The organism is Bacteroides sp. 1001136B_160425_E2 (assembly GCF_015559655.1).
Taxonomy (GTDB): domain Bacteria; phylum Bacteroidota; class Bacteroidia; order Bacteroidales; family Bacteroidaceae; genus Bacteroides; species Bacteroides luhongzhouii.
Map to the genome: position 1 here is coordinate 1 of NZ_JADMQH010000001.1, position 115343 is coordinate 115343.

76 protein-coding genes, 1 tRNA gene and 2 pseudogenes (1 of these 79 running past the window's edge) are annotated in these 115343 nt (G+C 42.1%); 26 read left to right on the forward strand and 53 right to left on the reverse strand.

Annotation, left to right across the window (positions count from 1 at the left end):
- Window positions 1-1295 precede the first annotated feature (1295 nt).
- The 5 genes from I2I04_RS00005 (at window position 1296) to gldH (ending at window position 6096) form a co-directional block, all read left to right on the forward strand.
- Window positions 1296-1808, forward strand: a complete 513-nt coding sequence (locus I2I04_RS00005) for a ferritin-like domain-containing protein (protein ID WP_143260574.1) — start codon at window positions 1296-1298, stop codon at window positions 1806-1808.
- A gap of 188 nt (window positions 1809-1996) precedes the next feature.
- Complete coding sequence (gene metF / locus I2I04_RS00010; RefSeq protein ID WP_143260573.1) at window positions 1997-2950, forward strand: methylenetetrahydrofolate reductase [NAD(P)H]; 954 nt, start codon at window positions 1997-1999, stop codon at window positions 2948-2950.
- A gap of 1 nt (window position 2951) precedes the next feature.
- Window positions 2952-4076, forward strand: a complete 1125-nt coding sequence (locus tag I2I04_RS00015) for an ATP-binding protein (RefSeq protein ID WP_143260572.1) — start codon at window positions 2952-2954, stop codon at window positions 4074-4076.
- 15 nt (window positions 4077-4091) lie between these two features.
- The gene (locus I2I04_RS00020; protein WP_143260571.1) at window positions 4092-5645 is read left to right on the forward strand and encodes a stage 0 sporulation family protein; all 1554 of its coding nucleotides are present in this window, start codon (window positions 4092-4094) and stop codon (window positions 5643-5645) included.
- A complete protein-coding gene (gene gldH / locus I2I04_RS00025; protein WP_195653982.1) occupies window positions 5623-6096 on the forward strand; it encodes a gliding motility lipoprotein GldH in 474 nt (157 codons plus the stop codon). Before I2I04_RS00020 ends, gldH begins: the two co-directional genes overlap by 23 nt.
- Window positions 6097-6098: 2 nt before the next feature.
- On the opposite strand, the gene rodA is transcribed toward gldH, so the two are convergent.
- The 15 genes from rodA to I2I04_RS00100 all read right to left on the reverse strand — a co-directional run bounded on the left by rodA (window position 6099) and on the right by I2I04_RS00100 (window position 31816).
- Window positions 6099-7556 carry a rod shape-determining protein RodA gene (gene rodA, locus I2I04_RS00030; protein ID WP_143260569.1) on the reverse strand — a complete coding sequence of 486 codons (1458 nt, stop codon included), beginning with the start codon at window positions 7554-7556 and terminating at the stop codon, window positions 6099-6101.
- Window positions 7537-9399, reverse strand: a complete 1863-nt coding sequence (gene mrdA / locus I2I04_RS00035; RefSeq protein WP_195653983.1) for a penicillin-binding protein 2 — start codon at window positions 9397-9399, stop codon at window positions 7537-7539. Before mrdA ends, rodA begins: the two co-directional genes overlap by 20 nt.
- Window positions 9400-9401: 2 nt before the next feature.
- The gene (gene mreD, locus I2I04_RS00040) at window positions 9402-9899 is read right to left on the reverse strand and encodes a rod shape-determining protein MreD (protein WP_143260567.1); all 498 of its coding nucleotides are present in this window, start codon (window positions 9897-9899) and stop codon (window positions 9402-9404) included.
- Window positions 9896-10741 carry a rod shape-determining protein MreC gene (gene mreC, locus I2I04_RS00045; RefSeq protein ID WP_195472661.1) on the reverse strand — a complete coding sequence of 282 codons (846 nt, stop codon included), beginning with the start codon at window positions 10739-10741 and terminating at the stop codon, window positions 9896-9898. The genes mreD and mreC overlap by 4 nt, the downstream gene beginning before the upstream one ends.
- Window positions 10742-10748: 7 nt before the next feature.
- Window positions 10749-11771 (reverse strand): rod shape-determining protein, encoded by a 1023-nt coding sequence (locus I2I04_RS00050; RefSeq protein WP_004299941.1) that lies wholly within the window; start codon window positions 11769-11771, stop codon window positions 10749-10751.
- A 108-nt stretch (window positions 11772-11879) separates the two neighbouring features.
- Window positions 11880-13403: a bifunctional phosphoribosylaminoimidazolecarboxamide formyltransferase/IMP cyclohydrolase gene (purH, locus tag I2I04_RS00055; protein WP_008997858.1), complete on the reverse strand. Its 1524-nt coding sequence runs from the start codon at window positions 13401-13403 to the stop codon at window positions 11880-11882.
- A gap of 151 nt (window positions 13404-13554) precedes the next feature.
- Window positions 13555-15591, reverse strand: coding sequence for a M13 family metallopeptidase (locus I2I04_RS00060; protein ID WP_195472662.1), 2037 nt, complete (start codon window positions 15589-15591; stop codon window positions 13555-13557).
- Window positions 15592-15800: 209 nt separating this feature from the next.
- Window positions 15801-17756, reverse strand: coding sequence for an ABC-F family ATP-binding cassette domain-containing protein (locus tag I2I04_RS00065; protein WP_195653984.1), 1956 nt, complete (start codon window positions 17754-17756; stop codon window positions 15801-15803).
- A gap of 142 nt (window positions 17757-17898) precedes the next feature.
- Complete coding sequence (locus I2I04_RS00070) at window positions 17899-18810, reverse strand: NDP-sugar synthase (RefSeq protein ID WP_004299937.1); 912 nt, start codon at window positions 18808-18810, stop codon at window positions 17899-17901.
- A gap of 128 nt (window positions 18811-18938) precedes the next feature.
- Entirely contained in the window at window positions 18939-21281 is a 2343-nt protein-coding gene (locus tag I2I04_RS00075; RefSeq protein ID WP_143260563.1) for a BamA/TamA family outer membrane protein, read from the reverse strand.
- Window positions 21282-21283: 2 nt separating this feature from the next.
- Window positions 21284-25795: a translocation/assembly module TamB domain-containing protein gene (locus tag I2I04_RS00080; protein WP_195653985.1), complete on the reverse strand. Its 4512-nt coding sequence runs from the start codon at window positions 25793-25795 to the stop codon at window positions 21284-21286.
- A 117-nt stretch (window positions 25796-25912) separates the two neighbouring features.
- Window positions 25913-28228, reverse strand: a complete 2316-nt coding sequence (locus I2I04_RS00085; protein WP_195653986.1) for a hybrid sensor histidine kinase/response regulator — start codon at window positions 28226-28228, stop codon at window positions 25913-25915.
- 40 nt (window positions 28229-28268) lie between these two features.
- Window positions 28269-29627: an MATE family efflux transporter gene (locus I2I04_RS00090; RefSeq protein WP_195654141.1), complete on the reverse strand. Its 1359-nt coding sequence runs from the start codon at window positions 29625-29627 to the stop codon at window positions 28269-28271.
- A 111-nt stretch (window positions 29628-29738) separates the two neighbouring features.
- Window positions 29739-30971, reverse strand: coding sequence for a M16 family metallopeptidase (locus I2I04_RS00095; protein WP_143260561.1), 1233 nt, complete (start codon window positions 30969-30971; stop codon window positions 29739-29741).
- Between the two features lie 5 nt (window positions 30972-30976).
- Window positions 30977-31816: a peptidylprolyl isomerase gene (locus I2I04_RS00100; protein ID WP_143260560.1), complete on the reverse strand. Its 840-nt coding sequence runs from the start codon at window positions 31814-31816 to the stop codon at window positions 30977-30979.
- Window positions 31817-31903: 87 nt separating this feature from the next.
- On the opposite strand from I2I04_RS00100, the gene I2I04_RS00105 reads away from it, so the two are divergent.
- The 10 genes from I2I04_RS00105 to I2I04_RS00150 all read left to right on the forward strand — a co-directional run bounded on the left by I2I04_RS00105 (window position 31904) and on the right by I2I04_RS00150 (window position 47545).
- The gene (locus I2I04_RS00105) at window positions 31904-33277 is read left to right on the forward strand and encodes a sigma-54-dependent transcriptional regulator (protein ID WP_143260559.1); all 1374 of its coding nucleotides are present in this window, start codon (window positions 31904-31906) and stop codon (window positions 33275-33277) included.
- Window positions 33278-34112: 835 nt separating this feature from the next.
- Entirely contained in the window at window positions 34113-34379 is a 267-nt protein-coding gene (locus I2I04_RS00110; protein ID WP_117936073.1) for a hypothetical protein, read from the forward strand.
- A gap of 271 nt (window positions 34380-34650) precedes the next feature.
- A complete protein-coding gene (locus I2I04_RS00115) occupies window positions 34651-35601 on the forward strand; it encodes an endonuclease/exonuclease/phosphatase family protein (protein ID WP_195653987.1) in 951 nt (316 codons plus the stop codon).
- A gap of 367 nt (window positions 35602-35968) precedes the next feature.
- Window positions 35969-36514, forward strand: a complete 546-nt coding sequence (locus I2I04_RS00120) for an RNA polymerase sigma-70 factor (RefSeq protein WP_143260557.1) — start codon at window positions 35969-35971, stop codon at window positions 36512-36514.
- Window positions 36515-36566: 52 nt separating this feature from the next.
- On the forward strand, window positions 36567-37556 hold the full coding sequence (locus tag I2I04_RS00125; RefSeq protein ID WP_195653988.1) for a FecR family protein: 990 nt from the start codon (window positions 36567-36569) through the stop codon (window positions 37554-37556).
- 334 nt (window positions 37557-37890) lie between these two features.
- Window positions 37891-41040 carry a TonB-dependent receptor gene (locus I2I04_RS00130; protein ID WP_229126890.1) on the forward strand — a complete coding sequence of 1050 codons (3150 nt, stop codon included), beginning with the start codon at window positions 37891-37893 and terminating at the stop codon, window positions 41038-41040.
- A 116-nt stretch (window positions 41041-41156) separates the two neighbouring features.
- Window positions 41157-42671, forward strand: coding sequence for a RagB/SusD family nutrient uptake outer membrane protein (locus I2I04_RS00135; RefSeq protein WP_195653990.1), 1515 nt, complete (start codon window positions 41157-41159; stop codon window positions 42669-42671).
- A gap of 21 nt (window positions 42672-42692) precedes the next feature.
- Complete coding sequence (locus I2I04_RS00140; RefSeq protein WP_143260540.1) at window positions 42693-43721, forward strand: glycoside hydrolase family 18; 1029 nt, start codon at window positions 42693-42695, stop codon at window positions 43719-43721.
- A 24-nt stretch (window positions 43722-43745) separates the two neighbouring features.
- Window positions 43746-44891: a DUF1735 and LamG domain-containing protein gene (locus tag I2I04_RS00145; protein WP_185911602.1), complete on the forward strand. Its 1146-nt coding sequence runs from the start codon at window positions 43746-43748 to the stop codon at window positions 44889-44891.
- Between the two features lie 143 nt (window positions 44892-45034).
- Entirely contained in the window at window positions 45035-47545 is a 2511-nt protein-coding gene (locus I2I04_RS00150) for a glycosyl hydrolase family 95 catalytic domain-containing protein (protein WP_195653991.1), read from the forward strand.
- Between the two features lie 119 nt (window positions 47546-47664).
- Here the strand turns inward: I2I04_RS00150 and I2I04_RS23600 are convergent, their stop codons facing one another.
- The 5 genes and pseudogenes from I2I04_RS23600 to I2I04_RS00170 all read right to left on the reverse strand — a co-directional run bounded on the left by I2I04_RS23600 (window position 47665) and on the right by I2I04_RS00170 (window position 50781).
- Window positions 47665-47868 carry a hypothetical protein gene (locus tag I2I04_RS23600; protein WP_223225950.1) on the reverse strand — a complete coding sequence of 68 codons (204 nt, stop codon included), beginning with the start codon at window positions 47866-47868 and terminating at the stop codon, window positions 47665-47667.
- Between the two features lie 14 nt (window positions 47869-47882).
- A pseudogene (locus tag I2I04_RS00155) lies at window positions 47883-48440 on the reverse strand (glycoside hydrolase family 92 protein); the annotation flags it as partial.
- Window positions 48441-48746: 306 nt separating this feature from the next.
- A complete protein-coding gene (locus I2I04_RS00160; protein ID WP_143260524.1) occupies window positions 48747-49418 on the reverse strand; it encodes an RluA family pseudouridine synthase in 672 nt (223 codons plus the stop codon).
- Window positions 49419-49427: 9 nt separating this feature from the next.
- Complete coding sequence (gene fabG / locus I2I04_RS00165) at window positions 49428-50174, reverse strand: 3-oxoacyl-[acyl-carrier-protein] reductase (RefSeq protein WP_143260522.1); 747 nt, start codon at window positions 50172-50174, stop codon at window positions 49428-49430.
- Window positions 50175-50190: 16 nt separating this feature from the next.
- Window positions 50191-50781: a TetR/AcrR family transcriptional regulator gene (locus tag I2I04_RS00170; RefSeq protein ID WP_120067072.1), complete on the reverse strand. Its 591-nt coding sequence runs from the start codon at window positions 50779-50781 to the stop codon at window positions 50191-50193.
- A gap of 237 nt (window positions 50782-51018) precedes the next feature.
- Between I2I04_RS00170 and I2I04_RS00175 the strand changes: the two genes are divergently transcribed.
- A tRNA-Met gene (locus tag I2I04_RS00175) sits at window positions 51019-51091 on the forward strand.
- A gap of 422 nt (window positions 51092-51513) precedes the next feature.
- Here I2I04_RS00175 and I2I04_RS00180 read toward each other — a convergent pair.
- From I2I04_RS00180 to rhaB, 17 genes are all read right to left on the reverse strand, one after another.
- Window positions 51514-52311 carry a sialate O-acetylesterase gene (locus tag I2I04_RS00180; protein ID WP_195653992.1) on the reverse strand — a complete coding sequence of 266 codons (798 nt, stop codon included), beginning with the start codon at window positions 52309-52311 and terminating at the stop codon, window positions 51514-51516.
- Window positions 52312-52328: 17 nt separating this feature from the next.
- Window positions 52329-55004, reverse strand: a complete 2676-nt coding sequence (locus I2I04_RS00185) for a glycoside hydrolase family 2 TIM barrel-domain containing protein (RefSeq protein WP_195653993.1) — start codon at window positions 55002-55004, stop codon at window positions 52329-52331.
- Between the two features lie 19 nt (window positions 55005-55023).
- A complete protein-coding gene (locus I2I04_RS00190) occupies window positions 55024-57381 on the reverse strand; it encodes a TIM-barrel domain-containing protein (RefSeq protein ID WP_195653994.1) in 2358 nt (785 codons plus the stop codon).
- Window positions 57382-57389: 8 nt separating this feature from the next.
- Window positions 57390-59183: a glycoside hydrolase family 71/99-like protein gene (locus I2I04_RS00195; protein ID WP_195653995.1), complete on the reverse strand. Its 1794-nt coding sequence runs from the start codon at window positions 59181-59183 to the stop codon at window positions 57390-57392.
- A 55-nt stretch (window positions 59184-59238) separates the two neighbouring features.
- Window positions 59239-60252, reverse strand: a complete 1014-nt coding sequence (locus I2I04_RS00200) for a DUF6528 family protein (protein WP_195653996.1) — start codon at window positions 60250-60252, stop codon at window positions 59239-59241.
- Between the two features lie 58 nt (window positions 60253-60310).
- Window positions 60311-61867 carry a hypothetical protein gene (locus I2I04_RS00205; protein ID WP_195653997.1) on the reverse strand — a complete coding sequence of 519 codons (1557 nt, stop codon included), beginning with the start codon at window positions 61865-61867 and terminating at the stop codon, window positions 60311-60313.
- A 303-nt stretch (window positions 61868-62170) separates the two neighbouring features.
- On the reverse strand, window positions 62171-63733 hold the full coding sequence (locus tag I2I04_RS00210; protein ID WP_195653998.1) for a hypothetical protein: 1563 nt from the start codon (window positions 63731-63733) through the stop codon (window positions 62171-62173).
- Window positions 63734-63761: 28 nt separating this feature from the next.
- Window positions 63762-64373 (reverse strand): fasciclin domain-containing protein, encoded by a 612-nt coding sequence (locus tag I2I04_RS00215; RefSeq protein WP_195653999.1) that lies wholly within the window; start codon window positions 64371-64373, stop codon window positions 63762-63764.
- A 13-nt stretch (window positions 64374-64386) separates the two neighbouring features.
- The gene (locus tag I2I04_RS00220; RefSeq protein WP_143257054.1) at window positions 64387-65856 is read right to left on the reverse strand and encodes a RagB/SusD family nutrient uptake outer membrane protein; all 1470 of its coding nucleotides are present in this window, start codon (window positions 65854-65856) and stop codon (window positions 64387-64389) included.
- A gap of 13 nt (window positions 65857-65869) precedes the next feature.
- On the reverse strand, window positions 65870-69007 hold the full coding sequence (locus tag I2I04_RS00225; RefSeq protein ID WP_195654000.1) for a SusC/RagA family TonB-linked outer membrane protein: 3138 nt from the start codon (window positions 69005-69007) through the stop codon (window positions 65870-65872).
- A 336-nt stretch (window positions 69008-69343) separates the two neighbouring features.
- On the reverse strand, window positions 69344-73369 hold the full coding sequence (locus tag I2I04_RS00230; protein WP_195654001.1) for a two-component regulator propeller domain-containing protein: 4026 nt from the start codon (window positions 73367-73369) through the stop codon (window positions 69344-69346).
- A 109-nt stretch (window positions 73370-73478) separates the two neighbouring features.
- Window positions 73479-74378, reverse strand: a complete 900-nt coding sequence (locus I2I04_RS00235; protein WP_143257051.1) for an AraC family transcriptional regulator — start codon at window positions 74376-74378, stop codon at window positions 73479-73481.
- A 142-nt stretch (window positions 74379-74520) separates the two neighbouring features.
- On the reverse strand, window positions 74521-75675 hold the full coding sequence (gene fucO / locus I2I04_RS00240; protein ID WP_143257050.1) for a lactaldehyde reductase: 1155 nt from the start codon (window positions 75673-75675) through the stop codon (window positions 74521-74523).
- A gap of 19 nt (window positions 75676-75694) precedes the next feature.
- Complete coding sequence (gene rhaD, locus I2I04_RS00245; RefSeq protein WP_143257049.1) at window positions 75695-76504, reverse strand: rhamnulose-1-phosphate aldolase; 810 nt, start codon at window positions 76502-76504, stop codon at window positions 75695-75697.
- A 94-nt stretch (window positions 76505-76598) separates the two neighbouring features.
- Entirely contained in the window at window positions 76599-77618 is a 1020-nt protein-coding gene (gene rhaT / locus I2I04_RS00250; RefSeq protein ID WP_195471857.1) for an L-rhamnose/proton symporter RhaT, read from the reverse strand.
- Between the two features lie 3 nt (window positions 77619-77621).
- A complete protein-coding gene (locus I2I04_RS00255; protein ID WP_143257047.1) occupies window positions 77622-78878 on the reverse strand; it encodes an L-rhamnose isomerase in 1257 nt (418 codons plus the stop codon).
- A gap of 50 nt (window positions 78879-78928) precedes the next feature.
- Window positions 78929-80386 (reverse strand): rhamnulokinase, encoded by a 1458-nt coding sequence (gene rhaB / locus I2I04_RS00260; protein ID WP_195654002.1) that lies wholly within the window; start codon window positions 80384-80386, stop codon window positions 78929-78931.
- A 235-nt stretch (window positions 80387-80621) separates the two neighbouring features.
- Between rhaB and I2I04_RS00265 the strand changes: the two genes are divergently transcribed.
- From I2I04_RS00265 to I2I04_RS00300, 8 genes are all read left to right on the forward strand, one after another.
- On the forward strand, window positions 80622-81095 hold the full coding sequence (locus tag I2I04_RS00265; protein WP_004310466.1) for an arginine repressor: 474 nt from the start codon (window positions 80622-80624) through the stop codon (window positions 81093-81095).
- Window positions 81096-81119: 24 nt separating this feature from the next.
- The gene (locus tag I2I04_RS00270; protein ID WP_143257045.1) at window positions 81120-81698 is read left to right on the forward strand and encodes a GNAT family N-acetyltransferase; all 579 of its coding nucleotides are present in this window, start codon (window positions 81120-81122) and stop codon (window positions 81696-81698) included.
- A gap of 14 nt (window positions 81699-81712) precedes the next feature.
- Window positions 81713-82921: an argininosuccinate synthase gene (locus tag I2I04_RS00275; RefSeq protein ID WP_004310468.1), complete on the forward strand. Its 1209-nt coding sequence runs from the start codon at window positions 81713-81715 to the stop codon at window positions 82919-82921.
- A complete protein-coding gene (argC, locus tag I2I04_RS00280; protein WP_004310469.1) occupies window positions 82918-83886 on the forward strand; it encodes an N-acetyl-gamma-glutamyl-phosphate reductase in 969 nt (322 codons plus the stop codon). The genes I2I04_RS00275 and argC overlap by 4 nt, the downstream gene beginning before the upstream one ends.
- Window positions 83887-83898: 12 nt before the next feature.
- Entirely contained in the window at window positions 83899-85020 is a 1122-nt protein-coding gene (locus tag I2I04_RS00285) for an aspartate aminotransferase family protein (RefSeq protein WP_195654003.1), read from the forward strand.
- Window positions 85021-85156: 136 nt separating this feature from the next.
- Window positions 85157-85930: a pyrroline-5-carboxylate reductase gene (gene proC, locus I2I04_RS00290; RefSeq protein WP_143257043.1), complete on the forward strand. Its 774-nt coding sequence runs from the start codon at window positions 85157-85159 to the stop codon at window positions 85928-85930.
- Window positions 85931-85970: 40 nt separating this feature from the next.
- Window positions 85971-86525 carry a helix-turn-helix domain-containing protein gene (locus I2I04_RS00295; protein WP_143257042.1) on the forward strand — a complete coding sequence of 185 codons (555 nt, stop codon included), beginning with the start codon at window positions 85971-85973 and terminating at the stop codon, window positions 86523-86525.
- Window positions 86526-86532: 7 nt separating this feature from the next.
- A complete protein-coding gene (locus I2I04_RS00300; RefSeq protein WP_143257041.1) occupies window positions 86533-88188 on the forward strand; it encodes an AMP-binding protein in 1656 nt (551 codons plus the stop codon).
- Between the two features lie 90 nt (window positions 88189-88278).
- Here the strand turns inward: I2I04_RS00300 and I2I04_RS00305 are convergent, their stop codons facing one another.
- The 8 genes from I2I04_RS00305 to I2I04_RS00340 all read right to left on the reverse strand — a co-directional run bounded on the left by I2I04_RS00305 (window position 88279) and on the right by I2I04_RS00340 (window position 101302).
- On the reverse strand, window positions 88279-90801 hold the full coding sequence (locus I2I04_RS00305; RefSeq protein ID WP_195654004.1) for a zinc-dependent metalloprotease: 2523 nt from the start codon (window positions 90799-90801) through the stop codon (window positions 88279-88281).
- A gap of 28 nt (window positions 90802-90829) precedes the next feature.
- The gene (locus tag I2I04_RS00310; protein WP_195654005.1) at window positions 90830-91957 is read right to left on the reverse strand and encodes a thioredoxin family protein; all 1128 of its coding nucleotides are present in this window, start codon (window positions 91955-91957) and stop codon (window positions 90830-90832) included.
- A 21-nt stretch (window positions 91958-91978) separates the two neighbouring features.
- Entirely contained in the window at window positions 91979-93598 is a 1620-nt protein-coding gene (locus I2I04_RS00315; protein WP_195654006.1) for a PKD-like family lipoprotein, read from the reverse strand.
- Between the two features lie 31 nt (window positions 93599-93629).
- Complete coding sequence (locus tag I2I04_RS00320) at window positions 93630-94433, reverse strand: DUF4843 domain-containing protein (protein WP_195654007.1); 804 nt, start codon at window positions 94431-94433, stop codon at window positions 93630-93632.
- A 12-nt stretch (window positions 94434-94445) separates the two neighbouring features.
- Complete coding sequence (locus I2I04_RS00325; protein ID WP_195654008.1) at window positions 94446-95960, reverse strand: RagB/SusD family nutrient uptake outer membrane protein; 1515 nt, start codon at window positions 95958-95960, stop codon at window positions 94446-94448.
- A gap of 22 nt (window positions 95961-95982) precedes the next feature.
- Window positions 95983-99387 (reverse strand): SusC/RagA family TonB-linked outer membrane protein, encoded by a 3405-nt coding sequence (locus I2I04_RS00330; protein WP_195654009.1) that lies wholly within the window; start codon window positions 99385-99387, stop codon window positions 95983-95985.
- A gap of 10 nt (window positions 99388-99397) precedes the next feature.
- Window positions 99398-100504, reverse strand: coding sequence for a FecR family protein (locus I2I04_RS00335; protein ID WP_195654010.1), 1107 nt, complete (start codon window positions 100502-100504; stop codon window positions 99398-99400).
- A 228-nt stretch (window positions 100505-100732) separates the two neighbouring features.
- Window positions 100733-101302: an RNA polymerase sigma-70 factor gene (locus I2I04_RS00340; RefSeq protein WP_195654011.1), complete on the reverse strand. Its 570-nt coding sequence runs from the start codon at window positions 101300-101302 to the stop codon at window positions 100733-100735.
- A gap of 517 nt (window positions 101303-101819) precedes the next feature.
- Between I2I04_RS00340 and I2I04_RS00345 the strand changes: the two genes are divergently transcribed.
- A complete protein-coding gene (locus I2I04_RS00345) occupies window positions 101820-102020 on the forward strand; it encodes a DUF2007-related protein (RefSeq protein WP_143257034.1) in 201 nt (66 codons plus the stop codon).
- A gap of 177 nt (window positions 102021-102197) precedes the next feature.
- Here the strand turns inward: I2I04_RS00345 and I2I04_RS00350 are convergent, their stop codons facing one another.
- Window positions 102198-102632 (reverse strand): hypothetical protein, encoded by a 435-nt coding sequence (locus I2I04_RS00350; RefSeq protein ID WP_004305010.1) that lies wholly within the window; start codon window positions 102630-102632, stop codon window positions 102198-102200.
- 1019 nt (window positions 102633-103651) lie between these two features.
- Between I2I04_RS00350 and I2I04_RS00355 the strand changes: the two genes are divergently transcribed.
- Entirely contained in the window at window positions 103652-105736 is a 2085-nt protein-coding gene (locus I2I04_RS00355) for a BT4734/BF3469 family protein (protein WP_195654012.1), read from the forward strand.
- Window positions 105737-105930: 194 nt separating this feature from the next.
- Here I2I04_RS00355 and I2I04_RS00360 read toward each other — a convergent pair whose 3' ends face one another.
- The 7 genes and pseudogenes from I2I04_RS00360 to I2I04_RS00390 form a co-directional block, all read right to left on the reverse strand.
- A complete protein-coding gene (locus I2I04_RS00360) occupies window positions 105931-106992 on the reverse strand; it encodes a virulence RhuM family protein (RefSeq protein ID WP_195654013.1) in 1062 nt (353 codons plus the stop codon).
- A gap of 161 nt (window positions 106993-107153) precedes the next feature.
- Window positions 107154-107543: pseudogene (locus I2I04_RS00365) on the reverse strand (ORF6N domain-containing protein); the annotation flags it as partial.
- 173 nt (window positions 107544-107716) lie between these two features.
- Window positions 107717-108901, reverse strand: a complete 1185-nt coding sequence (locus I2I04_RS00370) for a DUF1735 and LamG domain-containing protein (RefSeq protein WP_195654014.1) — start codon at window positions 108899-108901, stop codon at window positions 107717-107719.
- On the reverse strand, window positions 108898-110034 hold the full coding sequence (locus I2I04_RS00375) for a glycoside hydrolase family 18 (RefSeq protein ID WP_195654015.1): 1137 nt from the start codon (window positions 110032-110034) through the stop codon (window positions 108898-108900). Before I2I04_RS00375 ends, I2I04_RS00370 begins: the two co-directional genes overlap by 4 nt.
- A gap of 15 nt (window positions 110035-110049) precedes the next feature.
- Window positions 110050-111681, reverse strand: a complete 1632-nt coding sequence (locus I2I04_RS00380; protein ID WP_195654016.1) for a SusD/RagB family nutrient-binding outer membrane lipoprotein — start codon at window positions 111679-111681, stop codon at window positions 110050-110052.
- 7 nt (window positions 111682-111688) lie between these two features.
- Window positions 111689-115009, reverse strand: coding sequence for a TonB-dependent receptor (locus tag I2I04_RS00385; RefSeq protein ID WP_195654017.1), 3321 nt, complete (start codon window positions 115007-115009; stop codon window positions 111689-111691).
- 160 nt (window positions 115010-115169) lie between these two features.
- On the reverse strand, window positions 115170-115343 hold the final stretch of the coding sequence (locus tag I2I04_RS00390) for a FecR family protein (protein ID WP_195654018.1). Its footprint extends 813 nt past the window's final position; 174 of the gene's 987 nt are visible here — the last part of the coding sequence; its start codon lies beyond the right edge, outside the window — the gene reads right to left on this strand; it ends in the stop codon at window positions 115170-115172.

Genomic DNA, 115343 nt, shown 5'->3' on the forward strand with positions numbered 1-115343 from the left:
TACCATCTCGGACAAGTATTGACGGTTCTATTTTTTACTTGTACTACTTGTATTGTTTATCAATATTTCAAAGAACTAACGTGGCTTCTACCGCGTCTGCTTTCTTTTCGAAAGCGGATGCAAAGATAAGGACTTTTTCAGATAACTTCCAAACTTTTTCGAAGTTTTTTTGTTTTTATTTTCTGATGCCTTAATCTTGTAGCAGAATGTCAATCATTAGGCTCTGTCTCTCTAGCAAAGCGGGTGCAAAAGTAGACAACTTATCAATAACATCCAAATATATCTAACTATTTTTTCTAATTATTTTCCGACAATTATTCTAACTTGCTGAATCATAACGATGTTATGGTATATATATTTCTTTATTTACATTACAAACACTTGAAGTAAGGTAAGAAAGAATACATTAATATATTATATATGCGCGCGAGAAGCAGATAACAAAAAGAGATCCGCAAAGAGAAGATAAAATGGAAAACGTCTCAAAGAGACCAACAAAAAAACCGCTTTCCGAAAAATAAAAGTTATCAAAAAACAGCAAAGCAGCCACCTCCTATTACGCTGTTTAAACTTACAACTTACTCTTATTAATCAATAAAATATTTACTATCCTGTTTTTAAAATACAGGCATCTGTTATCATATAGCATAGTATTTCATTAGTCTTTCCCTTAGGGTTTACATTCTCTTGCTCAAAAGTTATCAAGGGCTCACTGCAGTAAACAAATAAGCTATCATATGTAAACAAACAAGCTCACATGCGTGAACAAGTTTATTCACTGTAGTAAGCCATTGAAAAGCATTAAGAGTTAACAGAAGAAGCATAAGAGATAAACATATATATATAAAGTCTTAACACCCATTGGGTGAGGGTAAAAAGCTACCCTCACCTACTCTCACCCTTACCCTCACGCCTGTAACTCCGATGAATAAGGGAATAGAAGCTGGTGTGAGGGTGTGAGGGTAAAAGTGATACTAACTTTTATTTGGAATCTAAGTTTGCAAGTTCAATTGATAAATGCGACAGTTGAGCTTTATATTGCCGTTGGGTGGAAGATAAAAGAGAGAAATAGATAAAAAAGGGGAATGTTCACTGTGCACCTATACAGAAGGAGGAATTGCGTGAAAATAAAAAAAGCTGCAAACGATATATTGAAACCTTCAATGTTATATAAAAAAGGAGGAACTGCACCACACAATACATTCTTTCTGTTAAAACCTCCGGGATACTCAAACAAAAACATTCTCCGGCTGTTACATACCCGACTTAAATACAGTAACCTAAACTTTAAAATTATGGCTAGAGAAAGTGTAAAAATCTTACAAGGAAAATTAGACGTAGAAAGTTTGATTTCACAGTTGAACGCAGCATTGGCTGAAGAATGGCTGGCATATTACCAGTATTGGGTAGGTGCATTAGTAGTGGAAGGCGCCATGCGTGCCGACGTACAAAGAGAGTTCGAAGAACATGCCGAAGAAGAACGTAGACATGCGCAGTTGCTTGCCGACCGTATCATCGAACTGGAAGGGGTTCCGGTACTTGATCCGAAACAATGGTTCGAACTGGCAAGATGCAAATATGATGCTCCGCAAGGCTTCGACTCTGTCAGTCTCCTAAAGGATAATGTTGCTTCCGAACGCTGTGCCATTCTCCGTTATCAGGAAATTGCCGACTTTACCAACGGGAAAGATTTCACCACTTGTGATATCGCAAAACATATTCTTGCTGAAGAAGAAGAACATGAACAAGATTTACAAGATTATCTGACTGACATTGCCAGAATGAAGAAATCATTTCTTGAGAAGTAAATTCTAATTTAATTAATGATTAGGTAAGAGAGGGCGCATCCGGAATACGTGATATGCCCTCTTTTATGTAATAGTACGATAAAAACCAAACTATTTTCAAACAAATCAAGAAGAAATCTTTCTTTTTTCGTATTTTTGTCCCAATATGTATGTTTAATCCAAGTAGATAACAACATCAACGAAAAGGAATGAAAGTAATTGATTTAATAAATAATAGTAAGGATACAGCTTTTTCTTTCGAGATTCTCCCTCCTTTAAAGGGAACCGGAATTGAAAAGCTCTATCAGACAATCGACACTCTTCGAGAATTTGATCCGAAATATATCAATATCACAACGCATCGCAGCGAATATGTCTACAAAGATCTCGGCAACGGGCTTTTTCAGAGAAACCGTTTAAGAAGACGTCCCGGGACAGTTGCCGTAGCGGCTGCCATTCAGAATAAATATAATATCACCGTAGTCCCCCATATCTTGTGCAGCGGTTTCACTCGTGAGGAAACCGAATATGTATTGCTGGATTTGCAATTTCTGAACATCACAGATTTGCTGGTGCTGCGTGGAGACAAGGCTAAACATGAATCGGTATTTACTCCCGAAGGAGACGGATATCATCATGCGATTGAATTGCAAGAACAGATCAATAATTTCAATAAGGGAATTTTCGTTGACGGCTCTGAGATGAAAGTCACCGCCAGTCCTTTTTCTTATGGAGTGGCATGTTATCCGGAAAAGCATGAAGAGTCACCTAATCTGGAGTCTGATCTTTATTGGTTGAAAAAGAAAGTAGAAGCAGGAGCTGAATATGCTGTGACGCAACTGTTCTACGATAATAAGAAATATTTTGAGTTCGTGAAGCTGGCCAAAGAGGCAGGTATTCAAGTTCCCATCATTCCCGGAATCAAGCCTTTCAAAAAGTTGTCTCAATTGAGCATGGTACCCAAAACATTCAAAGTGGATTTGCCGGAAGATCTGGTGAAAGAAGTAAACCGATGCAAAAATGATGCAGATGCCGAACAGGTCGGTATTGAATGGTGTATAGCCCAATGCAAGGAATTGATGGCTCACGGAGTTCCGAGTATTCATTTCTATTCCATCGGAGCGGTAGACAGTATCAAAGAAGTAGCTAAAATCATTTATTGATATGTTTTTCAAAGACGTAATCGGACAGGAAGAAATTAAGCAACGGCTTATTCAGGAAGTGAATGAAGGGCGTATTCCACATGCCCAGCTCATTTGCGGACCGGAAGGAGTCGGGAAAATGCCGTTGGCCATTGCTTACGCACGCTACATCAGTTGCACCAATCGGGGTGAAACGGATGCTTGCGGTGTCTGTCCGTCTTGTGTGAAATTCAATAAGCTGGTACATCCGGATGTACATTTCGTATTTCCCATCGTTAAAAGTGCGAAGGGAAAGAAAGAAGTATGCGATGATTACATTGCCGATTGGAGACCGTTTGTGATCAACAATCCTTATTTCAACCTCAACCACTGGTTAGGTGAAATGGACGCGGAGAACTCACAAGCATTGATCTACGCCAAAGAGAGTGATGAAATCCTTAAAAAACTTAGCCTGAAATCCAGCGAAGGAGGATTTAAGATTACGATTGTATGGCTGCCGGAGAAAATGCATCCGGTATGTGCCAACAAACTATTGAAGTTGCTTGAAGAACCACCGGAGAAGACTATTTTCCTGTTGGTATCTGAAGCTCCGGACATGATTCTGCCTACTATTTTGAGCCGTACACAACGGATGAATGTGCGGAAAATTGACGAAGCCAGCATCGACCGGGTATTACAGACTAAATATCATATTCAGCCTGCTGATAGTATCTCGATTGCCCACCTGGCAAATGGGAATTTCATCAAGGCACTCGAAACAATTCATCTGAACGAGGAGAACCAGTTATTCTTCGAACTCTTCGTCAACCTGATGCGATTGTCTTATCAACGGAAGATAAGAGAAATGAAGATGTGGAGTGAACAGGTGGCCAGCATGGGACGCGAACGCCAGAAAAACTTTTTGGAATACTGCCAGCGCATGATTCGCGAAAACTTTATCTTCAACCTGCACCAGCGCAACTTGACGTATATGACGATTAATGAACAGAATTTTGCAATCCGCTTTGCGCCTTTTGTCAACGAACGTAACGTGATGGGCATCATGGACGAATTAAGCGAAGCGCAACTACATATAGAACAGAATGTAAATGCTAAAATGGTATTCTTCGACTTCTCGCTGAAGATGATTGTGCTGTTGAAGCAATAATAAATATATAAACTTATGGAATATAAACTTCATAATGGAAGCGGCGGCCTTTGCTGCAAAGGATGCTCCCGACAAGATAAAAAGCTGAATACCTACGATTGGCTGGCAGATATACCGGGCAACGCGGAAGAGAGTGACATGGTTGAAGTGCAATTCAAGAATACCCGGAAGGGATATTTTCGGAATAGCAACAAGATTAAACTGGAAAAAGGAGATGTAGTTGCCGTTGAAGCAGCTCCCGGACATGACATCGGCGTGGTTACATTGACCGGCCGGCTCGTTCCCCTGCAAATGAAGAAAGCAAACTTCAAGGCAGATACGGAAATCAAACGTGTCTATCGGAAAGCTAAGCCGGTAGATATGGAAAAGTTCAACGAAGCCAAAGCCAAAGAACATGCGACGATGATTCGTGCACGTCAGATTGCGTTGAATCTCAATCTGGATATGAAAATCGGTGACGTAGAGTATCAGGGAGATGGTAACAAAGCTATTTTCTACTATATCGCCGACGAGCGGGTAGACTTCCGCCAGCTGATTAAAGTATTGGCCGAGGCGTTCCGCGTACGTATCGAAATGAAACAAATCGGTGCCCGTCAGGAAGCAGGACGCATTGGCGGGATCGGTCCTTGCGGACGCGAACTTTGCTGTGCTACGTGGATGACCAGCTTCGTTTCTGTTTCTACCAGCGCAGCCCGTTTTCAGGATATCTCATTGAATCCGCAAAAACTTGCCGGACAGTGCGCCAAGCTGAAATGCTGTCTGAACTACGAGGTGGACTGTTATGTAGAAGCTCAAAAACGTCTCCCTTCGAGAGAAATAGAGCTGGAAACGAAAGATGGTACTTTCTATTTCTTCAAAGCGGATATTCTAAGCAACCAGGTTTCTTACTCTACGGATAAGAACTTCCCTGCCAATCTGGTCACCATCAGCGGCAAACGTGCATTCGAAGTTATCTCCATGAATAAAAAAGGGATGAAACCGGACAGCCTGCTCGAAGAAGAAAAGAAACCGGAACCAAAGAAACCGATTGACTTGCTGGAACAAGAAAGTGTTACACGTTTCGACCGCAGCCGGAATAATAAAGAAGGTGGCAATAACGCTAACCGGAATAACAAAAAGAAGAAGAAAGGAAGCAATAACAATAATAACGGCAACCGCCCGCAGCAGCAAGCAGAAGGTGGTAATCGTCCGCAACAACCTCAACGGGAGAATGAAAACCGCCCGCAACAGTCAGAAAACGGCAACAGAGGGGAAAGAGACAACCGCCCGAGAAATAACAATAACAACCGGAACAGAGGACAGAACCAGGGACGGAACAACGAAAACAGACGTCCGGAAAGGGGATCAAATCAGGAACGCCCACAAGGACAAGATCGGTCGAATCAGGAACGTCCGCAAGGTCAGGAACGCCCACAGCAACAAGACCGTCAACGGGAGCAAGACCGTCAACGGGAACAGCAAGAACAGGAACGTCAAGAACGTCGTCCCAACCAGGAGCGTCCTTCCAGACCGGAAAGAAATCAGAATCAGGAGAAACAGTCAACTAATGAAAGGCCTACTCAAGAATAGTATATTGAGTCTATTCAGCGCTTGCTTACTGACAGCCTGCAATGAGCATACGGTGTATCACTCTTACCAATCCCTTCCCGACGAGGGATGGGGAAAGAGTGATACACTCTCTTTTCAGATTCCTATAACCGACAGTGTTCCCACCACTCTCCGACTTTTTGCGGAAGTCCGCAACGGTATTGAATATCCTTATCATGACCTCTATTTATTTATCAGTCAGAATCTACAGGATTCTACGGTGTGGCGCACCGACACTATCGCTTTCTGCCTGGCTGACTCCACCGGAAGATGGATGGGACACGGATGGGGAAGCATTTACCAATCGGAAACTTTTATCAAGTCCGTCCTCCCCTTACGTTCCGGCAATTACACGATTAAAGTAGTCAACGGAATGAAAGATGAAAAGCTAAAAGGTTTGAGTGATGTAGGCATCCGCATTGAAAAACAGTAAGATTAGAGTCTTCTGCCACGTCCCGCATCAATGCGCAGGAAGATAAACAGCAATATCGTAAATCCCCATAAAGAAGAACCTCCATAGCTGAAGAAAGGCAATGGAATACCGATAACCGGAGTTAATCCCAGCACCATACCGATATTGATAAATAAGTGGAAAAGGAAAATACTGACGACCGAATATCCATAAACTCGCCCAAAGTTGGAAGTCTGCCTTTCGGACAGGAATATCAATCGTAAAATCAAAATAAGGAAAGCCAACAGGACAGCAGCCGAACCGACAAAGCCTTGCTCTTCACCCACCGTACAGAATATAAAGTCAGTATCCTGTTCGGGCACATACTTTAATTTTGTTTGCGTACCATTCAGGAATCCTTTTCCTGTCAATCCACCGGAACCGATGGCAATCTTGGACTGATTCACATTATATCCGGCACCAGTCAAATCTTCTTCCAAACCGAGCACTACTTTGATACGGACTTGCTGGTGAGGTTCGAGCACATTATCAAATACATAATTACTGGAATACAGGAAACCGACAGAACCGATTGTAAACAGGGCAATCAGGAAATAAGTACGTTGCCGCTCACTTAATGCCAAATAAATCAGATAGCCTATCACCACAATACAAAGCGCCCATTGCACCCAAACGAGACTAAAATGTACCCAATATTCGGATATTAAATAAGCAATCAGCAATATAACCAGACTTCCACCAACAATATTGCGGGTAGCAGACCATTTCTTGCGATATACCCACACCATGCCACCGGCAAATAATAAGATCAATAGTAATACGATAAATTCTCCCAGCGGTGTAGGAGTATCGGCGATAAAGACTTCATCAAAACGGATGCCGACCACAAAGTAGATTACCGCACATACGCCCGCAAAAAGCACTACTCCCGGCATTCCTTCACGATAAAGAACCAGGAAAAAAGCAAGATAAACCAATGCAGAGCCTGTCTCCCGCTGACCGATAATCAATAACATCGGGAGAAGAATGATGAATCCCAAGATAAAGGCACACTTTTCTTTCTTGATACTGAATGAATAAGAGTTCATGTATTTGGCCAATGCCAAGGCCGTAGCAAACTTGGCAAACTCGGCGGGTTGCAGGCTCACAGGTCCCATGACGAGCCAGGAGCGCGACCCTTTGGTGTCCGGCGCTATGAAGATAGTAACAATGAGCAAAAGAATCATCCCCACATATATAATGTACGCGAACATATCATACATACGATCTTCCAGCATCAATAGCACAAATCCGAGCCCGAAGGAACAGATAATCCATACAAACTGCTTGCCGGCACGAGTCGAAAAGTCGAGGAAGTCGCGTTCGCCATAATCATAACTGGCTCCGCAGACGCTAAACCATCCACCGACAATCAAGAGCAGGTAAATACAAATCGTTACCCAATCCAGCGTTTTCCACAAACTATCGCTCCTCGTTACCATATAATATCACTCTGTTACTAAATTCTTCCGCTCTCAACTCGTTCTCCGGCGAAAGCTTACCTTTCAAATATTGTTCCATCATCAGTGCGCCGAAAGGAACTCCGTAGGTAGCACCCCATCCGCCGTTCTCTACATAGACGGCAATAGCTATCTTCGGTTTGTTCATCGGCGCGAAACCCATAAATACCGAGTGGTCGTGTCCACGGTTCTGCGCAGTACCCGTCTTTCCACAAGCTTCCAAATCCGGAACCATCACTGACAGCATACGGCAAGTTCCTCCGGTGGCTGCGCCACGCATCCCTTCTACGACTGATTCATAATGTCTTTTCTCAATAGTGGTATAGCGTGGTACACGATAGATGCTATCCAACTGATTGTCTTGGATTTCCTTTACAATATGCGGTGTCACAAAATACCCTCTGTTAGCAATCGTTGCTCCCAGGTTAGCAATCTGAAGAGGAGTAGACAAAATCTCCCCCTGCCCGATAGAGATACTGATTACTGTCAATCCGTTCCAATGGCCGCGATAGGCTTTATCGTAGAACTGCGCATTCGGAATCAAACCCCGTTTCTCTCCCGGCAAATCAACCCCCAGTTTGTAGCCAAATCCCTGCGAAACCATATGGTCTTTCCAGACCGTAATGGCATTTTGCGGTGAACCGTATTTACGGTCGCCAAACATACGGAACAGCCCCCAACAAAAATAGGAATTGCACGATGTGGCAATAGCCGGAATTAATGGTAAAGGAGATCCGTGAGCGTGGCAGCCCACTGTCAATCTTCCGTAATGGAACCCATGTGAGCAAGGGAATGACGGACTTTGTTCGGTTATGATTCCTTCTTGCAGGAATGTCAGTCCTTGCGCTGTCTTGAAAGTAGATCCCGGAGGATACACTCCCATCAGGGCACGATTCAAAAGCGGTTTGGTCATATCACGTTGCAAGGCCAGATGGTTCTTGCCACGCTGGCGGCCAATCATCAAATGCGGGTCATAATTGGGAGAGGATACCAGACAAAGGATTTCTCCGGTCTCCGGTTCGATAGCCACGATACTTCCAATCTTATTCTTCAATAAACGTTCCCCCAGCATCTGTAAGTCAATATCCAGACTCAATGTCAGGTTCTTACCGGGAACGGAAGGACGGTCATATTCACCATCCATATAATGCCCCTGGATACGACCGTGCGCATCGCGAAGCAGAATCTCAATTCCTTTCTCGCCACGAAGGTACTTTTCATACGATTTTTCGACTCCTAACTTGCCGACATAATCCCCACGGATGTAGTATCCTTCTTCATCCGCTTCCATTTCTTTTGCGGAGACTTCTCCGATATCTCCCAAAGCATGGGCGGCAGCATTGTACGAATATTGGCGGATGGTACGCCGTTGGATATAAAAGCCACGAAATTTAAACAGCTTTTCCTGAAAGACACCACATTCTTCCGCCGAAAGTTGCGACATAAACAACTGGTTGGTATAGCGGGAATACCCCGGATTACGGCGACGGTCTTTCATGTCGCTCATAATTTTGAGAAACTGTGCACGGGTGATATTCAACGATTGGCATAAATCGAGTGTGTCCAGATTCTCAATTTCCTTCGGAACGATTGTTATGTCATAGGCCGGCTGGTTGAATACCAGCAGTTTACCGGTCCGGTCATAAATAGCACCACGCGAGGGGTACTGGATCTTATTCAGAAAAGCGTTACTGTCAGCATTCTTCTTGTAGTCATCCGTTGTGATCTGCAATACAAAAAGACGTATCAGATAAATCAAAACAATGGAGATAGCAATGCCTCCGATTACAAATTTGCGCTTCTCTAAGACATAATCTTTTGCCATCGTTACTTTTTAATCCCTTCTATAGCTATGATACAGGTTACAGTCAGAATAGTGCAAAGAAGCACTCGCAGCAATAACAGCCAAATGCTGGTAAATGAGAAGAACTCAATGGAGAGTAATGCCAGGCTGTGCACAAAAACACTTGCAGTGGTATATTTTAAGAAAGGACTGATTCCCATCGTCTTAAAAGAGGGAATAAAGCTATCCGGATTATCACGGGGCGTGAACAGACGAAGTAAAGAGGGACGAAGAAAGGCTAGCAGCACGGTAGCCGCCGCATTCATTCCCGGAGTATCGGAGAATATATCAATGGTCAGCCCGAAGAAAAAAGCCCACAACATCAGCTCATTCCGGGAAGTGCCGGAACTGAATTTCAGAATAAAATAGATATAGAGAAAAGGAGTAGCATAGCCAGCAATATGCACACTATTGAGGATTAACACCTGAAGAAGTACCAAGCCGATAAACCACCCGATTTTATGTATATAAGTAATAATCATTCTTTCATCACCTTGTTTTCAAGTTTCTTCTGTTCTTCCTGGCCTGTCCGGGCTACCACCCGAACGTCACTCAACTTACCGAAATCAGTAGCCAGCTTAATTTTCAACAGGTATGAGAGTCCATCATTAGAGTCGGACATATCATCTACCGTCCCCACCATTATACCTTCGGGAAAGACGGTGGAAAAACCACTGGTAACTACTGTATCTCCCAAATTAAACTCTGCATGACGAGGCAGGTCTTTCAGATAAGCATAGCGCGAATCTCCATGTTCCCACTTCAGGTAACCGAAATAATCACTCCCGACAATCTTGCAACTGATATTCGATTTGCTATTCAATACCGAAATCACCACCGAATAGGAAGGGGATACCTCATAGACAATTCCTACAATTCCATTACCATCCACCACTCCCATTTCAGAGCGAATACCGGAAGAGGAACCTTTATCAAGCGTGATATAATTATCAACCAGATTCAAACTGTTCTTTATCACATGCGCTTTAAACAACTGATAATCCGCCTGAGGCACCTGCCGAATGCTGTTGATTGTCATAGAATCAAGCTGATGCTCTCTCAATGCTTTTTCCAGATTAGTGATCTGTTGTTCGAGCACCATGTTGCGATCCAACAGATCTTCGTTGACTGATTTCAGATGAAAATAAGAGGAAATCCCTCCCGAAACTTCATAAACCGCCCCCACCACCGTATTGGCAGAAGTGAAGAATGCACTCTGCTGATAACGGTTGAACCGAAATAACAAAACAAAACTGGCTACCTCCAATAAGATGAAGAGGAACCAGTAATTGTATTTCAGAAGGAAGTTTAATAAATTCCTCATCCCCGGTTTATCTCATTAAGAAAGAGAAACGGTCTACGTTCTTCAATGCCACCCCTGTACCTTTGGCAACTGCATGCAAAGGATCTTCCGCAATATGGAAAGGAATATTGATCTTATCGGTCAATCTCTTATCCAGTCCACGAAGCAATGCACCACCTCCGGAGAGATAGATACCATTGTGCACAATATCAGCATACAGTTCAGGAGGTGTATTTTCCAATGCACTCAAGATAGCCGTTTCGATCTTTGAAATTGATTTCTCCAAACAGTGAGCTACTTCCTGATAGCATACAGGCACTTCCATCGGAAGAGCTGTGATACGGTTCGGCCCGTGAACGATATAATCTTCCGGAGCATCATCACCCAGTTCGGTTAAAGCAGCGCCTACATTGATTTTGATACGTTCCGCCATACGCTCGCTGACTTTCACATTGTGCTGACGGCTCATATATTCGCGAATATCCTCTGTCAGGTCATCACCGGCTGTACGGATGGAGTTGTTAGAAACGATACCTCCCAAAGAGATAACGGCAATTTCCGTAGAGCCACCACCTATATCGACAATCATGTTTCCTTCCGGAGCTTCTACGTCGATGCCGATACCGATTGCCGCAGCCATCGGTTCGAAAATCAAATAAACATCACGGCCACCGGCATGTTCCGCAGAGTCACGGACAGCACGGAGTTCGACTTCCGTACTTCCCGAAGGAACGCCAATCACCATGCGAAGAGAAGGTGAAAACAAATGGTTGCGAGTATTCACCTGCTTTATCAAACCGCGCATCATCTGCTCGCAAGCATAGAAGTCGGCAATCACTCCGTCTCTCAACGGACGGATAGTACGTATGTTTTCGTGGGTTTTTTCATGCATCAACTTCGCCTTTTCCCCCACGGCAATCATCTTTTCTGTACGGCGATCCAGAGCTACAACCGAAGGCTCATCCACCACGATTTTTCCGTTCGTGATAATGATAGTATTGGCTGTGCCCAAGTCCATTGCTATCTCTTGTGTAAAAGAAAATAATCCCATTTATTAAAGTATTAAGTAATAAGTATTAAGTATTAGATATAAAGTAGGAAGTTAAAACTGCGCTATCCGCAAAGTTAATACTTAATACTTTATACCTAATACTTATTTTTAGTGTTTAAAATGACGGATACCGGTAGTCACCATCGCCATACCATGCTCGTTGCAATAAGCAAAAGATAAATCGTCTTTTACCGAACCTCCCGGTTGGATAACAGCCGTAATACCTTCCTGATCTGCAATTTCCACACAATCGGGGAACGGGAAGAAAGCATCGGAAGCCATAACTGCACCATTCAGGTCGAAACCGAATGATTTGGCTTTTTCAATTGCTTGTTTCAATGCGTCTACACGCGAGGTCTGTCCTACACCGCTTGCAAGAAGTTGCTTATCCTTTGCCAACACGATGGCATTTGACTTGCTGTTCTTCACAATTTTGTTGGCAAACAACATATCTTCCACTTCTTCCGGAGTAGGAGCTTTGTCTGTCACGGTTTTCAGGTCGGCTACCGTTTCAATATTAGTATCTTTATCCTGCACCAATACGCCATTCAGCAAAGCTCGGAATTGTTTCTTAGGCAATTTAGCTTCCTTACGAACGAGGATGATGCGGTTCTTTTTCTGTCCCAGGATTTCGAGTGCATCCACATCATAATCCGGCGCGATAATCACTTCGAAGAAAATCTTGTTGATTTCTTCCGCTGCTTCTTTGTCGATGACACCATTCGTAATCAACACACCGCCGAAAGCAGAAACCGGATCACCGGCCAATGCGTCTTTCCAAGCTTCCAAAACTGTAGCACGGGAAGCTAATCCGCAAGCGTTGTTATGTTTCAGGATTGCGAAAGTGAGGTCATCGAATTCATCGATCAGGTCAACGGCTGCGTTGATGTCGAGAAGATTGTTATAAGAGATTTCTTTCCCGTGAATCTGGTCGAACATTGCTTCCAGATTTCCGTAGAAATAACCTTTCTGATGTGGGTTTTCACCGTAACGAAGTTGCTTCTGGCTATTAACAGAGCAACGGAAGGCAGAACCTTCGCCGGCATCGAAATAGTTGAAAATAGCCGAATCGTAGTGAGAAGAAACGGCAAATGCTTCTTTAGCCATCCAACGGCGTTCTTCAAGTGAAGAAGTAGCGCCGTGCTCCATCAACATATCCAGCAATGGTTTGTATTGAGCTTGAGAAGCTACGATGATTACATCGTTGTAGTTCTTGGCTGCGGCGCGAATCAATGAGATTCCGCCTATATCGATTTTTTCAATAATGTCTGCTTCAGATGCACCGGAAGCTACGGTAGCTTCAAACGGATACAAATCAACAATAACCAGATCTATCTCGGGGATTTCATATTTCTCAATCTGTTGCATATCCTGTTCCAGGCCGCGACGACAAAGAATACCTCCGAAAATTTTCGGATGTAATGTCTTTACTCTACCACCGAGAATAGAAGGATAAGTGGTCAAATCTTCCACTGCCTTGCAAGGATATCCCAATGATTCAATAAACTGACGAGTTCCGCCTGTTGACAAAAACTCTACTCCCTCTTCGTGAAGTTTGGTAATAATTTCATCCAAACCTTCTTTATGGTATACAGATACCAATGCAGTTTTTATTCTTTTAGACTCTGACATTGAATTGCTTATTAAGTATTTGATGTGCAAAGTTACGAAATATTGTTTATCGTACGTAATAAATAAGGTGTGAATTAATAAAAAAAAGCGTTGACTCTCCTCAATGGAAAATCAACGCCTCTTCGCGAACGCTATCTATATTCAAAAACTATTACCATATAGACACTCGTTTTTCTTTAGATACGAACATCGGATCCTGCTCAGTGATTTTGAATGCTTCATACCAATTCTGGATATGAGGAAGAGCACCGTCCACACGCCATTTTCCTAATGAATGAGGATCAAGTTTGGTTAATCGGAGAATTTCTTCCGGACGGATATTTCCTGCCCACACATTAGCATAAGCCAGGAAGAAACGTTGTTCCGGAGTAAATCCATCGACAACTTCCAACGGTGCGGCTTCTGTTGCTTTCTTGAAAGCTTGGAAAGAAACTTGCAAACCTCCGTGGTCGGCAATGTTCTCTCCCAGTGTCAAATTACCGTTTGCGTGTACGCCCGGAGCCACTTCAATGCTGTCAAAGAAGTTCACCATCACCTGTGCACGTTCTTCGAACTTTTTAGCATCTTCTTCTGTCCACCAGTCTTTCAGATTTCCGTCTTTGTCATATTGACGTCCCTGATCGTCAAATCCATGAGTCATCTCATGGCCGATAACCACACCGATTGCACCGTAATTCATAGCATCGTCCGCATTCATATCGAAGAACGGAGGTTGCAGGATAGCTGCCGGGAAACAGATTTCATTAGTAGTCGGGTTATAATAAGCGTTCACTGTTTGAGGAGTCATCAACCATTCATCCTTGTCTACTGGTTTGCCGGCTTTAGCAATCATTTCGTTGTAATCCCACTCGTTGGCACGTTCGATATTTGCCCAGTAAGAATCATTTTTGATCTCCAATGCGGAGTAATCTTTCCATTTATCAGGATAACCGATTTTTACATGGAAAGTTGCCAGTTTCTCCAATGCTTTTTCCTTGGTAGGTTCACTCATCCATTCCAAACCTTTGATACGTTCTCCCAAAGAAGTTTGCAGGTTCTTCACCAGTGTAACCATACGTTCTTTGGCTGCAGCCGGGAAGTACTTCTCTACGTACATCTGTCCTACCACTTCGCCAAGTACACCATCTACGGTGCTCACGGAACGTTTCCAGCGAGGTTGCATTTCTTTCTTACCAGACATTGTTCTGCTGTAGAAGTCGAAGTTTTGTGCTTCAAATGCATCGCTTAGATAAGAAGCGGCAGCATCTATCAATCCCCATTGGAGATACAGTTTCTGATCGTCCAGTGATACGGTGTTTATCACATCGGCTACTTCCTTCATGGCAGCAGGCTGACCTATATTCACTTCTTTCAAATCTTTCAAACCGGAAACGGTGAAATAAGTATCCCAGTCAAAAGTAGGGAAGTTCTTTTTCAGCGTTGCCATGTCCATCTTGTTATAATTAGCATGAGGATCACGCAATTCCACTTGTGAACGAGCGGCTTTCGCCAGACGAGTTTCGATGTTCATCACTGCTTTCACAGCTTTCTGTGCAGTAGCCTCATCATAACCTGCCAACTGGAACATTTTGGCGATATGTTCCTGATATTTATTACGGATATTTTTAGTCTGCTCGTCATTCTCCAGATAATAGTCACGTTGTCCCATTCCGATACCACCTTGATAAGTCTGTACGATATTCATGGAACTGTTCATATCATCCGCACTTACGAACATGGTGAAGTAAGGACGGATCCCTTTCTTCTGGCTCTCTGCGATATATGCATAGATTTCTCCTTTATCCTTGAGAGCGTCAATGGCTGCCAGTTCGGCTTTGATCGGAGCTACACCTTCCTGATTCAACTTCACGCTATCCATTGCGATATTATAAAGATCGCCTACTTTCTGGGCAGCACTACCCGGTGCGTTATCTTTCTTCGCTGCCAATTCGGCAATCAATGCTTTCAGTTGTTCACGACTGTTTTCGCGCAACATATCGAATGTACCGAAACGTGAATACTCGTCTGTCAGCGGATGATCTTTCACCCAACCTCCACAGGCATATTGATAAAAACTTGTACCCGGCATAGCCGTGGTATCCAGATTAGCAAGGTCGATACCGGACGTCAGCACGGCCTCTTTCTTACTGTTACATCCTGTTGTCATAAGGCATACGGCAAGAATTGGTAAATACTTGGTTACTTTCATATTGTATAAATAATTAAATAGTCTCTCTAATCAACAATCATCCTACCCGCAGTCCGGCACCGAGGAAGAAGGTGACCGACACCGAGGAACACCTCGTTCCTCACCGAGAAACACCTGTTTCGACACCGAGGAACAGATACCCGCCAGGAATACCTTCTACCGAGGTATAGTGTTTCTCTTACATAGTGCCCGGAAGTATGCGTTTTGTTCTAGTTTTTCACTTCTTCCAATTCCATCGAAACCCGCTCCCACTCTTCAACGATTGTATCCAACTGCTGTTTCAGTTTCTGATGCCGTTCATAGAGCTGCATATCCGAAGCTCCTTCGGGAGTTGCCATCTTCGCTTCTACGATAGCAATCGCGGATTCAGTTTCCTCTATCGAGGCTTCACAGTCCGCCACTTGACGTTCGAGTTTCTTAATCTTCTTATTAAGTTCTTTTTGGGCTTCGTAAGAGAGCTTATTCTCCGAAGGCTGACCGGTTTCAGGTTCATTGCCCTTAGCTGAAGCCGTGGGAGAAGCCGACAGCCCCGCTCCTTTCTGAAGCTCGTTCAAGCTATCTATCTTTTTCTTTTGCAAGAATTCATAGATACCTCCAAGATGTTCTTTTACAAGTCCGCCACCGAACTCATATACTTTAGTCGCAAGTCCATCCAGAAAATCACGGTCGTGGCTGACAAGAATCACTGTTCCGTCAAATTCGCGGATAGCTTCCTTCAAAACATCTTTCGAACGCATATCCAAATGGTTGGTCGGTTCGTCCAGAATCAGGAGGTTTACGGGCTCCAGCAGAAGTTTAATCATCGCCAATCGCGTACGCTCTCCACCGGAAAGTACTTTCACTTTTTTGTCCGAAGCTTCGCCTCCAAACATGAAAGCTCCCAGTATATCACGTATCTTCAGACGGATATCTCCTGTCGCTACCCGGTCAATCGTATCGAATACAGTCAGGTTCTCATCCAACATTTGTGCCTGGTTCTGCGCAAAATAACCGATTTGCACATTATGTCCGATCGTTAGTTTGCCTTCGAAATCGATCTCATCCATGATACATTTCACCAATGTAGACTTACCCTCTCCGTTCTTCCCGACGAAAGCAACTTTCTCTCCCCTGTTGATAGTCAGATTGACATCATGGAAAACGACATGGCTGCCATACGCTTTGCGCACATCTTCGCAAATCACGGGATAGTTTCCGCTACGACTGGCTGGAGGGAATTTTAAACGCAAGGCGGAATTATCTTCTTCGTCCACTTCGATGCGGTCTATCTTTTCCAGTTGCTTGATACGGCTTTGTACCTGTACGGCCTTCGTCGCTTTATAACGGAAGCGTTCGATGAAGTCTTCCGTATCCTGTATTTGTTTCTGCTGATTTTCGTAAGCACGGAGCTGTTGTTCACGATGTTCTTTACGCAGGACTACAAATTCATCGTATTTCACTTTGTAGTCGTAAATCTGACCGCAAGTGATTTCGATGGTACGGGTCGTTACGTTATTCAGGAAAGCACGGTCGTGGCTGACCAGCACCACTGCATTGGCACGTGTAGACAAAAAGTTTTCCAGCCACTGGATACTTTCAATATCGAGGTGGTTGGTCGGCTCATCGAGCAGAAGTACGTCCGGGCGACGTAAAAGCAATTTTGCCAGCTCGATACGCATACGCCATCCACCGGAGAATTCCGAGGTAGGGCGTTCAAAATCTTCCCGACTGAATCCCAGTCCGAGAAGTGTCCGTTCGATTTCCGCCTGAAAGTTCGTACCGCCCATCATCAGGAACCGGTCGTTTTCATGCGTGAAACGGTCTATCAACTGATGATATTCTTCCGAATCATAGTCTGTCCGTTCGGCCAATTCCTGATTCATCCGTTCCAACTTCGCCTGAAGCTCAAATATATGTTCGAATGCCAGTTCTGCCTCTCCCATCACCGTCCGGTTGTCGGAAAGAATCATGACCTGTGGCAAATATCCTATAGTTACATCTTTCGGAGTAGCTACCACTCCGCGTGTCGGTGACTGCAAACCTGCCAATATCTTCAGCATGGTTGATTTGCCGGCACCATTTTTGCCGACCAACGCAATGCGGTCTTTCTTATTAATTACATAGCTGACGTCCTCAAAAAGCGGCGTCGCATTAAACTCTACTGATAATCCTTCTACTGAAATCACTTCTGCTTCTGATTTATAACATTTTGGACTGCAAAGATACTGAATATTTATTAGATACAGCTTAGTATGATACGTTATGAAAAACAAAAAAGCAGTCATTCTTATGAATGACTGCCCTCTATCTTTACCAATAACTCTTCGTTTAGAACAACTTGGCAGGATATTCACCAGCATCTACCAATGCCTGAATCTTATCTACTACGCTCTGACGGTCTTCCGGATAAGTAACACCAAACCATTTGCTGGTAGTATCCAGTACTTCAACAGTGGCAGTTCCGTCATTAATCAATTTATCTACCATCAATGGGATGAAGAATTCGCTCTTCAGGTTTTCCATATTCTTCGGATCGCTAAGGAAAGTCTTGAAAAATTCCTGACTGTAAGCGAAGTAATCAGGAGTGAAACCCCAGAAATTCATACTTACCGGAGTCGTATCGGGAGTAGCCGTCCATTCGCCATCATCACCGATATATTTCACTTCACCGTCCAGACGTTGAATCTTCGTACGTTCTACTACAGACGTCAACAATCCTTTAGCATCTGTACTACAGATACCACGAGATACCGTACCGCTTTCGCTCAATGTATTTCCTACACGGAAACCTACCATTGAATAAACGTTCTTTGAATTTTCAGGAAGAGCAGAAAGGAATTTACCCATTACCTGGAAAGAATCGCGACCATAGAAGTCATCGCAGTTGATAACTGCAAACGGTTCTTTAATCACATCAGCGCCCATCATTACTGCATGGTTAGTACCCCAAGGTTTGGTACGGTCTGCCGGGCAAGTAAAGCCTTCCGGAAGATCGTCGATTGATTGAAATACCAGTTCGCAAGGAATGTGACCTTCGTATTTGGAAATAATTTTATCACGGAAATCTTGTTCAAAATCTTTGCGGATTACAAATACAAGCTTACCAAATCCGGCATTGATAGCATCATAGATTGAGTAATCCATAATAGTTTCGCCATTAGGACCTAGTCCGTCTAATTGCTTCAAGCCTCCATAACGGCTACCCATACCGGCTGCCAATAAGAATAAAGTTGGTTTCATAAATTGTGTAATATTAAAAGGTTAGTGATGTCAACGGCATCAGATTTCGTTGCAAAATTACAAAAATAGTTGAATCCAACAGGACAAATATCAATCATTATTTACCAAAATCGTACAAAAATCATTCATTAGAAGGGATAACCGATAGCAAAATGTATTCCCAGATTTTTCATAAAGGCTCCTGTGACATTGTAATATCCGCTTCGTTCTGTATCGTAAGGTAGATGCAAAGGGATACCGAAATCAAGACGGAACACAAGAATATCCATATCATAACGAATACCGACACCAGTACCCAAGGCGATTTGTTTCGGGAAAGTTTTCAGTTCGAGCTGTGAGTCCGGACGAGCCTCATCTTTACGCATCAACCAGACATTTCCTGCATCCAGGAAAGTAGCACCCCAAATACTCTTAAAGATACGGAAACGATATTCTACATTTGCCTCAAAACGGAAAGTACCCGTCTGGTCGAGGTAAGAATAGCGGCTTTCTGCGGGATGGTATCCACCCGGTCCGATGCTACGTACTGTGAAAGCACGGATACTGTTGGCACCACCCACATAGAATTGTTCGCTGTAAGGGGCAATCGTTGCATTACCGTAGGCAAAGAGAGCGCCCAAGGCTACACGAGAAGCAATCTTATTGTTCTTGTCCATATTCCACAAGTGGCGGAATTCCGTATTCAGTTTCACAAACTGCGCGAAAGGGACGTTCAGCAAACGTTTGTCCTCTTTGCTGAAAGACTGACCGAAAGCACGGTAAATCACCGAGGTCAGGTTTCCGGCAGAAGTGACGGTAGACTGCCACCAGATCGGATTCTTTACACCACGTGTGGAAGCATTATCATAAGTATATGTATACTCCATTGCAGGAATAAACTGGTCTTTCAAACTGATATATAATGCAGGATTGGCATCGGCTATTTCCTTGAACTCTTCCGATTGGTGTTGCAGAACGTTGAATGTCAGTTTGAAAGGAGTGATACTATGCCGGCTTGTACGTGTCGGTTGGAAATCGTAGGTAGCATTTCCACCGAATGACAACAGTTTATAATATCTGGCACGGTTCAGCTGGTCGATGTATAAACGGAATGTAGTGGTAGCCGGAAAGTCAAACTCTCTTTTCCCCCAATGTGGGAAAACCACACGCGGGAAAGTCAGAGAGGTAGAAACTCCCATCTCCCAGCTGTTCATCAGAGAACTTTTTTCTCCTCCACCGGTTTGCCATTCATAAGAGCCTTTCAGCTTCACATTCCAGCTTTCACCACCTCCGAATACATTGTTCCGGGTGACACCGAATGATGCCCCGGGACCGGTTTGGTCGTTACTTTTGGTTACAACATTTAATTCCAGCTCGGCATCCAGCGGCTTGGCAAACGTGGCCTGCATAGTTACGTTCAGCGTATCACAAACGGCTGTCGTATCTTTCGGGGCATATTGCAAATCCAGATAACTGAAGATCCCCAACTGGCTAAGTTTCTCCTGCACTTGTTCCTGTCGATACTGACTGTAAAGACGGGTACGATTGGAAGCCCGCATCTGTGCGTTCCGCACAAACTGTTGATAGTTCAACCAACGATAAAGCATATTCGGACGTACCTGCAATTTCTTATAATAATGAATATTCAAATTCTTATACATCATGCTGTCATTGGGCGTCTCACCATTCTTACCAAACAGATAAACAGAAGCATCCCCTACATAGTAAGGACGTTGTGCCGCAGCGGGTAATCCCGGAACGGGAATCAGACGAAGACTGATATGTCCACCGGGAACCAACGTCGTATCTGCCTGATAAGTCATATAATCGGGACGGAAATAAAAATATCCCCGGTTACGCAACAGCGTGCTGATACGAGTACGTTCTGCATCCAGATCGACCACGTTAAACTGCTCGCCGGGACTTATATAAGACATTCGACGTCCCCGTTCCATAATGCGCAAAGTTTGGGGAGTGAAACGCTGATAATAAACTGTATCTATAAAATAAGGATTCTTCATGTCTACCGTATAAAGAATACTTGCTTTCAGGCTATCTTTCTTATCAACCAATGTTTCATAAGTCACTTTCCCATTGAAGTAACCATAATCGCGGAGTAAGTTTGTAGCCACCTTGATGCGGACCTCCGGATTAACAGTAGAAATAAATACCGGAGGGTTGGCAGCCAGTCGGTTGAACATCCACTTTCCAAATCCTTTTTTATATTTCACAAAGTCATTGTACATCCACATCTTAAAAGGAATAGGCAGAAGTCCTCCCAACATCTTCGTACTGGGAGTTTTATCAAGAGCCGCATCAATCTCTGTCAGGGCCGTCCCCCCTACCGGTGTTGTCGACTTATTTTGTATGACAGTTTTTCCTCCTGTATAAAGTACCTCCCCTTCGGGCAGATGCTTTGTCACCGAACAACCCGAAAGCAAAATGATGCCAATCAGACAACTTGCTAATATGTTATTATATATACCTTTCATGTTTACTTCTTTTTCTTAAAGATGAACAGTTCGCTGAGTTTATCCAGCTTCTTGCGAAGCACCAGACCGACTCCGGTTTCCGTAATCTCGCCTTCGAGTACACTCTCGTAGTTTTTATCGTAGAACAAACGGACATAACGGGTTCCGGTTCTATCCAGACGATATTCCAGAGAGATGTTATCGATGAAAGATTCCGCGTCATTCGTCGCATTCTCACCCGTAGAAACTTTACCTCCGATTACAATCTGGAAACGGTTATTGAAGAGACGTTGTGAATAACGGAAACTGTAATCCGTACGCTTACCACCCGTATCCGACAAATCGTGATCTTCGATACCGACAGAAACACTGGCATTTTTCAGGTTCCCCATCAATGAGTTGATTTGGCTACTTAATACGGAGTTCAATGCAGAACCCATATTCAGTTTACCCAGTCCACCACCTCCACCGCCAATCGGTCCGGTACCAAGGTAGGTTTTCATAACCATGATATATAAAGCCTGTTTACCTCTTTCTTCCGCTCCCATAGCCGTCAATTCATTTTGTATGGTTGCGTCTTCGGGGGCAGATACGTCAAAGGCGAAAGAAAGATTATCCAGTCGGTTCTTGACGACGATGGACACATCGAAATTAACCATACGTGTTCCGCCATTCTCTCCTTCGGAGACAGAAGCACGGATACGGTCGGTTGCTTTGAAGTTCAGCATCGGGTCCATAGGATTTCCCGTCCATTCCACATAGCTGCCGTTGTCGATAGCAAATTCTTTGGCAGCGATGACAGGCAAAGCATATTTCATCAAGCCACCACTCAACGTATAGCGTCCGGTCAATGTCAGATCACCTTGCGGAGTGTATTTCATAGAAAGGTCACCTCCTCCCTCCAGCTCAACACGATTGTCATTGCTTGCGTCCAAATCTACTTTCAAACGAACGGACGGGTCGATGTGTACCATCATCACCATATCCAGCCCGCCTAAAGAAACGGTCGGCACTTCTTGCTGAACAACCGTAGTGGTGTCACTAAATGAAGTAAAGGTTACCAAACTTCCCAAACGGTCCTGTACAGTCAACGGTGAATCGGTCAATATATAAGAAACATCTGTATTGCCCAACAAACTCATGTTTCCACGCATATTCAATCCGTCTAACGGACCTTTCACCGTTGCCCGAAAATCAGCATATACTTTTCCGTAGACCAGACTTTCGCGGGTGCGTTTAGCATCCAGAAGCGTATAGTTCTGCGCCAGCAGATTCAAATTTGCCATCGGCCGGGACATATCTCTGAAATCAACAGATCCGTCAATCGTAAATGGATTCTTTCCTGTTGTATAAATAGCGAATTTATCAAATTCCAAACGATTATTCTTTATCTGTACCGGGCGGTTGTCGAACCGGAAGTTAGCACCATACTGTCGGGAAAGGACCGAAACACTATCCAATATCAGTTCACCATTAATCAAAGGCTGTTCGGTGCTACCGGTAATGTTCAGATTACCATCCATATCACCGGCCAGTGCAGCCATTTTGTCGGGAATGAATACGTTAGCTACACGGAGCGGAAAGTGCTCCAGAGTGGCATTTACTTCCAGGCTATCTTTTCCTGTCCGGGTTGGGACTAGCTTGCCATCCGCCACTATCACTTCCACCTTGTCATGATTCAGATAAGCGTTAAGATATTGTTTCCCTTGTTCACCCGGCAACCAAGTAGCTCCTAATGTTACATCACCAATCCGTTGACGTTCATAAGTCAGTTCGTCAATAGATGATTCAACCGAGAGTTGAAGATCTTTTTCAGTCTGCACGTAATGTGCTTCCGCAGAGAATAAACCGGTTATTTCCGGGAAATAAGGCAGTACTTTGCTCAATTCGGCTAAACTGATTCTTCGGATTTCTACATCAATATTCTGTAAAGAAACAGTATCACCCCGCACCGAATGTACACGGAATCCCATTCCTTCATCATCCCACATATCTACATTAGCGTATACACGCATATTCTTATGCACATAAATCCAGTTGTGATTCTCATTAAAATGAAATTTTTGGAAGGCAATAATCGGTTCTTCCGGGATTAATGTGAAAGCTAATCCATCGCCTTTTCCTTGCCCTTCAAACAAAGGACGCGCATTGACACCGAGCAGTACGCCCGTTTCTCCTTTTCCATTCTTAAAGTCTACCAGCAGTTCCGCATCCCGGTCACGAATCTCTCCTGTCAGTGTAGTAGAGAAAGAGAATTGCGGATTCTTCGGTCCGTTAATAACACCGGCACGCAATTTCATGAGTGTAGTATCTTGTTTGACAGTAAAGAAAATCGTGTCTAGTTGCAAGGTGTCTACTTTCAAAGCATGAATAGCGGCTTTTCCATTAATTCCCCAATTAGGAGCTGTTCCGAATTTCACAGAAGCATCATGGTAACCTATCTTTTTAGTAGCCAGAAAATATGACAAAGGGTTTTCTTGTCCTGCAGAGAAAGAGAAAACGGCTGTCGGTAACGCCTTACGCAATTCAGCGTGATTCAATGCTTTCTCCTCAATCTGCTTCATCAATACATCCACAAAGTGAGTAGATTGGCGAATTAAAGGATTAACACCGGAACGTGCGCTCAAATCAAGTTTCATATCTCCGGAGACGAAATGTGCCGAAACTAAATCCCGACGAGCTTCGGCAAGTAAATTAAAAGTAAGCGGGCGCTTCATTGGCTGCGGCATGACTCCTAATTCATGTAAATCCAGTTGAGTAACATCAACCGTTATCTTACCATCAGGATAACTGTGTGCCAAATTATATTCCGCATCGGTTGTCATTTTCAATAAAGCATTGTCACTTGTCAGATGTGCGGTGACCAGTGCGCCTTTAAGGTCTCCTGTCAAATTAAGATTGGAGAGATGATATTTTGCATAATGAAGCTGATCTAATGAAAGATTCAGTTTGGCAAAAGAATGATAGGACATAATATCCAGTCCACGACCATTAGCCGCAGCCGAAAGAGAAAGTTCATAGATAGAGTCTTTCGGGAGGAAATTATGGAGTTGCAAATTGTCTATCTTCAGATCGGCTTTGTAAACTTCGGTAGATGTATTTAATGCAGCATTCACGTCCATAGCTCCTTTTCCTTCTTTCAAACGGAGGTCTGCTTTATATTCAGGGCCTTTGATGTCGACTTTTGCCACCAGACTCATGCTGTCAGGAACCACAATCGTACCATTGGGAGCTTCTCCTGACAAAGCGGTCAGGAAGTTTAAATTCTGAGTAGTCATTTTCAGACCAATGGTTCCGGTACGCGTCAGACTGTCGGCCAGGTTTTCTATCATACCGCCGCCCTCTAAAGCAAAAGCACCCGGCAAGTCTACCGTAAAACGGGAAATCTGCATCTGTTTCAAGTTACCGTCCGTACCGGCACGAATGACAAGCGGACGAAATGGATAGGCTTCTTTAAAACTATCAGGCAGTCCCCCTGCAAATAACAGAACATCTTCTTTGCCGATATAGGCATTGAGGTTAGCGGACAAACGACCTGTAGTCGGGATGTTGACTAGTTCCCAATAGGTATGGGCTGATAAATCTATTTCAGAATGAGGAGTTTTTAGTTTTAAACCAGGAACACTTATGATTGAATCGTTGGAATATGCTCTACCTGTCAGTGAAATAACACTTAGCCCGGAACGTTCATTCATTGTAAACTCACGAATGACCGCATTCATATCCCTGCCCTTATACAGCAGGGAATCCAAAGCGATGCGAACATCACGAACGGCAATATGGGAAGCATCAAACCCCTCTATTGGTTGCGCAGTTCCTGTATCATAACTGGCGGAAGTTCCCGACAGCAGGAACTTCTTCAAGCCATAAAACTGATTTTTCAAATCAGCCTGTGCATCATCAATAGCAGCCTCCCCGATATGAGCTGCCATCCGCATGGAATCAGCAGGAAGTTGCATACTGAATGATACATTCTTTAATTTCAACTGATGAAGATCCACTTTCCAATTTACAGGAGCAGAGTCTGTAGTATCTTTAGGAGTGGTTGTGGTATCATTCATCAACAACTCCACATGGGTATCAGACAGTTCGGCCTGATTGATAACGGCTACTTCATTGGACAAGTCAACACCATGGCTTTGCAGGAAGAAACGTCCTAAAACGCCTTTAATCTTCATCCCTTCCATCAAATTGGCAGAATTAACAGCTACCTGGCTCAAAGTGACTTCATCCACTTCGACTTTTCCTTTTATTAACGGCCATGCCTGCACACGGACATTCAGGCTTTCCAAAGACAAAAGAGTATCCGGCTGTTGAATGACCTCTACGCCACGAACCAACAGATTAAGTGGGAAACGAAGGTCTATCCGCTCCACCTGAATCTGCATACCGGTTGCCTTAGAGGCATATGCAGTAACCTCCCGGCGCAAAAGATTCTGAACGGGAGGAACATAAAGCAATACCATTAGTATTACAAAGAGTATTATAGGAGTAAGCAGTATCCAGCTTACCCAGCGTATCCATTTTCGTTTCATGTAAAATGTGTCAGTGTAAATAAGGTGACACAAAGTAAACAAATTATTTTGAAAAAAGGTTTGGCTAATAGTAAGAAAGATACAGATACTAGTCAAGGAGTAGAAGAAAAAGGCTTATTAGGTATTTTTCATCACCATCAAATAGCAATCTGCCTCACTTATTATTTTACGGACAGCCTCTAATATACTAAGCGTTGTTTCTTCTATTTTCTTCGAGAATTCTTCTCCACGACAAGCTTCCAGCCACTTTAATGGAGGTATGGTTTCATCCGCTCCAATCATTGTAAAGAGAGGGAGGAGCTTATGCGCCATAGCTGCTATCCCGTCCACCTCTTTATTATTCAACGCTTGTTGCATCCGCGCAGCATTCTTACCTGTTTCTTCAATAAAAGTCTGAACAATGGAGTATGCCGCTTCCGGATCGTCTTCAGAATAAGCAGTAAGTGCAGAGAAGTTTATTCCGGCTGTTTCCATATCTTCTGTGATATGCGCTTCATCAGCCGAGAGTTGCCCTTCATTTACCGTCATCAATAATTCTTTTACTGTAAACGGTTTATGCAGACAACCGGCAAAGCCATGTTCATGTAAAGCAATCTTATCCATTTCGCTACGAGCGGTCACAGCAATGACGGGGATTGTTTTTGCTTGTGGTATATTAGAAGCCCGCAATAGTTTTACCAAATCAAAACCGTTGATGGCAGGCATTTGTATATCTGTCAGCAATACATCGAAGACAGAAGAACGAAGCTGTTCAATCAGTTGCTCCAGCTGTTCACAACATACCGCATCGATACCATGTTGCTTCAACATGGCAGCAGTCAGATTCAGCTGAATCTTATCGTCATCAATCAAAAGAACACGAATGACTTTCATCGGAGGAATCGTACTCAGTTCTTCTGTTATATCCTCATTTTTATTTTCGGAAGATTCACTTTCCGCAATGGATTTACCTACCGGATAAAGAGGCAGAGTGACAGTAAAACAGCTCCCTTTTCCTAATGTGCTTTGCACGTCAATGGTTCCTTCAAGCAAGGTTACCAATTTCTTCACAATAGAGAGTCCGAGTCCGAAACCTTCTTCCCCCTGCGCACCGGAAAGACGTGTAAACTCCTGAAAGATACGTTCACGATCTTCTGATGCCATTCCTTTTCCTGTATCGGCGATGGCGATGGTTAACTTAGAAGAATCATAACTGGCTGTCAGGCTAATTTCTCCTTTTTGAGTAAATTTTACGGCATTGGACAAAAGGTTGTTCACAATTTGCCGGAGTCGCAAAGGATCACTGATGTATCTTCCGTTCAGTTCCGGGACAACGTGACATTGCAAGGCCAAACCTTTGGTAGCGGTCAAAGGTTCGAAACTGACATAAATTTCGTCGAATAGCTGGGAAGGGTTAAAGGTTACACGATTCACTTCCGCTTTATTGAGATCGAGTCGATGGAAATCGAGCAAGTCACTGACCAGCTTCAACAAATGTTCCGAAGAACTCTTCATATTGTCGAGGTAGAACCGTTGCCGCTCATCTTTTGTCAGCCGGGACAGAAGTTCGGTATATCCCATGATTGAACCCAGCGGAGCTTTAAAGTCGTGGGTAATGGCCAGCATTAATTTCTCACGGGCAACAAGCAAATCTTCCGCCCGTTTATTCGCCACCTCCAATTGCTGACGATAGCGGTTGCTGCGAGAGATATCCCGCATAATCAATATCAGGAAAAAAGCCGATAATAGTACGGCACCAGATGCGATACCACCAATGATACGTGCCGACCGCATTCTCACCTCCTGCTGAAGTTCGGCATCCTGACGGGCACGCAGGGTCATTTCTTCCTCATATTGTTTAATCAGACTATCCATTCGTGCCGTCAACTGCGTATTCATCCGCTGGTACTTTGTACTGGTGCGCCGGATTGTTTTCTTCCGTTGCAACCGTTTTTCTTCGGTAGCCATGCGGATTTTCTGCTGAAGAGAATCTTTAGAGGTAGTCGGTTGGAGAATGGTATCAGTGGCTACTTCCAAAGATGTATTAACTAATACGGCACTGTCTTGTTTAGAAGGGGAAAACACTTCTGCAAGTCGTTTGAAGAATCCCTTCTTTTTGGGAGTAGTTATTAACGAGTCACGCTTGGTGATGACCCGATGTTGTACCCGTTGTTGGGTAATCACAGAATCTTGTTCGGAAATGATTTCTTCAATCTCCGAAGCTGAGAGAAGACTGTCGTTTGCTTCACTTAACACCCGCAACATCTGAATCGTGTTTTGATCTTTCTCGTGAAGAAGGGTCAACAGACTATCTGTTCTTAAATTCTGTTGATCGTCGGCTGCCGACAATGCTTCCATCTCACGATGTACAAACACCAGCGAGAAAAGGAGGATCGCCAGTAACAAAGTGTAACCGACGGTTATTTTCAACTTTGTAAAACGGAAGGAAGCCATTGGGGTAGAGTTTTAAGTATTAAGTTTTAAATATTAAGTATTAGGTTTTGGGATGGGGTTCGGGGAGTTTCGTCATATAGTGGAAACGCCACCAGAGCATCAGTCCCGCACTCGTCAAACCAAAAGGAAATGCCATCCAGACACCTACTACACCCCATCCCATTACAAAGCCGCAGAAATAACCTACGGGAAGCGAAATAATGAAATAGGCGATAAAGGCGATAACCATCATCAGTTTTACATCTGAAATTCCACGCAAAGCATTGGCGAAAGTAATTTGTAATCCGTCGCCAAACTGATAGACAAGGAAAGGGAAGATTAGAGATGTCACCATAGCAGCCACTTCCAGACTGTCGGTAAACCAGCTTCCCAAGTAATTCCGGCAAAGAAAAACAATCAGGGAAAGCACGACACCCAATGTCATCATCAGATGAAAACCGGCATAGGCCGAACGGCGTACATTGACAATGTCATTCTGACCATTGAAATTGCTGACACGAACAGCAACAGCAGCCCCCATACCGTAATACATCATAAATGTAAACTGCGAAATAGCCAACATCACCTGATGAGAAGCCAAAGCAATAGTCCCCAGCCAACCGATCATGATAGCGCTCAAACTAAAGGAGGCTGTCTCCATTCCCATCTGGAAAGCAACCGGCCATCCGAGTCCATTCAAGCGTCCAAATACGGCGCGTGACCATCCCAAACGGAAAAAGCCAATCTTATAACGGACAAAACGCGGGCTACGCACAAAAATGATTATAAACACAATCACCATCACAATACGTGAGAATAGCGTACTGATACCTGCTCCCAACAAACCTAATTCGGGCAATCCGAGTTTACCGTAAATCAGAATATAATTTCCTATGATATTCAAGACATTTCCTCCAAGCAATATCCACATGGCGGTTTTGGTATCCGTAATTCCGTCTGTAAACTGCTTGAATCCGTTGAAAAGCATGACAAACACTAATGAAGCAAGCAAAACCAGGTAATACGGTTTAATCAAAGGAATCAATTCTTCCGGCTGTCCGAGACGCTCTATATTCAAATAAAGAATAGTCATACATATAGTCAACAGCAACGCAACCATCAGGTTTGCCAGCAAACTGTTGCGCAATGCCTGTCCGGCAGGAGCATACTGACGAGTCCCATACAGACCTCCTACAATGGGAGTCAGTCCATACGAAAACCCTGTACTGAAAATAATCGCCAGATTAAACACATTATTTACGAAGGAAGCCGCTCCCAACTCAATCGTACTATGATGCCCGATCATTAATGTATCAGCAAATCCGAGAACAATCACTCCTATTTGACCGATCACAATCGGTAGTCCGAGAAAAATAAGTGCTTTGTAATGGTCCTTGTATATATCAAATAGTCTCTTCATCATCTTTGTCTTATAAATAGGACTTTTTAGGCACGGATTACGCGGATTTCACGGTTTTTAGAAATATGATTGCATAAAACAACAGCGTAATCCGTGCCAAATTTAAAATCCTCATTTACTTTTATAGTAAAGCACAACCCCGTTCTCCTTCCGGAAAGCCGATTGGGCTACTTTCTGCAATTGTTTCGCTGTGACAGAACGATAACGTTCTACTTCTTTTTCCATGTCCTCCGCCCGGCCAAGCAGTTCGAACCAAGCCAGATTGGTTGCCACATTCAAATAATTAATGTTGCCGAATATTTGGGTGGACTCAAATTTGTTCTTCACTTTTTCCAGCTCCTCTTCATCAACCAATTCTTGCTGCAACAGTTCCAGTTCTTCCCTTACTGCCGCTTCCGCCTGTTCCAAAGTGACACCAGCCGAAGGTTTTCCACTAATATGGAATAACCCTGCATCTACACTGCCAGAAATATAGGCATCTATGCTCGAGAATAATTGTTTCTGTTGTACCAAACGCTGGTTCAACCGGCTGGAACGTCCGTTGCTCAACACATCCGACAAAATATCAAATGCATAATAATCCGGATGCCGATGGTCGGACATGTGATAGGCCATAAACAAAGCATCGAGAGGAACATTTCTCTCTACCGTCAACCGCCGTTCTTCTGTCTGTTCCTGTTCTTGTGGCAGGTTCCGCAAAGGAACTTCCCGACGAGGAATAGAAGCGAACCATTTTTCCGTCAAAGCAACTGCCTCTTCGAAAGAAATATTGCCGGTCACGGCCAATATCGCATTATTAGGAGCATAAAAACGGAAAAAGAATGCTTTTACTTCTTCCAGCGTAGCATTGGCAATATGCGACAACTCTTTTCCGATCGTAGGCCATTGATAAGGATGCGTCTGATAGGCCAGAGGGCGCAAAAGATGTCCGACATCTCCATAAGGCTGGTTCAAACAACGCTGCTTGAACTCTTCCATTACCACTCCTCGCTGTACCTCCAGGCTCCGTTCGCTAAAGTCAAGACTCAACATCCGGTCGGATTCCAGCCAAAAGCCGGTTTCTACGTTCTGACGAGGTACAGTGAGGTAGTAATTGGTTATATCATTATTCGTCCAGGCATTATTCTCTCCACCCGCCAATTGAAGCGGCATGTCATAATCGGGAATATTCACCGACCCTCCGAACATCAGGTGTTCGAACAGATGGGCAAAGCCGGTATGCTCGGGATCTTCGTCGCGAGCTCCCACATTATATAATATATTAAGGGCAACCATCTGCGTACTTTCGTCCTGCGAATGTACCAGACGTAACCCATTATCAAGAATATGCCTGTTGATTTTCATACGATTCAGTCAAGTATTGTCACCTTTGTTATCTTTACATCTTCTTCAGGACGGTCGCTTCGGTCTGTTTTCACCTGCTGGATCTTATCCACAATGTCCATTCCTTTCACCACTTCGCCAAACACGGTATATTCGCCATCCAAATGCGGAGTACCGCCTACCGTCGTGTATGCTTCAATCTGTTCCGGAGTGAAATGGAATTCCGGTTCTTTGGCAGCCATCTCCTGTGCTTGCGCAAACAGTTTTTCCTGCAAATCATAAAGACCGTTTTCATCGTTTGCTTTCCGCATCTTATAGATTTCTTTCATGTGTTTCTGTGCCAGTGTATTGAAAATAACATTAATCTTATTCTCATTCATCTGGCTTTCCATACCCAGCAAAGTAGAGTCGTTATACACTTTACCTGTCACGATATAGAACTGACAACCGGAAGATTCCTTCTTCGGGTTCACATTATCTCCCTGACGGGCAGCGGACAGGGCACCTTTCTTATGGAAATATTTAGGATATACAAATTCAGCGGGAACGGTATAACCTACGTCTCCGGCACCCAACATTTTTCCTTTCGGCGCATTCTTTGAGTCCGGATCACCGGCCTGAATCATAAAATCTTTGATGACACGATGAAACAGTGTACCTTCATAAACCCCGTCCTTCACCAGTTTGATAAAATTATCACGATGTTTCGGTGTCTCATTATATAGTTTCACCTCGATGTCTCCTAAAGTTGTTTCAATCTTTACTAACGTTTCTTTATCCATGTCTCCTCCTTTTTTTGTTCCGGTTTTGCAGGCAATAAGTCCGCAAAACGATATGGTTAATATTATCAATAGAATCTTTTTCATAACACTTTTATTTAATTTAAGTTTGCAAATATACCACTTTCGCCTAAATCCTCTTACCTTTGTGACTTAAAAGAATCAAAACCTGACATGATGAGCTCCATATTGATCGTTGAAGATGATATCACTTTTGGAATGATGCTAAAAACCTGGTTAGGAAAAAAGGGCTTTGAAGTATCATCAGTGAGTAATATTGCCCGCGCCCGGAAACATATCGAAAGCCAAAGCGTCGACCTGGTTTTATCAGACCTGCGGCTGCCCGACCATGAAGGCATTGATCTGCTGAAATGGATGAACGAACAAGGCATGGATATTCCTTTGATTATCATGACTGGCTATGCGGATATACAGTCCGCCGTGCAAGCAATGAAACTGGGAGCACGTGATTATATCGCCAAGCCGGTGAATCCGGAAGAGTTACTGAAGAAAATCTCTGAATGTTTACAGTCCGGAGAAACTCCTACGACTCATAACACAGCTAAATCTTCTTCTAAAAAAGGCTCTTCTGCCTCATCTAAAGATTCAATAGAAAACAACCGTGCCTATCTGGAAGGAGAAAGCGACGCAGCCAAGCAACTCTACAATTATGTAGGTCTGGTAGCTCCGACCAATATGTCCGTACTTATCAACGGTTCCAGCGGAACTGGAAAAGAGTATGTGGCACATCGTATTCACCAGCTTAGCAAACGAAGCGATAAACCGTTTATTGCCGTAGATTGTGGCTCTATCCCGAAAGAACTGGCGGCTTCCGAGTTTTTCGGTCATGTGAAAGGATCGTTTACAGGTGCGTTGACTGATAAAACCGGTGCTTTCGTCGCTGCCAACGGAGGTACTATCTTCCTGGATGAAATTGGGAATCTTAGTTATGAAGTGCAGATACAACTGCTCCGTGCTCTGCAAGAGAGAAAAATACGTCCGGTAGGCTCTACACAGGAGATATCGGTAGACATTCGTTTGGTATCTGCCACCAACGAGAACCTGGAACAGGGTATTGAGAAAGGCACTTTCCGTGAAGATCTTTATCATCGCATCAATGAATTTACTCTGCGGATGCCTGATTTGAAAGAGCGGAAAGAGGATATTCTACTCTTTGCCAACTTCTTCCTCGACCAAGCAAACAAGGAACTGGATAAACACCTGATTGGCTTTGACGCCAAAGCATCCCAGGCTTTATTGAGCTATCATTGGCCGGGAAATTTACGCCAAATGAAGAACATCGTCAAAAGAGCGACTTTATTAGCACAAAGCAGCTTCATTACCTTGCTGGAATTGGGAAACGAGCTTTTAGAAACTCCTGCATTGAGTAACACCAGTATTGCATTACGCAATGAAGAAACCGAAAAAGAGCATATTTTGGAAGCACTGCGCCAAACTGGAAATAATAAAAGTAAAGCTGCACAATTACTGAATATTGACCGGAAGACATTATATAATAAGTTGAAACTGTATAATATAGACTTATAACTCTGTAAATCTGCAAGTATACTCCGTAACACCATCGGATTAACTGAATTTTCTCCGGCACTTCTGTTGAAAACTTTATTTCTGCACAATAATGAACTGTTTCAGCCTATTCTAACAAGGGTATATTCTCACTGCAATGAGAAAAAATTCTCATTACTATGAGTATTTCTTCTCATTACTATGAGTATTTTTTCTCATAGGGATAAGTATAGTTGAGAATGTTTACGGAAGTTTTTTTGAACTATAATTGTATGAGTTTACCTCATTTCCGTACCCTTTTGGATAAAACACATATATTAAATGAAAGAAATTATATATTCAAAAAAAATTTATTTGCGTGCATTTGTAAACCAATATAGTAACCTACATAAATCAATGCTATGAAAAGAAGACATCTAAAACACTTAACAACTATCCCATGAATAAAAAGACTCAGTGCACAGCATCCGGACATCGTGAAGAAACTTTCTAAAGAACTAGGTAGCTATCTAAGAAAAGTAGACGCACAACGGTCCACTTTCAATGCCACCGGCAAACCTTGTCTCTGCCCGGATGAAAAAAAATAGATGACCAAACAAAAGATTTGTGGCGGGGAGTGTGGAAAAATTCCACACTCCCCGCCACAGTTTCCACACACTCCACACATACTTCCCCAACGTCATGGTTGATTTTATTTTCGCATATCTTTATTAATCAGCCACTTACCATACATTCTTCCATTTTGGCACGCGCTTTGATCTTTAATTAGATGTTAACGAAAAAGCAATAACCGATTCCTTAACACAAAAGTAGAGAATTGAAAACATATGTCTAATAATCATTAAAGCAAACGATTATGAAAAAATTAGTATTAGTAGTAGCAATGTTTATGTTTGTTTGTGGTGGTTCATTCCTTGTAAAGGCTCAGAGTTCTGCAGAAGCTGTGACAGCCCCGACAGAAATCAATGCGACAGTTGTCAACGATACAGTAGTAAAAGATACTGTAACTAAAGAAGACGCGCCTGCAAAGGCAGAACTGGTTGCACTAGCCGCCATTGTCAATGATACAGTTGTCACAGACACTACATCAAAAGACAAACCGGCTGAGCCTGTCAAGGAATAACCTTGCCAACAACATGCAGGACATAGTCTGCCGAAGAATAGTAAGCACACTACAAAAAAAAGCCATCCCTACTTTCGTCTATTCCGGGGATGGCTTTTTTATTATCCTATCTTCTTACATCATTCTACAGGCTAATATTCAATACCCAATGAGTTCCATGCCCAATAAATAATGGGAATCACAAAAAAGATATACCTCACTCTCTTCCATTTGAATAAAAAATTGTACTTTTGGAAGTCAATAAATTATCTACCAAACAAACTATAAAAACATGAAACTCAAAAGCCTTTTACTTATTGCCCTTGTTGCGATAGCCCTCTGCGGTTGTCAAAGTAACTATCAGCCTACCGCATTCACTGTTGCCTCTTACAACCTAAGAAACGCCAATGGAAGCGATTCTCTTCACGGAAACGGTTGGGGACAACGCTACCCGGTAATAGCCAAGATGGTACAATACCACGATTTCGATATTTTCGGAACGCAGGAGTGTTTTCTTCATCAATTGAAAGATATGAAAGAAGCTCTTCCCGGTTATGACTACATTGGTGTAGGCCGTGATGACGGTAAAGATCAAGGAGAACATTCTGCCATCTTCTATCGTACCGATAAGTTCGATCTGGTAGAGAAAGGCGATTTCTGGCTGTCAGAAACTCCGGACGTGCCAAGCAAAGGCTGGGATGCCGTATTGCCACGCATCTGCAGTTGGGGACACTTCAAATGTAAAGATACCGGTTTTGAGTTCCTTTTCTTCAATTTACACATGGACCATATCGGCAAAAAAGCTCGTGTGGAAAGTGCATACCTCGTGCAGGAGAAAATGAAAGAACTCGGCAAAGGTAAAAACCTTCCGGCTATCCTGACCGGTGACTTCAATGTCGATCAGACTCATCAGTCATACGATGCTTTTGTAGACAAGGGAGTGCTCTGCGACTCATACGAAAAGTGTGACTTCCGCTATGCAGTGAACGGAACCTTCAATGGCTTCGACCCGAACTGCTTTACCGAAAGCCGTATCGACCATGTATTTGTATCTCCGTCTTTTCATGTGAAAAGATACGGTGTACTGACAGATACCTACCGGAGCATCGTAGGAAACGGCGAAAAGAAGCAGGCAAACGACTGTCCGGAAGAAATCGACATCAAAGCTTATCAAGCCCGCACTCCATCGGATCACTTCCCGGTAAAGGTGGAGTTAGAGTTTGACGAACGTCAGCAGAAATAATCTTATTAGTAATAAAGGTAACATCTCAAAAATCAGGTATTAATAGTTGGATTCTCGTCTATTAATACCTGATTTTAGCTATTAACATTTGCTCTACCAACTCCCAACAAGTTACTTTTGAATAAATCCAAAACAAATACAAGCAATCATAGAAAGATGTACAAACTTAAAACTACTGTTCAACTCTAAATGAATAATTCTCCAATATCGGATTCAAGATGACAAAATATCCTTTGACACAAATTTCAATTAAATTGATAGTGAAATATTTGATTTGAATATTAAATCTGTAACTTTGCCACAAACTCTCTAATTTTATAGTTGCAGTTTACTTGTTAACCATTAAAAAAACAAAGGAAAAAACACAATGGCTATTACAGATGTAGAAGACAAAGTAGTACGTTTTCAAGCTTTTTTCAATAAAAATTTCCCCAAAGTAAAAACTTTCGCCTGGCAACTCTTAAAATCGGAAGAAGATGCAGAAGATATAGCCCAAGACATTTTCGTTAAATTATGGGAACACCCGGATTTATGGATGAACCGTAAGAAAATGGATAGCTATCTTTATACTGTAGTCAGAAATCATATTTATAATTTCCTAAAACATCGAATTGTAGAACTTGACTACTTGGAAATCGCTGCAGAGAAGATGAAGATATCCGAGCGAGATTTGCCCAAACCGGATGACGAGCTTCAGGTTCATGAACTCGAACTTCTAGTACAGATGGCCCTGGAACGTATGCCCGAACAACGCAGGCGCATTTTTTCGATGAGCAGGGAGGAAGGTTTAAGTAGTCAGGAAATTGCCGAGAAGCTAAATATTTCAGTTCGCACAGTAGAACATCATATCTATAAATCTCTTCAAGATTTGAAAAAAATCATTTTATTTCTATTTTTTTTCTATTTAGACTAAGTATGTATGTAAAGCAAGTTGTCTCTTATATATAAGCACTTGAATTAGATACATGAAAAGTAATTTTAAAAAAATAGTAAAGAACTTCATTAGTTTTGATTATTCAAAGCGGACGACCAATCTTTTCTACCGTTGGATGATAAGTGATCATTCTGCAACAGAGAAAGATGTGATATTTCGCAAATTGTGGTCGAAGACTAAAAACAAGACAGATAAAAATACAGAAGAATCATTCCGCCAAGTACTGAATAAGATTGGTGTGCAACCGGCTCCTATCATTAGAATAAACCGTTTACCGATATGGAGATATACTGCCGCTGCTGTATTCATTATCTGTTTGTCGGTCACCGGCACTTTATGGTTTACAGAAAAACATATTGAGAACGATGCTGTGGCAATGGTAGAACACTATGTTAAAAATGGAAAGAGAGAGGTTGTCACTCTCCCTGATGGCAGCATCATTCATCTGAATTCCGGTTCGCATATATTCTATCCGGAGAATTTGGAAGGCAAAACCCGCACAGTGTACTTGTTGGGAGAAGCTGATTTCAAAGTTACCAAAAATCCCCAAAAGCCATTTATTGTGAAGTCTGCCGATATGTCCATCACTGCTTTAGGTACAGAATTTAATGTAAAAGCTTACCCGGAAGAGGACCTTTTGACTGCTACCTTGCTAGAAGGGAAAGTGAGAGTAAACTGCAATGATACCACAAACTATATTTTGACACCTGGACAACAGGTTGTATATACTAAAAGTACATTAAAAAGCGTATTATTGGAAACAGACGTAGAAGATGTGACAGCATGGCAACGCGGAGAAATTGTACTCAATAAAGCTACTATCAATGAGGTAATACAGACCTTGGAACGTCATTACAGCATAACATTCCAAACTTCGAAAAAGAAAATTAATCAAGACCGGTATAGCTTTGTATTCAAAGAAAATGCAAATATTAAAGAAGTGCTAGAAGTAATGCAGACAGTTATTGGTGAATTTGATTATCACTTGAAAGAAAACACCTGTTATATCTATTGGAAGTAAGGTATTTACCATTATTGTTGAATTCTTAAATCGGATATGCCTATGTAAAAAAAGTATCCGGAAGAGGCCCCACCTTCTCCGGATATGAGATGAATCTAGTCTTAAAGCTGCGGTAAGCTGCTATTGTAACCTGAGAAGAATACCATAAGTTTAACACTAAAAACGCTACTAAGATATGAATTTATATCTAAAAACAGCAAGAAAAAGTATTTTAATTATTCTCCTATTATTAATGGGAATGAATATTTACGCACAAAGAAATAGTAAAATAACTATAAAAAGAAAGAATATTTCAGTGCAGACTGCCTTAACGGAAGTCCGAAAACAGTCTAATATGGCTATTGCATATAATGACTCAAAATTTCCCAAAGAAAAGATTTCAGTAGACATTGAGAATCAACCTTTAGAACAAGCCCTGAATAATATCCTTCAAAAAACCGGCTTTACTTATATAATAAAGGATGATTACATAATGATTATTCCAAAAAAGAATGTTAAAGATAGTAAAGACAAGAAAATCACGGGACAGGTCATAGATTCGAGAGGTGAACCTCTAGTCGGAGTCAATGTAAAAGTAAAAGGCAAATCCGTCGGCGCTATTACTGATATGGACGGTAATTTCTCCTTGCAAGTAAAAGAAACAGATATACTGGATATATCGTATATAGGATATGCTGCACAAGAAGTTGAAATTGGAAATAATACAAACTTATCTATTGTTATGTCTGAAGACAATCAGCTTCTTAACGAAGTGGTAGTAACCGCATTGGGTATCAAGCGCGAAACAAAGTCCTTGACATACAATGTACAGGAAATGAAATCCACAGATCTGACAGCTGTGAAAGATGCCAACTTTGTTAATAGTTTATCTGGAAAAATCGCAGGTGTTACCATCAATCAAAGTGCATCTGGTATCGGAGGATCTACCCGTGTTGTTATGCGTGGTACCAAGTCTTTGTTTGGAGACAACAACGCGCTGTATGTATTAGACGGCATTCCTCTCTCTTCCATGAAAACAGATCAGACAGAATCATTTTACGAAAATCCGGATGGCGGCGACAGTGATGGTATCTCCAACCTGAATCCGGATGATATCGAAAGCGTTTCTGTTTTAACGGGGGCGGCTGCAGCAGCTTTATATGGAACACAAGGCGCGAATGGAGTAATTCTTATTACAACTAAAAAAGGAGAAGAAGGAAAAATCAAAGTGAATTACAGCAATGATACACAATTTATGACTCCTTTTGTGAAACCCAAGTTCCAAAACACATACGGCTCTGAAGAAGGACAATTCAGTAGTTGGGGCAACAAGCTGGAAACTCCTTCTACATACGACCCTTTTGATTATCTTCAAACCGGCTTTACAGAAACAAACTCTTTGAGTGTATCTACCGGTACAGACAGAAATCAGACCTATATTTCTGCAGCCGCAACAAATGCAAGGGGGATTATTCCTAATAATGAGTACAACCGCTACAATTTTACAGTTCGTAACACTGCAGAATTGATTAAAGACAAGCTGACTTTTGACTTCAGCGCATCTTATGTCAAAAGCTACAGTCAGAATATGATGTCACAAGGTCAATATCATAACCCCTTAATTCCCTTGTACTTGTTTCCTCGTGGTGATGATATTGAAAAGTATAAACTTTATGAGCGTTATAACCCCGAACGTGGTTTCAAGACTCAATATTGGGAGTATGGCGTTCAGGACTTGTCCATGCAAAATCCATTCTGGATTATGAACCGTGAACGATTTGAAAATGTAAAAGACCGCTATATCTTTTCAGGAACATTACGTTATCGTATTATAGACGGATTAAATGTCACCGGCCGCCTACGCATGGATAACGCCGGAGATACCTATGAGAGAAAATTGTCTGCTTCAACAGACTTACTTTTTGCCTCGGACAAAGGTAACTATATGCACCAAAAGACTGATTACAAAAATGTTTATGGTGATATAATAGCTAATTTCGACCGCAAATTCGGAAATTTCGGAGTGAATATCAATTTAGGCGGCAATTTCTCTACCGCAAAGAAAGAAGTCAATGGATATGAAGGACACTTGCAAACAGTTCCCAATCTATTTATTTTCGCAAATATCATTAAAGGAGCAGCAGATACACACGCAATTCAAAGTGGATATGAAGAAAATAACCAAGCCGTATTCGGTACTGCCCAACTAAGCTATAAAAGCGGTATTTTTTTGGATGTAACAGGACGTAACGACTGGTATTCTTCTTTGGCTTTTACCAGTCATGAGAAGAAGGGGTTCTTTTATCCTTCTGTCGGATTGTCGGCAGTCATGACTGAGTTCTTTGACTTATCAAAAGCAAAAATCTCTTTTCTGAAGCTTAGAGCTTCTTACAGTGCAGTGGGTAATGCCCCTCAACGGTTTGTAACCAACACCACTTATAATATTAATGAAGGTGTACTGGAAACACTGCCCAATGTACCCGCAACATTTTTAAAGCCGGAACGGACAAAGTCTTTCGAAACCGGTATTAATTTGCGCTTGTTTGACGGTAAACTGTCAGTTGACGCTACATACTACAATTCAAACACTTACAACCAATTCTTTACATTTACAATGCCTCCCAGCTCTGGATATAAAGAATTCTATTTGAATGGAGGAAAAGTCAACAACTGGGGAATTGAAGCCAGTCTTGTATACAAACAGGCATTAGGACCTGTGAATTGGCGCTCGGGGATTACATTCACGATGAACCGTAATAAAATAAAAGAACTTTTACCGGATGACGCAGTAAATCCATTAACAGGAGAAAAACTTCAAGTAACTGAGATAGAACCTTTCCAACCACAAGGTTCTTACAAGATGATTCTGAAAGAAGGAGGAACAATGAATGATATTTACGTGTCAGGTCTACGAACCGATGAAAAAGGATATATCTATATGGATCCTGCCACCGGTGCTATTTCTGAAGATTCCAACAACTGGATCAAAGCCGGAAGTGCTGCTCCTCGTTTTAACTGGGGATTCAACAACTCATTTGAGTGGAAAGGGGTGAACTTAAGCTTCTTGATTACAGCTCGTGTCGGTGGCGTAGGAGTATCGGCTACGCAAGCTATAATGGACCGTTATGGCGTATCTGAAGCATCGGCTATAGCACGTGACAATGGTGGAGTACCTTTAAATGGGAACAATCCTATCGATGCGCGCGATTACTATGAAGTAGTAGGTAAAGGCAATACCGGTATTCTCTCGCAATATGTATACAGCGCTACCAATGTACGTTTACAGGAACTCTCACTCGGCTACACATTTCCTAAAAAATGGTTAGGCAATGTGGTTGACAAACTGACACTCTCCGTTATAGGTAAAAACCTGTTTATGTTTTACAACAAAGCCCCTTTCGATCCGGAATTGTCCGCTTCTACATCGACTTACTATCAAGGATTCGACTATTTTATGCAGCCGAGTTTAAGAAGTATAGGCTTTAGCTTGAAAGTTGGTTTTTAATTAATCCAAAATGTATGAATATGAATTTAAAGAATCAATTGAAATATAGCATTGCAATATGCTCTATAATGAGTTACTGCTGTTTTTTCAACTCATGCACAAGTGAGTTCAGAGATATGAATACAAATGATTACGGAGTAACTGATGATATGCTGAATTATGACAACCTGAAAGTGGGAGGATTCATAACCACCATGCAAAGGGACGTTATACCGACAGATGCAGCTGCTGGCGATTACCAGGAAGCACAGAATCTGGCTGGAGATATATTCGCCGGCTACATGGGAGCCATTAATGATAAATTCGTAGCAAATAATTTTTACGACTTGAATCATCAGGTAAGATGGAAAGACAGGGCCTTCAAAGTTGCTTTTGAAAAGGTAATGCCTGCATGGAAAATGGTGTCGGAAAAAGCAGAGAAAAACAGTATTGAATATGCTTTGTCTTTGGTGCTGAAAGTCGCAGCGATGCACCGCCTGGCAGATTATTATGGTCCACTTCCATATAACGAATTCGGGAAAGGGCTCATTACGACCCCCTATGACGCAATGGATGTAGTTTATGAAACTTTCTTCAAAGAATTGAATGAAGCGATCGCTATTATAGAAGATTTTGTGGAAAAAACTCCTGAAGCTCACCCTCTAAAGAATTATGATTTAGTATATGGAGGTGATTTTACCAAATGGCTGAAATTTGCCAACTCTCTAAAACTTCGTCTGGCTATGCATACTGTATATGTAGATAAAGACAAGGCAAAACAATATGCCAAAGAAGCTGTTACGTCCGGTGTAATGGAAACAGTAGAAGATAATGCGCAGCTAGCTTCCGCCAACGGATTAACCGTCTACAACCCCTTAAAGAAAATTTGGTATGACTACAGCGATACCCGCATGGGAGCTAATATGCAATCTTTCTTGACCGGATATGATGATGCCCGCATATCTTCCTATTTCAGGCTATCAACATTCAAAGAGAAGAAAAATGGATATTTCGGAGTGAGAAACGGAGTTAACATCAACGCCAAAAATAATTATTTACCTTTATCCGTCCCCAATATAGAAGCCGAAAATCCGGTTCGATGGATGTGTGTGTCTGAAGTCTATTTTTTAAGAGCGGAAGGAGCTCTTCGCGGCTGGGTTAAAGAAATGAAAGGAAATGCCAAAGATCTATACGAAACAGGTATTCAATTATCTTTCAAAGACTGGGGAGCTACCATGAGAGCTGATTATCTGACAAATGAATCCAAGATTCCGGCAGAATTTATTGACCAGGTTGGAGGTAATGATATTAAGAAAGGAGACCCATCTTTGTCTACTATCACTATTCCATGGAAAGAGTCTGACGGATTTGAGAAAAATCTGGAACGAATCATCACTCAAAAATGGATCGCCATGTTTCCCGATGGACAGGAAGCATGGACCGAATTCAGACGTACAGATTATCCAAAAGTGTTCCCCGTAATAGTGAACAATAGTGGAAACACAATTGATACTGACCTTCAAATAAGACGCATGACTTTCCCACAATCAGAATATGATAACAATACTGTGGAAGTAACCAAAGCTATCAGCCTGTTAGGTGGACCTGACACCGGCGGTACAAAACTATGGTGGGATAAAAAAGAGAGATGACCATTTATAAAAAAATAGATTATGAGAAAATATATAAAAATATTCGGATTATTAGGTGTATTATTCACTGTTTTCCAGGCTTGTGAAAACGAACCGGAAGCATTGTTCTTGCAGAAACCTTTTGAGATGAGTGATGAATATTACGAAAACTTGCGAGCTTACAAAAAAAGCAAGCATCCTATTGCGTGCGGCTGGTTTAAACAATGGTCAGGCAAAGGTCCCAATAGAGTGAATTATTTGGACGGGCTTCCAGATAGCCTCGACTTGGTCTTTGTTGGTTGGGGAGGTTGGCAAAATATGGATGAAGCCCGCTTGAAGGATATGCGACATGTGCAAACAAAGAAAGGGACACGTGTATTAATCAGCTCTTTGATTACTAACATTGGTGTTGAGTTTACTCCCTTAGAACATAATATAGATCAAGCAAGTAGAGAAAAATTCTGGGGCTGGGACAACAATAATCCGTCAACCTTTGAAGCGGCAATCCGAAAATATGCAAATGCAATATGCGATTCCGTATATGCTAATGATTTTGACGGTTACGATTTGGATTATGAGCCACATTGGGGCGGTCATGGGAATCTGGCTAGTTATAATGACAGAATGACTATTTTGGTGGAAGAACTGGGAAAACGACTGGGTCCTGCATCAGGAACAGGAAAAATGCTGGTGATTGATGGCGAAACACTAGACCCATCCATTGCAGATAAAACCACCAAATATTTCGATTATTTTATTCACCAGTCTTACCAAGCCACTACGCCTAGCTATTTAGATACCAACGGCTGGGGATACGCAAAGAAAGCAAAATTTCGTCCCGACCAGTATGTGCCAGCTGTAAACTATGAAAAGTGGGAAACAGGAGGAGGAAACTTTACTGATTCGGAACATGGTAAAATACCTGCAATCTTAGGTTTTGCCTATTGGAATCCTGCAGACGGTACAAAAGGCGGAGTCGGTGCTCTTAATATTGAGAATGACGCAAAGCATGAAGTCAATTACAAATATGTACGCCAAGCCATTCAGATTATGAATCCGGCCGGTAAATAATCATTTAATGTAAATACGATGAATATGAAAAAAATATGTTTTAGCATTGGAAGCATTCTGGCTGGAATACTGTGTCTGAATTCATGCCAAAATGCAGCACCTTATGAAGATATGTTGTACTTTACAGGTACGGAATCTTCTGTTGTCAAAAGAATATCTACGGAAGATCCGACCTCTATCGGCCTTTCCGTGACAGCATCATGCAAGGTTGAATCTGAAGTTACAGTAAATACAGAAGTGAATGCAGCCAAAGTAGAAGAATATAATAAAAAAGAAGGCACCTCTTACAAACTACTCCCAGAAAATACTTATAAATTCTCCTCTACTGAATTAAAAATTGAACAAGGAGAGCACGTTTCCAAGTCACTGGAACTAACAATTCAAAATCTGGATAAGTTTGAACCGGAAGTTACTTATTTATTGCCCGTCAGCATTGTTCAGGTACAAGGAGGAGGGCTTTCCGTTTTAGAGGCTTCTCGTACTGTCTACATTATAGTTTCTAAACCTTTACGTACGTATGCGGCTAATATCAGTAACCGATATTTCAAAATTCCTTTTGAAAAACACCCAAGTTCACTCAAATTATCCCAACTATCATACGAGGCTCGCGTCTGCGTTAATAGATTTCAGCAGTACAGTCCTTATATCAGTACTGTAATGGGAATAGAAGGACATTTCAACTTCCGTTTTGGAGATGTAACAATCAAACCGAATCAAATTCAGATTGCAGGCGATGGTGTAGAAACAACAGTCCCAACAGAACTGGTTGCCGGAAAATGGTATCATTTGGCGGCTGTATTTGATGCTGCTACCGTAAAAATCTACGTTAACGGGAAATTAGAGATTTCCAAGGCTACTACTGCCCCCTGGATTGATTTAAGGGATGAGCAAAAGAGCCGCGGTTTCTATATTGGCCGATCTGAAGGCGGACGACCTCTAAATGGCTCCATTAGTGAAGTGCGTGTTTGGAACAAAGCCTTAACTGCCAAAGAAATAGTAAACAATATGTGTGGCGTAAATCCTTTGGCCGACGGTCTGCTCGCTTATTGGAGAATTAATGAAGGCGAAGGAAATATTATTCATGACGTTACCGGTCACGGATGGGATGCTGAATGTCAAGGCTGGGGAAATTTACAGTGGATTAGCAATGTACGTTGCCCAAATGAATAACAGACAATTATCACCTATAGAAATAAAATATAAGATAATAAAATAGTCTTATATACAGAAAAGCAGAACAGCCACATAGGAACGAATCTTTTTCGAACAAATGTGGCTGTTCCTTTATTTAATGAATCAATAAGATAATAATTATGAACAGACATTTTGCAATTTTTCTTTTAAATGTATTTATGCTATTGGGGACAGTGGACGTTTTTCCATCCACCCCCTTAAAGCTTTGGTACAATCATCCTGCCCGATCCTGGATAGAAGCACTGCCATTAGGTAATGGTCGAATAGGTGCCATGATATTCGGAGACCCTCAATATGAAGAATATCAGTTAAACGAAGAGAGTGTATGGTGTGGTTCTCCTTACAATAACATCAATGCCAAAGCTAAAGATGCACTTCCCGCTATCCGTGATCTGATTTTTGCAGGAAAGAATCTAGAAGCACAGAATATGGCAGGGCCGGCTATCTGCTCCACCGGTTCCAACGGTATGCCTTACCAAACAGTCGGCTCTTTAAAATTGGACTTTCAAGGTATTGAGGACTATACTGACTATTACAGGGACTTAAATATCGAAAATGCTCTTTCTACAATACGATTCAAATCTAACGGAGTAAAATATACGCGTGAAATATTTACTTCTTTTACCGACCAATTACTAATTATTCGTTTGACGGCCTCGCAAAAAGGAAAGATTTCTTTTTATGCGCATTTTACTTCTCCTTATCCAAGTACAGAGAAAAGTGTTTTCATGAAACAAATGTTACGCCTGGACGGAAAAACTGATGACCATGAAGGAGTGGAAGGAAAAGTATATTTTACCGCTTTAACAAAAATAAAACACCAGGGTGGACAAATAGAAGTTATATCCGATAGTGTCATGCATGTTAAAAACGCTGATGACGTTACTCTCTATGTATCCATTGGAACAAATTTTGTAAACTACAAAAATATTTCAGCAAACCAAGAGCAGAAAGCACTAGCTCACCTGAATTCTTCACGTAAATCTTATATAAAAGCCAAACAGGAACATATTGATTTCTATCGTTCCAAATTTGGTACTGTTTCACTCGATTTAGGAGAAAATACACAAGCACAAAAGCCCACTGATATTCGTTTGGCTGAATCCAAAGAGCATTTTGACCCACACTTGATTTCTACTTATTTTCAATTTGGCCGTTATTTATTAATATGTTGTTCACAGCCAGGAGGACAACCGGCCAATTTACAAGGTATCTGGAATGAAAAAAGGTATGCCCCTTGGGATGGTAAATTTGCAAACGACATAAATTTACAAATGAATTACTGGCCGGCAGAACTGACAAATCTATCAGAAGAACATCTTCCATTAATTGGTTTAATTAGAAATGTAGCAGAACAAGGCAGAGAAAGTGCCCGGATGTATGGATGCAGGGGGTGGACCGTACATCATATTACTGATATCTGGTGCGCTACCGGTGCTGTAGATAGCCCGTTTTATGGAATCTGGCCTACTGCCAGTGCCTGGTTTTGCCAACATCTATGGGATCGATATTTATTTTCGGGTGACATAAAGTATCTGGAAGACGTTTATCCCATAATGAAAGGTGCCTGTGAATTTTTCTTTGATTTCCTGGTTCGTGACCCTAGAAGCAATTGGTTGGTTGCTACTCCTTCCTATTCTCCGGAAAATAGTCCGATTTTGAACGGAGTACGTAGCGAAGCCTCTTTAGTGGCTGGAGCCACTATTGATAATCAAATGCTATATGACTTGTTCCATAATACAGCCACTGCCGCAATCATTCTTTCAAATCTAAAATCACCTGTTAAGTCAGCCTCTTTTGTTGAATCAAAGTCTTTTGTAGACAGTTTGCATTATTACGCTCAAAATCTGCCTCCTATGCAAATAGGCAAGTGGGGACAATTGCAAGAATGGACAGACGACTGGGATGATCCTACCGATCAACACCGGCATCTATCTCACTTATGGGGAGTGTATCCGGGACGCCAGATTAATATTTTCGATACTCCTTTGTTGTTTGGAGCTGCAAAGAAATCACTAATAAACAGAGGAGATCATTCAACCGGTTGGTCTATGGGATGGAAAGTTTGCCTTTGGGCACGTCTCCTGGATGGAGAAAAAGCATACAAGCTCATAACAGAGCAATTAAGTCCCACTTTAGCTCAAGAAGGCACACATGGAGGTACTTATCCTAATTTATTCGATGCACATCCCCCTTTTCAAATCGACGGAAACTTTGGTTGCACTGCCGGTATCGCTGAAATGCTAGTCCAAAGTCATACAAATGCTATTCATTTATTACCAGCTCTACCATCCGCATGGTCTACAGGTTCTGTAAAAGGATTAAGATGCCGTGGAGGATTTGTTATAGACGATATGCAATGGAGTAACAACTCACTGGAAAAAGTCACTATCACTTCAAAGCTTGGAGGAACATTGCGGATACGATCTGAAGCACCTTTAATGTTAAACGGAAGCCCTTTACCGGCGACAAATGAAAAATGTACGAATACATTTATCGTTGGACAAGCTATAAGTAAACCTTTGGTTGCTGCTAATGCTCCTCTTGAACTACCCAAAGCAAAAATGTACTATGAATATGATATACAAACGACCACTGACCAAAAGTATACTCTAGAAAAGTGCCAATAAAACTGTCTTAGCATATCAGTGATGAGCTGGAAATTGAATACTGATTATCATCTTCCTATTCATCACTGATATAATTTCATTTGTAATAAATACAATCCTGTCTAGAACAATCTCCTCACTTAATTTATTTTATTCAAAACAACCGGTCTGCTCGCCGGAGCTTTACCAAAGTTTTTATTAGGCTTTTTCCCCATAACAAACTTCAATGTGCTACCATCTATAATATCCTGATAAGTGATATAACTCTTATCGAAACCATCAAACTTTGTTGTAAATGGTTTGTCACCGCCAAACAAGGCAATCAGTCCGTATGGGTCTTGCAGAGCAAAGAATGTAGACTGCCATCCGTTTCCTTCACAGAAATCTCCAACAGTATGGAAGTTGGCTTTCCTTTGGGATAAGTATAACGATGGAAGCCTACACGGTCCGTAGCCGTCAGCTCCGCTTTGATATTGTAGCGATCGAGGATCAAAGAGTAATATTCGGGATGGACAACTTCATTCTCATGAGAGTATCAGGTAGCATAACCGTCACGTATATCATCTTGATTTCCCCTGGGAGTACGAATTTCATTCAATGGCATGATGAGAATATCACATAAGTCAGTACACCCTGTACCACTCAAATGGGTATGTGAGAAACCGATCAGAATACTGTCGGAATAATGATAACCCGAGCACCAGCCTCATCCTTTATGGATATTAGTCGGGTCTAACTACACCATTCCATACAGAACTCTCGTCTCTACAAAGACGTGCCCATGATAGCCGGACCCGATATACGGATCGACGTACTGCAATAATCCTTCACTTTTTGAATAGTTCCGTTGCGCCACTCCATTTCCTGCCACAAGCAAGAAGCAGGAAGTTAGTACAAGTAGTTTAAATGCCTTCATTCGTATTTTTCTTTGGTATGATTGAAAATAATAATTAGTGAATGATGCAAATATACAACCTATTTAGGTATTTACTAACTGTCGCTAGAGTTTACTAGAAAAATGGTAGGCAGATTTACTCTTTTGGCAAGAGTTCCGGTCACAGCCTTACACAAATTCCCACAAAAAACTGTATACTAAGCACTCTTGCTAAATAATCCATATATTATGAGGCGCAGATTACAAGGTCTTTAGCATGATGAATTGTAAAACAACAGCGTTAATCCGTACCTAAATTCATAATCAATGAATCTGTAGAAATCCGTATTAATCTATGGTGAATCCTTTCCATAAATTCCCTTCGGGAAGAGGAGCTTCAAGCTCTATCAGTTCTTTTGAGACAGGATGTATGAACCGTACTCTCCGGGCATGCAGACAAATGCTCCCATCCGGATTGGAGCGTGGAGAACCATATTTCAAATCGCCCTTGATAGGACATCCCATTTTTGCCAACTGACAACGGATCTGATGATGCCGTCCGGTTTTTAAATCAACTTCGAGTAAGAAGTAATTTTCCGAATGACCAATCAACCGGTAATGCAAGATCGCTTTCTTGCTGTTCGGCACCTCCTTGTCGTATGCATAACTTTTATTCTGCTTTTCATTGCGCACAAGGAAATGTACCAATTCACCTTCCGGTTCTTTCGGCGCATTTTTCACGACTGCCCAATAAGTCTTTTTCACCTCACTGGTGCGAAACATTTCGTTGAGCCTTGTTAGTGCCTTACTCGTTTTGGCAAAAATAACAAGACCGCTTACGGGGCGGTCCAGCCGGTGTGTCACACCGAGGAAAACATTTCCGGGTTTCTGATACTTCTCTTTCAGATACTGCTTCACAGTCTCCGAAAGCGGCGTATCCCCCGTCTTGTCTGCCTGGACAATCTCGGAAGCGGTCTTGTTGACTACAATGATATGGTTGTCTTCGTATACAACAGTCATTCTGTTCGATTACATATTCATACCACCATCTACCTGAATCACTTGACCTGATACATAAGATGACATATCAGAAGCCAGGAAGGTAGCGATGTTTGCCACATCTTCAGGAGTACCACCACGGCGCAAAGGAATTTTCTTTGCCCATTCAGCTCTTACTTCGTCAGAAAGAGCGGCTGTCATGTCTGTCAGGATGAATCCCGGAGCGATAGCGTTGGCACGGATGCCGCGAGAGCCCAACTCTTGTGCGATAGACTTAGCCAATGCAATCATACCTGCTTTAGAAGCAGCATAGTTAGCCTGACCTGCATTTCCGTGAACACCGACAACAGAGGCCATATTGATAATGCTACCAGCTTTTTGACGCATCATGATAGGTGTACAAGCGTGGATGAAGTTAAATGCAGACTTCAAGTTCACGTTGATTACCATATCCCATTGCTGTTCGCTCATACGCATCATCAAGCCGTCACGAGTGATACCGGCATTGTTTACCAATATATCGATACGTCCGAAGTCCTTGTGGATTTCTTCTACGACCTTTGCAGTATCCTCAAAGTTAGCAGCGTTAGAAGCGTAACCTTTGGCTTTCACGCCCATTGCTTCTAATTCTTTAGTTGTATTGTCTGCATTTTCATCAATGACAAGGTCAGTAAATGCGATGTTTGCGCCTTCGGCGGCAAACTTAAGAGCGATAGCCTTACCAATACCGCGAGCAGCACCGGTTACAATGGCTGTTTTTCCGTCTAATAATCCCATACTAAAAGTTATTTAATTAAATTTCTGTTCTATGCAGTGCGCCAAACACAATGTTGGACACATATCTATTTCTTGTATCTTCATCCAGATGTGCACCTATATGACCACGAATATAAGGTACTTCAATACCTTTCACACAATAATGTATCAAGTCTGCAGTCATCTCCACATCGTCAATATGGAAAACTCCTTTAGCCTGTCCTTCCAGAAGAACTGCCTTAAAGAACTGTATTTCCTTTGCATCGAATTTCTTACGCACCTTCTCCACCCGCCATATATCACGGAAGAAGTTAGCACGCAACGTCCCGTTCCGATAGACCACCTCTTTCACTGCATCTAATCGGGTATATATCAGCTCCAGCAGTTTTTCGTCCGGAGAAATGTTTTTCTCGGCTACCCGCTTCATCATATCCGACAATATATCCAATTCCGATTCCACAACAGCCAAATAGATTTCATCCTTACTTTTAAAATAAGTATAGAGCGTTCGTCTCCCTTTTTTAGAAGCAAGAGCGATATCGTTCATAGTCGTATTTTCCACCCCCATCTTTGCAAAAAGCTGACGGGCTACATCTACTAACTTGGCTTTTGTCTTGGATACGGTCATAGGTTACAAATTGCACATTGCTGAATATTTTGAGCAAAAGTAATTCTTTTCTTTAGACCATACAAGAAAATAGATAGAATATTAACATTTGTATATTAATAGGTGCTAAGAAAAAGTTTCATCATTAATTCGCTCATTCTCAACCCAATAAGAAAAAAGTGATGATTTATTCGAAAAATATTCAGCGAATTATTTGTTTGTTTCAAAAAAAGCCGTACCTTTGCACCCGTTAAACATCGCGGAGTGGAGCAGTTGGTAGCTCGTTGGGCTCATAACCCAAAGGTCATTCGTTCGAGTCGGATCTCCGCAACTAAAGAAAAAGAAGAATCGCAGAAATGCGGTTCTTCTTTTTTATGACAACTCTTCTTTACTAACTTTATTCACAACCTCATTTCTGTTATCAACAAGGATATCAACAAAGTTATTAACAGGTTAATTAGTTTATAATAAAACAATTAACCTAATAGTCCCCTTTTCTATCAACAAGGCAGTATTTAGTTATTCACAACCTAAGATGGGGCATAAAAAGTTCATTGAAGGAATTAAAAAGGCTGCCATAAATAAGCCATTCTACATAAAAGAAAATAGTGACGCTATCCAATGCAAATAGTGACGGTATATGACAGCGATACCGTTAGTATCCTGAGCATATACCGTCACTATTTTTTCTACATCAATCAGCGATCTCACGTTTATTCATATAATGCAACCAACAGAGATTCCCGATTGACCTTATTTATGCTTATAGAACTTCCATACCTTTTCCGCATAACGTTTCCCTAATAATAATTGTGCTTCTGTATTAAAATGAGGATCCGTCTCATCTTTATACCATCCCAATCCTTTCGACGATACCCAATCGGAATGGGAAATAAATGAAGATACTTTTTTAATCATCTGATTAAAGGGAACAGTACCCGCTTCTCTCTTCGTCCAGTTCCATTGAGAAATCTGTCCGACAACAACCGGTAGATCCGGCATATTCAAATCCTCCCGCAGATCTTTCACCAAAGAAATCAGTTTCTGTTTATATGCTTCCGGATTGGAACAATCGGCTTCTCCCTGATGCCAAAGGATCGCTTTTAAAACACCTCCCTGTTTCATCGCAATCCGAATCCGGGAGAGGGCTTCTTCATAATATCCATCTTTACTGCCTTTTAGCCAAGAGTTGATAGAAGAACCACCCCGTGCATTTACGACCAGTCCGACAGGACGTTTCGTTTTCCGTGTCATTTCTTTGGCAAAACCATAAGCCGGTCCCAAGCGTTGCATCGACAGGTCTTTACGGACTGTCGAATAACGGTTGAGAGGGTTTACTGCCGGTTCAAAATTCCCCTTATCATTCAATAGATATACATTTTGCAGCGTATCCATGACTTCCGGAGTCAATGTTGCACGTCCTGCCATGTTGGATTGTCCGATGCACACATATAAATCAAAAGTGGATGGAACATCTTCCTTTACATTTCCTGCAAAAGCAAACAGGGATTGCAAGAGGAAAAAAGACAGTAAATAAATAGACCTAAGCATACGAACTGTGTTTATGATTAATAGTTTCTATAAATACGGATAGCATTCAGAATGGGTTCTCCTTCTTTTTTATGGAAGTCGACACTTACCCCTCTTCCATCCTTTACTGTTATTATAAACTTTTTGATAACAGCACGGGCATATCCGTAATCACGGGCTACGTTGAAATCATCTGAAACAGTTGTCCCATTGATTGAAATACCAAAGCTGCGATTTCCAGCAAATGTTTGTTCCGAGTCAGCTCCCAGATTATAAACCAATGCTTCTCTTTCTTTGTCCGATTCCAATTCTGCCCAGTACAAATATACGGAATATTCTCCATCCGGTACATCAGCCTTAAAAGATTTTATTCCAACGCGTTGGGTCTGGAAGATTGGATTCATGTCTGTTCCATGAATATCAATATCCGAACCAAGCATGGTGCCGAATCCTGTTTTACGACGATAAGATGTTCCACCGATAAATCCCCAGCTACCGGGCTTATATTCCTGTTCGGGAATCCATGCTACGTTTGCAGCACGATCTTCAAAATATCTTGGAGAACCTAACATTACATTTATTTCTGTGAATGGCACAGCTTCGTCTTTCAACCGCGAGCCTACCAACTGGAACTGAATCCGAAGCATATCACGCAACTTGTTATCACCAGTCACAGCAACAGCTTCCAGCAGATTCTCTCCACCCACAAACGGCACATCAAACAAAGCATAATTATCTTCTATCTTTTTCTTCCCCAGACTCTTGTTATTCACAAACAGCTCTACTTCTTCTGCATTAGAGAATACAGGGACGGATTGGACACATTCTTTCTGTGCCGTATTCACCACTCCCCCACGACTTTTCCACTCCCGATTACCAATGACAAGTATCGGACGACGTGACAATGCTGCCTTATAGAACCAATAAACATCTTTCTTCTCTCTGTTTAATCCGACAACGCCTTTATTGTTTACATGAGGAACAGCATCTACACGGGATTCGGAATAAAAATCATTCAGATTCCACAGACTGGAACCGGCTATAAACGGACGTTTCATCATTTCATTGAGGTAATGTTTATGATATACCAGTCCATATTCCTGCGAGAAGTCGAAACGTTCCGGCTGGTACGAGTGAACTCCCGGATCCACTCCCGGTCCATATTCCGTTACCATCAGCACTTTTCCTTTGTATACTTTATGGGCACGATCGAGCAAACGCTGGAATTCATTGATATCCGGTTCATACCAACCTTGATACAAGTTCCATCCCTGAATCATCGGGATTTCGGTCAGATGAGCGTCTTCGTAGTATTGAGGCATATTGTGATAAGCCATCATCGTATATCTTGAAGGATCTTCCTCACGGATGGTCGCCTCCAAGGCACGGGCTACTTTTTCCGTGAAACGGTAGTAATCTTCCAACTGTTTGCCTTCGGTATAGGGACGGCGCAGGAAAATCTCATTCATATACCCCCAAATCATTACAGAAGGACGGTTGAAGTCCTGACGTACCATTTCTTTCGCCATCTCAACGGAATTATGCAGGAACTCTTCGGTTTCTGTAACAGCATTAACGACGGGAATTTCAACCGAGGTCACAATGCCCAATTTATCACACATTTCCATGATTACAGGATCTTGGGGATAGTGTGATACACGCAGGTAGTTTCCTCCCATCTCCTTCAACAGCAATATATCCTGTACGTGCAATTCGTCACGCAAAGCATTTCCTTTCTGAAAATAATCCTGATGGCGGGCAGTTCCGATCAGTTTGCGTCCTTTGCCATTCAGGAAAAAACCTTTTTCCGAATCAAACTTGAACCAGCGTAAACCTAACGGATTCACCACTTCATCCAGCAAAGTACCCTTTCTTTTATCAAGAATACGGGTATATACCATATAGCGATAAGGATCGTCTATATCCCACAGACGAGGAGAATCTATTTTTATCTTTTTGGAGATGTCCGTCTTCGTCTCACCGGCTGCCAGTTTTACTTCAGCCTGCGTCTTTTTCACTTCCTTGCCATCCGCATCACAGATTATATTCTCCACCCTGACTTCCGTAGCCTGGGGCATATCGTTCGTCAGTAGCGTAGTGATTTCTACCGAAGCAGCGGAGTTATTCACTTCGGGGGTACGGATATAAACTCCCGACGAAGCGTAATCATTCGTTGCAATGTGCACCGGATTCATAAACTGCAAATAGACGTCCCGGTAGATACCGCCAAAGAAAGTAAAATCGGCAGATAAGGGGGGAATATTCGGATTATAGACATTGTTTACATAAATGGCAAACAGGTTTTCTTGTCCATAACGCAAATGGGGAGTGATGTCAAAACAGAAACGGGTATACCCTCCTTTGTGCTCCCCAACGAACTGACCGTTCAGGTAGAATCGTACTTCCTGATTGGCTCCTTCAAAGTAGATCACTGCCCGACGTCCCTCCTGGCTTTTGTCTATAAACAACTGTTTTCGATACCAGACCGGCCCCCGATAGAATCCCGGAGTTTCATCGTCTGCATCTTTATCATTCCAGGTATGAGGTATATTGACCGTCTCCCATGAAGAATCGTCACAACCAGTCAGTTGTGCTTCAAACGGAGATCCTTTTGTAAATTTCCATCCGTCGTTGATGGTGTATACTACGCGTTGCTGTGCCTGCGCCCATCCCACAATAAACAATAGAATAAAGATATAGAATAACTTCTTCATAATCTATGTATGCATCTAATTAAAACTTTATTTTTACCTCTCTGCCTGTATAGACACACTCTTTACTCTCAAGAGCATCACCGTCAGGCAGATATAACTTCACACGCATTTTTACTTGTTCCGGCATACCGGGATAACTTCCTTCACGTAGCCCAATCGTCAATGTCCGTTCCGAATCTTTCCATTGCATCGGTACTTTTGAACATACGCCGTCTTCATAGCGGTAGGAGTCGCCTTCGTCCTCATACCATAAGAAAGAGGTGTCCGCTCCTCCGTAAATACGCAATTCCAATTCACGGTCGGGGTATTCCATCGCATATTGCTTCACTTCTGCCAAGGGCAAAATAGAACCGGCTTTTACATACAGGGGAAGGATGTCGAGAGTATTTGTCTGCATTTGTTCTCTTCCTCCTTCAAAGGCCTTTCCGGTCCAGAAGTCGTACCAATATTTGCCGTTGTGTTCCGGCAGATAAACACTGATGTTCTTTTCTTCCGATTGCGGATGAAATACCGGGCGTACCAGTAAAGAAGTGCCGAACATATAGGCGTTATCAATATCAAAAGTCCGGGTATCTGTAGTGAAATCCATTGCCAAGCCTCTCAACAAGGTATAGTTATTGGCTGTGACTTGGTGAGACATCGAGTAAATGTAAGGCAACAGACGGTAACGCAGATGGATATATTTCACCTGATTATCATAAGATGGTGTCCCCTTTTCACCGAATTGCCAAACTTCACGCGGCACATTCGTGCCGTGAGCACGGAACACAGGAGTAAACGCGCTGAACTGGAACCAACGGGAATACAACTCTTTATAATCATTACTTTTCAGTCCGTCGGGATATTTAGCATCACGTTCTGTGACGAAGAATCCTCCCGTATCGGAAGTCCAGTACGGAATGCCGGACATAGACAAGTTTAAGCCCGCAACCAGTTGTTTATGCATATTCTCCCATGAAGCCGAGACATCGCCCGACCATACCGCCGTACCATAATGCTGTTGCGAAGCAAAGGCGGAGCGGGTCAGGATAAATATGCGCTTCTGATCGCTTTCGGTCCGCAGACGTTGATAGAAGTCCTTCAACATTTCCAAAGAATAGGTATTCAGATAACGATGAAAACTGCCCAGATAAGTATTTCCGGCTGATTTCGTCCTCTCTTCCTGTTTCAACTGTGTGAATCCGTCCCGGAAAGAAGGCTCCGTTGCATCCATCCACCAAGCATCCACGCCCATATCATAGAGTCCTTTCTTGAGATATTGCCAGAAGATATCCCGTGCGGCAGGATTGTATGCATCAAAAACTTTATAACCTGCCCATGTAGGTTCGCTAAATAATGCACCGATGGAATCGAGTGACTGATAGACAGCCGTTTCCGGTCCGAATCCGGGCCATACGGAAAGCATAAAGTGAACATGGTGCTGTTGATGAAGCTCCTCAATGACCTGTCGGGGATGATTGAAGTTCGCAGGATGGAACGTCAGACTATTCCAATGAGGTTTATCTCCCCAATATTCCCAGTCCTGCACAATATTATCCAGCGGAATCCCCCGTTTACGGTACTCTTTTACGACAGCTTTCAATTCATCGAACGATTTATAGCGTTCTTTGGACTGCCAGAAACCATATACCCATTTTCCGAACATCGGCACGTCTCCCGTCAATTTCCGATAACCGGCAACGACTTCGTCCATATTCTTGCCATATACAAAATAATAGTCGGAAGCATCGCCTACCTCAGAAGTAAATGAGTATCCTTCCTCCGTGTCTTCAAACTTTGTAGAAGAATAATTATCCCACAAAATACCATATCCGTTCGTCGAGATAAGGAACGGATTGACTATATCCATATTTGCCTGCAACAGTAGTACGGATTTTCCACGATAGTTCATGATTCCGTTCTGATACTGCCCCAGACCGTAAATAGCCTCATCATCAGTAGGAACAAAGCGTTGGGTTACTTCGAGGCATTGCTCACCTCCGGCAACCGTTCGTTTGAAGTGTCGTGCCTTTTTAGCTTCTTTCTCTTTCAGTAATATTTTTCCTGTCGATACTTCCTGAAAAGTGAAAGCCGCATCGGCTTTATCAAAAGCAACGGAAAGCTCACGGGTAGAAAAGATCAGTTGCCGCCCTGTATCTTTCCATTTATAATCTTTGAAGGCTGGCTTTTGCGAATCGACAACCAATCTTTTTGTTACCAGCGTGTCACCTTCGGGAAAAGACAGAATCCGTATGCATCCCTCCGACATAAACTCAATTCTGTATTGAATACTGTCGGAAACGAAAGCACATCCTCTGCTGTCTTCATGAACCGTAGAGGAACACCCGAAACAGGATAGTACGGATAAAACTAATAACCAATTATTCAAACTCTTCATCAATACATTTATTTGACTGTGTAGATGGTATAGCCTAATGATAAATTACGGACAACGACATTTCCTTTTAAATAGAAAGTAGGCATATTGAATCCATTTACGATATTATCTTTATACAGTTCCACTTTTGCACTTTTCCATTCTCCTGTATTGTCGGTACGTATCCGGGATACAATTTTAAACGGCTCTTTCGGTTCGCGCTGTGTGGACGAACGTATAAAAAGAGATTCATTTCCTTTGTCCAGGTATTCAAAATAGAGATACCCTACATAGTTATTCATTTGCAGTTTGGAAACCAATTCTTTGGGCAAAGAGATAGAAAGCGTTTCTTCGGCACTGTAGCCACCAGATTTTCGCTTTCCCTGGATTTTCATGTCCGACTCACGCAAACGCATCATCTCAACCGCCAAAGCGGATTTGGCTGTCTTGACATCATTTTCTATTTGTGACAACAAACCTATCGCCACCGGATAACGTCCCTGGCTAATCAACAATGCTGCCTTGTCGAGCGAACGCTGACAAGCGGATACGTCCATCTTCGTCTTTTCCAGGAAACGGGCCTCTTTTCGCAAACGGAAAAGCATTAAAGGCAAAGTTAATCCACGCTCATCCGGCTGTTCGCCTTTGAATTCTGCCGCATACTTTAAAGTGGTACGCAATTCGCGGTCACCGTTTTCGATGGTAGGTTCTATTTCATGCCCTTCGGTATAGTCGCTCCACGAAGCGATAAACATCATGTCCAGCCTGTCTTTCTCCGCCATACAGAATTTCCACATACTTTGATAAGTTTCTCCATTATTGCGAGGGATATAATAGAAATGTCCGCGTCCCCAGCCTGCACATCCCCGGTTATCCATTCCCGGCATGGCAAATCCCGACTTAATGGTATAAGCCGGATTGTTACTATGCCAAATCGAATCACGGAAAGGTTTCATAAACTCAATAACATCATCCTGCGTGGCATAATTATCCCATTCAGCATGTGCCTGATCTCTTGTACGGACACGGGCAGGAAGCCATGCGGTCGGTATTTCCCCTACTTCTTTCCAGGCATCCATATCATCACTGCGGGTGACAGGAATGTATTTATCGTTTTCCAGTTTTCCCCAATCCGCCCAACGACGTAAGGCAACGGGCTGCTTCATTCCTTGCGGAAACTTCACCAGTGATAATACTTTCTTGTATTCATCCACTTTCGCTCCAGGACCGAAATGATAAAAGACAGGTATTCCCTTCACCATAGGAGCAGTCGGACCGGTAAAGACACTATCTACTAAATATTGGTAACATTTAGCCATATATCCGGTCTTTGCCTCACGAGTATTAACTTCCGGATAAATCTTCGTAATCCAGTCATAATACAACCAACCGTCGCACCAGTTCACACCGATCTCGAAGTTATACTTCGCTGCCACTTTCTGCATCTCACGCAGCAGAATATCATTTTCGTGAGGTTTGAATCCCCATTCGATGAAGAATCCGTCTATCTTGGCAGCTTTTGCCGACAATATCTGATATTCGATATAATCAGGATCGAGATTGGACTGCATTCCGACTTGGGGATAGGCCACTGCCGCTATCTCATGTCGTCCTTCACTGTCTATCAGGTCGGCATTATAACACAGGGATTTCCTTCCCGTACTTGATTTCTCCGTATTGGCATACATCTCCCAACGCCCCAACTTTCCATCATGTTGCCGGGTATAACGCACACCGTGGAAGTCAGCATACACTTTCTTTCCGTTCTGCGCCAAGGCCGGTAATGAGATGGATACCAATAAAAAAAGAAGAAGTTTCCTCATTGTTCCAAACTTAATTATTCAACATATACTTTATCAATCTTCAACGATACTTAAATTAATCCTCGCCCAATACGAAATCATGCTTCTCCGGATAACTGAAAGTATTGTCTATCATCCAACGACCTTTATAAATCTTAGCTCCGTCCATCTTGAAAAGTTCTTCTCCCTTCTCATTTACAAGTCCTTCAGCCCACCACTCTTCAGTCGGTTTCAACATCAGGATTCCGTCCGGTCCGTTGCAGATACTCTTTATATCGCCTATGCTGTAGACCTTTTCACAAGTCGGTTCGACGGACGCATTGGTCGTAGCATCCGTAACTCCGGCCAAATCAAACTTGTAGACAGCCGAAGCGGCGGTAAGCCACAGTTTATCTTCTTCACCATATACCGGGAACAAATCGTGTCCGCCCGATTCTTTGTCGAACGTATAAATACGAGTCTGATTTGTCAGTTTAGGATTGCTCCGGTTACCATCATACTTAAAACGGAATAATGCGGTAACTCCGCCCGTTATTGTAGCCGTGGCATACAGATACGACCTTTTCTTATCCCAGACTACATTGTGGGCATTACCCAGCTTCACCGTATTAGCCTTTGCTCCCAATACCTTAACCGTGTCAACCACAAAGGTATTGATTTCACCGGATTTCGATTCTGCCGTCACAATATTTCCATCGGGTAATACCTCCGCAGAGTGAGGATTCTGTCCGCAATTTGCATAGAACATTAATTTATGGTCCGACAAACGGATTAAAGCCACAGCTCCGCCGGAGGCAGTCATCAAGATATAGCGTCTATTGAAAACAGGTTTTACTTCGCTCGGATTGACAAACCAACCCTGCTGGGCAGCAGGAACACAAGCTGTATAAGGATCCCAACTCCAGATATTGCGATTCGTCTCCGCATCTCTGATGACGATAGCCCGTCTGGATTGCTCCGCCAACACATAGGCCTTTTCCGGCAGTTGAAAGATTTCATTTTGTACTACAGGAGTGGTATCGTCATCGGAACAAGCTCCCAAAGCTATATTAAATCCTAAAAGGATTGCGAATAAACTAAACTTCTTCATGGTTATAACTATTTTAATTCTATTTTTTCCTATTTGTCTTTTAATGGTTTACGTTGATCTACTGAACCGATTTGGTATCATAATAGTCAATCAATGAATAAACAGCAAGATTCAACTGCCGCATCTGCGACAGGAAAGATTCATAAGGTTCGTATTCGATGGAAACGACTCCTTTATTGGACGCTTTTCCATCCGAACCGTATCCATCATTATACTCAAAGTGTACCCAACCCACACAATTTCGGGTTTCAAGTAAACGAAGACAGAAGTTCTGATAAAACTCACCTCTGTTTTTCTGTGTACGTACCAACCATCCACCTCCTTCGGTATTGGCATATCCAGTTCCTTGATAACCGGCATCTTCCGCTTTCGTATAGAACTCCGAAACCAAAAAAGGTTTCGCTCCACACCATGCTTTCAGGTTCGCCAAGAAATCTGCCTCCGGTTGCCAACGTGCATAATAGTTGACGGAAACAAGATCGCAATAACGGGCACAAGCTTCCACCACTTTCTGATTGTATTTGCTCCAGTCATGCAAACGTGTTCCCAAAATCAAATGCTCTTTATCATACTTCCTGACGGTGGCAGTAGTCAACTGATAATAATAATCGGCAACCATGCCCCGGAAGTCTTCCTGATTTTTCTTGGTGATCGCTCCGGCAGAAGTTATACCGTTATCCCGCATGAACTTTTCTGCATACTCCCGGGCAGCTTTATAGCGTTCGGGCAAAGACAAGAAATGTTTCAGATCAATTCCCCGCAAAGGGTCAGTATTCTGATAACTGGCAAACGGCAATTCATTGTCAAGATAGAAGCCGATAAAATGCTTGTCGCCGGCAAATAAAGCCGACTTCTCTTGTACGAGACGATCTATGTACGTAGCAAATGTCGGTTCAAAAAGAAGAACTAAGCGATTATACTTGTCATCATCAAACGCATAGCCCAAATTCTTACTCATATCCCACATAAAGGTACGGAGCAGATACAGATTCTCTGCATAAGCAATCTTTTGCGTCTTAGGCGTCAACAAGTTAGCACGTACTGCAACAGGAAATACTTCAATACGGTTCGAACCATACGAAATATAGTTTATATGATTGTCTGCTAACAGTTTGCCTGTCTCTTCACTCCATCGTGCCTCACTACCGTATCGAATACTGAAAGCCTTCTTATGAGCAGTAGATTCTCCCGGACGAACATGCTGAATTCCATGAATAATAACAGCTCCATTATCCGGATCCAGCAAATAAGAACGGTCTCCACAACTAGCCACTCGGAAAAAACCTTCTTTTCCAACCACAGATGAAGGTTGAAAACCGATTCGTCCTCCCCATGCAGTCCGGCTATAACCCGAAGAGGGAGTATACCAATTCATATTATCAATGATACGGGTTTCCCTTGAATCTGCTGTTGTCCATGCCTGGAAAGTTCCGTTCTGCCATTTCCGGTATTCTACATTCATAAAAGTATATTCATCTTTTTCCAAAGGAGTATCTCCTCCTTCCGGTTTCAAAGGTTCTATTTCGTTGGAAGAGGAGGAACAACCAAGCGTTAATTGCATCAGTCCGACCAAAGATAAAAAGAGGAAATACCTATATATTATATGTTTTCTCATATTACTTTCAGCTACTGCACATTATTACTTAACCAATGTGCTTGTTATCAATCGCATCTTTCGTATATTCTATCTAAGTTCACCGGGATAGCTGTTAATAACTCTCGCGTTGACTATTAATAGAAAAGTTATCCTCCACTAGGAGAGAACTTCCTTCCCTCTTGTTGCAAACTTCTTTTATCCTTATTATAAACTATAAACGCAAGCTTTATTTTTATAAACGCAACTTGCATTTATAAAAATGTAAGCTTCGTTTATAGTTTGTATCGGACAGAAAACAACTTTATTCCAATACTACCCTGTTTACTTCTTCTTAGGGAATTTGATTTCAACAGTCAATACACGAGCGGTTGTATCTCCGGGCTTCAGAACACCTTCACCGATAGATGGTGTCATACTAATAATTCTCATTACTCCGATCCTATTTCCACCTGCTGCAGAAGTTGATGCTGTTTTAAAGGCAATAATATCTCCCTCCGCTATAGGAATCAAGTCTTCTTTCACAATCAAGCTGGCTGATATTTCAGAAGCAATAGAAGTAACTGTTGCATTATCATAATCAAAGTCGGAGAGTTTGGCTAACGTAGTCCTATTCTTTACAGCCGCAGTGTTCAAACCTGCACCATTAGAACCTTTATACTCATCAGATTTTGCTGCATTTATAGAATACAGACGAGGTTCTGAAGCTACATTTGAACCTTTTCCCATACAATAGAATTTCAAATCAACATTCTTCGCATTATCCGCACTAGCTAATGCATAATCAACAGAATACGTTTTTAAATCTTTGAAAGATAACAAACCATAAGCATCCGGATATTTTTCGTGCGCACTATTAGCAAAAGTCTTACTAGATATATTCACTGTGGCAACATCCATATTTACATATGCCTTCACAGTTCCGACAGCTTCTTTTCCTACTCTTCCATCAGAAACCACCACTTTAATTTGAGACGTAGCTTCAGTAAAATCTATTTCCGGAATATAGTCCAATTGTTTCTCACCATTCTTCTGTTCCCGTAAGACTTCGACTTCCTGTCCGTTTTCAATACGGTAAATAATCACTTCGTGAACTCCACGTACAGATTCGACCTTTACCGGCACTCCTTGTTTAGCATCTGTTGTTGCAAAAATAGGCAATTCAGGCAAGGTCAATACGGGTATTGGCACTGTTCTATATTCCACTGGTAAAGTTGAAATGGTAACATTATCATATATATCCACTGCTTTTACTTTGAAACCTTTATCGCCTTCTTTATAGTTAATCATTTCATCATATGAAAAATCCTTTTTACCATTCAGCTCTACACTTCCTTTTGATTCCTGTCCGGTGGCAGATACCAAATACACTTCCACGACCTTCAAGCCAGCTTCCGAAACAACTTCGAAAGTAGTACGAGGAATTACCGGATTCTCATCCATCTCATCATATACAATCTCTTCCGGATCGAATGTTATGACAGGACGTGCCATTACATCGGTAACAGCAATTGGTAAAGTCCCGCTCGTAACATGATTCAGTTTATCCGTAGCCTCAATTATAAAGGCTTCGTAGTTAGCATTATATTCCAAGTTTTCAGAGAGACTATAAGAGTTGGGATTGAAAAAGTCGGTTACTGTTTTATATTCTGTCACTCCCTCTACTGTCTGCAATTTCATTGTCACACTCTGAAGTCCTGCCTGTGATTTAATAACAGCCACTACCGGCAGATTGTCTACTTTATTCAAATCAACGTCCAGTTGCTCCATAGGGAAATTGATCACAGGAGCCGCTGCATTAGGATCCAGACCATCATTATCGTCGCCACAGGCAGCAAAGCCCAAGCAAAGTCCTAATATCAATAAGGTATATATTTTACGAATCATAATTAGTTCTCTTTTTAATTAACTGTGGTTATTTGGAATATTTGCAATAGTTCTCAAATATATGAATCACACCATTTGTCGGCAGAATATTGCTAGTCTTAGCTTGCCGTTGCGGAGATTTCCCGTTGCTTCCGGTCTGATTCACCAGAATCTTACCTACTGCAGCCTGCCATGGATTTTTCCATACAGACATTGTCATCAATCCAGTCTCACCTTTCAGCATAGTCAAGACGAACATCGGTTCTACCTGTAATTGCCCATAAGAACTATATTCTCCATCTACAATATGATAAAGCAACATATTCTTCACCTTTTCTTTATCACAATCTGTAATGGAAGCTACACCAGCAAATTCATTCTCCCGATAAAGCTGCATACCGGCATTATTCAAAGCCAGAAAAGTATATTTATTATCAGTCTGTGTATAATAGTCCTTTAAGCCTGTATATTCAATAGCTGCTATCAACTCCGAGAACATATCTTTGTGATCCTGAAAATATTCCCACGCTGTCACTTTTACATACGGATCATCCACCGAAGGCTCATAATCATAATTCTTTTGCAAGTCCAGGTCACAACCGGTCAATGCCAAAATTGCCCAACAAAAGAAAAGAGTCTTATATAATATTGTCTTTTTCATTGCTTCTACCTTTTTAGTTGTTAGTATTACCATAATACGTATTCTGTACAATCTTCGGATTTTCCAAGATATGTGAATAGTGGATCGGGAAAAGTTCATTGCCGTCCTGCTCCATTCCGTTAATCGGTTTCATCACTTCCTTCCACTTTCCGGTACGCAGCAAATCAAACCAACGACGTCCTTCGCCGGCTAACTCCACCTGACGTTCACGCAAGATATAATTGACTACCTCTTCTTCTGAAGCAAAATCATTTTCAGTCAGTGTATTCAATCCGGCACGGTCACGTACAGTTTTTACTAAATCCAAAGCTTCCCCCCATTTTCCCTGATGAGCACGAGCTTCAGCTTGCAACAACATCATATCTGTGTAACGATAGATTGGATAGGCTACTTCGCATGTCTTATTCAAAGAGTTACTAATGTCACCTGCCATATATTTACGCAATTCATTTCCATTTTGATAATTCTTCACTGTATAATCTTTGCGTAAATCACCTTTCATATCCTTTTCATCAAAGATGCTCATAAACTTATCAGACATGACTGCCGCACGATTCCCTGAACCGGAAAACCATTGATACATATAACTGTAACCATTCGTGCCGACTTCATCCATATTGAAATGAACAAGGAAAATAAACTCTCTGGAGTTATATTCATCATTTTCCGGTGTATCATCAGAAGGTTTATTGGTCAGTTCTTCCGTAAACATGGTATGCCAAGTAGAAATGTTAGGTTCGAAGTCTACAAAACGACCGCCCTTTTTGGAAGCAATAGTCGCCATCTTGTCAATTGTTTGATCGGCCAGATTATATTCTTCGTTCCACATATAAGCATCCGCCATGATGGCCCATACGCCACAAATAGAAATACGTTTACGTTCGTAATTCTTGTTGCGGTTTATCAGTCCTTCCGCTTTCTTCAGATCCGGAAGAATGACATGTTCCAAAATGTAGTTTTTATCCGTACGCTCTTTATAGATCGCTTCTGAATACTTTTCTGTAGGTTCTGTAAACAAAGGTACATCTCCCCAAACACGGATAGCGTAGAAATAGGCCAAAGCACGCAACGCATAAGCTTGTCCGAGATAGTCATTTCGGTCTGCCACATCAGGCATACTGATATTAGGAATATATTTAATAGCCAGATTTGCCTGGTTAATCATCTGATACAGAGTCGTCCACTTTGCGCATTTCTCGTCCGTAGACATCAGGTTGTTGATAACACGTGCCTGATCGGCCATTACCGGCGCTCCGGGAGCTACATTATCCGAACGGAACTCACCCCAATAGAAGTAGTTCTCCCGTAAAGTGGAACGTAACAATCCATAGATTTCATTTATACCTGCCTTAGCGTCACGGGCAGTCTGCCACATGTCACCTGCCGGAATTTCACTTACCGGTTCCTCATTCAGAAAGTCTGAACAGCTATTCAATGATAGAGCCAGACATACAGCTCCAACAAAATATTTAATATTCTTCATACGATATCTTCAATTAAAAGTTTGCAGAAAAACCAATACCATATTCTCTCTTTCTCGGATAACGGTAAGAGTCTTTACCTACCTGCAAAGGATTGCTGGTAGAGAATTCCGGATCGAATCCCGAGTAGTTGGTCCATGTCAAGGCGTTGTTTACAAAAGCATAGATATTTATATTCTTCAACATCAGCTTCTTTATCCAGTTTTCAGGAAGATCGTAGGCTACACGTATGTTCTGCAAACGGATAAATGAAGCGTCTTCCAGATAGAACGAGTTCCCCATGCGGGCATTGTTGAATTCATCATTATACGGACGCGGATAGATGGCCTGATCGCCCGGATGCAACCACATATTATGAATGACTTCCGGTGAAGGAGTGGTTCCGGTATATTTGAACATGTTACGATTGTGTTCGGCCGAATTATAAATCTGTCCTCCCAATGAATAATAGAATCCCAGATACAGGCTTACATTTTTCCAAGTCACCGTTGTGTTCAAACCTCCGGTTACATCAGGCATGGCATTACCGATCACCATACGGTCATTATCATCAATCACACCGTCACGGGTTCCTTCCGGTTCCTCCCAGTTGTAATCTCCTCCACGGAACGGTTTACCGTTCGGCAATGTCTTTTGACGAATATTACCTGCATATTCCTTTCCATTCAATAAATACTTGTATTGGAATACGCCATTCTCAAACACCGGAGTCAACTGTTCCCATTTATCAGTGAAAGCATTCGATTCGTCGTATGCAAAGACACCCGCGCTTTTAAATCCGTAGAAGTCACCCACACGGCCACCTTCCTGCATCCACCAAATATCACCTTCCATATATGCCTTGCCTTCAGACAATTTTTCAATACGGTTGATGTTTCTGGAGATATTGAAAGAAGCATTCCACTTCCAGTCCTTCGTGCGGATAATATCACCGGTAACAGCTATTTCAAAACCGCGGTTACTCATTTCACCGACATTGGTTTTCATATATGCAAAACCGGATTCTTTAGGCAACTGGTAGTTTGCCAGCAAACCGTCTGTATATTTATCGTAGTAATCGGCAGTGATTGTCAAACGACTATTCCAGAAATTCAGGTCCAGACCAAGGTTGAATTGTTTAGTTTCCTCCCATTTCAGATTGTCCTTACCAATACGAGTCGGAATAACGCCACCCACTCCGTCATAAATAGAATTCGGAGAATAAGAGTAGATATAGTCGTAGTTTCCGATTGCTTCGTTACCCGTGATACCGAAACTTGCACGGATCTTACCATCTTCGAGAAACTTTTTCGAGAACTTCATGAATTTCTCATCCGAAAAACGCCATCCCACAGATACGGAAGGGAAATTACCCCATTTGTTCTCTTTGGCAAAACGAGAAGAACCGTCACGACGCATAATGGCATTGAGCAAATATCTTCCTTTATAATCATAAGTCACACGGGCAAAAACGGAAGCCATAGAGTGATTGCTTAATGTGGAGCCTGTAGATGACAAATCCAGGTTTGCGGCAAAAGCATTCATTGTATAGATAAAATCTGTAGACGAGTTTATCCCCACAAATGTTTCGTTTTCATAACGCCACTGCTGAGCGCTGACACCTACCATGGCCGTAAAATTATGATCTTTTATTTTGCGTGCATAAGTAAGGATGTCTTCATTCATCCAGTTCCAGTTCAAGTAATTATAAGAATAACCTTTATTCTGTTTCTGCCATTCATCAGTGATAAGACTCGGTTCGAGTTTTTTACGCTTATCCAGATAAAAATTGGCATTAATATTGGCTCTGAACTTCAAATACTTGTTGAATTTGATTTCAAAGAACTGGAAGAAGTTAGCCTTATAAGAATCAGTAAAGTCGGTGGTATAATTGACCTGCGCAATAGGGTTCTTCTGACCATTGAACACTCCGACCAGAGAGCCATCCGGATAATAAGTATTGAAATAAGGACGACGAGTCAATACTGCGCTCAATAAAGTACCTTCATTCAGACCTTTCTTTTTAGAATAAGTCAAAGAAATACGGCTACCCATATTCATCCAGTCTGTCGGTGAATAATCGGAGTTGATACGAGTATTCAATCTCTGGAAACCGGTATTGGAAATAATACCCTTCTCGTTATAATAACCGGTATTGATGAAATATTTCAGTTTCTTTGTACCACCACCTACACTGATATCCACCTGGTCTTTTTGTGCAGTGCTTGTAATCATGTCCAAATAATCGTTATCCACATTAAAGAAAGAGTTCAACGGATCATTCAGTATATCACTACTTTCATCCGGATTACCTCCGCCGTATGTTTCAAAATACTCTTTACGATATTGGTCGTACAACAAACGTTCTTTACGGTTTGCCTGTGGCACCTTGTGAGACAATGTACCCCATGAGTGATTATACTTGATATCAATACGGGCTTTACCTTCCTGACCACTTTTGGTAGTGATGATAATCACCCCGTTCGCCGAACGGGAACCGTAGATAGCCGCAGAAGCGGCATCCTTCAAAATCTCCATAGAAGTAATATCATTGGTATTGATACCATCGATACTTTCCAAAGGAACACCGTCTACAATATAGAGAGGAGTCACTCCTTCGGCAGAGAAAGTGGAAGTACCACGGATTTTAATAGAAGAAGATTCACCGGGCTGTCCGGAACCGGACACAACCTGTACACCGGCAGTAGTACCCTGCAATGCTTCAAAAACATTGGTAGCCATTTTTTGCTCAATAGCCTCGCTTGAGATGGAAGTAATAGCTCCTGTTACATCACGCTTTTTCATCGTACCATAACCCACTACCACTACTTCGTCCAATAGCTTAGAGTTTTCTTCAAGCGTAATATTCATTGTTTTATCTTTCACTACTACATCTTTAGGGGTATATCCCATAAATGATACAGTCAAGGTAACTCCCTTCTTTGAAACATTCAATGAGAAATTACCATCTAAATCCGTAATTGTCCCATTAGATGTTCCTTTCTCCATCACGTTGGCGCCAGGCAAAGGAAATCCTGTTTTATCCACAATAACTCCCTTCACTGCAAACCCGCCTTGAGCATAAGTCGGATCAACAAGGAAAAAGAGACTCAAGGAAATCAAAAGGAACGACTGCAACAACCGCACTTTTGTCCTACTCTGCAAATTTTTCATAACTAGAATAAAATTAAATTGGTTAATTATCAAGGTTTTACTCACTACTTAATTAATTGGGGGAAATATATTGATTCTCTCCAATAAGATGTTATCTTTCTATTTGTTATACAAGTGTTCGTCTTTCATAATACTATACAATAATTATTATATTAGAATAAAGATTACACAGTACCCGGTCCATCAAATAAAAGTGTGTGCGGACACACCCAATCAAAGAAAACTCAAGTACAAGCTGGCATTATCCAACGCCACAAAAGTATCGTATTTGAGCATATTGCACCCTATCGAATTGTTCGTTTTATCTAGTCTAAAAATTCAGATGACTTATTTTAATCACTTCACAGAGGGTTCGGAGGAGGTATTATGAGCTTTTCGATATTGCGTAGGAGCAATATCAAAAAGTTCTTTAAAGCATTTATTGAAGTATTGAGGATTTCCAAATCCTAACCGGTAAGCAATATCCGATATATTCATTTCCGGAGCATTCAGCAGAAAATATGCCGCTTTTTTCAGACGCAGGTTCATGATAAAATTATTTGGCGTACTTCCCGTGATACCTTTTATCTTCTGAAATAAGACAGTACGCCCTACCCCCATCTCACGTGAGAAGACATCTACACTAAATTCGGGATTTTCCATATTATCTTCTACCACCTGTGTCGCTTGTTCGATAAACTTTTGGTCGAGTTCATTCGTTGCAATCTTCTCTGCTTTGCTATCCAGCTGATGGGCATATTTATTCTGTAAGAGTCTGCGAGTATTAATCAGATTATTGCATTGCATAACCAACCGCCGCATATTAAATGGTTTTACCACATAAATATCCGCTCCAATTCTCAATCCTTCCAATTCGCGTTCCGGCGCACTAAGAGCTGTCAGAAGAACGACGGGGATATGGCAGGTTTCTATATTGTTCTTAATTTTGGCACATAATTCCGTTCCGGGCATTCCGGGCATCATGATATCCGAAATAACCAAATCAGGTTGCATCATTTTTACTTTCTCATACCCTTCTTCACCATCACTTGCAGTCTCAACCGTGTACAATGGAGAAAAGATATCTACAAGGATATTTCTGATTTCTTCATTATCATCAATAACCAATAGCTTGCAGTCAGTAGTCCCACTCTCATTTTGAGCCGACTGTACCTCCTTAACCAATAGTTCTTTATCTTCCGAATAATAAATATATTCCTTATCCTGCTCCGGTTCAACCCGGGCAACAGAAGAATCAAAGTGTGCATCCCCCTTTTTCAGAGTGACCTTAAAACATGAACCTTTCCCCAACTGACTCTCTACAGTTATGTCTCCCTGATGAGCTTTCACAATACCTTGACTTAAAGCCAATCCGATACCCGTTCCTCCATACTGTCCTATATTCTCAACCTGATAGAATCGTTCGAATATCTTCACGTAATCTTCCTCAGATATCCCCGCTCCATTGTCTGAAACGGAAAACATACATTCATCTGTTCCATCAGCCAGTTCCATACTGATACTTCCACCGTCTGAAGTATATTTAAAAGCATTCGACAACAGGTTATTAACCACTTTCTGTAGTTGCATACGATCTCCCCACACAAGACATTGCTCACATTCTGCATGCAAAACAAACGAAATATTCCTGTTAGCTGCCAATTCTTTGAACAAAACATAATGCTCTTCGAGTAGAGAATGTAAGTCAAATTGAGAAACTTTCAGTTTCAAAAGTCCCTGTTCCTGTTTACGGAAATCAAGTAACTCTGTTATCAATGATTTCAGGTTACCGGCATTTTTATGTATATTCAGTAATTTCGAATAGGCATAGGTAGACAACTTACCGGAATTCAGTAGCAAATCAACCTGCCCCAGGATAAGGGTAATAGGGGTTCTGATTTCATGTGAGATATTAGTAAAGAAACGCAGTTTGGATTGGTTCATTTCTTCAATATACTGTTTCTCACGAAGTTCAAAGTCCAATGATGTTTTCAGGAATAAACGGATTCTATATTCTCTCACCACAAAGAATAGAATTGTCAGAATCACACATATATAAATGGTATAGGCCCACCAGGTGGCATAAAAAGGGGGTGTGATCGTTATATGAAGAGATCTGATTACTTCCGGAAAGTTCTTCAGCCTGATCTCAAAAACATAATCACCCGGAGATATATTCGTATAAGTAATATCATTTCCCAAACGATTCTCACTCCATTCATCATTAGAACCTATCAATCGATATTCTACCTCACCACCGCCGATGTGCAGAAAATTATCTGTCGAGAAACCGATAGAAAACACATTCTGCAAATAATTCAATTTAATCCGGTCGGTATAGGCAAAAGATTTATTTAGGATTCCGGTCTGATCGCCTGTGGTTATCTCTTTGTTATTGACATACAAATGCGCCAACTCCAAATCGTATATTTTCGGAGGATAAGACAAACTACTTTCGCGAATGGTAACCAAGCCGGTAGCTCCTCCCATATAAATATCATGATTGCGGGATACATGCATGGATTTCCGGTTGACAAGAGTCAGCGGGAATCCTGTTTTAGAATTGAAGTTTATCACTTTCCCGTCTTTCTGTTCCAACATTGACAATCCATGTCCCGTACCAATCAGCAAATTTCCGGAAGGTGTTTCACCCAACACTCTGATATTTTCTCCCGACAATACGCTTTCAGAAGTATGTAAGCGAAACAAACGGTCTTTCTTATCCAACAAGAAAAGCCCGTTGCCATGTGTTCCTACCCAAATGTTTCCCTTTCGATCTTCATAGATGACATTGACCAGCTCTTTTTGAGATCTGACCTGCTTCTTCAGACTTATCCTATACGTTTCAAACCGCCCTTCATCAATCACATAAGCTACACAACCATCATCGGAAGCAAACCATAGCCGGTTTTTCGAATCAAGCAACAAAGTGTTATAATTATGTGTAAACAACTCCTTTTGATGAAGCAACACTTCAGTTTTTAAGGTCTGTTTATCCAGACTGACAACTGCTGATGTTGTGCCGACATATAACTTACGAGGAGTATCGGCCAAAGCAAACAGGGCTTCTCCCACACTTTCCTCTCCGAGCGGTTCGAGGTCATATATGTCATTCCGATAGTTATCAAGATGAAAACAGTTGACCTTATTTGTAAAGTCAGCGGCAATCCACAAACAGTTATTAACCTCATCAAAAACGACATCTTTCAGATAATCCGTACTAAAATGATATCCGGTATGCGCATTAAAATGCTTGAATGTACCTTGTTCCGGTTGATATAAATCCAGCCCTCCTCCTTCAGTACATATCCATATGTTTCCGGATTTATCTTCCGCCATAGCACCCACCACCGGAAAAGACAATCCGGTGTCTGAAGCATGATAATGTACAAAATGTTGATATTCCGGGGAGAAGAAGTTCACACCGCCCCAATAGGTCCCCACCCAGACAGTTCCTTGTTTGTCTGTATAAAGAGAAGTCACCGAACGATTAGACATAGCCCCCACCCGGTTAGGATCCGCCTGATAATGATATATTTTACCGGTAGCCACTTCAATCTTACTCAATCCACTTCTATAACCTACCCATATATTCCCTTCCAAATCCTGACATAACGCTCTTGCCATATCATCCCGGACCGTGAAAACACTCTTGTCATTATATTCATAGTGATGTATGACTGCACCTTGAGGTGAAAAACAGAAAACGCCATGATCCTGCGAACCGATCCAAATATTCTGATCGTTACTTTTTATCAGTTTCATCACCTTGACTCCGGGCAAATGAAGCGACATCGATCCACAAGTATCTACACGCATCACCCCACCATCCTTCAAAGCAACCCAAAGATTTCCTTCCGAACCTTCCACCATCGTCGGCCCACTATCCGGCAAATGTAAGTCCGCATACATTGGTTTCACGGAACGGGTATTCTTATCATACAAGAAGAGTTTTCCCCCTTCTGCAATCCACACTCCCAGCTTTCCTTTGGCAAGAGTGGAAGGAGAAGACACCGGAAGAATATAATATTTCTCCGTTTCAAGGTCGAACTGAAAAAGTCCGGTAGAAGTCAAGAGAAAAAGACTCCCCTGACCGTCTTCCACCATCTGAGTCACATATAAATTACCATAACTGATGGAGTCGTTATGAAAATGATTAAAGACTTTGATATGATTGCCATCGAAACAATTCAAACCATCCAGCGTGGCAATCCATATACGCGACTTCTCATCCTGGCAAATATCGCTCACCGTTATTTGCGACAATCCATCCTCCACACCTAATGTTCTGAACTTATATTCCTGTGATTGAAGAGGAGATACAAATCCAAAAAGAGATAGCAGAATAAGAAAATGGATATTAGATAGTTTTTGTCCGCGCATATCAAGAATGATGGTTTATAACACATTAATCTTACCACAAAAGTAACTGTTTTTATGATATTCCCAAAATCAGAACCCAATAACTAATAGATATGGAACTTCATCCTATTCATTCTTCCCGCCCGAACGAACGATACTCCAATGGAGTAAGCCCCGTACGTTTCTTGAAAAAAGAGAAAAAATATTCGGTTGACTGGAAACCTAGAAAAAAAGAAATCTCTTTTACTGACTGGGAAGTTCCTACCAACATTTGTTTAGCCTTACGAAGTTTCAATTCCTGAAAATATTTAGCCGGAGCATAGCCTGTATACTCCTTAAAAACACGTCGGAACCATGAATAACTAATATTAAGTCGCATAGCCAACTCTTCCGGGTCCACATTGCCGGCAACATTTTCATTCATAATGATTTTTGCCTGTTCAATCTTCTGATCCACGTCACTCATCTCAAAAAACTTATTCTTGGAAACAGAAAGAATCATTCCTATCATGTGGAGCACAATCCCGGAAAGATATTGTTGCGCGGAAATCTTATCTGCTTCGGCCACAGCAAGAGCACGGGAGAATAATGAGACCAACTCTTCATTAATGCCAATTTCCAGTATTTGTTGTTCTTGCGACAAAAAAGCATCATTAACAATGGCGTCTATCATAGGCCCCTCGAAACCGATATAATATTCCGTCCAACCAGTCTGCCGCAATGGGCGATAAGTATGCCATTGTCCGGGAAACAATACCATCAGCCGGCCTTTACAAACCTGCTTCTCGGAAGTAGAATCGGATGAAAACAAACCACGTCCCTTGGTGATATAAACCAATTGATACTCACGAAGCACTCTTCCTTTTTCCGCATTAAAGAAGTAACCGGAAGGATGCTCTTTCAACGGATAAGGTGAATCGGGAGGAATGGACTGATAGCCGACGGTATTTACCCACAGGCCGAATTTACGGTCCATGTCATTTACAATCAGATATTTAAATTCTAATCCTAAACTATTATCCTCGATCATATCAGTGTGTTTTCATGCAATTGAGTTGGACAAAAATAGACATTATTTTCAGAAAACACACGCCAGGATACAAAAAAACATCCGGAACGTACCTTCAGGTATCTCCGGATGTTTATCTGAGACAAACCCTATACAGCCAGATTTAGAAAGCTTTGCGATATAGAGCTTCGATATCTTCTATTGAAGTGGGACGAGGATTACCACCTGTGCAAACATCATTGAAAGCGGCTACAGCCAGTGCAGGAATATCTTCTTCCTTCACATTGATTTCATGTAATTTCTGCGGTATATTGATGCTGACAGAAAGTGCTTTCACCGCTTCAATGGCAGCTCTTACTCCCTCCGCTTCACTCATTCCGGCAGTGTCTACTCCCATTGCTTTCGCAATATGGATATATTTCGGTGCTGCCGGAGATTCAGCGTTGTATTCCATCACATACGGCAACAATAAGGCATTAGCTACTCCATGAGGAGTATCATAGAACGCACCTAACGGATGAGCCATCGAGTGAACAATTCCTAAACCGACATTCGAGAATCCCATACCGGCAATATATTGTGCCTGTGACATAGCTTCGCGGGCTGCCACATCTTTACCATTATCCACAGCTGCCTTCAAGTTTTGAGCAATCATCTCAATGGCTTTCAATTCGAACATATCGCTCATTACCCAGGCACCCGGAGTGATATAACTTTCGATGGCATGAGTCAAAGCATCCATACCTGTAGCAGCAGTCAGTCCTTTTGGCATTGAGTACATCAGTTCGGGGTCTACGATAGCTACGGCAGGAATATCGTTCGGATCTACACAAACCATTTTCTTGCGGGCATCTTCATCAATAATCACGTAATTGATAGTTACCTCGGCAGCTGTTCCGGCAGTAGTAGGCAGCGCGAAAGTAGGCACCGCTTTATGTTTGGTATCGGCTACCCCTTCCAGAGATTTCACGTCTGCAAAATCCGGATTGTTCACAACAATACCGATTCCTTTGGCAGTATCGATGGAAGAGCCGCCGCCCAAAGCAACGATAAAATCGGCTCCGGAGGCTTTGTATGCAGCCACACCGTTTTGTACATTTGCAATAGTGGGATTAGCTTTTACATCACTATAAAGTTCGTAAGGAATCTGGTTCTCATCAAATACTTTAATGATTTCGGCAGCCACCCCAAACTTGATCAGGTCTTTATCCGTTACAAAAAAGGCTTTCTTAAAGCCACGTCTGGCTGCTTCCACAGCAATAACACTACGGCATCCGGCACCGAAGTAAGAAGTTTCATTTAAAATAATGCGATTCATAATTGTGCTATTTGTTGTTTTATTTAGGAAGATTGAAAGCTACTGACATTTCTTTCATCTGTTCCTGACTCATACCATCCGGTTCGAAGCCCATATTTTTAGCTGCGATATAAATCAGAGCCGACTTATTGAGTACGTCAATCTGATCGAACGCCTGCATCGCATCGCAATCTACCGCAAATACGCCATGCTTCTCCCACATCACAACATCGTAGTCCTGCAGTTCTTTGATGGTAGCTTCAGCCAATTCCACCGAGCTAGGCAATTGATAAGGAATGATACCCAAACCACGCGGGCAGAATGCCTTTGTTTCAGGAATCATACTCCACAACAGATTGGTAGCCACATCTTTTTCCAGAAACTTCGGACAATGTGTCATAGCAATCAGTTCAATCGGGTGTGTATGTACAGATGCCTTATAAGGAGAGTTTTTGCTCAACAGGTCATTGTGTACGCTCAAGTGAGAAGGCAGTTCCGATGTCGGAGCTACAGCTTCATCCGCAATAATCACATAGCTGGCACAGTCATCCAGGATACGGATTACCGAACCATTTTCCATCGGCCAGCGGGCTAAATCACGCATGCGTTTATTAGTTCCCTTGCAGTAGAAATAGCAGCCTTTCAGATAAGGAAGAGTCACACCGATAGATTTTACTTCGCTGATCGGCTTCATCTGACGGATTTCATCGTCTACAAACTCTGTGATATTAACAGTGATATTACCACCATTGCGTTCAGCCCATCCTTTTTGCCACAAGTATCCGGCAACTTCTGCTACCTTGTTTACTTCTTTGGCAAGTGCCGGACGATTCTCTAAAATTGATTTCATTATATATATATATTTTAATTAGGCACGGATTACACGGATTTTGTCGCAAGTTATAAAAAAACTGCGTAATCCGTGTAATCCGTTCTTGATTTTTTTAAAACAAATTTGGGAACACTAAAGAGAAGACAAGTACGATCAGACCAGCTATCAGCACAGTTATGGTCTTGTTTGACACACCTTTCCATTCTTTCAGAATTATTCCCCAAACATTACTAAAAGTTACATTCAATGCCATCAGGATACACCAGGAGAAAGCCAACAGTACCGGGCTTTCCGTAAGAAAGCTCTTACCCATTTCCAGCCCGAAGAACTGCATATACCATAGTACACCAGCCAATGCACAGAATACTAGATTATTGCCCCACACTTTTCCTTTAGCATAGTCACCCATCGATTTATTAGCCACATTCTGTTGCAAACAGTAAGCAGCATTTGTCAGAAAGCCGCCAAGCGTAACCAGGAAGATAACCGGAAGACCAGCATAAAGTCCTTCCACTCCACCAGCCAAAGCGGCTTCTTTAATAGGTGTTCCTGCATCCAGTCCCAAAGCAAAGCAGGCACTCATGACACCAGCCAAGAGTGCGACCAGTAACCCTTTTGTCAACGCAAAGTCTTTTACGGCAGCACGTTTTTCTTCTTCACTCATGTTTTGCGCACGCAAACTACCGGCATACCCGATAATAGCAATACCTGCCAACGTGATGCAAACACCCAATAAAAGAATCAGCCCGTTACCTTCAAACAAATTTGTACCAGCAAAAAGAGCCGGAAGAAGGGTACCGAAACCGGCACAAGTACCCAGTGAGATACTTTGTCCGAGCGCAACACCCAAATAGCGCATGGAAAGTCCGAAAGTCAAACCTCCTACTCCCCACAATATACCATAAAAGATGCTCATTCCAGCACCTCCCGCTCCCCACAAGTCGAACAAACTGCTCTCTTGGGGTACACCCAGCAGTGAACCCAGGAACGGGAACACTAACCAGGCAAATACACCTTGTATTAACCAGAAGCTTTCCCAGCTCCATTCCTTTACCTTCTTAATAGGTACATAAGAACTGGACTGGCAAAAGCTACCGATAGCTATAATCAATAAGCCGATTAAGATTTCCATAACTTATCGTTTAGAAGTTACTTCGGCTTCGTACTTTTCAATTTCCGCGATGAAATCTTCGCCAACAGGAACATTGTTCTTCAAGCAGAACATATCCCAAACTGCATTCCAAGGCAACGCTTTTTCTTCTTCGAGCAGAGCCAGACGTTGGAATCCCTGTCCGTTTGCTTCGTATTCACGCAACTTGGCAATCGGTTCGAGCAGAGCACGAGTCATACATTTCTGTGCAGCACGGCTACCGATTACATAAGCACCGATACGGTTGATAGATGCATCGAAGTAGTCAAGACCATAATGTACACGGTCCAGAGCACCGCAACGAACGATTTCGCTGAACAGTTCCATTGTCGGATCATCCATGATAGTAACATGGTCTGAATCCCAACGAACCGGACGGCTTACGTGCAACATCAATTCAGGTACATAAAGCAACAGTGAAGATACTTTATCAGCTACACTTTCTGTCGGGTGGAAGTGACCGGTATCCAATGTAATCATCTTGTTACGAGAAGCACCATAACCGATATAGAAGTCGTTAGAACCTACTGTATAGCTTTCCAGACCGATACCGAACACTTTAGATTCGATACAATCTTTCATATTCTTATATTCGGTAGCGAAGATCTGATCCAAAGAATCTTTCAACAATGCACGATATTTCATACGGTTTACCGTAATATCCTTGCTTCCGTCATGTACCCAAAGATTCATGATACACGGATCCCCCTGTGCTTCACCCATCGCTTCCGCAACTGCACGGCAACGTTTGGTATGTTCAATCCAGAACTGACGGATACCTTCATCGGGATTAGAAAGAGACAAGTCACCTGATTTCGGATGAGAGAAAGAGGTAGAGTTGAAGTCAAGTTTCATGTTGTGTTCTTTACCCCATTCGATCCAGCTCTTGAAATGTTCCGGTTCTACCTGGTCACGGTCTACCACCTTACCTTGGAAATCTCCATAGATTTCGTGCAGGTTCAGACGATGAGTCCCCGGAATATAAGAAGCAGCTTTCAAAATGTCAGCACGCAATTCATCAATATTACGAGCTTTGCCCGGATAATTACCGGTTGCCTGAATACCTCCGGTCAATGAGCCGGCCTGTACTTCAAATCCTGCAACATCGTCAGCCTGCCAGCAATGGAGTGACAGATGAAAATCCTGCATCGTTTTCAATACTTTCTCGGTGTCCACACCTACTGCTGCATAACGTTCCACAGCAATCTCATACGCTTTCTGAATCAGTTCTTCTTTTTTCATGATATTCTATTAGTTTAAATAAATGATTATTCTGTCGGTTGTTCAATGCATTATCGAACGCAATTCTTAAAATGGATATATGCCATATCCCACGCTTCCGTATCTTGCGGCTGATAAGTTTTCAACGGGATAGAGCGGTTGATTAACTGGCGCATACCGGCAACATCCGTTGCTTCACCTGCTGCCATTGCCTGAATCATCACATTACCGATAGCTGTCGCTTCAGACGGACCGGCTACCACAGGGATTCCTATCGCATTAGCTGTAAACTGGTTCAGCAAATCATTCCGGCTACCTCCACCAATCACATGCAATGTATCAATCGGACGTGGAGAAAGTGAACGCAAATTCTCCAATACCTGACGATAACGCAAAGCCAGACTTTCAAAAATACAACGTACCACTTGTCCACGTTTCTCGGGAACTGATTGTCCGGTAACCCGGCAATATTCAGCAATAGCTTTTTCCATATCCGCAGGATTCGCGAAACAATCATCATCCGGATTAATCAGACTACGGAACGGCTCGCAAGCATCCGCCTCACTGATTAATTCAGGGTAGCTTGTATCTCCCCAATTCAAACGGCAACGTTCCAACAACCACATCCCGCAGATATTCTTCAACAGGCGGACGGTTCCTTCCACACCGCCTTCATTGGTAAAGTTCAACGCTTCTGTTTCGGCATTAATCACCGGAGCATCCGTTTCTACTCCCATCAATGACCAGGTTCCGCTGCTCAAATAAGCAAAGTTACGATCGAGTGCCGGAACGGCAGCAACTGCTGAACCGGTATCATGTCCGGCTACTGCAATTACAGGAATTGCCCCCAGTCCGGTTATTTTTTGCACTTCTTCTGTCAATACTCCCACCTTTTCGCCCGGGAATACAAAACGTCCGAAATTCTTTTCGCTCAATCCTACTGCTTTCAACAACTCCGGTTCCAGACGACGTGTTTGCGCATTCACCAGCTGCGCTGTGGAAGCAATCGTATATTCCGTCACCATCTCTCCGGTCAGCATATAACTTAACGCATCCGGCATAAACAGAATTTTATCTGCCGCCTCTAATGCGCTGTCATGATTGCGACGTAAAGTGTCTAATTGGAAAAGTGAATTAAAATTCATAATCTGAATACCCGTTTTGCCATAGACTTCACTACGCGAAATACGGGAAAAAAAAGCTTCCGGTGCACCTACCGTATGCGGGTCACGGTATGCATAAGGCTGACGAAGCAGGTTGCCGTCTTTTCCAACACATACAAAATCCACTCCCCAGGTATCAATACCGATAGAAGCAATGGATTCACCACGGTGAGCAACCAACTTCAATCCGTCAATAATATGACGATATAATGCATAAATATCCCAATAAAAATGTCCACCCACTTCAATCAGGTGGTTAGGAAAGCGATTAATCTCTTCCAGATTTAATCCGCCTTCTATGAAAGTTCCTAAGATTGTACGGCCGCTCGTTGCGCCCAGGTCGACTGCAAAAAAGTTTTGTTTCATGGTATTCTGTCTATATATTTAAGGTATCCATTTACCTACATTGCAAAGATAGGCGATTCCCTCCTCCCTTTCCTTATGTATTTTGATTGAAAGGGTATACATTTTGACACAAAACAAAAAAGCAGGCTCTCACCGTTTAGCATATTTTTCACTTTTATGCAAAAAAACTTTGGTTTTATGCATATTTTCTCCGAAATAATGCATACTTTTGCACCATTCTTAGAATAATTATACAATGAAGAAGAAAGCAAATCGGTTAGACGCCATCAAAATGATTATCTCGAGCAAGGAGGTCGGTTCGCAGGAAGAACTGCTGCAAGAGTTGAACCGCGAAGGCTTCGAACTGACACAGGCCACCCTCTCCCGCGACTTGAAACAATTGAAAGTAGCCAAGGCTGCCAGTATGAACGGAAAGTACGTATATGTACTGCCGAACAACATTATGTATAAACGTTCTACCGACCAGAGTGCCGGTGAAATGTTACGTAACAACGGATTTATCTCTTTACAGTTTTCCGGTAACATTGCCGTTATCCGCACCCGTCCCGGTTATGCCAGCAGCATGGCGTATGACATCGACAACAATGAATTCAGTGAAATTCTGGGAACCATTGCCGGTGACGACACGATCATGTTGGTGTTGCGTGAAGGAGTTGCCATCAGCAAAATACGTCAGCTTCTGTCACTCATCATTCCCAATATCGAATAATTATACCTATTATATAATAAAGAAATGGACACTCAACAAATAGATGTTATGGTAGCCGACGCCTCACATGAGGTTTACGTTGACACTATTTTGGAAACTATCAGAAATGCTGCCGCCGTACGAGGAACAGGAATTGCGGAACGCACACACGAATACGTAGCGACAAAGATGAAAGAAGGTAAGGCGATTATTGCTCTTTGTGGCGATACTTTTGCCGGATTCACCTACATCGAATCATGGGGAAACAAGCAATATGTGGCTACTTCCGGTCTGATCGTTCATCCTGATTTCCGTGGATTAGGACTGGCAAAACGTATCAAACAAGCTTCTTTCCAACTGGCACGTCTCCGATGGCCGAAAGCAAAAATATTCAGTCTGACCTCCGGAGCAGCTGTCATGAAGATGAACACCGAACTGGGTTATGTGCCTGTCACCTTCAACGAACTGACAGACGACGAAGCTTTCTGGAAAGGATGCGAAGGATGTATCAATCATGATATTCTGGTAGCGAAAAACCGCAAGTTCTGTATCTGTACAGCCATGCTGTACGATCCGACAGACCCGCGGAACATAAAAAAGGAACAAGAAAGAAATAACATTTAAAAAGATACAGCACTATGGAAGAAAAGAAGAAAAAAGTAGTGGTGGCATTCAGCGGCGGACTGGACACATCGTTCACCGTCATGTACCTCGCCAAAGAAAAAGGTTACGAAGTATATGCAGCTTGTGCCAATACGGGTGGTTTCAGCGAAGAACAACTGAAAACAAACGAAGAAAATGCTTATAAACTGGGAGCAGTGAAATACGTGACACTGGACGTTACCCAGGAATACTACGAAAAGAGCCTGAAATACATGGTTTTCGGAAATGTGCTGCGTAACGGTACTTATCCTATTTCAGTTAGTTCCGAACGTATTTTCCAAGCATTAGCCATTGCACGCTATGCCAACGAAATCGGCGCGGATGCTATCGCGCACGGTTCTACCGGAGCAGGTAACGACCAAATCCGTTTCGATATGACTTTCCTCGTACTGGCTCCCAATGTGGAAATCATCACATTGACCCGCGACATGGCATTGAGCCGTCAGGAAGAAATTGATTATCTGAACAAGCATGGTTTCAGCGCAGACTTCACCAAACTGAAATACTCTTATAATGTAGGTTTGTGGGGTACTTCTATCTGTGGTGGCGAAATCCTCGACTCCGCGCAAGGACTCCCGGAAACTGCTTACCTCAAACACGTTGAAAAAGAAGGCAGCGAACAGCTTCGCCTGACTTTCGAAAAAGGGGAACTGAAAGCTGTCAACGACGAGAAGTTTGACGACCCGATCAAAGCCATCCAGAAAGTAGAAGAGATTGGTGCAGCATACGGTATCGGCCGTGATATGCACGTGGGTGATACAATTATCGGTATCAAAGGCCGTGTAGGATTCGAAGCAGCCGCTCCGATGTTGATTATCGGCGCCCATCGCTTCCTCGAGAAATATACATTGAGCAAATGGCAACAATACTGGAAAGACCAGGTAGCCAACTGGTACGGTATGTTCCTCCACGAAAGCCAATACCTGGAACCGGTGATGCGTGACATCGAAGCTATGTTACAGGAAAGCCAGCGTAACGTAAACGGTACGGCTATCCTCGAACTTCGCCCTCTTTCCTTCTCTACCGTAGGTGTAGAATCGGAAGACGATCTGGTGAAGACTAAATTCGGAGAATACGGTGAAATGCAGAAAGGCTGGACAGCCGAAGACGCAAAAGGCTTTATCAAAGTAACTTCTACACCGCTACGTGTTTACTATAACAACCACAAAGACGAAGAGATATGATTAAAGCAGGAATCATTGGTGGCGCAGGATATACAGCTGGCGAGTTAATCCGTCTGCTGCTCAACCATCCGGAAACTGAAATCGTATTTATCAACAGCAGCAGTAATGCCGGAAACAGAATTACCGACGTACACGAAGGCTTGTATGGAGAAACAGATCTAAGATTCACCGACCAGTTGCCTTTGGACGAAATCGACGTTCTCTTTTTCTGCACTGCCCACGGCGATACAAAGAAATTCATGGAAAGTCACAACATACCGGAAGACCTGAAGATTATCGACCTCTCGATGGACTACCGTATTATGAGCGACGACCACGACTTTATCTACGGTCTGCCGGAACTGAACCGCCGTGCCACTTGTACGGCAAAGCACGTAGCCAATCCCGGTTGTTTTGCAACCTGCATCCAGCTCGGTTTGCTCCCGCTTGCCAAAAATCTGATGCTGACGGATGATGTAATGGTAAATGCCATTACAGGAAGTACGGGAGCCGGAGTGAAACCGGGTGCTACCAGTCATTTCAGTTGGAGAAACAACAATATGAGTGTGTACAAAGCATTCGAGCACCAGCATGTTCCGGAAATCAAGCAATCGCTGAAACAGCTGCAAAACAGTTTCGATGCAGAGATCGACTTCATTCCATACCGTGGAGATTTCGCCCGTGGTATCTTTGCGACACTGGTAGTCAAGACCAAAGTAGCGTTGGAGGAAATCGTTCGTATGTATGAGGAATATTATGCAAAAGACTCCTTTGTGCACATCGTAGACAAGAATATTGACTTGAAACAAGTCGTTAATACTAATAAGTGCCTGATACATCTGGAGAAACATGGTGACAAACTATTGATTATCTCTTGTATCGACAATTTGCTGAAAGGCGCCAGCGGACAAGCTGTTCATAACATGAACCTGATGTTCAACCTGGAAGAAACCGTAGGACTACGTTTGAAGCCTTCAGCTTTTTAAAAACAAAGAATTATGAAATTATTCGACGTATATCCTTTATATAACATCAACATTGTCAAAGGCGACGGTTGCAAAGTATGGGATGAGAACGGAACAGAATATCTGGATCTCTACGGAGGTCATGCCGTTATCTCTATCGGACATGCACATCCTCACTATACAGCAATGATCAGTAACCAGGTATCTAAACTTGGTTTCTACTCAAACTCCGTCATCAACAAGCTCCAACAAGAGGTAGCCGAACGACTGGGCAAAATTTCCGGTTACGAAGACTACAGCCTGTTCCTGATTAACAGTGGGGCCGAAGCGAACGAGAATGCTCTGAAGCTAGCCTCCTTCTATAACGGACGTACCAAAATCGTATCTTTCAATAAGGCGTTTCACGGACGGACGTCTCTTGCGGTAGAAGCGACTCACAATCCTTCCATTATCGCCCCTATCAACAATAACGGTCATGTCACCTATCTCCCGCTCAACGATATTGAAGCGATGAAGCAGAAACTGTCTAAGGGAGACTCGTGCGCTGTTATCATTGAAGGAATACAAGGTGTAGGCGGTATCAAGATACCGACCACCGAATTTATGCAGGAACTCCGCAAAGCTTGCAGCGAAACAGGAACGATCCTGATTCTCGATGAAATTCAGAGCGGATACGGACGTAGCGGTAAATTCTTCGCCCATCAATATAATGACATCAAGCCGGACATCATCACTGTAGCCAAAGGTATCGGCAACGGTTTCCCGATGGCAGGTGTCCTGATCAGCCCGATGTTTAAACCGGTATATGGTCAATTGGGAACTACCTTCGGTGGAAACCATCTGGCATGTTCGGCAGCACTCGCCGTGATGGACGTCATTGAGCAAGAAAATCTGATAGAAAACGCGAAGGTAGTAGGTAACTACTTACTGGAAGAACTGAAGAAATTCCCGCAAATAAAAGAGGTACGCGGACGCGGACTCATGATCGGACTCGAATTCGAAGAACCCATCAAAGAACTACGCAGCCGCCTCATCTATGACGAGCATGTATTTACCGGAGCAAGCGGTACGAATGTACTTCGCCTGTTACCTCCTCTTTGCCTTAGTATGGAGGAAGCGGAAGACTTCCTTGCCCGGTTCAAGAAAGTACTCTAATCGCTCATTTGATTAATAAACAGCCAACGATAAAAGCAGCCTTTATTAGAAATTTATTTCTTATTCTGGCTGCTTTTTGTTTTTTCGTAATTAACTGTTACCTTTGTCTTTAACAACTCATTAAAAATAAGCGTATATGAAAATAGCCATTATCGGTGCAGGAAACATGGGCGGTTCAATAGCCCGTGGCCTGGCAAAAGGAAGTCTGATAGACGATTCGGACATCATCGTGTCCAATCCGAGTGCCGGAAAACTAGAGAAACTGAAAAAGGAATTCCCGGATATCTCTATCACCAACAGCAATGTGGAAGCTGCCACAGGTGCGGATATTGTCATCCTTGCTGTCAAACCGTGGTTTATGGAACCGGTGATGCGCGAATTGAAACTGAAAAGCAAACAGATACTCATCTCCGTAGCTGCCGGCATCAGTTTTGAAGAACTGGCTCATTACGTCGTAGCACCGGAAATGGCAATGTTCCGTCTGATTCCAAATACCGCTATCAGCGAACTGGAAAGTATGACGCTTGTCGCCGCCCGCAATACGAACGATGAACAAGACAAATTCATCCTCCGGTTGTTCAGTGAGATGGGAACAGTGATGCTTATCCCCGAAGATAAAATAGCGGCAGCCACCGCATTGGCCTCCTGCGGTATCGCCTACGTATTGAAATATATTCAGGCAGCCACGCAAGCCGGAATCGAAATGGGACTTCGCCCCAAAGATGCCATGCAGATGATAGCACAATCCTTAAAAGGAGCAGCCGCACTGATTCAGAACAATGATACCCACCCCAGCGTAGAAATCGACAAGGTTACCACTCCGGGCGGAATCACGATCAAGGGGATCAATGAATTGGAACACAACGGATTCACCTCCGCTATCATCAAAGCCATGAAAGCCTCCAAATAACACCATAAAATTATTAATCATAAAAATACGAACCACTTGTATGAATGAACAAATTAAACAGATCGCAGAACGCCTCCGCGGATTACGTGACGTACTGGAACTGACCGCAGAGGATATCGCCCGCGACAGCGACATCTCTGCTGAAGAATACCGACTTGCAGAAACCGGAGACTACGACATTTCTGTCAGCATGTTACAAAAAATAGCCCGTACGTATAATGTAGCTCTCGACGCCCTGATGTTTGGCGAAGAGCCTAAAATGAGCAGCTACTTCGTGACTCGTGCCGGCAAAGGAGTCAGCATCGAACGTACCAAAGCTTATAAATACCAATCACTGGCTTCAGGATTCATGAACCGTACCGCTGACCCGTTCATCGTCACTGTTGAACCGAAAGCAAACGACGAACCGATCCACTACAACAAACATAACGGACAGGAATTCAATCTGGTAATCGAGGGCCGTATGCTTATCAACATCGAAGGCAAAGAAATCATCCTCAACCAAGGCGACAGTATCTATTTTAACTCTAAACTTCCACATGGCATGAAAGCGCTCGATGGCAAAACGGTACGTTTTCTGGCAGTAATTATGTAATAACATCATGGTAGAAAGATTTTTATCACAGACCTCTTTCAGTTCACAAGAGGATTTTATCAAAAACTTGAAAATAAACGTCCCGGAGAACTTCAACTTCGGTTACGATGTAGTAGATGCCTGGGCTGCCGAACACCCCGACAAGAACGCTTTACTTTGGACAAATGACAAAGGCGAAAGTCGCCAATTCTCATTTGCCGACATGAAACGATCTACAGACATGACCGCCTCTTACTTCCAGAGTCTGGGTATCGGTCGTGGCGACATGGTGATGCTGATTCTGAAACGCCGTTATGAGTTCTGGTATAGCACCATCGCTCTTCACAAACTGGGAGCAACCGTCATTCCGGCTACTCACCTACTGACCAAGAAGGATATTATCTATCGCTGCAATGCTGCCGATATCAAAATGATTGTAGCTGCCGGCGAAGGAATCATCCTGCAACATATCAAAGATGCTCTTCCCGAATGTCCCACTGTTGAAAAACTAGTCAGTGTCGGCCCGGAAATCCCGGAAGGCTTCGAAGATTTCCATCAGGGTATCGAAAATGCTGCTCCGTTTGTACGTCCGCGCCATGCAAACACTAATGATGACATCTCACTGATGTATTTTACTTCCGGCACTACCGGCGAACCTAAGATGGTGGCACATGACTTTACTTATCCGTTAGGCCATATCGTTACCGGTAGCTTTTGGCACAACTTGGATGAAAACAGCCTTCATCTCACCATTGCCGATACCGGCTGGGGAAAAGCAGTATGGGGAAAACTCTACGGACAGTGGATTGCCGGAGCCAATATCTTCGTCTACGACCACGAGAAGTTTACCCCGGCAGCTATTCTGGAAAAAATCCAAGAATATCATGTCACTTCTCTCTGTGCACCTCCTACCATCTTCCGGTTCTTGATTCACGAAGACCTGACAAAGTTCGACTTGTCTTCACTAAAATACTGTACCATTGCCGGAGAGGCATTGAACCCTGCCGTATTTGAAACTTTCAAGAAACTGACGGGTATCAAACTGATGGAAGGTTTCGGACAAACAGAAACAACTCTTACCATCGCCACCATGCCTTGGATGGAACCAAAACCGGGAAGCATGGGGTTGCCGAATCCTCAATATGATGTAGATTTGATCGACCATGAAGGTCGCTCTGTTGAAGCCGGTGAGCAAGGGCAAATTGTAATCCGCACCAGCAAAGGAAAACCTCTCGGACTTTTCAAAGAATATTATCGGGATGCGGAACGCACTCACGAAGCTTGGCACGATGGTATTTATTACACCGGAGATGTTGCCTGGAAAGACGAGGACGGCTACCTTTGGTTTGTCGGTCGTGCAGACGACGTTATCAAGAGTTCCGGTTACCGCATCGGCCCATTCGAAGTGGAAAGTGCGTTGATGACTCATCCAGCTGTTGTGGAATGTGCTATAACCGGAGTACCCGACGAGATTCGCGGTCAGGTAGTAAAAGCTACGATTGTTCTATCCAAAGACTATAAAGCACGTGCTGGAGAGGAACTGATTAAAGAATTACAGAACCACGTGAAGAAAGTGACTGCTCCTTATAAATATCCACGCGTCATCGAGTTCGTAGAAGAGCTTCCCAAAACGATCAGCGGTAAAATCCGCCGGGTGGAAATTCGTGAAAATGACAACAAGTAAGTAGAAAATAGTTTCTAATCAATAAGAAAGCGATATTATATGAACTATAATATCGCTTTCTCAGTTCAAAGAGAATGATCCCTCATCCGCCTATTTTTTCATCAAGCGTTCGATATATTGTATCTGGAAACGATAAAAATCACGGCTTTCCTGATTGCCTACGGAACTATTCGCCTTATAGAGCTGAAGTATTTTCTGCAATTGCCCGAAAGAGGAAGATTGCAACAACTTCTGATTCAAAGGAGGAATGACAGGCATACGCATGGTGGCTGACTGTTCCTCGGATGCGGCGGAACAGCCACAGCGCCATTTCTCCGAATAGAATGAATCGGCCAATCCGATTCGAAGTCCCCCCATAGGTGGTTGTATAAATCCCGCATTGGTAGCCAGTGCTTCGATGGCTGCCGCCTGCATTTTCATCTCAGTATAATTGAGTGCCTGTCCGGCAATGGTAAATTGGAATATAGTACGATAGACGTCATCCAAATAAGACGTGAGTGTATAGTTGTTCTTTGCGTCTACTACGCCTCCTTCATAAATACGTTGCAACCGACGGGCATCGTAAAGTGTTGCCGCACCTCCTTGAATTAGACCGTCGGCACCATTCAAGTCAAATCCGAAGCGGATTATTTTCTCCGGTATAATCAGCCAATTGTTTGCTTCCCGCAGTTGGCTGACAACCCATTTCATGGATGCGGACTGTTGACTTTTGGGTACGAATACACGTACACCGTCTTTTTCTCCTACACGATTGTAAGTATATACAACTCCTCCCACATACCCCAATGTATGTCCCAAATAATTAGAATACTGTCCGACAATGCTGGCAAAGTAATCTTTTAAATCCTGATAAGTATCTCCCTTCACGCCCATCCAGTCTTCCAAGTTCTTATAGACGATTTTCAGATTGCTGATACCATAATCACCAGCCTTTATCGGGTCATTGCCTAAGTCTTCCGTTTGGGCGGTCGGGTCTTCAATAATCCCCATTTGCTGTAATCCGAATTGGTACATCGGGTCACCGGCTTTCTCTTCAATCCATTTGGCTAGAACCTTAGATTGCTCTTTGGGAGTCTTATTGCCCGGAATAAGGCGATATCCCCAATTGATGGCATATATGTCATACACTCCTAAAATAGGAGGCGTCAGTCTCACGCCTTTCTCAAAGTCGCCGGGTTGGGCAACGTAGTTGTTGCGGGCATAGTCCATGATGCTGGGAGTCGTACCGTATTTCTGTGTGAAAGCCGGATCGCGCAATTTCTCCACGGGGTAGGAATGGCTAGCTCCCATGTTGTGGAGCAAACCTAACGTATGTCCTATTTCATGAGAGATGACATAACGCAGTGATTCGCACATTACATCGTCAGGAAACACATTGGCACGTACCCGTTTATCTACAGCACCGGTTTGTACAAACCGCCAGTTGTGTACAAGTTGGATGACATTGTGATACCAAATGACATCGGCTGTAAGGATCTCTCCCGAACGGGGGTCTACGTAACTGGGGCCCATCGCGTTCGGTATTGCGTATGTGGCATATTTCACACAACTATAGCGCATATCATCCGGATCGAAGTTAGGGTCGTTCGGATACATCTTGGCTTGGACGGCATTTTTAAATCCGGCAGCTTCAAAGGCAGTGTTCCAGTCTAAAATACCTTGTATGATTGTTTCACGCCATTTTTGAGGGAATGCTGTATCTACGTAAAATACGATGGGTTTTATGGGCTCTACCAGCTCTCCACGGAAATAGGCTTCCTTGTCTTTAGGTTCCAGTCTCCAGCGATGGATAAAATTATAGGTGGTTACTTTATCTTCCTGAGTGTCGAACAGGTTACGGAATGAATGGAAATATCCCACACGATTGTCCTGAAAGCGCTGTTCCATCAGCGTATCGGGCAATTGGAGTATCGAGCGGTTGAGCATCAGCGTGATGCACTGGCCGTTTTGATTGTTGCGGAGATTCATTTGTGTGCGTACTTCCATATTGGACGGAAACAGTTTGACTCCTTTGATAATGGAAGCGTCCGGTGCAAAGGAGTAGGACTTGCGTATACCGTCGTGTATGGGAGAGATGATGCGTTGGTCGGTGGTGAAGAAATCGGTAACATCGATCGTCAAGTTCCCTTGATATTTGCTTTTCACTTTGAAGGCAGCTACCACGGGATTGGTAAAGTTCTTGTGGAACGATGGAAGTACAGGGTCCCCTTCCGGTACAGCGAATACAAGTTGGCGTTGATGTATGTACACATTGATGCTGTCAGTAGAGAAATAAAAGCAAAGTGGTTCACACTGCATTTGTCCCGCCACTCCTACCCCAGTGTTACTGGTCTCCGCCAATCGGGTAGCCAACAGATAATCATGCTTAAAGGCTTCGGAACCCAGTTCCAGCAGAAGCTTTCCCTCTTTGGTATAAGCGCAGAGCATGCCTTCCTGTCTTTTCATGCCCTCTATCAGTTTGTCATATTCCGTTTTTTTAGGGTCGGCGGGAGGCGTTACGGCTTCTGTTTTACCTTTTTTCTTTTTGGTCGTTTTCTTGTCAGACTTAGGTCCGGCAAATACAAGCATGGGGATGCAAAATGCCGCCAATGATACTAGTAGTAATTTTCTCATACGATATACGTTCTTTTAAGTTTGAATATTATTTCTTTGGATTGAAGCTTGCCAGTAGTTGTTCATAGTATGCTATGTATCGGTAGTTTTCCGCCGTCGTATTTTTGCGAATCTCGGAAAGGCGTTTCTTCACCCAGCCCGTTATCATTTTTCGGGTGGCGGAGGTGATTGTTCCGTTTCCTATGCGTGAAGCCCAGTTATAAAGAATCCCATCCGAGACGTCTTGTTTGCGGATTGCTTCGTTGCAAATTTGCGCATATTTGTTCCAGTCTCTTTGGTATTCCGCCACCAGCAGATGGTTGCGCAACATTATTTCGTCTCCTTTGAAGAGTGGGAAGCGGGTCATCTCTTCGAAATAGCGGTTTAACCCTTCTTCATCAATCTTATATACAGAGCCTTCCTGTTTGAAGAAGTCGCTTGCATGTGCCGACCACACTTGATACAACTTATCGTCTAACTGTTGCGGATCATACTGGGCTTTAAATTCGTCCTGATGTTCCTGCACGTAGCGGAAAAGAGGATGAAACGGTTCGCGGATATAGCGGAAGAAAAGGTCGTAAAGACCTTTGCTCTCCAACAATTCCTTCTCTTTCCCTTCCAGCAGCTCCAATGCAAGTTGCGTAGCCTCTTTGCGTTTCATGTGTTCATCGAGAGTCACAATATACTGCACCATAAATTCTTCACTGCGTTCCCCTCCCTCATACTTCGTTTGCAGGACTTCCAGTGTTTTGCCGGATAGGGCGCGTTCCGTACGTTCTATAAATTCGTCGGCTGTACAACCGCCCACGGCGGAGTTCATCAACGTCCCCTCTTTGGTCAGATAGAGAAAAGTGGGAAAGGCTTTTACGCTGAACTTTTGGGCAAGTTCCGGTCCCTCTCCTTTTTCCATGTCTATCTTGGCGCATACGAAGCGCCCGTTCAGATAGTCTCCCAACTTCTTCTGGGTGAAAACCTGGCTTACCATCATTTTACATGGTCCGCACCAGGCGGTGTAGCAATCTACCAGAATCGGTTTGTTGGCAGCCTGCGCTTGCGTCAGCAGGGACTGCCATGCGGGATTGTCGAGGAAAGAAACCCCTTCTCCTTGCTGGGCGTACGTGATGGTAGTCCAGCAAGCAAGTAATGTTACTATGATATGCTTTAACTGTCGTTTCATAATTCTTTTGATAAATCAATATTAGTAGGGATATCCCATGAATGGACCGGAATCATTCCCCGGATATTTTGGTGCAAGATATACGGCGCGTTTCAGTTTACCGGTTCCGCTAATCGTTTTTACCGGTGCCCCATCGGGAGAACCACCTAACATATTATATAAATATAATTGATAGCTATCTCCCCTTTGAGTTCCTATTGCAAGGTATCTGAAACTGTCTCCATACCTGTCTTGATTGAATTGTTCCCAATAGATTGTTTCTGCATATACAATTTCTTCACCTGCAGGAATGCCTTTCGGCTTTAATTCCCATTCAGCCTCTTTCTCTATCTCTTCTATCGATTTCTTAGGATCTTGTTGATAATTTAACGAATAGGCATAAAGTTTTCCACCATCTACACAGTAGGCTATAGATGCCCAACGAGCATTGTAAGAACGATAAGTCGCTTTGGCGAAATGCATATCGGGATTCACGGTGAGCATGGTATCCGGAGTGCAATTACTCCAATTGGCTGTCATGCGGTAGAAAATCTTATTGCCGGTAGATGTTTCATTAAACAAGAAAAAGAGTTTGGTATCATAGTTAATGTAAGTCTGTCCGGCAGAAACACATTCATAATTGGTCAAGTTTTCTACTGCAACCTCTTGATATGCATTCTTTTTTGGACTAGGAGTCTTTATACCTCCATTCATGTCTATACGATAAATCGTATGGTTCTTTTCATTCCAGAAGACAGTTTCGTATGTTCCGGTTTTTACCACAAAGGGACTGGCGCCCGCCGGTTCTTCCGGATGACTGAATTTACCAATAGGCATGGGTTTTGCAGTGGCGTCGCCACAAGCGGTAATGTATGCTCCCCTGCTGGAAAGATAGAGATTTTTAAAAGTGGTGTTCACACTTGTATAAGGAACCTCGTCTATTCCATCCGATGCATAAAACATGGTTTTCTCATCATGTACTACCGCTAAATCCGGTGCACGCAGAAAGCGTACTTTCCTGTCATCAGTAATGACACACAATGAATGGTCGTAAGACGCTTTGTTAGTCTCCGGGGCAATGTACGCATGATTATATACGACCGACAAGCTTTTAGGCTTTCCGCTTACCGGTGCTTGGTGCAGTCGAGTAAAGACATTGTCTATTTTTTCATTCGAAGGGGACAGGAAATCCAATTCCGTGTTTCCGTTCACTTCTTTCAGTATATAGAATCCCTCTGTATAACGGGTAGATACATTCAGTGATGTACGTTGGTAGGCCACACAGCCATTGCTTAGGGATTTAACTCGAAGCACAATGGTGTAGTCGCCTACCCCCAAATTGACAGGATAGGACAGATTCTCATCTTCACTGATAAGGACTTCCTCGTAATGGTTTCCATCATTATCTGTAAATGCATTTTCTTTCGATTTTTCATATAAGAACCAATGGTATTCCAAGTATTTTTTGGGATAGTCACTTTTGATAACGGGATTGATCTGTAGTACTTCACCATTATCGGACATGGCTGAATATTTCTCTTTTATTCCGCTGATGGAAATGTTTCCCACTTCAACAGAAGCCTCCTCGCTATTGTCGCTATAGCAGGCAGAGAGTATCGCCATCATTATAATCATGTATGTTATAAAGTAATGCCTTTTCATATCTTTACTATTTTGATTCATTTCATTTTTTCTATAGTGATATCAGGGGAATGGAGACTTCCGTCCCGTCTGCCTCTTTCAGTTTTCCTAGTCCTTGCGCTTCACGTTCCGCATTCAGTTTGTCAAGCGCCTCGCGTAAAACACTTTCCAAATAAGCAATATAATATTTATCACAAACAGCGGCATCTTCAATAGACAGTTCGTTGGCAAGGAAGTCATCATCCCACTTATCTCCTGTCGTGTCTATCAAAAATTGATGTTTTGCTACTCCGTATTCACCGAAATAATAGGTTGATAAAGTTTTCCATCCGGAAGGTTTAGCCAAAAAGTCTGCAATATAAATGCTCATGAAGCTCTTGTTGGTGTATCCGGCAGAAAACTCATCTGTGGTTTTGATGGTAAATACAAGCATGAAGCCTTGTGATTTTAGAGAAGCATCCCGTTTAAGTACTATTGGAATGGTAGTACCGGCAGAGTTTGCAGGAATATAATAATATTTCTTTAGCAATTCAGGGTCATCGAAAGCTACGTAATGTTTACCCGGTACAGCGTTATCTGACACTCCATAAGTTACTTGCTCTAACTGGAAAGGACGGTCATAGGGGGTGACAAAACCCATAGTATGTACTTTATACCACAGAGTATCTGTTGTGGTAGTGGCTTTCTCGTAGACAAACGAATATCGCTTCAGTGTGTCCGCCGGATTGGAATAATCAAAGATCAGACGGTTATTCGGATCACTGTATACAGGTAGTTCTTTCTCGCATCCACTCATTAGCATGGCAAATATACCCCCTAAAAGTAATGATAGGAATGCATGATTAAAATGTTTCATAAATTCTGTTTTTTATTGAATTGCATTTGGATTGTATTCTGTTTCCGGTAATGGTAAGACATACAGTCCCTCATTCATGGTTTCACCAAAAAGAAAAGTCATAGACGTTGAGTTACGACGCTTGTACTGATAGAACATGACACCTTCCGCATAAAATTCACGCTGATACTCTGCCAACATGAAATTCGCCACAGCATCCAAAGAAGTAAAACTGTCTTCCGCAGAAATAGATATGTCATGAGAAGCCATATATTCTTTATATAACGCATTGGCTTCCTCCAGACTAGTGGTAGTTTCCATAGCAATCAAGTACAGTTCGGAAATACGAAGTAAAGGGATAATTTGTCCTTTCACCATATCATTATCGCTGCTGTATTTGCTATAATACTTCTTAAGTGTTGGAAACTTTTGTCCATTGGAGCTTGACTCCGTATTCAATTCCCATTGGTAAATGTATCTGTTGTGTGACGTGATAGAAAAGCCTGTGAAGAGCCTTTGCAAATTCCATGTGCCGTTCAGACAGAGTTGTTCCGCTGGATTTATCTTACGGTCTGCGTCACCGCCTAATACAGTAGGAGAATAGTCCCGTAAATTGTACTTGTGTATAGCAAGCAGACATTCTGACGGGCAGGCATAAAGACCTTTGAGGAGATCTTCTCTTCCGCTTAATTTCATTAGAGACTTGCCATCCGCTCCTTTTGCGTTGATAATTTCCATTGCGTTATCATGTGCTTTTGTCACATCTCCGGTATATAAATAGAGACGCGCTTTTAAGGCTTTCACTCCCCAGTAGTTGAAGTGTAATTGGCGATAAGCCAGATAATCATCGTTTAAATTAATGTTTGAAGGATTATTCAGTTGATCGAATGTGTATTTAAAGATCAAATCATAGTCTTTTAGTAGAGAACAAGCTTTGTCCAGATCTTCATCCAACTTCTTCACGTAATCCTCAAAAGAATAATACACCGGCATAATCTTTATATCAGCACTTTCTGAATAAGGGAGCGACACTGTGAGCGTCGCATTTTGCGGAAGCTGTCCGAAGAGACGCAGTATATCCAATTGGCAAAACGCGCGTATGCCATACGCTTCTCCTTCTATCATGGCACGACTCGCCGGATCCGCAATGTTGTTACCATATTGCTCGCAAGCTCCAATAATCATATTCGCCTGGGTAATCACATTGAATAATTGGCTGTATATCGTTTTAATGGCATTCTTTGCATCATCCTGGGTATAATCGTGATGTAAAAAATAGTAGTCAGCTTTACGATAGTAGTCACTGGTCAGATTCCATTGTGCAGCAAGACTTTCAATATTGCTCATTGTCAATCTCTCACCATAAGCGTTACAGTCGGCTAATGCCATATAGCAGCCGTTCAAAGCATCTTTGAAACCTTGGTACGAAGAGAATAGGTCTTTTCCATACACCTCGTCCTCCGGTTTGATGTCCAGCCAATCGCGGCAAGATGTACACATGAAAGTAATGCCGGACAGTATGATTATCAGTTTCTTATTTATTTTCATATCTTTTCTTATTTAATTTGAACTAAAAAGCAAAGGAAAGAGTACCTCTGATGCCTCTGGCATAAGGATAACCAGTTCCACGCTCACGTTTGACGGATGAGATATAAAGTAAGTCGGACATATTGATTCCGAATATCAAATAACTAAATCTGGTAGCTTTCTGAAAGGCGGCAGAGTCCCAACGATATTGTATATCAAGTGATTGCAATTCAAAAACATTGTCGTCCATCACATAACGAGACGTGGCACGAGTGGCTTGGTTTGAGAATCCCTTGAAGAAGGTCAAATCACCTTCTTTGATCCATCTTTGACTTAATACGCGTGAGTCTACATTTTGTGAAGCAATGGTGTAGGTACTCACTTCCACTTTATCGAGTAATGTTTGATTATAGACTTTTCCACCCCAATGATAAGCAAATGAGAGATTAACGCTCAACCCTTTCCAACTGACCATCGTCCCGGCTATGCCTCGATAAAGTGGTTCACCGGAACCAAGATAGACTTTATCCGACGGATTCCATGTGCTAGTGATCTTCCCATTTTTATCCAAAAAGATTTCTTTACCCGAGCTGGGATCAATGCCCAATGATCGCACGGCATAGATACCGTTTTGTGGGCGTCCTTCATAGAAAAGACTGCTTACATCTACATTTTGTTTCAAGTATTCTTCATTTTGAGCTTTGATAGCTTCGGATACCTTGACAATGCGGTTCTTGTTGTATACCAATTGGGCGCGTCCTGACCATGAAAAGTGATGCGCAGGATTACGGAGTATGATACCGTTCAACCCTATTTCGAACCCGTTATTTTTCACCTCCCCCACATTGGCGGCATACGAAGAAAAGCCCATTGAAAGAGGAATATTCATAGAAGACAGCAGATTGTTGGTCTGTTTTACATAGTAATCGAAGGTTCCTGAAAATCTTCCATTCCACAGACCGACCTCAAGACCGACATTGTATTGAGCCGTCTTTTGCCATGTCAGGTCGGGATTTCCCAAACCAACGAGGTAAGCTCCCGTCCAGTTCAGGTATTTGTTGTTGGTTACATACTTGTAGGAGGTCTCCGTCGCCAGACTTGAGAAATTCATGGAACCGGTTTCTCCATAGGAGGCTTTTAAACGCAGTTGGGTGAGCACATCGTTTTCTTTCAGAAATGACTCATGATGCAGGTTCCATCCGATACCGGTACTCCAGAAAGGAGCGTACTTCTTGTCGGTCCCATAATTGGAACTTCCGTCCATACGCAGGGATAAATCGAGGAAATAACGGTTGTCATAAGTGTAGTTCACATTGGCTGTCAGACCGATGCGGCGATTGGTGCTTTTAGAGCCTGAAGGAGTCGCGTCTTTCTTATATTGCAATGCATTGTTTATATAATTCATATTCTCATTGCTGAAACCTTCCGCTTCAAATCCATACGAGTGTGACTTATATTCGGTAATGGAATAGTCCAGACCTGTATATAACTGATGTTTGTCGGCAACAATTTTGGTATAAGAGAGGGTGAGGGCACCATCGTAATTCTGGTTCTCTCCTGTACCGTAGCGATAAAGTCCCCGGCGAAAATATCCACTGGCGCTCTTGTATTCATCGGTATTGAATTTGGAATGTTCTGCCGGCAAAAAATAATCACTGGAGTGTGTCTGACCGCTGATTCCTAATTGTCCACGTAATTTCAGACCGTCAAAAATATTCCATTCAATAGAGAAATTATTGCTTATATCCTGATATTTACTTTTATCAAATGAGTTGAGAGACGCGTCATAAAGCGGATTCTGCGTCCTTGAGTTCGGATTGGCATAGAAGTCGTCGAAATAACGCACAATATTACCATTCTCATCATAGGGAGCATTGTAAGGTTGTTGATTGGCATAATTGCTGAATGAACCGTAATTGCTTTCCTTACTGTTAGTTATTCCTATGTTGGTCTGATTTTTGAAAATAAGATTCTTAATGGAATACATTAAGGTAATGCTTCCATTGAAAACTTTACGTGAAGAACCTTTCATAGCTCCTTGCGTGTCGTTATAGTCAGCGGAAGTGCTCCAGCGAAACTCTTCACTGCCGCCTTCCATTCGCAGATTATAACGCTGCCCGACTCCTGTACGTAGCGGTTTGCTCAACCAGTCAGTGTCTACACCGGAAAGGACTTTTCGTAAACGTCCGTTGTAGATTTCCTGTCGCTCTATCGTTGTCGTAGGATAACCTTCCAATACATAAAGTCCCGTCAGGCGTTCCAGCTCTAGTTTGTCTGCGGCATGCAGCAGATCGTATGAAGTAAGATCGGGCATTTCGAGGTTGAGTCCTATCGTGCCTGTCACTTTCAGCCGACCGGGAACCGGGCGTTTTGAAACGATTACAATGACTCCGTTGGCTCCGCGTGAGCCATACAAGGCTGTAGCCGATGCGTCTTTCAAGATATTGATGGATTCGATATCATTGTCATTATAGTCCATCAGTTTGGTGAGTGAAATCTCAAAACCATCCATGATGATCAGCGGAGTATTGACTTCTCCCTTTACACCTTCGTTAAATTCCTTTACGCTCATAGGCAGGGAGGAGGTACCGCGGATATTAATATCGGGCAGGTTGTTAGGGTTACTACCCGAAATATTATCGACAGCCAGATTGATGGAAGCGTCTACATTGCGTAATGTTTGCAGCATATTCTGTCCCTTGTACATTTTCAGTTGTTCAGAAGTGATGGTAGAGACAGCTCCTGTAAAACTCTCTTTCGGTTTTTGGAAAATACCGGTTACGACAACGGCTTCCAATTCGGTTTTATTATCAGCTTTGAGCGATACATCCAGTTTATTCCCTCCTTTATAGGTGATTTCCAGAGCTTCCATTCCGATATAGCTGAATTGCAATACGACATTGGGTTCCGCTTCTATTTCGTACACTCCATTGATATCCGCTACACTGCCGATGTTAGTCCCTTTTATGCGGACACTCGCTCCGACTAGAGGCTCTCCTTGCTGGTCATAGATTCGCCCTGTCACTTTTTGTTTCTGCAGCTTTGCCCCCGACGGAGCAGGGGTTTTCTGGCTTTGCGTTTCCAGACCGACAGTCACCATGTTCCCGTTTCTTTTAAAAGTGAATCCTTTCTTTCCGAAGACCAAGTTCAGCAGTTTCTCTATCGGTTCGTTCTTTACCGAAATGCTGATAGGTTCCATAGCCGCCATCTGCTTCGTGTTGTACACAAAATCCAATCCGGTCTGTTGATGCACAGCATCAAAAAATTGTTTGACTGTCGCTCTTTTCAAATTTAGAGTCACCGTCCTTTCCTTATCCCATGACCAATCCGTCTCATGCACGTCTGTTTTCACCTCCCGTGCATATACGCTTGTCGGTTGACATAATAAAAGTCCTGAAACTAATGTAGCTATCCACATTAGCTTCTTCTTTCTCGCTGTTTTTTTCATTGTGTATTCTTTAATATTTATTCATAACAGTTATTTGGTGCTCGTCTATGTGGAATTTGACGCTAGACGTTGCTTCAATCGCGTTCAAAAGAATGTTGACGTTCTCGTAGCGTCCCACGCTACCGGTGAAATGTATTTTAGAGAGAGCCTCATCTTCGAATTGTACGTTCATGTCATACCAAAGTGAAAGGTTTTCCATGATTTCTCCCAATGATTGATCGTCAAAGACAAAACGGGAGCGATGCCATGCCACGTAAGCCTCAAAGCTTTCGGGAGCAGTAATTGAAATTGTAGAGTGAACTTGATCCCAAACAGCCACATCGCCGGCATTGAGCATTCTTACATCTTCATCGGGAGAAATCATTCCGATGGAACCTTCTTCCAGAACAATCATCGTATTTTGGGGAGAACGCGCGTTGATGCTGAATTTTGTTCCATATTGCCGTACGGTCACTCCATTCACTTTCACCATGAAAGGACGTTTCGGATCTTTGGCTACTTCAAAATAAGCCTCGCCGGTAAGCTCTACGGTTCGATTGTCCGCTTCAAAACAGACCGGATAAGAAAGGGTGGATTGTGAATTCAGGTGTATCCGGGTTCCATCTTCCAGAATGACACGATATTCGCCTCCGCGCGGTGTTTCCAAAAGGTTGTTCTGGTGTATGTCTTGTCGGGAAGAAATTTGGTGGTAATCCAGAATGCCTTGTTTCTCGGCAACCATATCCAGCCGATTCAAACGTATCCATTCAAATTCCTTAGAGTTTCCTAACTCAATCTTGGTAGTTGGGTCGAGATAAAGAATCGCCTTTGAGGTGCCCGGCTCTATTTGTATCTCTTTGTCCGAGCGCAGTCCGAGATATAGGCTGAATGCTACCAGCATAGGGATCGTCCAGCAAGCTGCTTGCATAAGCACGCGTTTCCAACCGGATTGTTTGACGCTGAAATTCGGATGGGAGCGCTTATATTCTTGATATCGTTCGCTATAGTTTCTCTTTTTAAGTTTTTCCAGATAAAGAGCATTGTTCGGAGATTCTTTCATCCACAGGTCCAATTGCTGTCGTTCTTTTGTGTTAAGCATTCCTAAGATATACTTAACTAAAAGTTCTTTTTTTTTCATGTTGACTATCGTTTTATTATTAAAACGACAAACTTCCTTAAATTGGGTACAAGAATTAAAAAAAAAATGAGGAATGGTGATGTTTTTTAGGTTTATCCGACAATCATCTGATAGTCATTGAGTAATTCAGTAAAGACATGGAATCGGGGTTCCAGTGCAATCTGCTATTGTTCAGACAGCTAGAAGAAAACTAAAAGGCAACGATATACAATAGCTGTCAGTTGCTTCTTAAATGGAGCAGAGTAATTTAAAAAAGATAAAAGCAAATGAAATATTGGAAGAAGACTGGCTTTGAAAATGTTCTCTTAGAAATTTCATGGCGCGTTTCTTTTGTGTCCGTACGGTATCAATCGAAAGGGAGAGTTTATCAGCAATCTCTGTGCTGCTTAATCCGTCCAAATGCAATAAAAAGATTTCCCGACAACGTTTGGGCAGGCAGTCGATTGTCTTGAAAAGGAGCTCCATTACTTCTTTGTCGAACTGTTCATCAATCACATCTTCTTGGGATGTTTTTTCCATATACGCTTCTGCATAGCGGTTCTCTACATCCAAATGCTTCAAATAGTCGAGAGAAAGATTTTTGACTGAAGCAAACAGATAAGAACGCAAAGCCACTTCCGAGAGAAAGTCATGGTCTTTTTCCCATAGTCTTATGAATGCTTCTTGTACTAAATCTTGCGCAATATCCTCCCGCATAACATAACTCTTGGCGAATGCCAATAAAGAGTCATGATATTCGTTGTATATATCTTTTATATTTTTATGCAGGATATCGGCGTTGATGTGAAAAGTATCCATTTTATTACGACTTAGACCGCAAATTAACATATATTTCAACACATATCCAAATGAATGCTGCATATTCTTCTTTTGCAATCTTCCGTTCAGTATGTTAGAGGGGAATTTGTGGCAGGCATTGTCCTGTTGGCTATTTCGTTTCCCGAGGGAAGGTAATATCCTGCAGGTGAGTAAAAAAGTTGCTGGAAGCTAAAAAATTCGCCGGTATAATCATGAAACAGATGAATCTTATTACGTAGAGGATGTGGATGCATGGATGATAACTTCAACAATCACAAATGATAGGATTACGCAGCTTATCTGCTAAAACACCTATTTATCGATAAATCCTCCTTCAATTGTCTTTTGGCAACCGAAGGAGGATTTCTTTTGTGAATCATACTACAAACTGGTCAATTAATACAAATCCTGATTCAATGAATCATTTGTATACTATATATGAAACAATATTGCACCTCAATGTTGCTTTTCTCTCTTATCTTTGTCGCAGTAAAAACAAACACACACTATAAAGATCATGATTACAAGTAGAAAGATTTCTCAAATCAAAGTTTTTGCTGGTAGTCCTTGGGAAGTAGCCAGCGTAAAGAGTTTATTGAATGAAGCTTATATTCAAGTATCAACGAAAGACAATGGTTTAAACAGTATTTTGATTTCTGTTCCTTGCGAATACTATACTGCAGCCATGCGTGTAATTAATAACAGAAAAGTTTCATAGGTTTTAGGTTTACATATAAATTGGAGAGTTCTTATTGTCAGCAGAAGTTTTCGCAGGATAATACGGTGACTAGCAACTCATTGCACCCTGACAATAAGCTATGACAATAGGCTGACAATAAAAAGATCGTACTTTTATTGTCAGCCTGTTATTTAATAGATTAAATTCACAGCAGAATTATAGAATTCGTTTCAATCTCCTGCATATCTTTCTGATCCAGCAGTTGCTACAAATAGCGTTGTCCGACATAGAATTCTTCTCGAAGGATCGCAGTCTTTCGTATTGTTCCTCCACCATTTTCCATAGACCGTCCAGTCGCGAACTTTGTCCTCTAATTGCCATTAATTCCTGATCCCGCATATTCAAGAGTGAAGCATACAATCTGCTGGTTTTGTTTTTTTCCATGCAAAGTTGCTCTAACTCATCGATATATTCAGACGTAATTCCCAGCTTAGTCCGTTTTATGAATTGCTGGATACTATCATCATCTATGGAAACTGTATCGTTCTCATAAGACACTGTGATTTTTTTCATTTCCACCCAGAGCCAGATATACTCTTTTTCGAGTCGGTATTTCTCGGCTGCCGCTTCTATGCTAATCCATTGTGACATAGTGTTTGTTTTTAATTTGTTATACAACAAGGAATAAATAGTGCTCTGTTGATGTTGATTCAACAAACATTCGCGCTTTTTGTATTCCGGGCGGACAGGAGATTGGGGTTGGGGATTTATAAGGATCATGAAACCAACCGGATACAAGAAAAGCGTGAATGCTGTTGAACCATTATCCGTATTTGAGGCCTAGCAAACCCGTCCGAAAGATAATGATAACAACAGACATCCACGCTAATTGTGTATATATAACACATCTTTCATCGATATGTTGACATACGGCCATTCACGTGGAATATCTGTTGAACCACCCCTCTACGGACAGAAACTTGCTAGATTTCAAATACGAGGGATAAGTCGTAAATATTCCTATTTATAAATATAAAAAAACGCTTCTTACCTATTTCATCACGCTGATGAACAGAAAGCGTATGACAAAGATATGCTTTTTTTTCGAAACAAAGTGGAAATACGGAAATAAATACAGGAAGTTTTGTATTGAAAGAGAGGAAGTTCAATATTAGCAAAGAGCGTATAAGAAATATAAACTCGCTACGAAGCGAATGTCGCCCCCGTTAATTGAATGCTGCGCATCTGGTATCTTTCACTAAAGAAGCAGGTATTGTTCGGCTAAAGCTACGGCATTGTTCAGCTAAGGCAGCAGTATTGTTCAGCTAAAGCTACGGTATCTTTACCTTCCCACGGCCGTGGTGACTTCTTTCCACAGCCGTGACGAATTCCTACCACGGCCGTGGGAAGATCTCGTCACGGCCGTGGCGAACTACCAATACCGGTAAGTTAACGTAAGAATAACGGTGTCTTTATGCAACAATACACAGTGGCGAGCATATCTTTACTTACTTGTTAATGTTTCAAGTCCGCCTTCTTGAATAGAGTATAACAAGAAAGCACATTCTTTATCGCGATAAAGCGCAAATAGTTTGTTTTACAAGTACCTTATCCGTACCTTTGAAACCAATAACAAACACTTACTCTCATTAAATATCAAGAGAAGAAAAATGAAGATTACACAAATCAGGGAAAACGGAGATACGGAGGCACTAAGCGTGACAGACATCGACCTACTGATAGAAAAAATGAAAAAAGAAACCAAGCTCCGCCCGGTAACCGGATTACGTCAGGCCCTGCATTTTGTTCTACCCGACGAACCTTGTTCCCTCGCCAACAAACTACCACGAGTGATTCCCGCAGCAGCCTTCGGGCGAGTGAACGGAGTGAAGCGAATGAAAACCTACAATGGCATTGTAGAACTGACCATCGGTCCGCTAGCCGGAAAGACAGAAGTGGAAATCGTGAAGCAAAAGGCAGCCGAACTTCCCCAAACAATGCTGGCTTTTATGGGAGCAAGTGGTAAAAGCGTCAAGATATGGACTTGCTTCACCCGTCCGGACGGTACTTTACCGCAAACAACGGAAGAAGCCGAAGTGTTTCAGGCACATGCTTACCGGCTTGCCATTAAATGTTATCAGCCTCAACTTCCCTTCAACATTCTATTGAAAGAGCCGAAACTGGAACAATTCTCACGTCTTAGTTATGATCCGGACTTGATTTATCGTCCCACCCCTGTCCCCTTCTATCTTTCACAACCCATCGGTATGCCCGGCGAGATGACTTATCATGAGAAATCGAGCACTGAAGCATCTCCACTGAATCGAGCACTGCCGGGGTATGACACGGAAGATACAGTAGCATTGCTTTATGAAGCGGCATTGCGGAAGACATTCGAAGAAATGGAAACAGACTGGTATCGGAACGATCACGATTTGCAAACGTTAGTAGTCCCGCTTGCCGAAAATTGTTACTACTCCGACATCCCGGAAGAGGAGGTAACCCGACGAACCATCATGCGTTATTACAAAAGAAAAAATCCGATGCTGATACGCGAAATGATAAGAAACGTATATAAGGAATGTAAGGGAGTGCCCAAAAGCAACTGCCTGACTAAAGAGCAACGCCTTAGCCTGCAGATGGACGAATTTATGAATCGCCGTTATGAGTTCCGTTATAATACGCAGATCGGGGAAGTGGAATACCGGGAGCGTTTCTCGTTTCAGTTTTATTTTCATCCTATTGACAAACGAGCACAAAACAGTATCATGCTTGATGCCCAATCCGAAGGTATTGGCGTATGGGACAGGGACATAGACCGATACTTACATTCCAACCGTGTGCCAATCTACAATCCGTTGGAAGAGTTCCTGTTTCATCTACCTCATTGGGACGGCAAAGACCGTATTCATGCTTTGGCAAACAGGGTTCCTTGCAAAAATCCGCATTGGGAATTGCTTTTCCACCGTTGGTTCCTGAATATGGTTTCACATTGGAGAGGGGTAGATAAAATGCACGCGAACAATACGTCGCCCATATTAGTGGGCCGCCAGGGAACTCATAAATCAACTTTCTGCCGTGAAATGATTCCGCCTGCGCTTCGCGCTTACTATACAGACAGCATTGATTTCAGCCATAAACGGGATGCAGAACTGTATCTGAATCGGTTTGCGCTCATCAACATCGATGAGTTTGACCAGATAACTCTGCCACAACAGGGATTCCTGAAACATATTCTTCAAAAGCCTGTGGTCAATCTACGGAAACCGCACGGTCGTTCGGTACTTGAATTGCAACGGTATGCTTCATTTATCGGCACAAGCAATCAGAAGGATTTGCTGACTGATCCTTCGGGAAGCCGCCGTTTCATTTGCATTGAAGTGACGGGAAACATTGACACTACACAGCCGATAGATTATGAACAGCTTTATGCACAAGCCATGCACGAGATTCATCATGGCGAACGCTACTGGTTTGACAGTGAGGATGAGCAGATTATGACGGAAAACAACCGTGAGTTTGAGCAGACACCGGCTATGTTGCAGTTGTTTTATCAGTATTTCAAGGCTGCACAAACGAAAGAGGAAGGGGAATTTCTTACTCCGGTCGAAATATTGAATTATCTGAAGAAGAAAAGCGGTATGTCATTGTCTGATAACAAAGTATACCACTTCGGGAGATTACTGCAAAAATGCGGTATTCCTTCGAAGCATACTTATAAAGGTACTGTTTATCAGGTAATAAAGGTATTATAAGAGATAAAAGTAAGGCTGACAATAAAAGTCGGGATATTTTATTGTCAGCCTATTATCAATGGTTATTGTCAGGTGATAGAAGATTGATATTCATCTACTTGAATATATTCCTGACAGTATGACAATAAAACAAGTACCAATCATTATGAGATCTAAATTTGATATTTTTGTTTCATAGATGAATAGAGGTTATCTTATTTAATTTCATCCACAAAGTCTAGTGTATCACCAGTATTAAACTTGTCGAAATCAGACTGAAACAAACAGTCCTGAATGATACGGTATTTCTCAAATTCAGTTTCCGCATAGTCTTTCGCTTGTTCGGTAGAAACTTTTCCTGAATCATTTAAAACCGGGCGGTCATCACTATCCAAGAATTTGTCTATGCGTTTCGCCCAGTCCTCCATCGTCATAGGAATGTGGCGTTTTGCCCGGTCTTCTGCCAAATCCAGAAAAGCATTGACCAACCGCCCCATTGACTCCAGTTCTTCTTCTTTCAAATAATTCTTTGCTATCGACACATCTGTTTTTACAATCTTTCCGTCAGGAGCTTTCTCCCATGTAGTCAGCCCCATATGTTCTTTTTCTGCATTGGCACGCTCTACAATAAGCTCTGCAGCTGTATGCCCATGAACTGCATAGTGCATTTTATTCTGGACTTTTTTGAAAAACAAACGTGTGGTCGGGGCATTGAGATTATAGTCTATGCTGGTAGCATAAATATCTGTTAGCTTTTGGTAGAAACGTCGCTCACTCAATCGTATTTCCCGGATTTCAGCAAGCAAATGTTCAAAGTAATCTTCATTGATGAATGATCCGTTCTCCATTCGCTTTTTATCAATGACATATCCACGAATGGCAAACTGCCGAAGTATAAATGTACACCATTGCCGAAATTGAGTAGCGCGCACAGAGTTGACGCGATAGCCGACTGAAATGATGGCATCAAGACTATAATATTTTATTGCATAGTTTTTTCCATCAGAAGCAGTTCGTCGGAATTTCCGACAAACTGAATCTTCCTGTAATTCCTGACTCTGAAAGATATTCTGCAAGTGTTCAGCAATAGTAGAACGACCTTTATCAAACAAAAGAGCAATAGCATCCTGGGTTAGCCACAAAGTATCGTCCTGATAAAGCACTTCAATGCCTTCTTCTTTATTCTCTATCTGAAAAATAAGAAATTCAGCCGTACTATTACGTATTTGCAGTTTCTTGCTTCCGTTATTACTTTCTTCCATATTCATCTTGAACATTCATTTCTTTTAGAAGAAACAAATGTACTTAGAACATATCGAACTGCCAAAGATAGTATCTCCTATTTTATAGCTACTTTCGTCTGTAATCTTATGTCATCGGAAACAGCACCAATCATTATCTGGAAAGTTCCCTAAAAAGATCATAATTACAGTAGAAAACTTTCTATGTACTCCTTTAGCTCCTTGACTTCGTTTTGAAGTTCATATACTGGATCGGTTGGCAGGTTTAACAGTAACTGAAGAACCGCAACGAAAGCACGCATTATACCCCTATTTATTTCAATAGCAGTATCAGAGTTTAGAACACTACTAAGCATTGCTACGCCTAGTTCCGTAAAAGCAAAAGGCATATATTTAAAATTACTGCCTCTTCCTTTGTTCAAGGTCACAATTTGTGATCTTGAAAGTTCGTCCTTCGTGAGTTCAAACATAAAGTCCTCACCTTCGAACCTTTTTAAATTACGTCTAACAGCTTGTTTTAGCACCCTGTTGTCTATTCCATACATTTCCGCCCAATCAAAGTCTAACATCACCTTTTGCCCGCGTATGTCGTTTCACTTCCCGTTCTTCACCACGCTTCAGTTTGCAAGTCAGCATTAGCCATCCTTCCAATGTACTGGAAAAAACATTTTCAGAAAGATACCTGAATAAAAAACCTGCAAACATTTCTTGTCCATGTTTGCAGGTTTTCAATTTACCGAATCGATCTGTTAATCAATATCTATTCAAGTTTTACTTTCATATCAACAACAGTTGGTTGTACGAATGATTGCGAAGCTCCATTATCACCACGTCTACCGTTATTTGAAGTAGCATCATTATGATTAGGAGACTGGTCAAGCACATACCATATATTCTGCCCGTCTTCCGTACGTTTCTCATAATCTTCTCCATTCAATTTCCAGTACCCCACCAAACCGCCAGTATTTGGATCTACATACATCATGTTTTCACGAATCTGATTAGCTGTACGGGCTACTGACCATAATCGCACTTCACTCATATATCCGTACCACCTACGATTAGGATCATAGTCATAAGCATAACCAATACTAAAGTGTTGATTCAGATTGAATGTTTTTTCACCCATCGTTTTTTCAACAATTTTCTGACCATTTACATAGAGTGTTCCTACAGAGCCATCATAAGTGAATGCTACATGATACCACTTATTAAGTTGAAGAATAGATGCATCGGGAACTTGCATAGCAACACCATCCCCTGCCATCTGAAGTTCATTATCCGGATGTTTCAAGTCACCGGTTCGCATGATCAAGACACCCTCATTACCCATAATTGTGCCCAGATTCTTCCAATAGTCAGCATAAACCAACGCTTCGTATGTCAAAGCACCCATAGCTTTACAAGAAACAGGCAAGCGAACATCCAACCAATTCGGATTAATATCATATACTTTATTAATAACAATTGGTTTCTTCACGACAATGTATGCAACATTGGAACCTTCTACCATTGCTATATCCGAACTTTTCACTACAACAGGAAGTATATAGGTCACTCCAAATTCTCCTTTCGAAATATTTTTCAAAGATATTTCACAAGGATCGGCATAAAGCTCTCCAGCATTAATCTTCGAAGTTTTCTCTCCCATCACGTAATTATCAGCCGACATTAATAGCCCGGTAATTCCATGTTTTTGATTATATTTATCTACGAGGCTTTGATCTCCTATCTCATACGTTACGTTTACTTCATTTTTCACCATGTTGGATATGCGTGACGCTATCTCGCACTCATAAGTATCCTCTTCGACCTCCACTTTCACCACTTTATCTTCAAAGAAAAGTTTCGGTTCAAGCAAATCGCTTTCGCTATCGTTACAACTAACGCCGGAGAAAGACAACGCAACTAATGCACATGTATATAATAATTTGATATGTTTCATTGTTCTTCTTTATTATTAGATTGTTTGTCCATATATTCCTGATAAGCCTTCTGATTCAGTTGTATAGCCTGACGCATATATTTATAATCAGGAGTATTGTCATAATCATTATCCAAACGGTAGGCACCTACTCCACCCTTCGGACCTCTCTCTGAATTAAAGCCGGCCCAATTCAGCAAAACACCTCCCCAATCCCAATTGCGTTCAAAATCTTCCGTCAGAAGATGTTTACGTGTGTTATAGTATTCATCTCCACACCAGTCCCTTACCTCGTCTATTCTATATTCACCAGAAAAATTATAGTATGCCTGGCTAATAAAATAATCAAAATAAGGCGCTGATTCTTTTGCCGCATGCCAGATTTCACCATCAAGAGCTAAATAGTAGTGTTTTCCATTCGGTCGCTCCGTGGCTAGAGGACCAAAATATTTGCCAACTTCCGTTACAAAATAATGCAGATATTTACCTCCTTCACCTTTCAGACTACCACCGCCGTCGCCACCTCCATTAGGTTCCCAGTCAATATCAAAACCATCATAACCAGTAGCTACGATTGTATCCACAAGTGCTTTAGCATACCTTTTAATGGCATTGAGATGTTCTTCCGATCCCTTTACGCCACTGGTAAATCCCCAATAAGCCTCGGTTGCATTGTTAATTAACTCGGTCAGCTTCTTACTTGTCACACCCGGATTTTCGGCTTGTACTTTCTCTGAAACAGAGGAAGGAGTAATACCAGTTCCAATGTTATGCAAAATAAAACAAGCCAGGAGTCTTCCACCTTTCTTTTGCTGGAAAATATTCTTATCTGCGATCTTCGCTTCATTCAAATCGAAAGGACCACTCCACATGGAAACCATATCAATGCTATCCGGCAAAGAAGCTAAATAACCTTTGCGGACAGCTCCTTCCGGTGACCAGTTACTGAACCATCCAAAAGATATAGGACGACTGTAGTCCTTACCTGTTTCTTTCCAGGCCCGCAAGTCGGCATAATACTGCTCACTTTCCCCGTTATTCATCGTGTTGTAGCCACCAACATGGTCTATTTCCAAGCTTTCTACTTCAGTACACGACACAAACATCATTCCTACAAGAGGTATAATATATAATAGTTGTTTTAACCTTTTCATATTGTTCATAGTTTACTATAGTTGTCCATTTTTACAATCCCACCACAGTTTGGTCGACGGTTTGTCTTCACCACCAAGAAGCTTCAATGCTTCTTCGTAATTAGCCTTATCATCTGCAGATGTAGAAAACTTATTCGGATATTTCATACGACGAATACCACTTTCTTTGGTGATTCCTTCGGAAGTTCCTCTATTAGTTTGAACTAGATTCAGTTTCGGGTAACCAGTTCTTCTCCATTCTGTCCATGCTTCCTGTCCGTTTGGATAAAGGGCAATCCACTTCTGAATCATTATTTTCTCCAATTTTTGCTCCGGTGTCCCACTGAATGCAGTCGTTGCTGTTGTAGGAGCCGATGCAGTATAACGGTAGGGTTTATCTGTCTCATGTCCCACCGGAGCTTCCCCTTTAGCCATATAGCTGTCCACTGATGAGTCAACTCCATTTTCGGCAAATGACATCGCAATTCCTTGTTTGTATAGTGATTCAGCATCGCCGAACTCTCCCTGCCATTTAAGCGCAGCTTCCGCACGAAGGAAATACACTTCGGAAGCACGCATCCAATAGGTAGGAGTCGAAGAAATAATATTAGGCTCAGAAAAAGCTTTAAAAACATCATTCTTTGCATACGTATGTCCCGGAGGTACAGCCTGATACTTATTCTTATCAAAAGCCTCAGTTGCCTGCTCGCTTTCCGAAGGCTTAAAATAAGCGCTAAGCCGCGGGTCCTGATAACCTAATAAGTATGAATACATTGAAGACCCCATACGGCAATCAGTATAAGTTACAGACAACCATTCTATATTATTCCGAAATACAAAACCGGCACCTACACTAATTTGAGCTTCATCTGATTTATCCGTCATTACACCAAATTCTTGTTTCAAAGCCTGCAAAGCATAAGTTTTCGCAGTTTTTTCATCAGCATATCTGATGCGCATGGCCAAACGAAGCATTAATGAATTGGCATACTTTACCCATTTCTTTGCATCGCCTCCATAAACAACATCATAATCGGCAACAATCGTTCCTCCTGTTCTTGCTTTAGGAGTCAGGGTCACAATAGCAGCTGCCAAATCTTTGAACATGGCATCATATACCTCTTTTTCACTATCAAATGGAATAACCAAAGCTGCCTCGCCTGCATGTGTATAAGCAATAGGGCCAAACGACTCTAGCGTTTTGTGCCACGCAGAAATCTTCACAATTTGTGCCAAAGCAAAAACTTCCGGCGTATCTGCTTTTTCTGATTCCAATTTCACTTTCTTCCAAGCAGGAATTATTTCAGTATAAGAGTTCTTATAAGTAGCCGAAATCCAATCATCCATCAACCAATAAGTCAGATTGTTCGATCCGCCATTCCACTCAGAGCTTTTATTTTGACCAAAGTATCCACTCCATGAATCGGCAGACAGATTATAAGAAGTCTGATATTCATTAATTATTTTCGTATCATTAGCTTGAGTTCCTACAGGAAACACAGTCCTTTCCATAGCCGTAATAGAGCCTCCAACTGCAAAACCATCCCTTTTTCCCATCTCCTCAGTCACCTCGAACGGGTTGGTATTTATCTCTTCAAAGTCACAAGCAGTCAAAAACGACAAGGCGAAGATGCCTGCTAACAGTTTATTTTGATTTATTTTTTTCATGGGTCAATTATAGTTTAAATTTAATGCCGAAACCGAAACTTCTGACACTCGGTTGCATAAAATAGTCATTACCTTGTCCATAAGTACCGGTGGACGGGGTCAACTCCGGGTCATAGGGAGCTTTGCAATAAAGCATCCACGGGTTGTTGGCTATAAATGACAAGGTTACATCCTTCAGTACATTTTTAAACCAGAGATTAGGAAATTTATAACTCAAGGTCAGTTCTTGCAAACGAATATTGGTGGCACTATAAACATAATATCCGGATGTAGTATAATCTCCTGTACCTATCTTCTTATAGTATGTTTGAGCATCCACTCTTCCTTGTCCCGGTATCATAGCTCCACCAGCATCACGTGCATCCGCCGACGCCTTTGAAACTCCAAAACTATCCAGAATAGCCTGTGTAGAAGAAGTTACTACACCACCAAAACGACCGTTGATCATAAAACTCAATCCGAAACCTTTGTAAGAGAATGAGTTATTCCATCCTAAATTGAAATCCGGTGAAGTCTTCCCTAAGAAAACGTCTTCACCTCTAACAGTATCATAAGAACCGTCTTCCTTAATTTCAACATATCCTTGACTGTCTTTTTTCAAGAAAGTATTAGCATAAATATCATTAATACTGCCGCCAACTTTCAGTATAATACGTCCATTTTCCTTTAAAACTTCCTGGATATTAATAGGTTCAGCACTCATTGAGGTATGATAATTATTTACCATCTCTTTAATCTCGTTTACATTACGTGAAAAAGTAAATGTAGAAGAAATATTAAAGTCCTTAAAACTATCACTATACCCTAAAGATGCTTCCCAACCGCGATTTTCAACATTACCGGCCTGCAAATAAATTTGCTTATATCCAGTGTTTTCATTCAAGTTACCGATGAACGTCTGATTGTATGTATTCGATTTATAATAAGTGAGCTCTGCAGAAATCTTTTTCCATAAACGAACACTCAATCCGAATTCGTAAGAGCGTGTACGTTCCGCTTTAAAGTCTGTAAACGGGTAAATTCCAGTAGAAGCTAGTGCACCACCCTCAATTGGTTCAGTTACAGTCCCCGGGGTAAGACCCGATCTTGAAATCGGAGCACCTACTTCCGTATAAGAGCCACGGACTTTTAAATAAGATATAAAATCAGGCAGTTTTACCATCTCGGAAATAATGCCGGACAAACCGACTGACGGATAGAAAAATGATTCTTCATCTGTATTTACCAAACGGGAATTCCAATCATTACGTCCGGTCAAAGTAAGATAAAGCATACTCTTCCAACCTAGTTCAACATTGGCAAAAATTGCATGATTACGTACATGACTATCGCCTCCCTTTTCAGAAATACGTCCGTTGGTTGCATCAATATTACCAGCAGTAAACATATTAGTTACTCCCTGTAAAGTGCCTTTGTATCCTCTTTGCAATGCCCAATAATTAGAATAGCTATAACCTAAGTTAGCGGCAATACTAAAATCCTGAATTCTCTTATTGATATTCAGCATAAAGTCTGCATATTCCTGACGGTCATTATAGTTGACGTATTCATAGTGTCCTTTCTTACCCTCTGCAAACTTTTCATCAGAAGTGGCGTATATCTTACGCTCATATAATACATAAGTATCATCCATACGGAAACGAGCGGCCGCATTTAACCAGTCCGTTATTTTATAAGTCAGACCGACATTAAACATATAACGACTCTTGTCATTGGTAGCAACGTTACGATAAGCAGTCCAATATGGGTTCTGGGAAGCATACGTTGAATCTCCTATCGGCCAATACTGTATGGGGATATAACGGTCTTGACTATAATGTTCAAAAGTCTTGATCGCTTCGAAACTCTCGCCGCGAGGGAAAAGATAAGCAGCCATAGTCGGATTCCAATACTGTCCCTGTGAGACCATATTCTTATCTTTTTGTTTCACATAAGATGCACCTAAATCCAACTGTAATTTATCATTCAGGAATGTAGCTGTGTTACGGATTGTGAAATTCAAACGATCATATTCATTATTGGGCACAATTCCATTCGAATTCGTTGAAGAAATAGAAGCAAAAGTTTGATTCTGCTTTGTGCCAGTTGATAAAGTCAATGAATTAATAAAATTTGTTCCTGTATTAAAGAAGTCTTTTTTCGGATCATAGGAGCTGGGGGTTACTAATTTATCTCCCCAACTTTCAAACATACCATCTATATTTCCATAAGTATTTTGGAATTCAGGTGTCATATACGCTTTGCTAAATTCAGTAGAAGAAGAGAAAGATAATTGCAATTTACCTTCCTTACCTTTTTTCGTAGTTATCAAAATAACGCCGTTTGCAGCACTACTACCATACAGGGCAGCTGCAGAAGGTCCGCTCAACACAGAAAGGCTTTCAATATCTTCAGGGTTAAAATCAGCAATACCTTCTGTACCAGCTTTTCCTTCCCCCATAATACCACTATCAGTATTTCCCATATTAGTATTGAACAAAGGAATACCATCGACTACATACAAAGCATTGTTGTCACCTTCAATAGATTTCGCGCCACGCATTACAACACGCGTTGCACCACCTACTCCACTACCGCTTTTGTTAATACTGACTCCAGCTATCTTACCATTTAATGAGTTCACAAAATTAGCATCTTTTACAACAGTCAGTTCATCACCTTTTATCTGCTGCACATTGTAAGACAATGCTTTTTCCGCACGTTTGATACCCAACGCCGTAACAACAACTTCATCCAGCACTTCAGTATCCTGCCTCATTATAATCTGATAAAAGTCTTTTTTAGAAACAGGGATCATCTGAGTAGCATATCCTATATAAGATATTTTTACGGTAGAATTCTCTGCAGCTTTTATTGTAAAATTACCGTCAAAATCGGTAATTGTACCTGTAGAACTTCCATTCACAGATACGTTTACTCCAATCAGCGGTTCACCACTTTCATCAGAAACTTTTCCTTTGATATCTTTTAGAGTTTGTGTGACTACGGGCTTCTTTTCAATAATTATAATGTAATTACCTTGAATTTGGTATGAAAAGCCTGTCCCTTTTAGAATAGTGTCAAGTGAAGTCGCAAGTGATGCATTCTTCAAGTTTAATTGGGCTATTTCTTTTCCTTTTAGCTGGGAATCACTATAATTTATAGACATTTTAGACTGCTTTTCTACAGTCTTTAACGCATCAATAACAGTGATATTCTTTTGTTGGATAGTTATTTTACTATCATTTTGAGCTAAAGCGAGAGTCTGCATAAGTATGAGACCTAAAAAAATGAGAAAGACTCGCTTTTGAGCAATTTGTTCTGCTATTTTTTCGTAAATTTGTAGCATCTTTTTTTAGTATTAGTTAATTGGTTATTATTCTAGGATCAATCAGAATAGCGTCAATACACGCTAATATTAAAGAGAATTGATTTCATATCCGGGAGGAACGGGCATTCCTTCCGGGTATTTTTTTGCATCTTGCATTAAATTTAAAAGGTTCTATAATCTATTCATTTTTTATAATATAACATTTATTACCCTTAATCACATAGTGAATATCTCCTACAACCTGTGTCATAATCTTCATAACTTCTTCCAAAGTTGCCTGTTTTTGAAAACGGAAACTATAGGTATTGTTCTTCAAGCTATTAGGGCTATACACAAGTGTATATGGGAATTT

What these genes read in the sequence shown, in the direction of transcription:
- I2I04_RS00150 (WP_195653991.1), top strand. Translation starts at nt 45,035, where the DNA reads ATGAACAGACATTTTGCAATTTTTCTTTTAAATGTATTTATGCTATTG.
- fabG (WP_143260522.1), bottom strand. Translation starts at nt 50,174, where the DNA reads ATGGGATTATTAGACGGAAAAACAGCCATTGTAACCGGTGCTGCTCGC.
- I2I04_RS00180 (WP_195653992.1), bottom strand. Translation starts at nt 52,311, where the DNA reads ATGCTTAGGTCTATTTATTTACTGTCTTTTTTCCTCTTGCAATCCCTG.
- I2I04_RS00020 (WP_143260571.1), top strand. Translation starts at nt 4,092, where the DNA reads ATGGAATATAAACTTCATAATGGAAGCGGCGGCCTTTGCTGCAAAGGA.
- I2I04_RS00205 (WP_195653997.1), bottom strand. Translation starts at nt 61,867, where the DNA reads ATGAGAAAACATATAATATATAGGTATTTCCTCTTTTTATCTTTGGTC.
- I2I04_RS00115 (WP_195653987.1), top strand. Translation starts at nt 34,651, where the DNA reads ATGAAACTCAAAAGCCTTTTACTTATTGCCCTTGTTGCGATAGCCCTC.
- I2I04_RS00160 (WP_143260524.1), bottom strand. Translation starts at nt 49,418, where the DNA reads ATGACTGTTGTATACGAAGACAACCATATCATTGTAGTCAACAAGACC.
- I2I04_RS00235 (WP_143257051.1), bottom strand. Translation starts at nt 74,378, where the DNA reads ATGATCGAGGATAATAGTTTAGGATTAGAATTTAAATATCTGATTGTA.
- I2I04_RS00105 (WP_143260559.1), top strand. Translation starts at nt 31,904, where the DNA reads ATGATGAGCTCCATATTGATCGTTGAAGATGATATCACTTTTGGAATG.
- mrdA (WP_195653983.1), bottom strand. Translation starts at nt 9,399, where the DNA reads ATGGCAAAAGATTATGTCTTAGAGAAGCGCAAATTTGTAATCGGAGGC.
- I2I04_RS00110 (WP_117936073.1), top strand. Translation starts at nt 34,113, where the DNA reads ATGAAAAAATTAGTATTAGTAGTAGCAATGTTTATGTTTGTTTGTGGT.
- I2I04_RS00345 (WP_143257034.1), top strand. Translation starts at nt 101,820, where the DNA reads ATGATTACAAGTAGAAAGATTTCTCAAATCAAAGTTTTTGCTGGTAGT.
- I2I04_RS00285 (WP_195654003.1), top strand. Translation starts at nt 83,899, where the DNA reads ATGAAATTATTCGACGTATATCCTTTATATAACATCAACATTGTCAAA.
- rhaD (WP_143257049.1), bottom strand. Translation starts at nt 76,504, where the DNA reads ATGAAATCAATTTTAGAGAATCGTCCGGCACTTGCCAAAGAAGTAAAC.
- I2I04_RS00140 (WP_143260540.1), top strand. Translation starts at nt 42,693, where the DNA reads ATGAGAAAATATATAAAAATATTCGGATTATTAGGTGTATTATTCACT.
- I2I04_RS00355 (WP_195654012.1), top strand. Translation starts at nt 103,652, where the DNA reads ATGAAGATTACACAAATCAGGGAAAACGGAGATACGGAGGCACTAAGC.
- I2I04_RS00335 (WP_195654010.1), bottom strand. Translation starts at nt 100,504, where the DNA reads ATGAAAAAAAAAGAACTTTTAGTTAAGTATATCTTAGGAATGCTTAAC.
- I2I04_RS00380 (WP_195654016.1), bottom strand. Translation starts at nt 111,681, where the DNA reads ATGAAAAAAATAAATCAAAATAAACTGTTAGCAGGCATCTTCGCCTTG.
- I2I04_RS00090 (WP_195654141.1), bottom strand. Translation starts at nt 29,627, where the DNA reads ATGAAGAGACTATTTGATATATACAAGGACCATTACAAAGCACTTATT.
- I2I04_RS00325 (WP_195654008.1), bottom strand. Translation starts at nt 95,960, where the DNA reads ATGAAAATAAATAAGAAACTGATAATCATACTGTCCGGCATTACTTTC.
- I2I04_RS00385 (WP_195654017.1), bottom strand. Translation starts at nt 115,009, where the DNA reads ATGCTACAAATTTACGAAAAAATAGCAGAACAAATTGCTCAAAAGCGA.
- I2I04_RS00310 (WP_195654005.1), bottom strand. Translation starts at nt 91,957, where the DNA reads ATGAAACGACAGTTAAAGCATATCATAGTAACATTACTTGCTTGCTGG.
- I2I04_RS00200 (WP_195653996.1), bottom strand. Translation starts at nt 60,252, where the DNA reads ATGAAGAAGTTTAGTTTATTCGCAATCCTTTTAGGATTTAATATAGCT.
- I2I04_RS00230 (WP_195654001.1), bottom strand. Translation starts at nt 73,369, where the DNA reads ATGCGCGGACAAAAACTATCTAATATCCATTTTCTTATTCTGCTATCT.
- I2I04_RS00225 (WP_195654000.1), bottom strand. Translation starts at nt 69,007, where the DNA reads ATGAAAAATTTGCAGAGTAGGACAAAAGTGCGGTTGTTGCAGTCGTTC.
- argC (WP_004310469.1), top strand. Translation starts at nt 82,918, where the DNA reads ATGATTAAAGCAGGAATCATTGGTGGCGCAGGATATACAGCTGGCGAG.
- I2I04_RS00070 (WP_004299937.1), bottom strand. Translation starts at nt 18,810, where the DNA reads ATGAAACCAACTTTATTCTTATTGGCAGCCGGTATGGGTAGCCGTTAT.
- I2I04_RS00330 (WP_195654009.1), bottom strand. Translation starts at nt 99,387, where the DNA reads ATGAAAAAAACAGCGAGAAAGAAGAAGCTAATGTGGATAGCTACATTA.
- I2I04_RS00170 (WP_120067072.1), bottom strand. Translation starts at nt 50,781, where the DNA reads ATGACCGTATCCAAGACAAAAGCCAAGTTAGTAGATGTAGCCCGTCAG.
- I2I04_RS00080 (WP_195653985.1), bottom strand. Translation starts at nt 25,795, where the DNA reads ATGAAACGAAAATGGATACGCTGGGTAAGCTGGATACTGCTTACTCCT.
- I2I04_RS00315 (WP_195654006.1), bottom strand. Translation starts at nt 93,598, where the DNA reads ATGAAAAGGCATTACTTTATAACATACATGATTATAATGATGGCGATA.
- I2I04_RS00050 (WP_004299941.1), bottom strand. Translation starts at nt 11,771, where the DNA reads ATGGGATTATTTTCTTTTACACAAGAGATAGCAATGGACTTGGGCACA.
- I2I04_RS00375 (WP_195654015.1), bottom strand. Translation starts at nt 110,034, where the DNA reads ATGAAAAGGTTAAAACAACTATTATATATTATACCTCTTGTAGGAATG.
- metF (WP_143260573.1), top strand. Translation starts at nt 1,997, where the DNA reads ATGAAAGTAATTGATTTAATAAATAATAGTAAGGATACAGCTTTTTCT.
- I2I04_RS00130 (WP_229126890.1), top strand. Translation starts at nt 37,891, where the DNA reads ATGGCTATTGCATATAATGACTCAAAATTTCCCAAAGAAAAGATTTCA.
- I2I04_RS00100 (WP_143260560.1), bottom strand. Translation starts at nt 31,816, where the DNA reads ATGAAAAAGATTCTATTGATAATATTAACCATATCGTTTTGCGGACTT.
- rodA (WP_143260569.1), bottom strand. Translation starts at nt 7,556, where the DNA reads ATGGTAACGAGGAGCGATAGTTTGTGGAAAACGCTGGATTGGGTAACG.
- fucO (WP_143257050.1), bottom strand. Translation starts at nt 75,675, where the DNA reads ATGAATCGCATTATTTTAAATGAAACTTCTTACTTCGGTGCCGGATGC.
- I2I04_RS00145 (WP_185911602.1), top strand. Translation starts at nt 43,746, where the DNA reads ATGAAAAAAATATGTTTTAGCATTGGAAGCATTCTGGCTGGAATACTG.
- I2I04_RS00060 (WP_195472662.1), bottom strand. Translation starts at nt 15,591, where the DNA reads ATGAAAGTAACCAAGTATTTACCAATTCTTGCCGTATGCCTTATGACA.
- I2I04_RS00210 (WP_195653998.1), bottom strand. Translation starts at nt 63,733, where the DNA reads ATGATTCGTAAAATATATACCTTATTGATATTAGGACTTTGCTTGGGC.
- rhaT (WP_195471857.1), bottom strand. Translation starts at nt 77,618, where the DNA reads ATGGAAATCTTAATCGGCTTATTGATTATAGCTATCGGTAGCTTTTGC.
- I2I04_RS00270 (WP_143257045.1), top strand. Translation starts at nt 81,120, where the DNA reads ATGGACACTCAACAAATAGATGTTATGGTAGCCGACGCCTCACATGAG.
- I2I04_RS00075 (WP_143260563.1), bottom strand. Translation starts at nt 21,281, where the DNA reads ATGAAAGGTATATATAATAACATATTAGCAAGTTGTCTGATTGGCATC.
- I2I04_RS00085 (WP_195653986.1), bottom strand. Translation starts at nt 28,228, where the DNA reads ATGGCTTCCTTCCGTTTTACAAAGTTGAAAATAACCGTCGGTTACACT.
- mreC (WP_195472661.1), bottom strand. Translation starts at nt 10,741, where the DNA reads ATGAGGAATTTATTAAACTTCCTTCTGAAATACAATTACTGGTTCCTC.
- I2I04_RS00265 (WP_004310466.1), top strand. Translation starts at nt 80,622, where the DNA reads ATGAAGAAGAAAGCAAATCGGTTAGACGCCATCAAAATGATTATCTCG.
- gldH (WP_195653982.1), top strand. Translation starts at nt 5,623, where the DNA reads ATGAAAGGCCTACTCAAGAATAGTATATTGAGTCTATTCAGCGCTTGC.
- I2I04_RS00295 (WP_143257042.1), top strand. Translation starts at nt 85,971, where the DNA reads ATGAATGAACAAATTAAACAGATCGCAGAACGCCTCCGCGGATTACGT.
- mreD (WP_143260567.1), bottom strand. Translation starts at nt 9,899, where the DNA reads ATGATTATTACTTATATACATAAAATCGGGTGGTTTATCGGCTTGGTA.
- I2I04_RS00320 (WP_195654007.1), bottom strand. Translation starts at nt 94,433, where the DNA reads ATGAAACATTTTAATCATGCATTCCTATCATTACTTTTAGGGGGTATA.
- I2I04_RS00305 (WP_195654004.1), bottom strand. Translation starts at nt 90,801, where the DNA reads ATGAGAAAATTACTACTAGTATCATTGGCGGCATTTTGCATCCCCATG.
- I2I04_RS00220 (WP_143257054.1), bottom strand. Translation starts at nt 65,856, where the DNA reads ATGAAGAATATTAAATATTTTGTTGGAGCTGTATGTCTGGCTCTATCA.
- proC (WP_143257043.1), top strand. Translation starts at nt 85,157, where the DNA reads ATGAAAATAGCCATTATCGGTGCAGGAAACATGGGCGGTTCAATAGCC.
- I2I04_RS00195 (WP_195653995.1), bottom strand. Translation starts at nt 59,183, where the DNA reads ATGAGGAAACTTCTTCTTTTTTTATTGGTATCCATCTCATTACCGGCC.
- I2I04_RS00005 (WP_143260574.1), top strand. Translation starts at nt 1,296, where the DNA reads ATGGCTAGAGAAAGTGTAAAAATCTTACAAGGAAAATTAGACGTAGAA.
- I2I04_RS00015 (WP_143260572.1), top strand. Translation starts at nt 2,952, where the DNA reads ATGTTTTTCAAAGACGTAATCGGACAGGAAGAAATTAAGCAACGGCTT.
- I2I04_RS00215 (WP_195653999.1), bottom strand. Translation starts at nt 64,373, where the DNA reads ATGAAAAAGACAATATTATATAAGACTCTTTTCTTTTGTTGGGCAATT.
- I2I04_RS00275 (WP_004310468.1), top strand. Translation starts at nt 81,713, where the DNA reads ATGGAAGAAAAGAAGAAAAAAGTAGTGGTGGCATTCAGCGGCGGACTG.
- I2I04_RS00135 (WP_195653990.1), top strand. Translation starts at nt 41,157, where the DNA reads ATGAATACAAATGATTACGGAGTAACTGATGATATGCTGAATTATGAC.
- I2I04_RS00370 (WP_195654014.1), bottom strand. Translation starts at nt 108,901, where the DNA reads ATGAAACATATCAAATTATTATATACATGTGCATTAGTTGCGTTGTCT.
- I2I04_RS00120 (WP_143260557.1), top strand. Translation starts at nt 35,969, where the DNA reads ATGGCTATTACAGATGTAGAAGACAAAGTAGTACGTTTTCAAGCTTTT.
- I2I04_RS00360 (WP_195654013.1), bottom strand. Translation starts at nt 106,992, where the DNA reads ATGTTCAAGATGAATATGGAAGAAAGTAATAACGGAAGCAAGAAACTG.
- I2I04_RS00340 (WP_195654011.1), bottom strand. Translation starts at nt 101,302, where the DNA reads ATGGATACTTTTCACATCAACGCCGATATCCTGCATAAAAATATAAAA.
- I2I04_RS00125 (WP_195653988.1), top strand. Translation starts at nt 36,567, where the DNA reads ATGAAAAGTAATTTTAAAAAAATAGTAAAGAACTTCATTAGTTTTGAT.
- I2I04_RS00185 (WP_195653993.1), bottom strand. Translation starts at nt 55,004, where the DNA reads ATGAAGAAGTTATTCTATATCTTTATTCTATTGTTTATTGTGGGATGG.
- rhaB (WP_195654002.1), bottom strand. Translation starts at nt 80,386, where the DNA reads ATGAAACAAAACTTTTTTGCAGTCGACCTGGGCGCAACGAGCGGCCGT.
- I2I04_RS00095 (WP_143260561.1), bottom strand. Translation starts at nt 30,971, where the DNA reads ATGAAAATCAACAGGCATATTCTTGATAATGGGTTACGTCTGGTACAT.
- purH (WP_008997858.1), bottom strand. Translation starts at nt 13,403, where the DNA reads ATGTCAGAGTCTAAAAGAATAAAAACTGCATTGGTATCTGTATACCAT.
- I2I04_RS00300 (WP_143257041.1), top strand. Translation starts at nt 86,533, where the DNA reads ATGGTAGAAAGATTTTTATCACAGACCTCTTTCAGTTCACAAGAGGAT.
- I2I04_RS00255 (WP_143257047.1), bottom strand. Translation starts at nt 78,878, where the DNA reads ATGAAAAAAGAAGAACTGATTCAGAAAGCGTATGAGATTGCTGTGGAA.
- I2I04_RS00190 (WP_195653994.1), bottom strand. Translation starts at nt 57,381, where the DNA reads ATGAAGAGTTTGAATAATTGGTTATTAGTTTTATCCGTACTATCCTGT.
- I2I04_RS00350 (WP_004305010.1), bottom strand. Translation starts at nt 102,632, where the DNA reads ATGTCACAATGGATTAGCATAGAAGCGGCAGCCGAGAAATACCGACTC.